Origin of the sequence: Arhodomonas sp. KWT2 (assembly GCF_041949875.1) — a bacterium.
In the GTDB taxonomy this organism is placed as follows: Bacteria; Pseudomonadota; Gammaproteobacteria; order Nitrococcales; family Nitrococcaceae; genus Arhodomonas; species Arhodomonas aquaeolei.
Map to the genome: position 1 here is coordinate 227,702 of NZ_JBHFPQ010000051.1, position 113,090 is coordinate 340,791.

Here is a 113,090-nt window from a genome sequence, read left to right on the forward strand (position 1 = left end):
CGGCCTACCGCCACTATCAGGAGATGCGCCACGGCGAGCGCTTCGCCCGGCTGGAAGAGGCAGGCGCTCACCCCCAGCGGCTGCTGTGGGCCTCCACGGGTACCAAAAACCCGGAATACAGCGATGTTCTCTATGTGGAGGGTCTCGCCGGCAGCGAGACCGTCACCACCCTGCCGCCGGCCACCCTCGAGGCGTTCCGGGACCACGGCCACGCCGCCGAGGGGCTGAGCGCGGCGATGGAAAGCGCGGATGCCGTGCTCGCCGGCCTCGCCGATCACGGCATCGTCCTGAACGCCATCACCGAGCGGCTGGAACACGAGGGCGTGGCGGCGTTCGAGCGCAGCTACGTCCACCTCCTCGAGACACTGGAGGACCGCCGCCGGGCACTCACCACGGCGACCTGACGCCCCGAATCGCGGGGTTTTCCTCGGCGTGCTGCTCTGCAACACTGCAGGGACGTGCCCGGGCCGGCACCCGAATCCATCGCCAGTGAGGAGGCCATCCGGTGGCCGTTTACGCAATCGGCGACATACAGGGCTGCTACGACGCGCTGCAACGGCTGCTCGAACGGATCCGCTTCGATCCGGCGGCGGACCGCCTGTGGTTCACCGGCGATCTGGTCAACCGCGGACCGCAGTCACTGCAGACCCTGCGCCTCGTGCGCGGGCTCGGTTCGTCTGCGGTGACGGTGCTCGGTAACCACGACATCCACCTCCTCGGTATCGCCGCCGGGTTCGCCCGCGCCAAACGCACGGACACGGTCACCGAAATCATCGAGGCCGAGGACGGCGAGGAGCTGCTCGAATGGCTGCGGCGCTGCCCGCTGCTGCACGAGTCGGCGGAATTCCCGGGCCGGGTGCTGGTGCATGCCGGCCTCTCCCCCGCCTGGAGCCTGGAGGAGGCCCGGGCGGCCGCCCGCGAGGTGGAGGCGGTGCTCGGCGGCGACGATCACCGGGCGTTCCTGCGCCATCTCTACGGCAACCGCCCCGACCGCTGGGACCCCGCCCTCGAGGGCTGGGAACGCCTGCGCTACATCACCAACGCCCTGACCCGGATGCGCTTCTGCAGCACCGATGGCCGGCTGCTGCTGGACTACAAGGGCTCGCCGGCACAGGCCCCGCGGGGATACTACCCCTGGTTCCGGGTTCCTCACCGGGCTCTCGACAAGGGCGGGCTGCAGGTGGTCTTCGGCCACTGGTCGACATTGGGACTGATCTCGGACGCCCGCGTGCTGTCGCTGGATACGGGCTGCCTGTGGGGTGGCTCCCTCACCGCGGCCCGGCTCGACGACGGCGACGCGATAACGGCCGTCGCCTGCGAGGCCGCACTGCAGCCCGGCCCCGGCCGCTGAGACCGCGACCGGCCGGGGGTTGCATCCGGGGGGGCATTCCTGCCTATACTCGCGCTGGGTGGTCAGACCAAAACAAGCATCCGCCAAGATGCCCTGACCCGTAACGAACCGGGGAGCGCGGCAGACGACACAAAGCCGCGCGGCCGTGGACCGGAGGGGAGCCATGACGACAACCACTGGCACGCCCATGCGCAGCGCGACCGTGGCAGGTCTCCCGTCCCTGTCTTCCCCGCCGTTCCCATCAATGACCGGATACCCGGTATCCACCGGGCCGGCATATCCGCGGCACAACCGCGTGTATGCACCATAATCGGAGTGAAAAAACGACTCCAAAACCCTGCAAGGCGCCCCGGCGCAAGCAGTTCAGCGCACTTTACAGGAGGCAGAGTATGAAGTTCCCTTCCGGTATCACCCGTATCGCGGCGGCGGCTGTCGTCGGCGGTGCGATGACCCTCGGAGCGGTCGCGAACACGGCGCAGGCCCAGGACAGCGTGCGCTGGCGCATGCCGATTGCCTTCCCGTCGACCCTCCCGGGCCTGGCGTCGCCCGCACCCTGGGTCGCAAAACGGCTTAACGAAATCAGCGACGGCAGCATCCAGATCCGCGTCTCGGAGCCGGGCAAGATCGTGCCGCCCTTCGATATCCTCGACGCGGTCAGCGACGGCAAGGTCTCCGCGGGCTACACCTGGGTCGGCTACGACCAGGGCAAGGTCCCGGCCATTCCGCTGTTCGCGGCCGTCCCCTTCGGCATGAAGCCGTGGGCGTTCATGGGCTGGTACTACTTCGACGAGGGACACAACCTCGTCCAGGAGGTCTACGCGAACGCGGGCTACAACGTGCACGCCGAGCTGTGCGGCATTATCGGGCCGGAGACGGCGGGCTGGTACCGCGAGCCCATCGAGAGCCTGGATGACTACAAGGGCCTGAAGATCCGCTTCGCGGGCCTCGGCGGCCGGGTGCTCGAGAAGCTGGGCGCCTCGGTCACCATGATGCCCGGCGGCGAACTGTTCCAGGCCCTGGAGACCGGCACCATCGACGCGACCGAGTTCTCGCTGCCGATCATCGACCAGATCCTCGGCTTCAACAAGGTCGTGAAGTACAACCTCTTCCCGGGCTGGCACCAGCAGTTCACCGCCCAGTACATGCTGATCAACAAGGATGACTGGAACGCACTCGGCGAAAACCAGCGCTCGCAGATCGACACGGCCTGCATGGCCGCGACGACTTACGCGCTCTCGGAGTCCGAGGCCAAGAACGGCAAGGTGCTGATGGAGTTCCAGGACAAGGGCGTGCACACCGCGCAGATCCCGGAGCCGGTCCTCAAGGAGCTCCGCGCCACCACCCGCGAGGTCATGCAGGAAGAGGCCTCCAAGAACGAGGACTTCAAGCGGGTCTGGGAATCGCAGAAGGAGTTCATGAAGCAGTACAAGGTCTGGGGTGAGCGTGCCTACCTCAAGCCCGAGATGATGCTCGGGGGCGAGGAAGCCAACAACTAAGTTCCCGGCCTTTCAGGGTTTTTCGGGAAAACAGCTTGGTGTGATGGAGAGATTGGTGACCATGTCGAAAGACGATAGCAACGAGTCTGCACAGGGATTCCACATCCCCGAGGGGGAGCTGGACTTCCACCATCACACCGAGCTGCCCGACACCGCCGCTTCCCTCGCTCTCGATCGCACGATCGGGAGCGTGGGGAAGCTTATTTCCTGGCTGTGGCTGGCCGTCGTCGCCGTGATCCTGATCAGCGTTATCTCGCGCTACGTCTTCGGTCAGGGCTCGATCATGCTCGAGGAGCTGACCTGGCACATATACGGTATCGCCTGGCCAATCGGACTCGCCTACACCCTGGTCACCGACGACCATGTGCGCGTGGACGTCCTGCATGAGCGCATGGCACTGAAGACGCAGGCCTGGATCGAGGTCATCGGCCTGATCGTGCTGCTGCTGCCGTTTCTCGGGCTGGTCCTCTATTACAGCCTTCCCTACGCATACGACTCCTTCATCCGCGGCGAGACCTCTCAGGCGCCGTCGGGTCTTCCCTATCGCTTCCTGCTGAAGTCGATAATCCCGTTATCCATGGTGCTGCTGGCTGTCGCCGTGATCGCGAGAATCAGTCGGTGCACGGCGCTACTGTTCGGCTTCCCGAAGCCGCGACGTCAAACCACGTCCGTTCACTAGAGGGCCCCGGCGCCTTCCCCTGCCACCGAAATAACGGGCCGGAGCGAGAGAGTTACCGTGACGCTAGAAGCAATCCTCGTCATCGCGATGTTCGCCACTTTCGGGCTGATCCTGCTGACCGGTTTCCCGGTGGCCTGGGCGCTCGCCGGTACCGCCGTGATCTACGGCATCGCCGGCCACGTGCTGGTAGCAGATTTCGGCGCCAACCTCTGGTTCAACTGGGGCAGCTCGGTCGAGCTCTTTCCGGAGCGAATCTGGCCGCTGGTCTCCAGCCCGACCCTCGTGGCGCTGCCCATGTTCATCTTCATGGGGATCATGCTCGACCGCTCCGGTGTGGCCGAGCGCCTGATGAAGAACATGGTCACGCTCTTCGGTGTGGTACGCGGCGGCTACGCGGTGACGGTGATCATCATCGGCGTGCTGCTGGCCGCCACCACCGGCATCATCGGCGCGTCGGTGGTCCTGCTGGGCATGCTCTCGCTGCCGGTGATGCTCAAGACCGGCTACAACAAGTCCCTGGCGGTGGGCACCGCCTGCGCTACCGGCACCCTCGGCATCCTCATCCCGCCGAGCATCATGCTGGTGATCATGGCCGACCGGCTGGCGCGCCCGGAGACCTCCGTGGGCGATCTCTTCCTGGGCGCGGTGTTCCCCGGCGTGCTGCTCGGCGGGCTGTACATCAGCTACGTCCTCATCCTGGCCTGGGTGCGTCCCAACGCCGCGCCGGTCCCTAAGGACGTCCCCAAGGTCACACCACGCGTGGTCGCCAACGCCCTGTGGGCCGCCGCCCCCACCGCCGGGCTGATCCTGGCAGTGCTCGGCTCCATCTTCATGGGCGTGGCGACCCCCACCGAGGCCTCCGGCGTCGGCGCCGCGGGCGCCATGCTTCTGGCCATCGCTAACCGGCGCATGAGCTTCGAGGTCCTGCGCGACAGTCTCTACCAGACCACGCGGACCTCATCGTTCATCTTCGCGATCTTCCTCGGCGCCACCGCCTTCTCGGTGGTGCTGCGCAACCTCGGCGGCGACCAGGTCATCGAGGAGGCCCTGCTCGGCCTGCCGTTCAACAACTACGGCATCCTGGCGACGATCCTGTTCGTCACCTTCCTGCTCGGCTTCTTCCTGGACTGGGTGGAGATCACGCTGATCATCCTGCCCCTGGTCGCGCCCGTGGTGGAGGGCATGGGGTTCAACCTGGCATGGTTCACGATCATGTTCGCGGTCTGCCTGCAGACCTCGTTCCTCACCCCGCCGGTAGGCTTCGCGCTGTTCTACATCAAGGGGGTCTGTCCGCCCGAGATCAACACGATCGACATCTACAAGGGCGTGCTCCCCTACATCCTGCTCCAGCTCACCGGCCTGGCGGCGGTGTTCTTCTGGCCGGGCCTCGTGACCTGGCTCCCCAGCGTCGCCTTCAACTAGCCGGCGAATCCGCGGCCGGCACGGGCACGCCGAGTGCCCGTGTCAGCCGCTCCCACTCGAAGTGCGGCCCCGGGTCGGTCTTGCGGCCCGGGGCCACGTGACAGTGCCCCACGATCCGCTCCCTGCGGATCCCGGGATAGTGGCCCATCAGCGTCTCCAGCAGCGGCAGCAGGCGGGTGTACTGCGCCTCGGTGTACGGCACCTCGTCCGTGCCCTCCAGCTCGATACCGATGGCGAAGTCGTTGCATTCCACCCGCCCGGCCAGCGCCGAGCGCCCCGCATGCCAGGCCCGGGCGTCCAGGCCGACGAACTGCACCAGCTCGCCGTCACGGCGGATGAGCAGGTGCGAGGAAACCCGCAGGTCGGCGATCTCCGCGAAAAACGGGTGCGCCGCCGGGTCGAGCCGGTTGGTGAACAGCCTCTCGATGGCGTCGCCGCCGAAATCCCCGGGCGGCAGGCTGATCCCGTGCAGCACAATGGCGTCGACCGCCGTCCCCGCGGGGCGCTCGTTGTGGTTCGGTGACGGGCACCAGCGCGCCGAGGCCAGCCAGCCCGTGTCGTCAACCCAGTCCATTTGCCGGACTCTCCCGCATCGTCTGTCTGGCCCGAATGCTACCATTGCGGCTGCGCCGTCCGGGTGCCGGCCTCCACGGTCCGGGCGGCGGGGCACACGAGCAGGAGCGAGGCGTCACCACCATGGCCACCACCGGCAGCAACGAACTGGCCCGCGAGGCCAGCCTGTATCTGCGCCAGCACGCGGACAATCCGGTGCACTGGCGCCCCTGGGGCGAGGCGGCCCTGGCGGAGGCCCGTGAGCGCGACTGCCCGATCCTGCTGTCCATCGGTTACTCCGCGTGTCACTGGTGCCACGTCATGGCCCACGAGTGTTTCGAGTCGCCGGCGATCGCCACGGCGATGAACGAGGGCTTCGTGTGCATCAAGGTCGACCGCGAGGAGCGCCCCGACCTGGACCGCATCTACCAGACGGCCCACCAGCTCCTGAACGGCCGCGGCGGCGGCTGGCCACTCACGGTGTTCCTCACGCCGGAGCAGGTCCCCTTCTTCGCGGGCACCTACTTCCCCCCGGACGCCCGGCACGGCCTGCCGGGCTTCGGCGACATCCTGGCCCGGGTCAGCCAGGCCTGGCAGGAGCAGCGCGACGCCATCGACGGCCAGAACACGCGTATGATCGAGGCGCTGAAGGCACTCCAGCAGCCCCCCGAGGGCGAGCGCTGCGCAGCGGACGAGGCCGCCGGCCGGGCCCGTGACAGCCTCGGCGAGGCCTTCGATCCGACCTTCGGCGGCTTCGGGGAGGCACCCAAGTTTCCGCAGCCCGCCGCCCTCGGTCATCTACTCGGCCACTACGCCCGGCGTGACGACCGCGACGCCCTCCACATGGTCTGCCAGACGCTGCAGCGCATGGGACTCGGCGGGATCTTCGACCAGGTCGGCGGCGGTTTCGCGCGCTACTCGGTCGACCGTTACTGGATGATCCCGCACTTCGAGAAGATGCTCTACGATAACGCCCTGCTGGTCGGCCTGTACGCCGACGCCTGGCGGATCACCGGCGACGGCCTGTTCGCCCGCGTGATCGGGGAGACCGTGGACTGGCTGATGCGCGAGATGCAGTGCGGGGACGGCGGCTTCGCCAGCGCCCTGGACGCGGACACGCCCGAGGGTGAGGGCGCCTACTATCTTTGGACGCCGGAGACGGTGCGCGAGGCGCTGCCCGCCGAGGACGCCACACTGACGATCCACCGTTTCGGGCTCAACGAGCGCGCGAACTTCCATGGCCGCTGGCACCTCCACGTCCATGCCACCTTCTCGGAGCTCGCGCCGGTCATGGGCGCCTCGCGCGAACAGATCGTGTCGCGATGGGCCCAGGCCCGGGAGCGGTTGCAGGCGGTGCGCGCCGAGCGCACCCCGCCGGCGCGGGACGACAAGCGCCTTACCGGCTGGAACGCGTTGACCGCCCGCGGCCTCGCCCACGCCGGCCGGCTCATGGGCCGCCAGGAATGGGTGGACACCGCCGCCGGCATCCTGGGCTTCATTGACGACAACCTCTGGGCCGACGGCCGGCTGCTCGCCCGCTACGCCGACGGCTCGGCCGCCCTGCCGGCCTACCTGGACGACCATGCCTACCTGCTCTGGGCCCTGCTCACCCAGCTCGAGGCACGCTGGGAACCGCGCTGGCTGGAGCGGGCACGGACGGTGGCCGATCTGCTGCTCGCCCGCTTCGAGGCACCGGGCGGCGGCTTTCACTTTACCGCGGACGATCACGAGCCGCTGATCCAGCGACCCTACGGCTTCAGCGATGACGCCCTGCCGTCTGGCACCGCCATTGCCGTGCACGGCCTGCAGCGCCTCGCCGACCTCACCGGCGAGGCCGCCTACCGCGACGCCGCCCGGCGCGGCGTCGATGCCGCAGCCGGGGCCGTTGCCCGGGCACCGGAGGCCCACTGCACCATGATCGATGCCATGCTCGCCTGGGAGCACGGTGAGGAGACCGTGCTCATCCGTGCCGACGGCACGGACGCGGCGGAGTGGCGCCACGCCGGCGACACCGCGTACACCCCGGGCCGCCAGGTCTTCGTGCTGCCCACGGACGACGCCACCGGCCTCGGTCCGGCCGCCGGCGCCCGTGTCTGCACCGGCACCCACTGCCTGCCCGAGGCGGGCACACCGGAGGCGCTGGCCGACCTGCTGCGGGGCTGACCGGGAGGCGGAAGCTCAGGATCGGCAACGGCGAATCACCGCGGACTGGCCACGAGCGCGACGGGGATTTCCGGGGCGAGGGAAGGGAAAGCCGCCGGGCAGCGCGATGCCGCGCTCCCGGCCATGTGGTGACCGCCGCCCGAGGTCACGGGGACGACGGTGGACGCGGTTCAGACCGGCATGGCCTCGCCGAAGGCTGCCTCGTAGTGCCGGCGGAACTCATCCAGATCGAAGTAATGATTCTGGGTGCCGTGCTTGGCGATCTTGATCGACCCCATCAGCGAGGCGATGCGACCGGTGACCTCCCAGTCCAGGCCGCGGCCGAGGCCGAAGAGAAGCCCGGCGCGATAGGCATCGCCGCAACCGGTCGGGTCCAGCACCTGCTCCGGCTCCACCGCCGGAATCTGGATCTGCTTGCCGCCGGTAAAGATCCACGAGCCCTCGCCGCCGCGGGTGACCACCAGCGCCTCGACGCGCTCGGCGATGCCGTCCAGGTCGAGTCCGGTGCGCTCCTGCATCAGCTGGGACTCGTAGTCGTTGACCGCCACCCAGGTGGCCTGGTCGATAAAGCGCAGCAGCGCCTCGCCGTCGAACATCGGCAGGCCCTGGCCCGGATCGAAGATGAACGGGATCCCCGCCGCCTTGAACTGCTCGGCGTGCTGGACCATCGCGTCCGGACCGTTCGGTGCGACGATGCCGACCGGGTTGTCATAGCCCGCCGGCACGCTCACCCGGTGGGCCTCACCCATCGCCCCCGGATGGAACGCGGTGATCTGGTTGTCGTCCATGTCCGTGGTGATGTAGGCCTGCGCCGTATAGTGGTCGTCCAGCGCGATGATGTGATCGCGCGGGATATCCCAGCGCTCCAGCCAGTCAGTATAGACGCCGAAATCCGCACCTACGCTCGCCAGCGGCACACCGCGCTCGCCGAGCAGGCGCAGATTGTAGGCGATGTTGCCGGCGCAGCCGCCGTATTCGCGGCGCATCTCCGGAACCACGAAGGCCACGTTCAGGATGTGGACCTGGTCGGGCAGGATATGATTGGCGAAGCGGTCCTTGAACACCATGATGGTGTCGAAGGCCATGGATCCGCTGATCAGCGCGGTCATTCACTACTCCCTCTGTCGCCGATAAGAAGCCAACACGGGACCACAGATCACCCGGAGTAGCAAGTGCGGCCCCGTCCCGGTCACACCGGGGAAGCTCACTCCTCGGCGGCGAACTCGGTGTAGGCCGCGGCATCCAGCAGCGCGTCCACGGCGCCCTCGTCGGCGGGACGCATGCGGAACAGCCAGCCCTCGCCGTAGGGGTCCTGATTGATGAGCTCCGGCTCGTCGGCGAGGCGCTCGTTGGCCTCGGTGATCTCGCCGGCGAGCGGTGAATAGATATCGGAGGCGGCCTTGACCGACTCCACCACCGCCACCGTCGCCTCGCTGTCGACACCGCCCGGCTCGGGCAGCTCCACGAACACCAGGTCGCCGAGGGACTCCTGGGCGTGATCGGTGATGCCCACGGTCACGGTGCCGTCATCCTCGGTGCGCACCCACTCGTGACTGCGGGTGTACTTCAGTTCGGTGGGGATGTTGCTCATCGTCGCTGCTCTCCCTGAATCCTGAAAATCTCCGCGAGACTATACCCACCCCGGGCGCCCGGATACCAGCGCACCGGGTCCGGTATGCCTCAGGCCGCGACCCCCGGGGTGCGCATCAGTGCCGGCAGCTCGCCGGCCAGGCCGGTGGCCGCCCGCATGAACGCCCGCCGCAGCGGCGGCACGCGGTCAGCGGTGCCGAAGCCGGCGCCGCGCAGACGCACGAGCAGCGGATCATGGCGGGTAAACGCGGCATGGAAGGCGTCCATGGCGAGCTGCATGGCGTGGTTGTCGCCACGCCGGGCCCGCTCGTAGCGGCGCAGCAGGCCGCGGCCACCGGGGTCGCGGCCGGCGGCCAGTGCCGTGACAACGCCCTCGGCAAGGGTCGCGGCGTCGCGGAATCCGAGGTTGGCGCCCTGCCCCGCCAGCGGATGGATGACGTGGGCGGCATCGCCGACCAGGGCGACGCGCTCGTCGATGTAGCGCTCCGCGTGCAGCCGGCGCAGGGGAAAACGCGCCCGCGGCCCGACGGACTCGATCCCGCCCACCAGTGACCCGCCCGCCTCGTCGAGCAGCGTCGTGAAGGCGGCATCCGATAGCCCGGCGGTCACCTCGGCCTCGTCGGCGGGCAGGGACCAGACGATGGAGCAGCGCCCGTCCGCCAGCGGCAGGAAGGCAAGCGGCCCGCCCTCCAGGAAGCGCTGCCGTGCGGCGTGTCCGTGGCGGGCGCCCGTCGTAACGTTGGCAACGACGGCCTCCTGGCCGTACGGCGCAACGCGGGCGTGGATACCCGCCCGGGTACGCACCGCCGAGCCCGCACCGTCGGCGCCGACCAGCAACCGGGTGCGCAGGCGCCGGCCGTCCTCGAGGCGCACGTCCAGGCCCTCCGCCTCCGGCGTCCACTCGGCGATCGCCCCGGGCGCCAGCCGGCTCACGCCCGCCTGCGGGGCCCGGGCGGCGAGCATGGCGCAGACCAGCTCGTTCTCCACGATGTGGCCCAGGTGCGCGAGACCGGCGTCGGCGGCCTCGAAGCGCACCCGCGCCTCGCTCGCGGCGTCCTCGGCGTGGATGGCCTCGAACCGCCCCGCCCGCTCGGCGAGGATCTCCGGCCACACCCCGAGCCCCGTAAGCAGCCGCTCGCTGGCGAGGTTCAGGGCAGAGACGCGCTGGCGCACCTCCCCGCCCTGCCAGGGCCGGGGCGGCTCACGGTCGAGCAGCGCCACCCGGGCGCCGCCGTCGGCGGCGGCCAGGGCCGTGGCGAGCCCGATCATGCCGCCGCCCTGCACCAGCAGGTCATACTCGTCGCGTCTCATCGGCCCTCCCACAGGGGCAGTCCGCGGGCCAGCCGCGGCTGACGGCCAGCCCGGCCCATGGCATGGGTGATCAGTGTGCGGCGCACCGCGGGCAACAGCTCCAGCGCGGCGAGCGCTGCACCGCGGGCGGCGGTGATCCCCGGCAGCCGGTTGGAGAATCCGCGCACCAGGACGTCGGTAAAGGAGGATGTGCGGCGCACATCGCCACGGCGGGCGACCGCATAGCCGGCGAGGATATCGTCCGCACCGCAGTCGCCACCGGCCGCGACCGCTGCGCCGGCCCGCTCCGCCAGCTCGGCTACATCACGCAGCGCGAGGTTGAAGCCCTGCCCGGCCACGGGGTGCAGGGTATGGGCGGCGTTGCCGAGCACCACGGTGCGTGCCCCCGTGACCTCGACGGCATCGATGGCACGCAGGGGGTAGCGCGCCCGGGCGCCGGCGGCGACCAGGCGCCCCAGCCGCCAGCCGAAGGCGCGCTGCAGCGCATCCAGAAAGGTCGCTTCATCCAGGGCGGCCATGGCCTCGGCGCGCTCGTGGGGCAGCGTCCATACCGCCGCGTAGCGCCCCTGCCCGGCCGGTAGCATCGCCAGCGGGCCTTCGGGCGTGAACCGTTCGAAGGCCCAGCCGCCGTCACCACGTTCGACGCCGACGTTGGCGATGACGGCGGTCTGGCCGTAATCGCGGTTGCGCCGGGGGACGCCGAGCTGCTCACACAGCGGCGAGGCGCTGCCGTCCGCCACCGCGAGCAGACGTGCACTCAGGGTGGTGTCACCGTCGGCGCCGCTCACGTCGACGTGTACGGTGTCCTCCCCGGCACTGACACCGGTTACCGTCGCCGGCGTGTAGCAGGTGGCCGACTTCTCCATGGCCGGCCGCAGCACCCGCCCCAGGACCCGGTTGGGTGCGACGTGGCCCAGCGCGTCCAGCCCCTCATCCCCGGCATACATCCGCGTTGCCGCGAAACGGCCGCGCTCGCTGACGTGGATGGCGCGGATCGGAGCGGCCTCGGCGGCGATATCCCGCCACAGGCCCAGGGCCTCGAAGAAGCGGCGACTGGACGGGGCGAGCGCGGTCTGGCGCTCGTCGAAGCTCGGCTGCATGGCGCTGCCGGGTGCCGCCGCCTCGATCACGGCCACCCGCAGTCCACTGCCGTGAAGGGCCGCGGCGAGGCTCGCCCCCACCAGGCCGCCGCCGGCGACGATGAGGTCGTAGTCGCTCATGCCGCCATCACCGCCTCGATATCGTCGATGGACTTGGCCACGTCGGCGGTCAGGATATCGGCACCGTCCGCGGTCACGGCGACGTCGTCCTCGATGCGCACACCGATGCCCTGGAAGCGCTCGTCCACGCCCTCGGCACCCGGCGGGATGTAGAGGCCGGGCTCGACGGTAAGCACCATCCCCGGCTCGAGCTGGCGCCACTGCCCGTCGATGCGGTAATCGCCGACGTCATGGACGTCCAGCCCGAGCCAGTGACCGGTCCGGTGCATGAAGAAGCGTCGGTACTCGCCGGACTCGATGATCCCGTCGCGGTCGCCGTCGAGCAGCCCGAGCGAGAGCATGCCGTCGACGAGCACCCGTGTCGCGGCCTCATGGGGCCGGTTCCAGTGGTTGTCCGGATGGACCGCCTCAATAGCGGCCTGCTGGGCGGACAGCACCACCTCGTAGACCGCCCGCTGCTCGGCGCTGAAGCGCCCGTTGACCGGGTAGGTCCGGGTGATATCCGAGGCGTAGCACTCCAGCTCCGCACCCGCGTCCACCAGCAGCAGGTCGCCGTCACGCAGGCGCGCGTCGTTGCGGATGTAGTGGAGCACGCAGGCATTGGCGCCGCCGCCGACGATCGAGGGGTACGCGGGCCAGCCGTTGGCGCGGCGGAAGGCGGCGAGATACTCCGCCTCCATCTCGTACTCGTACATGCCCGGCCGGCAGGTCCGCATGGCATGCATGTGGGCGGCCGCCGAGACCTCGGCGGCACGGCGCATCTGGCGAATCTCCGCCGGGCTCTTGACCACGCGCTGCTCGTGGAGCAGATGTTCCAGGGCCACGAACTCGCCGGGACTGCGCGCGCCGCCGCGGGACCGGGAGCGGACCTGGTTGATCCAGGCCAGGAGCTGGGCATCGAACTCCGCATCCGAGCCCAGCGTACAGTACACACGGCCACGGCCCTCAATGAGGCCCGGCAGGATCTCGTCGATGTCGTCGATGGGGAAGGCGTCGTCGGCGCCGTAGTCGCTCACGGCCCGGTCCTGGCCGACAATCTCGCCGTCCCAGACCTCGTGGGCCGGGTCACGCTCGCGGCAGAACAGCACGTACTCGCCCTGGGCACGGCCGGGGATGATCGCCGCCACCGCCTCCGGCTCCGGGAAGCCGGTGAGATACCAGAAATCACTGTCCTGGCGGTAGGGGTGAAAGACGTCGCGATTGCGCCGGCGCTCCGGGGCGGCGGGCAGGATGGCGATCCCCCCCTCGCCCATCGCGGCCATCAGCTCCCGCCGGCGCCGCTCGAACTCGCTGGAATCCATTGAACCTCCGTGCCGTCGCCTGAATTCAGTGCAGCCGCCTGGCGTTCTCGTTCTGACGCGCCTGGGCGGTGAGATGCTCCTGGACGAGGAGCGCGCCCATGCGAACGTACTCCGCGAGCTCGGTGTAGGCGGCCTCGCTGTCCTCGTCCGGCTCCGGGTCGTCGTCGATGCGCGCGATCTCGCCGAAATCGCGCAGGACCTCGTCCACCTCCCGGGGGCGCTGCCCGCCCTCGCCGACGCCGCCCATGCTCACGCCGAGCAGAAAACCCTCGCACCAGTGCCCGAGCGCGGCGGAACGCTCACCGATGGGGACATCGTCGGCAGGCAGCAACGGGCGAAAGCGCAGCTCCTCGTCGGCCATGTCCTCGGCGGTATCGGTGAACAGCTCGGTGAGCACCTCCAGGCAGGCGCGGGCGGCCTCGCCGCGGGCATGGGCATGTTCAAGCACCTGCGCGATCCAGCGCGCACGATCCGGCTCGCCGGGGCCGCTGAGCATGCCGCAGAGCAGCCCGTGGGCCTCGGCGGCGGTGGTGTCGCTGTCCACCGCGGTGAGCGCCTCGTCGAGCTGATGGTACAGTTCGGTGTCAGGCATGGGTGCTACTCCAATGAATGCATGGCGCCACCGGGGACGACGCGCTCAGTCTACCACCCGCGTTGACCCTCCGGGTGGTCGCTTCTATAGTCGGGTCAGACTCCCCGGGAGGCTTGCAGGTGACTGATTCCCTTGCTGAACATATCCGCTTGCTGGAGCGGCGCGTCGACGACCTGCTGGCCCTGTGCGAGCGGCTGCGCGAGGAGAACCGTATCCTGCGGGACTCCCAGGAATCACTCAACGCCGACCGCGCCAGCCTCCTCGAGAAGAATGAACAGGCGCGCTCGAAGATTGAGGCGATGATCAGCCGTCTCAAGGCCATGGAGAATCACTGACCATGAGCGAGGAACCCGTCGCCGTCCGTATCCTCGAGCGCGAATACATGGTCTCCTGCTCCCCCGGCGAGCGCGAGAGCCTGCGCGAGGCCGCCGCCTTCCTGGATGCGCGCATGCGCGAGATCCGCGACGGCGGCCGCATCGTCGGCCAGGACCGGATCGCGGTCATGGCCGCGCTCAATATCGCCAGCGACTTCCTGGAGCAGGGCCGCCGCCTCAATGACCAGGACCTCGCCGCCCAGGCGATCCAGCGCCTGAGCAGCCGCATCGGCAGCGTCCTCGAGGACGATGCACCGGCCGCGACGCACGACGACCCGTCGTCGGCGGGCTGACCCCCGGCGCTGGACGCACGGCACCGATCTCCGGCACCATGATTATCGACATCCCCTGCGGTGTACGAGAGCAGGCAATACGTTTTCTTGAGCCGACACTTAGTCGCCTTGGGGACGCACGCGTAGCGGCACTGGTGTGCATGTCCGCCCCGGAGCGGAAAGCCTAAAGGGTCGCTCGTTGTCCCCACCTGAACCGAAGGGTTCAAGGGCGATGCCTGCACGGCACCAACGCGGGGGATGTCTCTCGTTTCATACGGGTCACGGCCATCGCCGCGGCCCATCCCACGGATCATGGCCATGACATCCCGGCAGGACCGGCGGGCGCTGCGGCGCCGGCTGCGCGAGCAACGGCGAGCCCTGGATCGGCGAAGCCAGCACCAGGCGGCACGGGCACTGGTCCGCCACCTCTTCCGCCACCGGCTCTGGCGCCAGGTACACACCCTCGCGGCCTTCTGCGCCGCCGACGGCGAGCCCGACCTGTGGCCGCTGATGCACGCCGCCCACCGCGCCGGACGCCGCGTCCATCTCCCCGTGATCGCCGCCCCCGCCGCCCCGATGGGCTTCCGCGAATGGCGGCCGGGCCGACGGCTCGCTCCCAACCGCCTGGGTATCCCGGAGCCCGTCACCGGCACCACGCGCCACCCGCGGCGGATGGATCTGGTGCTGACGCCGCTGGTGGGCTTCGACGCCGCCGGCAACCGACTCGGCATGGGCGGCGGGTTCTATGACCGGACCTTCGCCTTTCTCCACCGGCGCCGGCGCTGGCACCACCCGCGCCTGGTGGGCGTGGCCCACGACTTTCAGCAGGTCGACACCCTCGCCGCCGAGCCCTGGGACGTGCCACTGTGGGGCATACTCACCCCCTCGGGTCTGCGCCGCTTCCCGCTGGGGCAGTGATGGGCGCCTCGCGCCGCGGCCGTGAAAGGCACAACACAGACAACGCAGGAGACTCGCCCATGGCCTACTGGCTGATGAAGTCCGAGCCGGACGTCTACGGCATCGACGACCTCGCCGCGGAGCCCGACCAGACCGACCACTGGGACGGCGTGCGCAACTACCAGGTCCGCAACATGATGCGCGACCGCATGCAGCCCGGCGACCTGGCGTTCTTCTACCACTCCAACACCAAGGTCCCCGGCATCGCGGGCATCATGGAGATCGTCAGCACCGGCTATCCCGACCATACGGCCTGGGATCCGGAGTCGAACTACTACGACCCCAAGAGCGACCCGGACAACCCGCGCTGGTACATGGTCGACGTGCGCTTCCAGCGCCGCCTGGAGCGGCTGATCCCCTTATCCGAGCTCAAGGCGGAGCCCGCCCTCTCGGAGATGGCGCTGGTGAAGAAGGGCAACCGGCTGTCGGTCATGCCGGTCAGGGAGGCGGAGTGGACCGCGATCCTGGAGATGGAGCACGCGGACGGACGCGGCTGACCGGGGCGACTGCCTCAGGCCGGCCCCAGGGTCTTGAGATAGACGCGGGAGTTGCGCTGGAGGTTGTACAGCGAGCGGCGACTGCCTGGCAGGTCCTCCGGGGCGACACGGCGGAAGCCGCGCTCCTCGAACCAGTGCGCGGTCCGCGTGGTGAGCACGAACACCGCCTCCAGCCCGCGGCTGCGCGCCTCGGCCTCCAGCCGCGCGAGCAGCCGGTCGCCGCGGCCGGTGCCGCGGTAGTCCGGGTGGACCGCCACGCAGGCGAGTTCCGCCATGGGCGCATCCGGCATCGGGTGGAGCGCGGCGCAGGCCACCACCGTGCCCTCGCGCTCCATCACTGTGAACTCGCCGATCTCCGTCTCCAGCCGTTCCCGGGAGCGACGCACCAGCACCCCGGCACGCTCCATCGGCTCGATCAGCGCGAGGATGCCGGGCACGTCGTCCACCCCGGCGCGGCGGGTGCGCTCGAAGGACTGCGCGGTGATCAGCGTGCCCACACCGTCGCGGGTGAACAGCTCCATGAGCAGCGCACCGTCACGGTGACGGTCGAGCAGGTGCACCCGGCGCACGCCGCCATGGCAGACGTCGATGGCACCGCGCAGCAGCCGCGTCATCTCCTCCGGCAGCGCCTCGCCGTGCTCGCCGAGATACCCCCGTGTCTCGTCGGTGGTCATCTGCCGTACCAGCCCTCCTCGGACGTCGGTGACGTCCCGCCCCTCCAGCAGGTAGAGCAGCTTCTCGGCCCGCAGGGCGCGGGCCACCGCCAGGGCGACATCTTCGCTGTAGAGGTTGAAGACCTCGCCGGTGGGCGAGTAACCCAGCGGCGGCACCAGCACCACGGCGCCGTCGTCCAGCCGCTCACCGATGGCATCGGCGTCGATGCGCCGCACCTCGCCGGTGTGCTGGTAGTCCACGCCCTCGTGCACGCCGAAGGGGTGCGCCATGACGAAATTGCCCGACGCCGCGCGCACCCGCAGCCCCGCCATGGGCGAGTTCGCCAGCCCCATCGACAGCCGCGCCTCCAGCTCCAGACGCACCTCCCCGACGGCCTCGCGCACACACTCGAGCGCCGCCTCGTCGGTGACCCGGCGGCCGTGAACGTAGCGCATCTCCAGGTCCCGCTCGCGCAGCCGGCGCTCGATCTGCGGGCGCGCCCCCGGGACCAGTACGATGCGCACGCCGAGGCTGTTGAGCAGGGCGATATCGTGGATCAGCGGCGCCAGCGCATCGCCGTCGAAGGCCTCACCGCCGAAGGCGATCACGAAGGTCGCCCCCCGGTGCGCGTTGATGTAGGGCGCGCCCTGGCGGAACACGCTCACCAGCCGCTGCGGATCCTCGCTCATGCGGCGCCCTCCATGCAGAAGCGATGGATGAAGCGCTGCAGCAGCGTGACCGTGGGCGCCAGCCGGTCGAGGGCGATGAACTCGTCCGGCTGGTGCGCCTGGGCGATATCCCCGGGGCCGAGGATGATCACGTCCATGCCCAGGTCGCGCAGCCACGGCCCCTCGGTACCGAAGGCCACCGCACCCGGCTCCTCGCCGGTGAGCGCCCGGGCGGCGGCCACGATCTCCGCCGTCTCCGGCGTCTCCATGGGCGGCTGACCGGGAAAGAGCGAGGACAGGGTGAGCTCGCCGGGCCGCTCGGCCATGACCCCCCGAAGCCGCGTTTCCACCTCGGCGCGCAGCGCCTCCGGGCTCATCCCCGGCAGCGGGCGCAGATCGTAGTGCAGTACCACCTCGCCGCAGATGCGGTTGGGGTTGTCACCACCATGGATGTGGCCGAGGTTGAGCGTCGGCACCGGCACGGCGAAGCGTTCGTCGCGGTAGCGCCGGCCGAGCTCGTCGCGCCAGGTCATGAGCTCGCCGATTACCCCGTGCATGGCCTCCAGCGCATTGATGCCCAGCGACGGATCGCTGGAATGCCCGGAGCGGCCGGTCACGCGCACCGCCTCCATCATCATGCCCTTGTGCACACGGATCGGATGCAGCCCGGTGGGCTCGCCGATGATCGCCTGGCGCCCGGCGACGGGGCCGCTGCCGGCGAGGGCCTTGGCCCCCTCCATACCGGACTCCTCGTCCGCGGTGGCCAGCAGCACCAGCGGTGCATCCAGCTGCCCCGCCTCCAGGGTGCGCACGGCCTCCAGCGCCAGCGCCAGGAAGGCCTTCATGTCGCTGGTGCCGAGGCCGTGGAGGCGGCCCTGACGCTCGCTGAGGGTGAATGGGTCGCTGGCCCAGCGGTCGGCATCGAAGGGGACGGTGTCGGTGTGGCCCGCGAGCACCAGCCCGCCCTCACCGCGGCCCAGGGTCGCGACCAGGTTGGCCTTGCCCGGATCCCCCGGCAGACGGCGGATATCCACCGCGAAGCCGAGCGCCTCGCACCACTCGGCGAGGCACTCGATCACGGCGAGGTTGCCCTGGTCGAGGGCCGGATCGACGCTGCTCACGGAAGGCAGCGCCACGAGCTCGGCGATCATCCGCCGCACATCGGGAATCCGGGACATGCCAGCCCCTCCAAACTCGGGTCAGTGATTCGAGACTGCGTGGATCCCGCGCCCGGAGCAAGCCCGGGGCGCGGCACAGGCAGGTCCTGGGGCGCCCCGACGCGATTCGGTCCGTCTAGAGGTCGCCCCAGCTCGATCGCCGTCGCCAGCGGATGCGGGTCACCAGAACCCCGATGATCATGCCGGCGAACAGCACCCCCGCCCCCACCAGGAACCAGTCCTGCTGCTTGCGGTCGGAAAGGCGCTCGGTCTCGTTGACCAGATCCTGGATACGGCGCTCCAGATCGATCTTCTTCTTGGTCAGCCGGTCGTTTTCCTCGGAGAGCTTGAGCCCCTCCTTGGCCTGCTCGAGCTTCTGCGCCATCTCCTCTCGGGTGCCGGAGAGGGCATCGACCTGCTCGTTGGCATCGGCGAGCTGCTGCTTGGTCGTCTCCAGCTGGGAGGACAGCTCGCTGTTGCGCTGCTCCAGCTCGTTGACCCGGTCCTCCATCGAGGCAAGCCGGTCCGCGGCGGGACGCTCGCTGCTGAGATACTGCGACGGCACCCAGCCCGAGCGCCCGTCCCGGGTGCGCACCTGGCTCCAGCCGTCACGGCTGTCCATCAGCGTGAGCACCTCGCCGGTGGGCAGCATGCTCTGGATGCGGTAACCGTTACCGGGTCCGCTGCGCAGGTTGATGCGGAACTCGTCGGTGACGTAACGGGTCGCCTGGGCGAGCGCCACGGTGGCAAACGCCATGAGCACGGCGGCGAGAATCACGCGGGCTGGCTGTCGCACGAACACACTCCTGTTGGCCGGGAAGGCCCCGGTAACGGGGCGCGATGGAACGCAATCCGCCTCGCGGCGCCCCCGCGCCACGGGCGGACGGTTACGTCACCCCCACCGATCTTCACCCGTGGATGAAGAATCAGTCCCCGAAAACGCCCGGATTGTAGCCCATGGCGGGGACCGGCAAAACCGAGCACCGCACGGGCCTTGGGTCGACCGCGGCGGCGGGGTACGATCAGGAGCCGGTATCGCCGCGTCACCGACCACCCGGCAGGAGGGGAACATGGACCCGCAGACGAGGACCACGGCCGGCCGCGGCCGTCTCTATGACAGTGCCGCCGACGCCGTTGGCGACACGCCGTGCATCCGCATCAACCGCCTCGCGCCCGGCCACGTGTCGATGTACGTGAAGGCGGAGTTCTTCAACCCCGCCTCCTCGGTGAAGGACCGCCTGGCACTGAACATCATCGAGGCGGCGGAGCGCCGCGGCGATCTCCAACCCGGCCAGACAGTGGTCGAGGCGACCAGCGGCAACACCGGGATCGGCCTGGCCATGGTCTGCGCCGCCCGCGGCTATCCGCTGGTGGTGACCATGGCGGAGAGCTTCTCGGTGGAACGGCGCAAGCTCATGCGCTTCCTCGGTGCGCGGGTGGTCCTCACCCCGCGGGAGCTCAAGGGCTACGGCATGTACGAGAAGGCCAGGGAGCTTGCCGACACCCACGGCTGGTTCCTCGCGCACCAGTTCGAGACCGAGGCCAACGCGGACATCCACGAGGCCACCACCGCCCGGGAGATCCTCGCGGACTTCGACGGCCAGCGCCTGGACTATATCGTCAGCGGCTACGGCACCGGCGGCACCATCACCGGCATCGGCCGCGCCATGCGCGCCAGCCGCCCGGACGTCCGGCTCGTGCTGAGCGAGCCGGACAATGCCCCGCTGGTGGGCAGCGGCGAGCCCCAGCCCCGCAATGAGCGCCACGAGCCCACCGCGGGCCACTCCGCCTTCCAGCCCCACCCCATCCAGGGCTGGACCCCGGACTTCATCCCGTGGGTGCTCCAGGAAGCCCTCGACAAGGGCTATGTCGACGAGCTCGTGCCGGTGAGTGGCGCGGAGAGCATCGAGTGGTCCCGCCGGCTGGCCCGGGAGGAGGGGCTGTTCACCGGTGTCTCCGGCGGGGCGACGTTCGCCGCCGCGCTGGCCGTCGCCGAACGGGCGCCGGCCGGCTCGGTGCTCCTCGCCATGCTCCCCGACACCGGCGAGCGCTACCTCTCGACGCCGCTGTTCGAGGGCATCGAGGCGTCGATGAACGACGAGGAACTCCAGCTGATGCGCTCCACGCCTGGCTACCGCATGCCGGAGCCGGACTGACACGGGGCCCCGTCCGGCAGGACGGCAGACCGCAGCCAACGGACCGGGGGACACCCGCGGTTCGCTCCGGGCGCGCGAGCAGGCACAATGGTGCGCCCCGCGGGCACGGCGCCCGCAGCCCAGCGACGACGGAGCCAATGGACGACTTTCAGGACCTGTTTCTAAAGAAGGGTGAGGACCGCCGCCTGCGCGCGGGCCACCTGTGGGTGTTCAGCAACGAGGTGGATACCGCGCGCTCGCCGCTCGCCACCCTGACGCCGGGTGCGCCGGTGACCATCCGCGCCCAGGGCGGCCGGGTCATCGGCTCCGGCTACGCCAACCCCCACTCGCTGATCTGCGCACGGCTCGTCAGCCGCGGCCAGGTACGGGCGCTGGACGAGTCGATGCTCGTGCACCGGCTCAACGTGGCGCTGTCGCTGCGCGAGCGACTCTTCGACCGGCCCTTCTACCGACTGGTCCACGGCGAGGGCGACGGCCTGCCGGGCCTGGTGGTGGACCGCTTCGGCGACGTCGCCGTGGTACAGGTCAACACCGCCGGCATGGAGGCAGTGCGCGACGCCGTGGTCGCCGCGCTGCAGCGCGTGATCGCCCCGGCCCACATCCTGCTGCGCTGCGATGCCGCCATCCGCGAGCTGGAGGGGCTGGAGCGTTACGTGAGCTGGGCCGGCCCCCCCGGCCCGGAGACCCTCACCGTCGAGGAGAACGGGGTGACCTTCCAGGTGCCCGCGGCCTCCGGGCAGAAGACCGGCTGGTACTACGACCACCGAGCCAACCGCGCCGCGATCGCGCCGTGGGTGAAGGGCGCACGGGTGCTCGACCTGTTCAGCTACGCAGGGGGCTGGGGTATCCAGGCCGCGGCGGCGGGCGCGGCCGAGGTCCTCACGGTGGACGCCTCCCGGGATGCCTGCGAGGCGGCAGCAGGCAACGCCGAGGCGAACGGTCTCGACGACCGCGTCTCCGTCGCCTGCGGCGACGTCCTCGATGTGCTCCAGGCCCTGCGCGCCGACCGCGAGCGCTTCGACGTGGTGATCGCCGACCCGCCGGCCTACATCAAGCGGCGCCGGGACCGCCGCAACGGGCTCAAGGCCTACCGCCGCCTCAACCAGGCCGCGCTGCAGGTCCTCGAGCCGGACGGCCTGCTCGCCTCCGCCTCGTGCTCGGCCCACCTGGACGAGCAGGACTTCCTCGCCACCCTGCTCGGCAGTGCCCGCCACCTCGACCGCAGCCTGCAGGTGATCGGCTTCGGCCAGCAGGGTCCGGACCACCCCGTGCATCCGGCGATCCCGGAGACGCGCTACATCAAGGCGGTGTTCGCGCGCATGCTGCTCGCCGACACCACGCCGTGACGGACCACGCCCGATGCTGACGTATCCCCAGATCGATCCCATCGCGATACAGCTCGGCCCCGTCGCCGTGCACTGGTACGGACTGATGTACGCGGTGAGCTTCCTCGCCGGCTGGTGGCTGGCGCGCCGCCGCGCCCGCGCCCCCTGGCGGCCGCTGGAGCCCGTGCAGATGGACGACCTGATCGTCTACGTCGCCATCGGCGTGGTCGTGGGCGGGCGCCTGGGCTACATGCTCTTCTACGGCCTCGACCGGCTGGCGGCCGACCCGCTGAGCCTGTTCCGCATCTGGGAGGGCGGCATGTCCTTCCACGGCGGGCTCATCGGCGTGCTCGTGACCGTGTGGCTGTTCGCCCGGCGCATCCGCCGCGGGTTCTTCGAGGTGATCGAGTTCGTCGCCCCGATCGTGCCCATCGGGCTCGGCGCCGGACGGCTCGGCAACTTCATCAACGGCGAGCTCTGGGGCGCACCCACCGACCTGCCCTGGGGCATGGTCTACCCGCCGCTCGGCCCGGTCGCCCGTCACCCCTCCCAGCTCTACGAGTTCGCCCTTGAGGGCGTGGTGCTGTTCGTCGTGCTATGGTGGTTTTCCCGGCGCCCGCGCCCCACGGGGGCGGTCGCCGGCCTGTTCCTCGCGTGCTACGGCACGTTCCGTTTCATCGTGGAGTTCGTGCGCCTGCCGGACCCGCAGCTCGGCTACCTCGCCTGGGGCTGGCTGACCATGGGCCAGGTCCTGTCCGCGCCGATGATCATCGGCGGCGCAGCGCTGCTGGCCTGGGCCTACGGCAGTAGCACGAACCGGCCCGCAGCGACATCATGAAACAGTACCTCGATCTCATGCGCCACGTGCGCGACAACGGCGTGCGCAAGGCCGACCGCACCGGCACCGGCACCGTCTCGGTGTTCGGCCACCAGATGCGCTTCGATCTCGCCGAGGGCTTCCCGGTCGTGACCACCAAGCGGCTGCACCTGCGCTCGATCATCCACGAGCTGCTGTGGTTCCTCGCCGGTGACGCCAATATCGCCTACCTCAAGGACAACGGCGTCTCCATCTGGGACGAATGGGCCGACGCCAACGGCGACCTCGGCCCCATCTACGGGGTCCAGTGGCGCTCCTGGCCGACCCCGGACGGCGGCCACATCGACCAGCTCGCCGACGTGCTCGAACAGATCCGGCACAACCCCGACTCCCGGCGCCACATCGTCAGCGCCTGGAATGTCGCCGACCTCGACCGCATGGGCCTGCCGCCGTGCCACGCCCTGTTCCAGTTCTACGTGGCCGAGGGCCGGCTGTCCTGCCAGCTCTACCAGCGCAGCGCCGACATCTTCCTTGGGGTGCCGTTCAACATCGCCTCCTACGCGCTGCTCACGCACATGGTCGCGCAGGTCACCGGCCTCGAGCCCGGCGAGTTCATCCACACCCTCGGTGACGCCCACCTCTACGTGAATCACCTGGAGCAGGCGGACCAGCAGCTCGCCCGCGACCCCCTGCCGCTGCCGAGGCTGGTGCTCAACCCGGCGGTCACCGACCTGTTCGCCTTCCGCTACGACGACATCCGCCTCGAAGGCTACCAGTCCCACCCCCACATCAAGGCCCCCGTGGCCGTGTAGGCAAACGGGCGGGGGCTCAACGGCCCCCGTCGCCGAGCGCCTCCAGGGACACCCCGGCGCCGTTGCCGGCGAGGAATTCGCGGAACGCGGCCGCCTCCATGGGCCGGGCGAAGTAGAATCCCTGCACGGTCTGGCAGCCGCTCTCGCGCAGGAACGCCACCTGCTCGGCGGTCTCCGCGCCCTCGCCCACCACCTCGAGCTCGAAACGGTCGCCGACGGCGATGATCGCCTCCACCAGGCTGGCGTCGGCGGGCTCGGAAGGGGCCTTCTGGACGAACTCGCGATCGACCTTGACCACGGTCACGGGCAGCCGCCGCAGGTAGCTGAGCGCGGAGAAGCCGGTACCGAAGTCGTCCAGGGCGAGGGCGACGCCGAGGTCCCGGAGCTCGCGCAGCGACGCACTGATGGCCTCGAAGTCGCTCATCAGCGAGGTCTCCACCACCTCGATCTCGAGGTCCGCGGGCACCAGGCCGGCCTCGGCGAGCTCGCGCCGGACCATCTCCACGAAACCGTCGGCCTCCAGCTGAACCGGCGCCACGTTGATGGCGATCCGGGGCAGATCGAACCCCTCGGCGCGCCAGTCCCGCAACGCGCGGCAGGCCATGCGTATCACCCATTCGCCGAGCTGGACGATCACACCGTTGGCCTCGAGCACCGGCATGAACCGCGCGGGGGAAACCTCGCCGAGCGACGGCGAACGCCATCGCAGCAGCACCTCCGCACCGCGGATACGCCCGTCGACGAGCGAGACCTGGGGCTGGAAGGCGAGACGGAATTCGTGCTTGCTGACCGCCCGGCGGAGTTCGTTCTCCAGGGTGAACTGGCTGCTCACGGACTCGTTCATCTGCGGGGCGAAGAACTCCTGTCCGCCCCCGCGGCGCTTGGCGCGGTACATCGCCGTGTCCGCGTGCTTGAGCAGCGAGGTTACGGTGGTGCCGTCCTGGGGATAGACCGCGATGCCGATGCTGCCCATGGGATAGATCCCGCGGCCCTCCAGCAGGAACGGCTCGCTGATCACCCGCAGCAGCCGCTCGCCCAGGTGCGCCACCGCGTCACGGTTGGCCCCGGTGACGATCACCGCGAACTCGTCGCCCCCCATGCGGGCCACGGTGTCCGCGCCGCGGGTCTCGCGGCGCAGCCGCCGGGCCACCTGCTTGAGCACGCTGTCGCCGGCGGCGTGGCCCATGGTGTCGTTGATGCCCTTGAACTGGTCGAGGTCGAGATAGAGCAGCGCCAGCGGTGTGCCGCGCTCGTTGGCGTCCGTGAGGGCCACCTCGAGACGTTCGAGCAGGCTCGTGCGATTGGGCAACCCGGTGAGGGCGTCCTGGTAGGCCAGGCGCTGGAGCCGGCGCTCCATCTCCATGCGCCTGGATATGTCCCGCCCGGTGGACACGAAATGGGTGATCCCGCCGTCGCCGTCCCTCAGGGGGGTTATGAGCTTGGCCTCGTGGTACAGCGAGCCGTCCTTTCGGCGGTTGATGAACGACTCCCGGAATACCTCCCCGCGGCTCAGCGTATCCCAGAGTCGCTGGTAAAACTCCGGGTCATGGCGCCCGGACTTCAGCAGCCGCGGGGTGCGTCCGAGGACCTCGCGCTGGGTATAACCGGTCTCCCGCTCGAAGCTCGTGTTCACGAACTCGATCCGGCCCCTGCGGTCGGTGATCATCACGGCGTCGTGGGCCTGCTGCAGCGCCCGGCCGAGCTTGCGCAGCTCCGCCTCCGTGCGCGAGCGCTCCGAGAGATCGCGGTACACCGCAAGGACCAGGGACTCGTTCAGCCACTGGATACGGGTGAAGGAGACCTCCACCGGCACAGGCTCGTGGCCTGCGCACAGCAGGCTGCCGCTGACCAGGCGGCCGCGGGCCTGGCCCGCAGCGGCAAGAGCGGCCGCCACGCGCTGCCGCTCCGGTTCCGGATGAAACGAGGCCAGGTCGCGGTCCGTCAGCGGTGCCTCGTCACCGTACAGCTCGGCGAAGCGCTGGTTCCAGTCAATCACCCGGCCGTCCGCATCGGCGATCAGCATGCCGTCCGCGGCATTGTCCATGAGCGCCCGGAACTTGCCCTCCTGGGCGCGCAGCATCGCCTCGCGCTCGCGCCGTTCGGAGATGTCCTGGATCACGCCCACGATCCGCCGCGCCCGGCCCGCGGCATCGCGCTCGACCCGCCCGGACGCGCTCAGCCAGGCGCCGGGCCGGGCGCTCACGCGGAACTCGACGTACAGCCCCTGGCCGTCGCTCAGTGCGCGCGCGAGTGCCGCCTCCGCATCCGCGGCATCGCGGGGGTCGAGCAGGGCGAGCAGCGACGTCCGGTCATCGGGCATGCCGGCGTCCCCGCGGGCGAACAGGCTCGCTGCCGTCTCCGACCAGCGCACGCGGCCATCGTCCACGTCCCATTCCCATACCGCGAGCCGGGCCGCCTCCTGGGCCCGCTGAAGCCGCCGCCGGGCGGATTCGAGCGCGGCGCGATCCGACTCGAAATAGGCCTCCAGCACGAGGGTGATGTCGAGGAAGACGATCTTGTGCAGCGCGTCCAGCGCCTGCATGAACCACGGGATGTCCCCCGCCGCGGCGCTCCAGAGGCTCGGCAGGTGGGCACGCAGGTACTTCGCGTAGCCACCCATATACCAGGCCGGCGCCAACCCGACCCGGTGATGCACGCGGCCGACGCGCAGCCGCCGCATGACGAACGCGTCGTCGTGCGGCCCTGTGGCGAGCTCCCTGAAATGCTGGCGCTGGCGCTGCTTCAGCCCCTGGAGATGCTCCGGGTCGCGATCGAGGATATCGCGCATCTCCGGGAAACGAGCGAGGTGATCGTAGAATTCGTCCAGGGCGTCGTCGATCGAGCCGCCGAGCTGCACGGCCAGCTCGGCGAGCAGGGCCGCATCACGGCCGGTGAACTCGAGGAACGCCTTGCGGCGCTCGAGCTCACCGTGGTCGAGGCCGAGACTCTGCGCCATGCGCGTCGCCGGCGCATCCTTGTCGGTCGATTCCATTTCCCCCTCGCATCCGGCAATGGGCATTACCGGCCCGCGGCAGCTGCCTGCTGACCCAATCGACGGCTCCGCGGGTTCGGGGCGGAAGGCATCACGCTGACGATACCGCAGTGGCACCGGGCGCAAACTCGTTTTTCCGGATTAAGGACGCGGCCGGTGTTTCACGGTGAGGGGCGAGGGCTTGGCCCCACTGACACCGATACCCCGTCCCCGGTAACCCTAAACACCCATCCGGCGCTTCGCCACCCCCGAAGCCCCTGTGCAAAGCAAAAAAATTGCCGGAAAGCGGCACGCTGACGCCCTGGGCGCGCCGAAACGATCAATTCCTGCACACACCGAGAAACAATTCGCTGGCCTCGATGTACTCCTCCGCCACCTCCTCGAGGCGGCGCCGCTGGTCCCGTGCATGACCGCGCAGCCGGTTGAAGGCCTCGCTTCGGCCGATGCCGGCACGCTCCATGACCAGCCCCACCGCGACGCTGACGCTGCGGCTGCCCTGCACCGCCCGTTCGAGCTGGTCACGGTGCTCTCGGAGCTGATGAAGCTCGCGGCCTCGTGCCATGGCGGCGTTGAGCACGGGCACGAGCTGGTTGCTCTGCAGGGGTTTCACGAGGTAGGTCAGGGCCCCGTAGCGGATGGCCTCGCTGACCGTCTCCGGATCCTCGTAGGCGGACAGGAATATGAAGGGCAGTGCGGTGTGCTCGGCCAGCCAGCCCGCGAGGCTGAGCCCGGACATGCCCGGCATCCGCACGTCAATGACGGCAAGGTCCACCTCGTTATCGCCGAGGCAGTCGATGGCCTGGTGGCCGCTGTCCGCTTCGAGGACCGTCATCCCCGCCCGCCGCAATCCGTCGCCCAGGGTGGCGAGCACCAGCCGGTCATCGTCCACAAGCAGTACCCGGCCCTCGGCCATAGCTTCCCCCAAGCGTCTTTTGCGGATGAGCACGCGGCGGCGCGCGGCAAGGATGCCTTTTACACGGCCGGCGTGCCATTTACAACTGCCGGGCAGGATCCCGTCACGCCGTGACGAACCTCACAAAATCAGCGGTTTGCGCCGGCCACCCCACGCCGGATCAGCCGGGCACCCGCCGGGGCGGGCGTACCACGGGGTGCCTGAGCACCAGCCGGGCCGCGACCCGGCCGTCACCCGCCTGAAGCGAGAGTTCGGCACCGGGGCGTGGCAGGAGACGGTACGCGAGGCCGAGACCGACGCCGCCATTGCCGTCGCGCGGAAGGTCGGCACCGTCCGCCACGTCCGCGGCATTGCGCACGCAGACGCAGGCACCATCGGGCGCACCGGTGACTGTCACCGCCACCGCCGGTCCGGGGTCCCCGTCGCGGCGCCCGTGCTTGAACGCATTGATCACGAGCTCGTTGACGACCAGGGCGACGGGAATGGCCTCCCCGGGATCGAGCCCCACCGGGCTGACGACGTCCAGTGAGAGGTCGACCGCCCGGTGCTCGCCGGTGATCGCGACCACGCCCTCGCAGACGGCACGGACCAACTCGCAGAGCAGGCTCTCGCCACCGGGGGTACGCCCCTGCAGGCCGTGGGCGGTGGCGATGGCGTTGACCTGCCCCATCACGGCACGCAGGCGCGGTGCCAGGGCGGGCTCCGCCTCCACCTGGCCGGCGATGAGGCCAAGCAGTCCCTGGAGGTGGTTCTTGATCCGGTGATGGACCTCGCGGATCAGTGCCTCGCGCTGACGGCGCTCCTCACGCAGGCGCTCACGTTCGCGCTCGCGGCGCTCGCTCAGGTCGCGGAAGACCCCGACATACAGGCAGGGCCCGAAACGCCGGTCGACACGCCGCCCCGCCACCTCCACGGGTATGCGGGTACCATCGGCGTGGATCACCTCGTGCTCACGCAGGGAGAAGCCCGTGGAGCGCATGTCCGCAAACGCGGCGTCCAGGGCCGGTTTCTCATCCGGGGGATGGATATCGCGGACCGCCATTCGCCTGAGCCGGCCTCGGGGATGACCCAGCAGTATCGCGGCCTGTTCATTGACGTCGTGGATCGCCCCAGAGAGGTCGGCGACGACGATGGCGTCCGCCGCCTGCTGGACCAGGGCCCGATGGATCCCCGCGCGTATGCGGCGATGGCGGCCGCCGAGCACCGCCGCCGTCACCGCACCACCGGCCACCGCCCCGAACAGGATGCCGCCCCACAGCGCCGGCGTCGCACCGAGCGCGACGAACAGCGCCTCCCAGCCCCCCTCGACACCGGCCATACCCGTCCCCCCTTGTCCAGTCGGTGACTCGCCTCCTACAGCGACTCGTCATCCATCGGCGCGCGGTGACTGACCACGTAGACCGCCGCCTGATCATAGATGCCCTGGAGCTGGTTGAGCAGCCGGTGCGCCACCTCGTACTGCGCCTGCCAGTTCTCCTCATTGGGGATCATGCGGATCAGCATCTCACGGCGCAGCTGGGCGAAACGTTCCGTGACCTCGTAACCCTGGTCGGTGACGAAATAGGCCACGCCGCGACGTTTGCGCGAGGCCTGCTTGTCCACCAGCCCCGCGGACTTGAGCTTCTTGAGCGCGTACTGGATGTTGCTGATGTCGTCGCGGTTGAGCAGGCGGGCGATCTCCGCGACCGTCTTGGGACGCTCTTTCATGCGCACCACATGCAGCACGGCATTATCCGATCCGGATACCGGCCGGTGTGTCACGGCCGCCAGGCACTCGGACTGCCAGCGCTCGAAGGCGGCGGTCAGCCGCAGCATCGTGTGCTCGATCTCGGTGAGCGCCATCTCCTTTTCGTCACCCGCCAGGTGCCAGTGCCGGTCCAGGGTGAAATCATCCGCGGGCGCCTCTCCTTCCCGACCCTCGTGCTCCGACATCGCTCTCCTCTCTTCTCGGTGCAGGGACCAGTCCAAACGACAACAGGCCTGGCAGCTCAGCACAAGCCCGACGGCCGGCGGGGCATACTTGACGGGGAAAAAATTTACGTCTAAAAGAAAAGTCATATCGTTTTACTAGTAAATTACTAGAAAAAAGCACGAAAACCTGCAGATCCGTGAGGGAAGCACACCCGAGGAGGAGCACCGCCATGACCGTCAGGACCGCGCCCGTTTTCAACGACAACCCCTTCAAGCTGGGGATCTTCTCACCCAACTGCTCCGGCGGCCTGGCCGTGACCAAGGTGCCGGAGCGCTGGAACAACTCCTGGGAGAATAACCTCAGGCTCGCGCAGATGGCCGACGAGGCGGGGCTGGAGTTCCTTCTGCCCATCGCCCGCTGGATCGGCTACGGCGGTGCCACCAACTTCCACGGTAGTGTCCTGGAGACCGTCACCTGGGCCGCGGGACTGCTGGCGCAGACGAAGAACATCAACGTCTTCTCCACGATCCACACCGCGTTCAATCACCCGGTGGTGGTCGCCAAGCAGCTCGCGACGATGGACAACATGAGCAACGGCCGCGCCGGGCTCAACGTGGTCTGCGGCTGGAACAAGCCGGAGTACGACGCCCTCGGCATGACCATGCCGGACGACCACGAGACCCGTTACCGCTTCGGTCAGGAGTGGTTCGATATCGTCCGCAAGCTGTGGACCGAGACCGGACCGTTCGACTGGGATGGCGAGTTCTACCAGCTCAGGGACACCTACAGCCTGCCGCTGCCGAAAACCGACAAGGTGCCGATCTTCAACGCCGCCGGTTCCCAGCAGGGCCGCGACTTCGCCGTGCGCAACGCCGACTACCTGTTCACCCCGGCCATCGACCTGGACAGGTCCAGGGAAGAGATCGCAGCGATCAAGGAGCAGGCCGCCGGCGTCGGGCGCAACGTGGGGCTGTTCACCCTCTCCTACGTCGTCTGCCGGCCGACCAGAAAGGAGGCCGAGGAGTACCACCACTACTACTCCCAGGAGAACGCGGACTGGGAGGCCGTGGACAACATCATCAACCTGATGTTCGCCCACGCCGAATCCTTCCCCAAAGAGGTCATCCGGCTGCTGCGCGACCGCATGGCCGGGGGCCACGGCGGCTACCCGCTGGTCGGCGACCCGGACACCGTCGCCGACGGGATCCAGCGCCTCTACGAGACCGGCTTCGCGGGCACCACCCTGGCGTTCGTGGACTACGTCGAGGAGTTCCCCTACTTCCGCGACGAGGTCCTGCCCCGCCTGGAGGATCGCGGCCTGCGGCTGCCGGTGGCGGGCGCGGCATGACCGGGATGCACGACGCCCACACCGCCATGGCGGCGCTGTCGGCGGTGATCGCCGGCGAGACCTTCAGCCAGTTCGTCGACGGCGCCGAGTTCCGCAGCGGCATGCGCGGCATCGCGGCGCCCGTGGCGCTGGCGACGACCCGGGGGCCGGACGGCCCCGCGGGGCTGACGGTGTCCTCGTTCTGCTCGCTGAGCGTGGACCCGCCGCGGATACTGGTCTGCATCAACCGCGACAGCAGCGCCTATCCCGTCATCGCCGGCCGCCGGGTACTCGCGCTCAATGTCCTCGCCGCACATCACGAGACGCTCGCCATGCGCTTCGCCTCCGGCGACGCCTGCCGGGGAGAGGCGCGTTTCGCGGCGGGTCGCTGGGCGCCGCTGCGCACCGGCGCGCCGGTGCTCGAGGACGCCCTCGTCGGCTTCGACTGCCGGATCGTGCGTGTCCATGAGGAAGGCTCTCATGGCATTATCGTCGGCGACGTGGTCGCGACGACCGGCAGCGGCGCCACCTCGCCGCTGCTCTACCGCGACGGCCACTTCGTCACCAGCACGGCACCGGCGCGCCAGGGGCACTGACCGCTCCGCGCCCGCCGGCACGTCGACCACACCCACCCGAGAGGCGAGGAGAACGCCATGCAGCGAGAGCATGCGGCGCCCGCACACGCGACGGCAACACCGGCGCTCGACGACGCGGCCCTGGACCGGATCTTCCGTGAGGCACGGACCTACAACGGCTGGCTCGACCGGCCGGTCACCGACGAACAGCTCCGCGAGATGCATGCCCTCGCCACCATGGGACCGACCAGCTTCAACGGCTGCCCCATGCGGGTCGTGTTCGTGCGCTCGCCGGAGGCCAAGGAACGGCTCGCACCGGCGCTGATGAAGAGCAACGTCGACAAGACCCTGTCCGCCCCGGTCACCGCCATCGTCGCCCACGACCTGCGCTTCTGGGAGTGGCTGCCCTGGCTGAACCCGCACAAGGACGTCAGCGGCCTGTTCCGCGACAGCCCGGCCTTCGCCGAGACCACGGCGTTCCGCAACGGCAGCCTCCAGGGGGCATACCTGATCATCGCCGCACGGGCCCTCGGGCTCGACTGTGGGCCGATGTCCGGCTTCGATCCGGCAATGGTGGACGAGGCCTTCTTCGCCGGCACAAGTATCCGCACCAACTTCCTGTGCAACATCGGCTACGGCGACCCGGACACGGTGTATTCACGCAACCCGCGCCCGGCCTTCGACGAGGCCTGCCGCATCGAGTGAGGCAAGCGTGCCGCACGCCGCCGTCGACGGTACAATGGCCGGCATGAGCACGCCCCTGGTGACACTGATCGCGGCGATGACGCGTAACCGCGTGATCGGCGCGAATGGCTCGCTGCCCTGGCGGCTGCCCGCGGATATGCGCCATTTCGTGGCGTACACCCGGGGCAAACCGGTGGTCATGGGCCGGCGCAACTACGACGACATCGGCCGGCCACTGCCGAAACGGCACAACATCGTGATGAGCCGCGACCCGTCCTTCGCGGCCCCGGGCTGTACGGTGGTCGATTCCGCCGAGTCCGCCCTGGCGGCGGCCGGCGACGTCCCCGAAGTGATGATCATCGGCGGCGCCGAGATCTACGCGCTGTTCCTGCCCCGCGCCCGGCGCATCGAGCTCACCGTGATCGACGCCGAGCTCGACGGGGACACCCGCTTCCCGGCGCTGGACGCCGGCTGGCGGGTCGTCGATGAGCAGCACCGGGGGGCCGACGCCGACAACCCGTGGCCGCTGACCTTCCAGCGCCTGGAACGGGATTGATTGCAGTGCTCACGGTGCTTGCCTATGCTGGCGCGCGAACCGGTGCCACCCGGCGCCGTCCGGGACAGACCCAACCGAGACGTTTGAGGAACAGATCCATGGTGCGCTCCCTTCTGCTGGCCGCCCTCGTCGTCACCGTCCTGATGGCCGGCGGCTGCGCGAACACGGAATCCACCCGCCAGAAGCACACCGAGCCGGGGGCGCTGCCCAGCGACTACGATCCCCTGGACACGGAGGCGCACAAGTCCGACCTGGAGGACGGCGCCATTCCGTCCGTCGGCGAGCTGATCTTCGGCAAGGACGCGTCGTCCAGCGGCGCGGATACCCGCCGGCTGGAACAGGAGGTCGCCCGCCTGCGCGCCGACCTGCGCCAGGGCGGCGGCACGGCGGCACGGCGCGGCCAGGCCACTACCACCGAGGCGGGCCCCGGCGTGGCGCTGCTCTTCCCCAATGCCACGGACCTGGCGGCCACCCGCGCCTACACGGCGATGACCCGCGTTGCCGGCGAATACCCGCTGACCGCGGTCAGCCAGCAGCGCCTGCAGCAGGCCCTCGACGGGGTCGAGTGCTCGCTGGACACCCTCGCCGAGTGCGGACCGGCGGTGGCCGCCGCTTCCGGCGCCCGCATGGTGGCCATTATCGACGGCACCGAGGCCCGCGGCGGCCAGCTCCCCCTGACCGTGAGCCTGGTGGACCTGGATCTCGGCATCCGCTACCCGGCCTACCGGGTCACCCTGCCGGCCACCGACGACGGCGCCGCCGAGCAGAGCCTCGCCGCCTTGGCGGACAGTGTCTACCTCCATGCGATCGAGCGTTTCCGCCTCGCCCCCCGCATCTTCCACGTGCGCAGCACCGGCGACGGCCGCTGGGTCATGGACCCCGCCGGCACCCAGCTCGCTACCGGCAGCCAGCTGACCGTCCACGAGAGCGGACGCGTGCTGCGCCAGGGCGGCGACCCGGTCGCATGGATTCCCGGCGAGACCGTGGGCACACTCACGGTGAAGGGACGTACCGCAAACGGCCTGCTGCTGCTCGAGCGCAGCTCCGGCAAGGCGCCACCGGCGGCCGAATTCATCCTTCCGCCCGCCGGCTAAGCCAACCCCCCTCCGCAAAGCGCACCGGGCCGGGGCCCGGTGCGCGCTTTTCCGGCATTTCCATACGCAAGCGTATTGACGCGGCCGGACAGCCCGCCTATTTTCCCTGCAAAAGGGGGCATGCTTGGCGCAACCAGCCGAACGGGCCTGCCCCTGTTATCACGACGACAAGTCAGAGAACCAGGAGGAGAGCCCATGTCCGCCCGTCATCGAGGCGCAAGCCGCCTGATCATCGCCACGTCGGCACTCGGCCTCGCCGGCGCGATGGCAACCGCCCACGCCACCGGCTTCCAGATCCGCGAGCAGAGCGCCAAGGCCCTCGCCAACTCGCTCGCCAGCGCCGCCGCCGGCGCAGAGGACGTCAGCTTCATGGCCTACAACCCGGCGGCACTGGGCAACATCGACGGCACCCAGATCGCCGGCAGCCTGGCCTACATCGACGCCGAGTTCGATCTCGAGGACGGTCAGGCCTCTCCCTACGGGGCCCCACTCAACGGCTCCAGTGACGGATTCCCCTACGACGGCAGCAAGGGCAAGAGCGGCGAGACCGCCCTGGTGCCCTCCTTCGCCGTCAAGACCCAGCTCAACGACTCGCTGGACGCCGGCCTCGCCGTCTACGCGCCGTACGGCCTGCCCACCGACTACGATCACGACTGGATCGGGCGCTACCAGGCCCTGGAGACGGACCTGAAGGTCGTCGACATCCAGCCCACCCTGAACTTCCGTGTCACCGACCGGCTCTCGCTCGCCGGCGGCCTGCGGGTGCAGTACGCCGACGCGACCCTGTCCAACGCGCTGGACCTCGGGGGGGTTGGCGCTCAACAGGAAGTACCCGGCGCGTCCCCCGGCAACAATGACGGCTTCGCCGAGGTCACCGGCGACGACTGGGGCGTGGGCTACACCCTCGGCGCGCTGTTCCAGGTCACCGACCGCACCCGCGTGGGCGTGAGCTACCGCTCCAAGGTGGACCTCACCCTGAAGGGGGACGCCGAGTTCAGCGCCACCGACGCGACATCACAGGCGGTACTCGCCGGCGCCCAGGCGGGGGGCCAATTCACCGACACCTCCGGCAAGGCGGATCTCACGACGCCGGCGAGCCTGAACCTGGGCATCTACCACCAGGCCACCGACCGCCTGGCGCTGATGTTCAACGCCGAGTGGACCGAGTGGAGCAAATTCGACGAGCTGGTGGTCAAGTTCGGCGACAACACCCCGAACAGCGTGACCGAGGAGAACTGGGAGAACACCTGGGCCCTGTCCACGGGCGCGAGCTACGCGCTCACCGGCCGCTGGACGCTGCGCGGCGGCATCGGCATGGACGAATCCCCGGTGCCGAACGCCCAGCACCGCACGCCGCGCGTGCCGGACGTGGACCGCCGCTGGCTGTCCGCCGGCGCGACGTTCTCGCCCACCGACCGGCTGTCGATCACCGGTGCGTGGATGCACATCTTCTTCGACGACGGCGACGTCGATCTGGAGAACGAGAGCCGCGGCAACCTGTCGGGCACCTACGAGGGCACGGCGAACCTCTTCGCCCTCTCCGCCGACTACCGCTTCTGATCCCCCGCCACGAAAAAAGGGCCGCCCCGCAGAAGCGGGGCGGCCCTTCTCATGATGGCATCCGGATGCCCGCTCAGCGCTTCATGTAATCGAAGAACTCGCTGTTGGTCTTGGTGTCCTTGAGCTTGTCGAGAAGGAACTCGATGGCGGCGAGCTCATCCATCGGATGGAGGAGCTTGCGCAGGATCCAGACCTTCTGGAGCTCGTCCGGCGTCATCAGCAGCTCCTCGCGGCGGGTGCCCGAGCGATTGATATTGATGGCCGGATAGATCCGCTTCTCCGCGATGCGGCGATCCAGATGGATCTCCATGTTGCCGGTGCCCTTGAACTCCTCGTAGATCACGTCGTCCATGCGTGAACCGGTCTCGACCAGCGAGGTCGCGATGATCGAGAGGCTGCCGCCCTCCTCGACGTTGCGCGCCGCACCGAAGAAGCGCTTGGGCCGGTGCAGGGCGTTGGCGTCGACACCGCCGGTGAGCACCTTGCCGGAGGAGGGCACGACGGTGTTGTAGGCACGGGCGAGACGGGTGATGGAGTCGAGCATGATCACCACGTCCTTCTTGTGCTCGACCAGCCGCTTGGCCTTCTCGATCACCATTTCCGCGACCTGCACGTGGCGGTTCGCCGGCTCGTCGAAGGTGGAGGAGACCACCTCGCCGCGCACGGTGCGCTGCATCTCCGTGACCTCCTCGGGCCGCTCGTCGATGAGCAGCACGATCACGTAGCACTCGGGATAGTTGCTCGTGATCGACTGGGCCATGTTCTGCAGCAGCATGGTCTTGCCCGCCTTCGGCGGAGAGACGATCAGGCCGCGCTGCCCCTTGCCGATGGGCGCGGTGAGGTCGATGACGCGGGCCGTGAGGTCCTCGGTGGAGCCGTTGCCCCGCTCCATGACCATGCGGTCCTTGGCGAACAGCGGGGTAAGGTTCTCAAACAGGACCTTATTCTTCGCCGCGTCCGGGCGCTCGAAGTTGATCTCGTCGACCTTGAGCAGCGCGAAGTAGCGCTCGCCCTCCTTCGGCGGCCGGATCTTGCCGGAGATCGTGTCGCCGGTGCGCAGGCTGAACCGCCGGATCTGGCTCGGGGAGACGTAGATGTCGTCCGGGCCGGCCAGATAGGAGCTGTCCGCCGAGCGCAGGAAGCCGAAGCCGTCCTGGAGGATCTCCAGTACGCCGTTGCCCCAGATGTCCTCGCCCTTCTTGGCCTGGGCCTTGAGGATGGAGAAGATGACGTCCTGCTTGCGGTTGCGGGCCATGCCCTCGATGCCCAGCTCCTGGGCGATCTCCACAAGCTCGGTCGCAGGTTTCTGTTTGAGTTCCGTGAGATTCATCAGCTACTGCTTCATGGATTTGGCCCCGCGCACGGCATCGGCCCGGTCACCATGACCGGCGCACGAATGGCACGGCTGTGAGGTTGTTGCGATCACGGGGCGAGGGGCGGAGCACCCTCGCCGCATCCACCGGTCGTCTTCGATGAAGGCAGTGGCCCGCGAGTACGACGAACGCGCTGCCTCCGCGGCCTCCACGGTTACTGTTGTTCTGTCGTCGTCATGCCGGGGGTACCCTCCCGGAAGGCCGGGCCGGTGGCTCCCCGGACGCGCGCCCGCGCGCCACCACTGACGGCTGCCGCCGGCGCCGCCGCGCTCCCGCGGCGTGCACTGCGCGCAATCACCCGAGCACACTGCCAGGCCCCCATCGCACCGCAGGCATCGGGAAAACCGCGGCGGATGCGCTCACGCCCTGAATCCCTCGGGAGCACCTTGCCGATTACACGAAAAATGCCGCAGGAACATCCGTCGTCTCGGGATTGGGGCTATAAATAAATGGCAGCGCGGATATGGCCAGCTTATGCTGAGCAGTGAGGGAGGCACACGGTGCCGATATCGGTCGTAACCTTAGCCTCCCCCAAAGCGGGTGTCAACGCCGCAGCGGCGGCGTTCCAGCCCGCCACCGGATACCGGGATAACCGCCCGTCCACGAGCGTGGAGCCACCAACGGCGTGATGTCACTGCCCAGCGTCCTCACCGAGCCCGGCTCCCGGGTCGAATCCGCACTCGCTGTCGCCGTCACGGCGGCGGCCGTGATCCTGCTCGGGGCGGAAGCGGTGCTGCTCGGCTGGCAGCTCTGGCCCCGCGACACCACCGCCCCGCCGCCGGAGCCGGCGGCACAGTCGGCGCCCGGCGATGCGGCCGAGGAGGCCCCGGACACCGCCCCCATCGTCGCCGCCCACCTGTTCGGGCGCACCGCGGATAACGACACCCCCACACCGGCCCGCGAGGCACCGCCGACGCAGCTCGACCTCACTCTCCACGGCGTGGTCGCCGGCCCCAGCGAGGACAGCGGCCTGGCGATCATTGCCGCCGGCGGCGGTGACGAGCACCTCTACCGGCCCGGGGACACCCTGCCCGGCGGCGCCCGCCTTGAGGGCATACGCCGGGACCGCGTGATCCTCAGCCGCGACGGCCACCGCGAGACCCTCACGCTGCCCGAGAAGTCCAGCCCGCCCCCGCAACAGGAGCAGTCGGCGGCGCCCCGCGCATCGTCGTCACAGCCGGGCGGCACGCCTTCCGGGCCGCAGACCCTCGCCGGCTACCGAGAGCAGCTGCTCTCGGACCCGGGCGCCGTGCAGCGACTGCTCAGACCCGCCCCGGTGCGGGAGAGTGACGGAACGCTCATCGGCTACCGCCTGCAGGGCGGCGCCGAACCCCTGTACTCGGCCACCGCACTCGAGCCCGGGGACGTCATTACCGCAGTAGGCGACGTACGGCTCGACAACGAGGGCTCAGCGGTACAGGCGCTCCAGCGTCTTGGCAACGCCGGGCAGGTTACACTGACGGTACGCCGCAACGGCAGCGAGCGGCAGATCACTCTGAACTTCGGCAACGGGGGGTAGGCGCAGTGGCAGCGTGGATCCACGCCCTCCGTTCGTCCAACCCTGCCCGTCGCGCGCGCGGCCGGGCCGCCGCCGTGCTCCTGGCACTCGTGACCGTGCTCGCCGCCGGCACTGCCGGCGCACAGGAGCAGATCACGCTCAACCTCAAGGATGCCCAGCTCTCGGCGCTGGTGGACACGGTCGCGGAGGTCACGGGTCGCAACTTCGTGCTCGATCCGCGCGTGAATGCCCGGGTGACGGTCATATCGCGCCGGCCCATGGACGCCGACGCCCTCTACCAGGTCTTCCTCTCCATCCTCCAGGTCCACGGCTTCTCGGCCATCCCCGCCGGCGAGGTCACCAAGATCGTGCCGGACGTCAACGCCCGCCAGCTCGGCGGCGAGGACGGCGAGGACACCGGCGACGCGGTGGTCACCCGGGTGCTGACGGTGGAGAACGTGCCGGTGGCCCAGCTGGTGCCGATACTCCGGCCGCTGGTGCCCCAGCAGGGCCATTTCGCCGCTTACGCACCGACCAACTCGCTGATCATCTCAGACCACGCCAGCAACGTGGCCCGTATCGCCGACGTCGTGCGCAAGGTCGACCGCGCCGGGGCCGCGGCCACGGAGGTGATTCCGCTGGAGCACGCCACCGCCGAGACCGCGGCGGAGACCCTCGGCGAGGTTCTCGGCGGTCAGGGCGAGGAGGCCGGCGCCCAGGCGGTCCGGGTGGCGGCGGACAAGCGCACCAATGCCCTGGTGGTCATGGGCACCGACGCCCAGCGCGCCCGGGTACGCCGGCTCGTCGAGCGCCTGGACGCCGGCGCCGACCAGGGCGGCGACACCCGCGTGGTCTACCTGAGCTACGCCAAGGCCGAGGACGTCGCGGAGGTCCTGCAGTCGGTCAGCGAGAACCTGCCCTCCGCCGCGACGGACGGCGGTGGTGACGGCGAGGGGGGCGCCGCCGGCGCCGGCGGTAGCGGCAAGACCGTCAGCATCCAGGCCGACGCGGCGACCAACTCGCTGGTGATCAGCGCACCCCCCGCCGTGCAGAACGAGCTCGCCGCGGTCATCGACAAGCTCGACATCCGCCGCGCCCAGGTGCTCATCGAGGCCGCCATCGCCGAGGTCTCCGCCGACATGGCCGCGGAGCTCGGCTTCCAGTGGGCCGTGGACGGCGGCAACGGCAACACGGCCGTGGGCGGCACGAGCTTCGGCAACAACAGCGTGAGCGGCGGTGACAGCCTTGCCGGGATCATCGGCTCGCTGTCCCAGCAGGAGATCCCCAACATCGGCTCGGGCCTGAGCCTCGCCGTGGGCGACCTCGCCGGTGGCGTGCGCTTCGCGGCGCTGCTGCGGGCACTGGCGAGCGACGCGGACACCAATATCCTCTCCACGCCCTCGCTGGTCACCCTCGACAACCAGGAGGCGGAGATCACCGTTGCCCAGAACGTGCCCTTCGTCACCGGCTCGTACACCACCGCCTCGTCGGACAGCAGCAACGTCAATCCCTTCCAGACCATCGAACGCCGGGATGTCGGCCTCATCCTCAAGGTCAAGCCGCAGATCAACGAGGGCGATTCCGTGATGCTCGAGATCCAGCAGGAGGTCTCCAACGTCAGCGAGAGCACCCGGGCCGTGGATCTGATCACCGACAAACGCTCGATCAGCACCAGCGTGCTGGTGGACAGCGGGCGCCTGGTGGTGCTCGGCGGGCTGCTCGACGAGCAGGTCCGCGAGACCGAGCAGCGCGTGCCCCTGCTCGGCAGCATCCCCGTGCTCGGCAACCTCTTCCGCTACCGCTCGGCGCAGAGCGAGAAGCGCAATCTCATGGTCTTCCTGCGTCCGCGCATCGTACGCGACGAGGCCACGATGACGCGCTACGCCAGCGACAAGTACGCCAGCATGCGCGAGCGCCAGCGCGCCCAGCGCGACGCGGGGGTGGCACTGCTGCCCGACGACGTCGCTCCGGTGCTGCCACCGCTCGGCCGCCCCGCACTGCCGGCGCCGTTCACCCGGGGACGATAGCGCCATGGCCACCGAACCGCTGAGCGAGCACGACGAGGCCGGCGGCGACGCACGGCGGCCGTCCTTCGGCTTCGCCCGCCGCCACGGCGTGCTGGTGCGCTCGGTGGACGCCGCCGGCGCCGACGTCGTCTGCCGCACCGACGCCCCGCTGACCGTGATCGCGGACCTCCGCCGCAGCCTCGGCGTGCCCCTGCGCATCGAGCGCCTGGACGCCGATCACTTCGAGCGGCTGCTCCAGCAGGCCTACGAGACGCGTTCCGGCGAGACCATGCAGGCGATGGAGGACATCGGCGAGGCCGTGGACCTCTCCCGCCTCGCCGAGTCCATGCCCGAGCCGGAAGACCTCCTCGAGAGCGAGGATGACGCGCCCATCATCCGGCTGATCAACGCGCTGTTCACCGAGGCCATCCGCGAGGGCGCCTCGGACGTGCACATCGAACCCTTCGAGTCGCGGCTGACGGTGCGCTTTCGCGTCGACGGCGTGCTCCGCGAGGTCCTGGAGCCGCCACGCAGCATGGCCCCGCTGCTGGTCTCGCGCATCAAGGTCATGGCCCGGCTGGACATCGCCGAGAAGCGTGTCCCCCAGGACGGACGGATCTCGCTGCGCATCGCCGGGCGCGCGGTGGACGTGCGCGTCTCCACCCTGCCCGGCGGCCACGGCGAACGCGTGGTGCTGCGTCTGCTCGACAAGCAGGCGGGGCGCCTGGACCTGGAGCACCTGGGTATGGACGAGGGGCTGCGCAGCGAGGTCGACGCCCTCGTCCACCGCCCCCACGGGATCCTGCTGGTCACCGGTCCCACCGGTTCCGGCAAGACCACCACGCTCTACGCCGCCATCGCACGGCTCAACGACCGCAGCCGCAACATCCTCACCGTCGAGGACCCGATCGAGTATTACCTCGACGGCGTCGGCCAGACCCAGGTGAACCTGCGCGTCGACATGTCCTTCGCCCGCGGGCTGCGCGCCATCCTCCGCCAGGACCCGGACGTGGTCATGGTCGGCGAGATCCGCGACCTCGAGACCGCGGAGATCGCGGTCCAGGCCTCGCTGACCGGTCACATGGTGCTCTCCACGCTGCACACCAACACCGCCATCGGCGCCGTCACCCGGCTCCGCGACATGGGCGTGGAGCCCTTCCTGCTCTCCTCCAGCCTTGTCGGGGTGCTCGCCCAGCGCCTGGTGCGCCGGCTGTGCACCGCCTGCCGCCGGGCGTACACGGCGAGCGCCGCGGAGTGCGCCCAGCTCGGCGTCGAGCCGGCCACGCCCCCGGTGCTCTACCACGCCTGCGGCTGCGAGCGCTGCAACCACCTCGGCTACCGCGGACGCACCGGGCTGTTCGAGCTGGTGATCGTGGACGAGACCATGCGCGGGCTCATCCACGACGGTGCCGGCGAGCAGGCGATGGCGGCCCATGCGCGCCGCCGCACGCCGGCGCTGCGCGCCGACGGCATGCGCCGGGTACTGGCCGGCGAGACGACCCTGGAGGAGGTGGTGCGCGTCACCACCGAGGAGTGAGCCTGCGGCGGGTCGCTCCGACCCGCCGGGAGAGGGGTTAAGTGGCAGCCTACGAATACACCGCACTGGACACCGCGGGCCGCGAGCACGGCGGCGTGCTGGAGGGCGACAGCCCCCGCCAGGTCCGCCAGCAGCTGCGCGAGCGCGGCTGGCTCCCGGTGGCCGTCGAGGAGGTCCGGGAACGGCGCGAGCGCGGCGCCGGGCTGGCCGGCGGGCGTGCGCGCATCCGCACCGCGGAGCTGGTGCTGTTCACCCGCCAGCTCGCCACCCTCGTGGGCTCGGGCACCCCTCTGGAGGAGGCGCTGCGGACGGTGGCGCGCCAGAGCGAACGCCCGGCGGTCCGGCGGGTGGTGACCGGTATCCGCGCCCGGGTGGTGGAGGGCCACCCCCTGGCCGCCGGGATCGCCGCCTTCCCGCGGGTATTCAGCGAGCTCTATCGCGCCACCGTCGCCGCGGGGGAACAGACCGGACACCTGGACATCGTCCTCGAGCGTCTCGCCGACTACGTCGAGAAGCGTCAGCAGATGCGTCAGCGCGTGCAGCAGGCGCTGATCTATCCGCTCGCGCTGGTGGTGATCTCCATCGGCGTGGTCACCCTGCTGCTCACCTACGTGGTGCCCAAGGTGACCCGGGTGTTCGCCGACACCGGCCAGGCGCTGCCGGCACTCACCCGCGGGCTGATCGCCACCAGCGGCTTCCTGCGCGACTGGGGCTGGGCCCTGCTGCTGGTGCTGGCGGCGGCGGCGGTGATCTTCTCGCTGTCGCTGCGCCGGCCGGCGTTCCGCCGCCGCGTGCATGCGTCACTATTACGGCTGCCACTCGTCGGACGGCTCACGCGGGGGCTGAACACCGCGCGTTTCGCGCGTACCTTCAGCATCCTCATGGGCAGCGGCGTGGCCGTGCTCGAGGCCCTGCGCATCTCCGCCGGCGTGATCGCCAACCTGCCCATGCGCGAGGCCGTGGCGGACGCCGCCTCCCGCATTCGCGAGGGCACCGGCATCGCCCCGGCCCTGGAGGCCAGCGGCCAGTTCCCGCCGATGACGGTTCATCTCGTCGCCAGCGGCGAGGGCAGCGGCAATCTCGAGGGCATGCTCGAGCGCGCCGCCGCCAGCCAGGAACGCGAGATCGACGGCCTCATCGGCACCCTCCTGGCCCTGTTCGAGCCGCTGCTCATCGTGGTGATGGGCGGCATCGTGCTGGTCATCGTCCTGTCCATCATGCTGCCGATATTCGAGCTCAACCAGCTCGTCGGCCGCTGACCGCCCCGGAGGCCCCCGTGTCCTGGAACCGAAGCACATCGTCTCTCCTCACGTCACCGCCGCGCCGCCGCGCGGGCGGCTTCACGCTCATCGAGATCATGGTGGTGGTGGTCATCATCGGCATCCTCGTGGCCTTCGCCGTCCCCAACATCATGGACAACCCGGAGAAGGCGCGACTGACCAAGGCGCGCCACGACCTGCGCACCATCGAGAACGCACTGGAGATGTACAAGCTCGACAACTTCCGTTACCCGACCTCCGCCCAGGGCCTGGAGGCGCTGGTCAAACGGCCGGATACACCGCCGGAGCCGGAGAACTGGCAGGACGGCGGCTACCTCCGCGAACTCCCGATGGACCCGTGGGGTCATCCCTACAAGTACCTCGGCCCCCAGGACGGCGACGGCGGGCGCGTCGAGATCGTCACCCTCGGGGCGGACGGCCGTCCGGGCGGCGACGGGGCGGACGCCGACATCAGCAGCCTCAAACTGCAATCGGACGACGGGTAGGGTCGTGACCCGGCCGATGGTGTCACTGGCATCCGGCCCCAGCCGCCATGGCGACGGCGCGCTGGCGGACGCGGTCCGGTTTCCCGGGGGGCACCCGGCGGCCACCCGCCGCCACGGCTTCACCCTGCTGGAGATGCTGGTGGTGCTGGTCATCATCGGCATCGTGCTTTCGCTCGCGCTCATCCGCCTGGGTGACGGCGGCGACAGGACGGCACAGCGCAGCGCCGAACGGCTACTCGCCCGCCTCGAGCTCGCCGGCGAGGAGAGCGTGCTCAACGGCACCCCCATCGCCCTGGTCACCACCGAAACGGGCTACCGCTTTGCCCGCGCCACCCCGGACGGCTGGAGCGCGCTGACCGGCGACACCGTCCTCGCCGACACCGCCCTGCCCGGTCAGACGAGCCTGACGGTGACGCCGGACGACGACGGCCGCGCGCCGGACTCGGAGCCCCCCGCGACGGGCCCGGCGGTCGTGCTCTACCCCAGCGGCGAGATCAGCCCCTTCACCCTCGTGGTGACCGATGAGGGCACGGACACCGCCTGGCGCATCGTCGGGCGCATCAACGGCGAGCTCCGGCTGGAGGGCCCCAGCGATGGCGACACGGCGGGGTGAACGGCACGGACCGTCCCGCGGAGACGGCTTTACCCTGGTGGAGGTGCTCGTCGCCCTGGCCGTGCTCGCCATCGCCCTGGCCGCGGCGGTGCGCGCCGCCACCCTCTCCGCGGACGCCGCCGGCGGCCTGCGTGAGCGCACCTTCGCACACTGGATCGCGGACAACCGCCTCGCCGAGATGCAGGCCCGGCGCGTCTGGGCCACCGGCCGGCGCACCGAGCGGCGGACGTTCGCCGGCCGCGAGTGGCCGCTGACCGTCACCGTCGAGGCCACCCAGTTCGAGCACGTCCGCCGGGTACGCATCGCGGTGGCCGCCCCCGCCGACCCGCAACGCACGGTAACGACGCTGCAGGGCGTGCTCCGCGATCCGGGGCTGCAGCCGTGAACCGGGGCGGCGGCTTCACCCTGATCGAGCTGCTGGTGGCAGTGGCGATCTTCGCGGTGGTCTCAGTGATCGCCTACGGCGGGCTCGCGACGGTGATGGACACCCGGGAACGCGTCGATACCGAGACCGCCCGCCTGGCCTCGGTGCAGACGGCGTTCACCGTCATGGCCCGGGATTTCCGCAGCGCCACCCCGCTCCGGGGCTACCGCGACCGCCGCGGCGACCCGCAGGTGCCGCTGCACGCCGACGGCGATACCCTCATGCTCGTGCACGGCGGCCGCCCCAACCCGCTGGGACGCCGACGCAGCCACTTCGAACGCATCGCCTACGCGGTGCGCGACGGCGCCCTGGTGCGCGAGCGCTACGCGATGATGGACAGCCCCTACGAGCCGCAGGTCACGCGGACGGTCCTCCTCGACGGGGTCACCGAGGTCGGCTTCCGCTTCCTGCTCGATGACTGGCAGCCGACCTGGCCGCCGCCGGCCAACGCCGACACCGACGTGCCGGTGCTGCCCCGCGCGGTCGCCGTGAGCCTGCGCCACCCCCAATACGGCATTCTACGCCGGGTGTTCCTGCTGCCATGAGCGCATCCCGATACCGGCAGCGTGGCGTCGCCCTGATCACCGCGGTGCTGATCACCGCGCTGGCGGCCACCGCGGCCACCGCGCTGCTGTGGCAGGGCCACCTCGCGATCCGGCGCACGCAGAACGTCGTCGCCGACGGCCAGGCGTGGCAGTACGCCCTCGCCGCCGAGGCCGTGGCCGTCGACATCCTCGCCCGCGACCGCGGCGACAACGACGCCGACGGCGCCGGCGACGCCTGGTATGGCGAGCTCCCGCCGGTAAACGAGGGCGGCGCGACCATCACCGTGACCATCGAGGACCTCCAGGGCCGGCTCAATCTCAATGCCCTCGCCGCCGGCGACGAGCAGCGCCGGCGCCTGGCCGCCGCCGCGCTGGAGCGCCTGGTGGGCGCGGCGGTGCCCACCGCGCCGGCGGCGGGCATCGCGCCGGCGATCGAGGACTGGATCGACGACGACCTCCAGCCCGGCTTCCCCGGCGGCGCCGAGGACGACTTCTACACCCGCCAGCAGCCGCCGTACCGCGCGGCCAACGCCCCGCTGGCCGGTGCCTCCGGGCTGCGCCTGATCCGCGGCGTCGACGACGCCGTCCTCGCCGCCCTGCAGGGCCGGGTCACCGCCCTGCCCGTCGAGGCCGAGGGCATCAACCTCAACACCGCCCCGCCGGAGCTGCTGGCAGCGCTGCACCCGGACGTCGCCGCCGGCGACGTTCGTGCCCTCGTCGCTGGCCGCAGGGACACCACCCTCACCAGCGTCGAGGCGGCCCTGCAGCTCGCCCCCTCACTGGCGCAGCCGGAGCTGCCACGGACCTGGCTGAGGGTCGACAGCGACTATTTCCTGGTGACCGCCCGGGTCTCGCTGGGCCGCGTTAACGCCACGCACTACTCGGTGATACACCGCACGACGGACGGACCGATCGAGGTGATCTACCGCGGCGAGACGCCGCCGTGAACATTGGCGCTCCCCGGGTTTTCGGTGACAATACGGATAAAGGGATTCGCTCTAACGGAAGGTCAGGCGAATGCGCCCGCGATTGATCGTCCAAATCGCCGCCGACGCGGACGCGCCCCTGGCCGCACGCTGCCTGGATGCCCAGGGCCGGCTGACCGGGGCCGGCCCGGAGGATGACCCCGCAGCTCTGGCGCGCTCGCGGCGTGTCTACGCCCTGGCGCCCGGGACCGCGGTGCTCACCACCCGGGTGGCCATGCCCGTGCGCAGCCGCCAGCGCATGGCCCAGGCGGTGCCCTGGGCCATGGAGGATCAGCTCAGCGAGGACGTGGAGGCACTGCACTTCCTGCTCGGCGAGCGCAACGCCGCCGGCGAGGTCCACGTCGCGGTGGTCGCCGCACGCGCCCTTCAGGCCTGGGAGGAGCGGCTCGCCCGGGCCGGCATCCACGCCGAGCAGATCTACCCGGACTACCTCGCGCTGCCCCGCCACGAGCACGCGTGGACGATACTGGTCGCCGGCGACCGGGCGCTGGTACGCACCGGGGTCCAGACCGGCTTCGCCTGCGAGAGCGACGTCCTCGCACTGTTCCTGGAGGCCGCCCTGAGCGAGGCCGGCGACGACGCCCCGCCACGGCTGGTGGCCTACCTCACCCCCGGCGCGACGCTGCCCCTGCCGGAGGTGGCGCCGGAGGCGGAGCGCCACACGGTCACCGACGTCCCCGCCCTGCTCGCCGAGAACCTGGACACCCGCCATGCCATCGGGCTGCGGCCGGTGGACACCGGGGGCACCGGCCGTTGGCGGCGGCGCTGGCGGGTCTGGCGCACTGCGGCGATCCTGCTCGCGGTGGTAATGCTGGCGGACACGGCCCGGGGATGGCTGGCGCAGTGGCACCTGGAGCAGACCATTGCCGCACGGGAGGCCGATATTGCGTCGATCTTCACGGAGGCATTCCCGGACGCCGGCACGCCGGTGTACCCGCGCCGGCAGATGGAGAGCCGGCTCGCCGCCCTGCGCGGCGGCGGCAGCGCGGCGGCGGGCCTGCTGCCCCTGTTGACCCGCGTCGCGCCCGTGATGGGCCCGGTGCGGCTCACCGGCCTGACCTGGGGGGAGGGCGGTGCCGAGCTCGCCGTTCAGACTGCAGAGCTCGCCGGCGTCGACGCCCTGGAGCGGCGCCTCGCCGATGCCGGGCTCACCGTCGAGGTACGCAACGTCACCCGCGAGGCCGACGGCGTCAGCGGCCGGCTGCACGTGGAGACGGGCTCATGAGGCGCTGGTGGCACGACCTCGCCCCCCGCGACCGGCGCATCCTGATCGCCGGCGCCGTCGCGCTCGCCGTGATCGCCTGGTTCTTCGGCCTGTGGCTGCCGCCGCGCCAGGCGGGGCCGGCGCTGCACGACCGCCTGGCCGCCGCCGAGACCGATCTTGCGTGGATGCGCGCGCACGCCGGCGAGGCGGAGGCGTTGCGGCAGCGCCGGCAGGCCGGGGGAGCGGAGCACACGGACCCGAGGGCGGTCTACGTCCTCGTCGAGGAGAGCGCCCGGCAGGCCGGCCTCGGCGAGGCACTGGAGCGGATCGAGCCCGCCGGCAACGCGGAGGCCCGCGTCACCCTCAACGGCGCCGCCTTCGACGGCCTCGTGCCCTGGCTCGCCGGCCTGCGCGACAGCCACGGGATACAGGCGGGCTCCGCCTCGTTCCGGGCCACCGGCACGCCCGGGCGCGTCGACGCCCGGCTGGTGCTCCAGGGGCCGTCTCCGTGAGGCGTTGGGGCCGGCGTATCGGGCTACTCGCCCTGTTCCTCCTCGGTGCCCTGGTCACCACCGCCATCACCCTCCCCGCCCGGGTCGCCTGGTCCGTGGCGGGGGACATCGTGCCGGTACGTCTGCACGAACCGGAAGGCACGGTCTGGTCCGGCCGTGCCACGGGGCTAACCTACCGCGGCACCACCCTGCACGGCGTGGAGTGGCGGATTCACCCGGCAGCCCTGCTCGGCGGCCGGCTGGAGGCGACGCTCCGCGCCCGCGGCGACAACGGTGACCTCGCCGCGCAGCTCGCCGCCGCGCCCGGCGGCCGCGTCGAGGTCCGCGACGCCCTCGCCCGCCTGGACGTGGACACCGTGCTCGACTGGGCCCGCCGCGGCGGCCTGGCCTTCACCGTGGACGGCATCCTCGACGCCACGCTGCGTCGCCTGGTGGTCGACGGGCGCCGGCCGGTCACCGCCGACGGGCGCCTGCGCTGGGAATCGGCGGCGCTGAACCTGGGCGAGCACTATCCGCTCGGCACGCTCACCCTCGATCTTGCGCCCGGCGGGAACGGCGGCATCACCGCGACCCTGTCCGCCGACGGCGGCGTACTCACGGTCGACGGCAAGGCGGACGTTACCGCGGACGGCACCTTCCATGCCCGCCTGGAGCTCGCCCCGCGCCCCGGCCGCGAGGAGGCGGGACGCGCCCTCGCCCGCCGGCTGAACCTCGCCAACCCCGACGGCACGACGGTGCTGGAGGCAAGCGGCGACCGCTCCGGCGTCCGCGCCAGCCAGAACGCGGGCGACTGAACCGCCCCGGTCAGGGCCGGTGAGGCAGGGCGAGGTAGCTGCGCGACTGCATCTCGGTGAGGCGGCTCGCGGTGCGCTCGAACTCGAAACCCAGGCGGTGCCCCCGGTAGAGCGAATCCGGCTCGTCGGCGGCGGAGCAGATCAGCTTGACCCCGCGGTCGTAAAACTCGTCCACAAGATTGATGAAGCGCCGGGCATCATCCTCGCTGTCGCGATCGAACACCGGGATGTCGGAGATCACCACCGTGTGGAACTGGCGGGCGATCTCGATGTAATCATTCTGGCTGCGCGGCCCCCGGCAGACGGCATCGAAGGCGAACCACACGACCCCGTCCGCCACGCGCCGCACCGGGATCTCCCGGCCCTCCACCTCCAGCACGGTCTCGTCGGTCACCTCGCCGCCGTCCGGGCGCACATGGTCGAAGTCCCGGGTGAGCACCGCATCCGCCTCGGCGTCCAGCGGCGTGTGATAGATCTCCGCCTGCTCGAGGAAGCGCAGGCGGTAGTCCGTGTCACCGTCGACGGGGATCACCTCGGTGTGACGCTCGAGCAGCTCGATCGCCGGGACGAAACGCTCCCGCTGCAGCCCGTCCCAATAGAGCTCGTGGGGCGGGATGTTGGAGGTCGCCACCAGGGTTACCCCGCGCCGGAACAGCCCCTGGAGCAGGCCGGCGAGGAGCATGGCGTCGGCGATATCGGAGACGAAGAACTCGTCGAAGCACAGCACCCGGGTGTCCGCGGCCCACTCCTCGGCGATGATGTCCAGCGGATCCTGGCGTTCCTTGAGCGTCTTCAGCCGGGTGTGCACGGCGCGCATGAAGCGGTGGAAGTGCAGCCGCCGCCGCGCCTCGAAGGGCAGGCTCTCGTAGAAGATATCCATCAGCCAGGTCTTGCCCCGGCCGACACTGCCCCAGAGGTACACGCCGGTCTCCGGCTCCACGGTCTCCGGCGCGCCGCGCAGCCGCCGCCACAGCCCGCCGAGCCCCCCGCCGGCCGGCTCCGGCCGCGGGCCGGCGGCGCACAGTCGCTGGTAGAGCCCCTCGAGGGCATCCACCGCCCGGGCCTGGGCGGGATCGTGCACGAAATCGTCGCGTCGCAGCGCCTGCTCGTAGCGCGCGCGGGGACTGCCCATTCTGCCTCCTGGTTGGACGGATCCGGTCAACCGGGCCCCGAATGCCGGGGGACACGCGCGTCGGGAGCACGCCGGGCCGGACCACGCGCGCGGCATTGCCGTTGAACGGATCGGCAAGTATGTCGGGACGGCCTCAGGCGCTGAGGTCCAGGCGGCCGCCGAGACGCATGAGCTCGCCGCCGGTCATGGCGGCGACCTCGGCGTAACGGCCGGTGGGCCCACCGCCCGCCGCATCGCCGGCGGGGGTATCACGCTGCACCAGCGCGCCGTTGCCGCCGCGGGCGAGCTCCGCGCGGGCGTCGTTCGCCCGCGCCGCTGCGGCGGCCGCGATACGGCGGTCGGCCGCCGACGGCGACGCCGGCGCCAGCGCCGCATGACGGACCTGCTGCATCTTCTGCAGGGTCGCGCCGGGCGATTCCTCACGGGAGAGATCCAGCGCCACCTCGCCGCTGACGGCATAGCGCTGGCCGTCAGGGCCGCGCCGGTAGTCATAGCTGATGGCACCGGCGTGGGCGCCGCCAGCCGCCTGATGCGCCCGCTCGTGGGCGCGCACCTCGCGATCCCTGACGGCGAGCTCGCGCGCCCGGCCCATTGCCCGGACATCGGTGCGCTGGCCATTGCCGATGGATACTGCCGGTGGACCGATAGATGCCATGACCGTTCGCCGGCGCCTGCCCCGAAGGGGTCATTATTCACGCCCCCGGCCACGAGGCAAGGGCCGTGCATTGCCTGATTCCGCCAGTTCTCGTAACTTACTAATCTTCTCAGAACAATTGTCATGCGTCAGCCGATCCGTCCGCCGACGCGGCAGGACGCACGAGCCGCCCGGTGTGGCCGGGCGACATGCGCGCTGGACAACGCGGCGGCGGCGCACGGACCGGCCCGGCGGGAACGGCGGCGCCGCAGCCGCTCGACGTGAGCCGCGCGGGCGCGGATGCGCCCGGCCTCCGACCCGCTCCGGCACACGACAATACCTTTGAGAAGAGCCAGTTAATCCGTTTCGGAAACGCTCGTCCCCGAGCACCATCCGCTCACGCCGAGAAAGCCAGCGAGGAACAACCATGGCCGACAACCGCCGAAGCCGAGTGATCACACAGGGGGTGGCACGCACGCCCAACCGGGCGATGATGCGTGCCGTGGGCTTCACCGACGAGGACTTCGACAAGCCCATCGTCGGTGTCGGTAACGCCCACTCCACCATCACCCCCTGCAACCTCGGCATCGGTGCCCAGGCCGAGCGCGCGGAGGCCGCGCTCAAGCGTGCCGGCGCGATGCCGGTGAAGTTCGGCACCATCACCATCTCCGACGGCATCTCCATGGGCACCGAGGGGATGAAGTTCTCGCTGGTCTCCCGCGAGGTCATCGCCGACTCCATCGAGACCGTCTGCAACGGCCAGCGCCTGGACGGGATCCTCGCCACCGGCGGCTGCGACAAGAACATGCCCGGCGCCATGATCGCCCTGGCCCGGCTGAACATCCCCGGCATCTTCGTCTACGGCGGCACCATCAAGCCCGGCTACTACGAGGGCCGCACGCTCAACCTGGTGAGCGCCTTCGAGGCGGTGGGCCAGCATGCGGCGGGCAACATGTCCGACGAGGAGCTCAACGCCATCGAGAAGAACGCCTGCCCGGGCGCCGGCTCCTGTGGCGGAATGTACACGGCCAACACCATGTCGTCGGCGTTCGAGGCCATGGGCATGAGCCTGCCGGGCTCCTCCACCGTCGCCGCCGAGGACGATGAGGCCCGCGAGGTGGCCGAGCGCGCCGGCGAGGTGCTGGTCGACGCGATCCGCCACCAGCGCCTGCCCCGCGACATCATGACCCGCAAGGCATTCGAGAACGCCTTCACCCTGGTGATGGCGGTGGGCGGCTCCACCAACGCGGTGCTCCACCTGCTCGCGATCGCCCAGGCCGCCGAGGTGGACTTCTCCATCGACGACGTCGAGCGCATCCGCCAGCGGGTGCCGGTGCTCTGCGACCTCAAGCCCTCCGGCACGTACCTGGCGACGGAGTTCCACGCCGTCGGCGGCACCCCGCAGGTGCTCAAGATCCTCCTTGCCAACGGCCTGCTCCACGGCGACTGCCTGACCATCACCGGCGAGCCACTGGCGGACCTGCTCGCGGACGTGCCCGGGCAGCCGCCAGCGGAGCAGTCCATCATCCACCCCTTCAGTGACCCGGTCTACGAGCACGGCCACCTCGCCATCCTCCGCGGCAACCTCGCCGAGGAAGGCGCCGTGGCCAAGGTCACCGGCATCAAGAAGCGCCGCATCAGCGGCCCGGCGCGGGTGTTCGACTCCGAGGAGGAGGCCATGGAGGCCATCCTCGCGGACCGGATCCAGGCGGGCGATGTGCTGGTGATCCGCTACGAGGGGCCGAAGGGCGGCCCCGGCATGCGCGAGATGCTCGCCCCGACCTCGGCGATCATCGGCCGCGGGCTCGGCGACTCGGTGGGTCTGATCACCGACGGGCGCTTCTCCGGCGGGACCTACGGCATGGTGGTCGGCCACGTGGCGCCGGAGGCCGCGGTGGGCGGCACCATCGCCCTGGTCGAGGAGGGCGACACCGTGACCATCGACGCCGACCGCAACCTGCTCTCGCTGGACATCGACGAGGCCACCCTGGCCCGCCGCCGCGAGGCGTGGCAGCCGCGGCCACCGAACTACCGCCGCGGCGTGCTCGGCAAGTACGCGAAGCTGGTCAGCTCCGCGTGCTACGGCGCGGTCACCGACCGGGACCTCTTCCCGGAGCTGTGACCCGCCGCCCACCCGCCGGCCCGTGACGGGCCGGCGGGCTCAGCCGGACTGGATGATCCGGCGCAGGTCCGCGAGCACCGCCTCCACCGGGTCGCTGTCGCGGACCAGCAGCCGCGCCTCGCCGGCGCGGTTGAACACGAAAACCGCGCCGCTGTGGGAGACCACGTAGTTGCCGTCCTCGTCCGCCTCGCCGTAACCGTAGGTGACGCGGTAGCGCTTGTTCAGCGCCTTCAGCTGGTCCTGGGTCCCGGTCAGACCGATGAAGTCGCCGCCGAAGGCGCTGGTGTAGGCGCGCAGTCGCTCCGGCGTATCCCGCCGCGGGTCCACGCTCACGAACAGCACCTGCACGTCCCGGCGGGCGTCGTCGTCCAGCTCACCGAGGATCCGGCTCAGCCGCGCAAGGGTGACCGGGCAGACATCCGGGCAGAACGTGTAACCGAAGAACAGCAGCGTCACCTTGCCGCGATAGTCCTCCGCGGTGACCGACTGGCCGTTCTCGTCGGTCAGGCTGAAGGCAAGCTCGGGCATCATCCCGGAGATGTCCTTGGTGCGCCAGTCGCCGCTGGCGCAGGCCACCAGCACCAGGGCCAGCATCGCCGTCACCGCTGCCGTTCGCATCTCTCGCATGGGTCGGACCTCGATCGTTTTCCCGTAATCAGGTGGATGCCGTGGACGCCGGCGCGTTCCGCGCCCGGGCCGCGGCGCCCCGCTCATGGCGGTGCCAGAAGGCGAGCACGATGACCACGCCGAGCACGCTCATCATCGCCGACGGGATCCACGTAAGCGCGCCGCCAATGGTCTGGTCGGTGGAGGCGCTGATGGGCCAGGGGCGCCCGCAGACATCGTAGATCTGGTAGATGTCGCTGTCGGCGAACACGATGTAGGCCCCGAGCACGATCTGGGGGAAGGCCACCGCCGCGAGCATCAGACAGCGCTTGCCGAAGCCGACGCTGTAGTGCCCCGGCCCCGGCGCCCGCGGATCCAGCGCCAGCCACCAGAACAGGATGCCGTCGACGGCCATGCTCCAGTTCATCAGCGCGTAGAGGTCGCGGCTGAGCATGGCATCGAAGTGGATCGAGGGGATCAGCCAGAAGTAGATCAGGCCGACGAACACGAGCGCGGCGACAGGCGGGAACTGCAACGTGCGGTAGACACACTGCACCGGCCGGGTCCGCCACAGCGGCCGGATCACCCGCTCGCGCAGCCCCGCCGGCGTGCCCGCGGCCAGCACCGGCAACGGATTGGCCAGGGCGATGAGCACCGCCGCCACGTGGTGGAGCACCAGGTGCTGGAGGCGATGGATGAAGAAGACGTACTGCGCATAGTAGTCGTAGCGGGTCTGGGTGACCGCATACATCAACGCCAGACCGAGCAGGAAGGCCGCCACCCGCCAGAAGCCGGGCCCGGCCCCGGCGGCCAGGCCGCGCAGGAACAGCACCAGCGCCCCGCCCACCACCAGGGTGACCAGGGGCTGCCACTCGTAGGGTGCCAACGCACCCAGTATTTCCGGGAATAAGGCCATTGCCGGGCGTAGACCACCGAAAGGAGCGGTGATGATAGCACCCGGGCGGGCAGCGGATCAGCCGGGGCCCGCCGTTCCCGGTGAAGGGACCGGCGGGCCCGGTGCGGAAGCGGCTGCCGCCGCTTACTTGTTCGGCTGCGGGGTCAGCCGGAGGTAGGGGCGCAGCTCCTTCCAGCCCTTGGGGAAGCGCTGCTTCGCGTCCTCGTCGGAGATGCTCGGGACGATGACGCACTCCTCGCCGTCGACCCAGTCCACCGGGGTGGCCACGCCGTAGTTGTCGGTAAGCTGCAGGGAGTCGATCACCCGCAGGATCTCGCCGAAGTTACGGCCGGTGGACGCCGGGTAGGTGATGGTGGCGCGGATCTTGTGGTTCGGGTCGATGATGAACACCGAACGCACGGTCGCCGAGGCGTCCGCGTTGGGGTGGATCATGTCGTAGAGCTCGGAGACCTTGCGGTCCTCGTCCGCGATGATCGGGAAATTGACCTGGGTACCCTGGGTCTCGTTGATGTCGTCGATCCACTTCTTGTGGTCGTCGACGGAGTCCACCGACAGCGCGATTGCCTTGACGCCGCGCTTGTTGAACTCGTCCTTGAGCTTGGCGGTGCGGCCGAGCTCGGTGGTGCACACCGGGGTGAAGTCCGCGGGATGGCTGTAGAGCACCACCCAGCTGCCGGCGCCCCACTCGTGGAAGTTGATCGTCCCCTCGGACGTGGACGCGGTGAAATCGGGGGCGGTGTCGCCGATGCGAAGTGCCATGTCGACCTCCTTGGATGTGTCCCTGTGACGTCGTTCGTGAAGAAGCCACTGCCGACTCTAGCAGCGGCCGCAATATAACAAAAAAGAATAATTCGTTTTAGGCTAACCTCTATCGGGAATATTCGTCACCCGCCCATGCAGCCGCTCTACGGCCTCCGCGGTGAACACCACGACATGAATGGTGCTCCGGTAGACCTGTCCCTGCGCACGCCGCTGCTCGATCCAGCCTCCGTGCCCGTCGGCGTCGAGGCGCAGGAAGTCCCGCCCCTCGAGCAGGCCGCCTTCACGGCGCAATGCCTTGAAGGCACGAAAGGCCGTGCCCTTCGGCCGCCCGAGCCACTCGTCGATCTGCCGCAGGGTGTACATCGCCGTACCCGCCACCGTCACGGAGACCGGCGGCGCCTGCGTCCGCGGATGCTGCATGACGTCCCTCCCGCCCCGTATACTGCCGGCAACGATGGGGGCGGAGCGACACCGGTACAAGGGGAATTATGGCCGTTTTTCAGGACTACGCCCTGTTTCTCGCCGAGCTGGCGACGATCGTGCTCGCACTCGTGGCCGTGATCGTGATCGCCACGCGCAGCCGGGGCGGACGCGGCGAACGCGACAGCCTGCGGGTACGCCGGCTCAACGAGCGCTACGAGGAGATGCGCCGGGGCATCGAGCGGGTCCTCGCCCCGTCGCGCAAGGCGCGGCGGCGACTGCGCCGGGAAGGCCGGCGCCAGCGCCGGCGGGGTGGCGGCGACGGCGAAGCCCGGCTGCCGCGGGTGTTCGTGCTCGACTTCGACGGCGACATCCGTGCAAGCGCCGTGGAGAACCTGCGCGAGGAGGTCAGCGCGGTGCTGCGGACCGCCCGCTCGGACGACGAGGTCGTGCTGCGCCTGGAGAGCGGCGGCGGCACGGTCCCGAGCTACGGCCTTGCCGCCTCCCAGCTCGCGCGCCTGCGCGAGAACGGCGTGCGCCTGACCGTGTGCGTGGACCGCATCGCCGCCAGCGGCGGCTACCTGATGGCGGCCGTTGCCGACCATATCGTCGCCGCCCCGTTCGCCATCGTGGGCTCCATCGGGGTGGTCGCCCAGCTCCCCAATCTCCACCGCCTGCTCAAGCGTCACGACGTCGACTACGAGCTGCATACCGCCGGCGAGTACAAGCGCACCCTCAGCGTGTTCGGCGAGAACACCGACGCCGGCCGGGCGAAGTTCCGCGAGGAGCTCGACGCGGTGCACGGACTGTTCAAGCAGCACATCGCCCGCTATCGCCCCGGCCTGAACGTCGCCCGGGTGGCCACCGGCGAGTACTGGCTCGGCAGCCAGGCGCGGGAACTGGGACTCGTGGACGCAGTGGGCACCAGCGACGACCTGCTGCTCGATCGCGCCGAGCGCATGGAGCTCATCGAGCTCACCTGGCAGCGCCGCGAGCCCCTGTCGCGACGACTGTCACTGGTCCTCGAATCGGCCCTGACCCGGCTGCGCGCCTGAGCCCTCACCCCGGCGTCAGGCGGCGCAGGGCGACGAAGCGCCCGTCGTCCCCGTAGGCGAGCTCGAAACGTCCATGGATGCCGTCATGGGTGGCGTGCCGGTGCAGCACGCTCGCCGGGAAACGCACACGGCGGCCGTCCTCGGCACGGGCCACGACATCCCGGGCGTCGCCGCGGTAATAGCTCAGCCACTCCGAACGCGAGATGGCGAGACGCAGGGTCAGCACCGGCATGCTCAGCCCCCCCGGCTCCGCGCGGGCAGCCCTACGGTCTCGGCAACCGCCACCGTCAGCACCAGGGCCGCACCGACCACGGCGAGCGGCGGGGGCACCTCGCCGAGCACCAGTGCGGCGGCGGTGATCCCGTAGACGGGCTGGAGACAGGAGATCATGCCCGCGCTCTTGGCCGGGAGATAACGCATGCTCGCCACGAACAGGCTGTGGGCGCAGGCGGTGAACACCGCACCGAGGAGTACCAGCAGCCCGGCGTCGGTGGTCGATGCGGGCGGCTGGACGAACGCCGCCAGGCACACGCAGATCACCACCAGCTGCCAGGCCATGGTCACGGTGCCCGGGTAGCGGGTGAGGTAGTGGCGGTGCAGCACGTTGCGCAGCGCGAACAGCAGCGCCGAGAACAGCCCCCAGAGGGCACCGGCGAGCTGGCCGGAGTCCAGCGAGAAGTCCGGCACCACCAGCGCCACGCCGGCGAGGGCGAGCACCGCGAGCGCGAGGTCCCGCGGGTGCCAGCCGCCTCCGTGGAACAGCGGCTCGATGAGCACGGCCATCACCGGCCAGGTGAACATCGAGACCACGGCCACCGCCACGGTGGCCACCTGGATGGCGTGGAAATAGGCGGTCCAGTGCACCGCCATGATCACGCCCAGCACCACCACCAGGAGGCGGTCGCGCCCGGAGGCGAGCCACCAGCCGCGCTCGCGGCACACGGCCAGCCAGGCGAGGAGCGCCAGCGCGCCGACGAACGAGCGCCAGGCGATGATGCCCACCGCGTCCAGGTCGACGAGCTTGGCGAAAAGCGGCACCAGGCCCAGCAGCAGGACGGAGACGTTGACCTGCACCAGGCCGCGCACGGGGGATGACAAGGGCTGACTCCGGATCGGGTGGGTGTCGGGAGAGCGGCGTCCCTGCCGCCGGCGGGGCGGCCCCGCCGATACCGGCTCAGGCGTCGCCGGGGTCGTCGTTACGCTCGCGCACGTAACGCCCGGGGGCATCCTCGATGGGCGTGAGCCGCCCGCCGCCCGGGGTGCGTGCGGCGACCTTGCCACCCCCCTTCTGGGCCAGCCAGCGCAGCCACTCCGGCCACCAGGACCCTTCGTGATAGGTCGCACCGTCGAGCCACTTGTCCGGGTCCGTCGGCATATTCCGGTTGGTCCAGTAGCCGTACTTGTTCTTCTCCGGCGGATTCACGATCCCCGCTATGTGGCCCGAACCGCCCAGCACGAACTTCGTCGAGCCTCCGAGCAGACGCGCCCCCTGGTAGGTGGCCTTCCAGGGGGCGATATGGTCGTCCCTGGTGGAGATGAAGAACGCCGGCACGTCCACGCTGGAGACATCGATGGGCACGCCGTCCAGGGTAATGCCGCCGGGCTCGCGCAGGCGGTTCTCCAGGTACATGTTGCGCAGATAGAAGGCATGCATGCGCGCCGGCATGTTGGTGCTGTCCTGGTTCCAGTACAGCAGGTCGAAGGGGAACGGATCCTCGCCCTGGAGGTAGTTGTTCACGAAGAACGACCAGATCAGGTCGTTGGCACGCAGGCTCGACATGGTCGCCGCCATCTGCTGACCGGGCAGGTAGCCGATCTCGTTCATCTGGCGCTCGAGCATGGCGAGCTGTTCCTCGTCGATGAACACCTCGAGCTCGCCGGGCTGCTCGAAATCGATGAGGCTGGTGAGGAAGGTCGCGCTGTTCACGCGCTCGTCACCCTTCGCCTTGAGATAGGCCAGGGTCGAGGCGAGCAGGGTGCCGCCCAGGCAATAGCCGACCATGTTGATCTCCGACTCCCCGGTCGCCTTCCCGGCAGCGTCCATGGCGGCCAGCACACCCTCGTGCATGTAGTCCTCGAAGCCCTTCTCGGCGAGTGAGGCGTCCGGGTTGCGCCAGGAGATGGTGAACACGGTCTGGCCCTGCTCCACGAGCCAGCGGATCAGCGAGTTCTTGGGCCGGAGGTCAAGGATGTAGTACTTGTTGATCCACGGCGGCACGAACAGCACCGGCCGCCGGGCGACCTCCTCCGTGGCCGGGGCGTACTGGATGACCTGGCAGAGGTCCGTCTCCGCGACGACCTTGCCCGGAGTGACCGCCAGGTCGCGCCCGACCTCGAAGGCGTTGGGGTCGGTCATGCGGATGTTGAGCTTGCCGCCGCCCCGCTCCAGGTCCTCGAGGAGGTTGTTCAGCCCCCGCAGCAGATTCTGGCCGCGGGTCTCGACGGTCTTCTGGAGCACCTCCGGGTTGGTGGCAAGGAAGTTCGACGGCGACATCGCGTCGATATACTGCCGGGTGTAGAAGTCGATCTGCCGGGCGGTCTTCTCGTCGAGGCCGTCGACGTTCTTCACCGTGTTGTGGATGTAGTCAGCGGTGAGCAGATAGGACTGCTTGAGGAAGTCGAAGACCGGGCTCTCCTCCCAGGACTCGTGACGGAAACGCTTGTCCTTCGCGTCGGGCTCGCGCACCGGTTCCGCCTCCAGTCCCCAGAGCCGCAGCGTGGTGCTCTGCACGAGCGCCATGTAGTCCTGCCAGAACGCCATCTGCGCCTGGGCCAGCGCCATCGGGTCCGACATCAGGCGGCCGTAGAGGTCCTGGAACAGCCGGCTCATATGCAGGGCGTCGTCCATGCTGAGCTGGCTGCCCTCCTGCCGGGCGATGAAGTCCTTGACCAGCTGCTGGCTCTTCTCGGCGATCTGCGCGAGCGAGCGGGCCAGCTCCTCCGGATCGACCTCGGTCGGGGTCCCTGTCTGATTCTCCGCCATTGTGCAAACACCTCGGTCGTGGCCAGGGTCGGGCGCCAGCGGATGGCCCCGTTACGGCATACTGGATGTAGTGCGGCATCCGCCTTCAATGGATCATACTGCACGGCAACAACGCGACCAACATCACCCCATGACCGTCTCCCCCGCACCCGTTGAGGGCATCGTCACCACCGCCGGCACCGCCGCGGCACCACCCGGCTGCCCGGTGCTGGCGGCACCGCCGGAGACCGGCCTGTACCTGCACTGGGACGGCGAGGCGCTCGCGCTCTGCCGCGCCACTCCGCCGCGGCTGCGGCTCGTGCTTGACCCCGCCGCCACGAGCCTCGGCCGCCGGGGCCGGCAGGCAAGCGCCGGCAACGAGCACATCGCACGCGCCTGCGGCCTGCGCGGCGGCGGCACACCGCGGATCATCGACGCCACCGCCGGGGCCGGCCGCGACGCCGGCCTGCTTGCCGGACTGGGCGCGCAGGTGACCATGGTGGAGCGCTCGCCGATAGTGGCCGCACTGCTCAGCGACGCCCTGCGCCGGGCCGGAACGGCTCCGGCCACCGCGCCGGTAGCCGCCCGGCTGGCGCTGGTGACCGGCGAGGCCGCCGCGTATCTCGACAGCCACACCGCGGACATCGTCTACCTGGACCCCATGTACGACGCCGGCCGGCGCAAGGCGCTCGCCGGCAAGGAGATGCAGCTCCTCCAGGCCCTGCTCGGTCCGGACACCGACGCCGACGCGCTGCTGGACGCCGCCCGCGGCGCCGCCACACAGCGGGTCGTCGTCAAGCGCCACCGACATGCACCGCCGCTGGCCGGACGCCGCCCCCACCACAGCCTCACCGGCCGGAGCACGCGTTTCGACGTCTATCTGCCTACCGGATAACGGGGCCGCTGCGGGGCGCGCGAAGCGCGGGCCCGTCACCGGCGAACCGGTGCGGGCGCTCGTGTCACAATGCGTTCACGGCTACGCTATCCGGACCGGCGGGAAAGGCCGGGGGTGGAGGCGACGCCGGGAGGGGTCGATGAGCGCACGCAAACGCCATCCGCAGGCACCGGCGCCGGAGCGCTTCGAGCAGGCCCTGGCGGCCGGCAGCGCCGAGCGCTTCGAGCACCTCGGCGTGGAGTGGGTCCGGCTCACGGAGGACTGGCGGGGCATGCCCCGGGGCCTGCTGCGCGTGGCGGGGCGCGTGGTGCCGGACTATCCCCACATCGCCCGCATCTTCTCCCTGGCCGCGGGCATGCGCACCAACTTCGACGCCCCCTGCCACGTCGAGGAGAAGATCGACGGCTACAACGCGCGCATCTTCCGCGCCGGCGACGGCATCGCCGCGGTCACCCGCAGCGGACGCCCCTGCCCCTTCACCATGGACCGGCTCCCGGAGCTCATCGACCCGGCCGCGCTGGCCCGCTTCTTCGACGCCTGTCCGGACGGCGTGCTGTGCACGGAGATCGCCGGTGCGGGCAATCCATACATGGATGTCGCCTCCCCCCGGGGCGGCGAGGACGTCCGCGCCTTCGTCTTCGATGTGCTGCGCCTGGACAGCGCGGGTTTCGAGGAGCTGTCGGGGCGCGACCGCCTGCTCGCCGACGCCGACATCCCCCACGCCCCGCGGCTGGGCGTGTTCGGCCCCGGCGAGATCGATGCGCTCAAGGCGGAGGTCCGGCGGCTCGACGGCGAGGGTGCGGAAGGCATCGTGCTCAAGCCCGCCGGTGCCGGCCTGCGCGCGAAATACGTCTGCCCGGGCATCAACGTGGTCGACGCGGCCAGCGAGGCCGCACTGGAGCTGGAGCTGCCCGGCGCGTTCTACACCCAGCGCCTGGTGCGCATGGTCATGGCCGCCCGCGAGCTGGGCCAGGCGGAACGGATAACCGAGCTGGGCGAGTGTTTCGGCCGCGAGCTCGCCGAGGGCTTCAGCCGGGCACTGGACGAGGTCGAGGCCTCGGGAGAGCTGGTCCAGCGGCACACGGTGCGGCTGCGCGAGGCCGCCAGCGCCGACGCCCTGCTCGCCCACCTCAACCACGGCTCACGCACCATCCGCGCCGTGGAGGAATCCCGGGAGCACGACGGCCGGCACTGGGTGGTCACCTTCCGCAAGGTCTTCCGCCGCTCCACCTCGCGGCTCGCCAGCCTGCGCCGGGGCGTACCGGTGTTCGACTAGGCGTCCGGGCGGATCTCCGGGCGGCAGCGCACCGGGAAGTTCACCGAACGGGCGATGAAACAGCGCGCATGGGCCTCCCCGTGCAACGCCAGGGCCCGCTCACGGTCGGCACCCGGGGTCAGCGCGACCCGGGGTGCGAGGACCACCTCCGTGAACTGAAGGCCGTCGCCGACCCGCGCCATGGCGCCGCTCGCGCCGTCCTCATAGGCGGTCACGACGACCCCGGCGTCCGCGCACAGGTGCAGGTACCACAGCATGTGGCAGGCCGACAGCGCCGCCACCAGCATCTCCTCGGGATTGTAGTGGGCAGAGTCGCCGAGAAAGGCCGGATCGGCGGAACCGGTGAGGACCGGCTTGTCCGCGCCGGCGATGACGTACTCGCGCCCGTAGACGCGGTAATCGCTGGTGCCGGTACCGCGGTTGCCCTGCCAGGTGAGATCGACCCGGTAGTTGTGTGTCCTGCTTCCGCTCATTCGGCTCCGTCCTTCCTGATCGTTCGACTGTCGCCCCCGTCTCCCGACCCGCCCGCCAGGTGGACCATCAGCCCGTGCAGCCGCTCGGCGGGCATCAGCCGCAGACCACCCTTCTCCGCCCACTGCATCAGGCCCCGGTCCGCCGAGGTGACGGCAGCGCCGAGCTCCACGGCGAGCAGGATGACGTCCAGGTCCTCGGTGGAATCCAGCAGCCCGGTGCGCAGCGCCTCCCGGTAGTGGCCGCGCAGCCAGCGCACCGTGCGCTCGACGCTGCCGGACTCGACCTCGCGCACCGCCTTCTCCGCGACCCGCAGGCCGCGATCGATGCGCGTGCGGATATCCTCGATGAGCTCGTAGAGGAACAGCCCGGGCACGCGCAGGTCGTGCCGGCGCGGGGCCTGCAGGTGGACCACCAGCTCCAGGTCCGGCGGCAGCCGTTCCGGGTCGGCGAAATGGGTGAGCTCGTCCATCACCGAGGGCGGCATGTAGCAGGTCAGCCGCGGCGCGGCCTCACGGGCGAGCTCGACGAACCGGTTGACCGCCGCGGTGGCATCGTCACCGAAGACGCGGGCCACCTCGGGATTGGTGAAGATACTGGTATCCAGCACGATCGCGTCGGTGTGGTTCATGCGGCCTCCTGGGTCGAGACGCCGGGCATGGGAACGCGATGGCGGGGGTCAGAATACGCGACGCCCGCGTCGGCAAGCCGGCGCGGGCGTCGGTGTGGGCCTTTTCAGGCCGCTCCGCAACGTATGCGGAGCTTAGAAGCGGCGCGGGCCGCGACCGCCGCCGGCCGGCTTGCGGTCCTGCGCCTCGTTGATGCGCAGGGTGCGGCCGCCGAGCTCGGTGCCGTTCAGCGCCTCGATGGCAGCATCCGCCTCGGAGGGGGCCATGCGCACGAAGCCGAAGCCGCGCGGACGACCGGTCTCGCGATCCGTGATGAGGCGAACCTCGTTGACGTCGCCGTAAGCGGCGAACAGGTCACGGACCTCGTCCTCGGAGGCACTGAAGGGCAGGTTGCCCACGTAAATCGATTTCATCGTAACTACACTCATCTTCCCTACCGGCCGCTCCGGGTCCGGTAGCTCAAACATCAAGTCTTGCTAGGCGACGCACTTCCATAATGTAGAACGCCACCGTGGCACGCCCTTCCAGGCGCACCGGGGTCGACAGTAAGCGTTTCCCGGGCGGTTTGCAATTACAAATTGACGACGGCGCCGGTGCGCCGCCGGGCGGTAGCGCAGAGCCGCTCAGCTGCGCGCCATGCGCTGGTCCAGCGCCCGCTGGACGCGGGGGTGGACGAAGCGGGTCACATCGCCGCCGAGAGCGGCGACCTCGCGCACGAGGCTGGAGGAGATATAGGCATACTGCTCCGCCGGGGTGAGGAACATCGTCTCGACGCCGGGGACGAGCTGGCGGTTCATACTCGCGAGCTGGAACTCGTGCTCGAAGTCGGAGACCGCACGCAGGCCGCGCAGGATGATCTGGGCCCCGCACTCGTTGACGAAATCCGCGAGCAGGCTCTCGAACGGACGCACCTCGACGTTGGGCAGGTGGCCGAGGACGTCCGCGCACAGCGCGACGCGCTCCTCGAGGGTGAACACCGGGCGCTTGCTCGCGCTGGGATAGCCCGCAACGCCGACGATCAGGTGGCTGAACAGCCGCGCGGCGCGCTCCACCAGATCGCTGTGCCCGTTGGTGACGGGGTCGAACGTGCCCGGGTACACCGCGGTGATGGTCATCGTCTCACTCCTCGATCTGGCGCTGGTAGAGCCGGTAGTCGACGTCGCCGGCGCTGCCGTGGCGCCACAGGCCCCATGATGCCGGCACCGTCACCGCCTGACCATGGAGAGCGCGCTCCACGTAGACGAAGGCCCGGGGCGAAAGCCATCCCCCGGCCTCCAGCCCGGCACAAACGGGGTCGATGATAGACGAGCTGAACGGTGGATCAAGGAATACGAGATCGAAGGGGGACGCCGGCCCGTCCAGGTAACGCCGCGCGTCCGCCACGGCGACGCTGACGCGCCCGCCGCCGTCGAGCCGCTCGACGTTCTCCCGCAGGACACCGGCGACCCGCCGCGAGCGCTCCACGCAGACCACCTCCCGCGCCCCGCGGGAGGCGGCCTCCAGGCCCAGGGCACCGCTGCCGGCGAACAGGTCCAGACATCGTGCGCCGGCGACCTCGGCACGCAGCCAGTTGAACAGCGTCTCGCGCACGCGCTCGGCGGTGGGACGCAGACCCCGGGCGTCCGGGAACGGCAGCCGCCGCCCGCCCCACTCGCCGGCGACGATGCGCAGCCGGTTACGCGCCGCCACCGTCTTCCCCGTCGGCATCCCCCGCCGTGTCGGCACCGATCACCCCCGCGGGACCGACCAGCACCGTCACGCGGTGGCCCGGCGAGAGCACCTGGGAGACCACCTCGGCCACCCGCTCGCGCCCGAGCGCATCGATACGCTGCGGGAAACGCGCCAGATAGTCCGTCGGCAACCCGTACAGGCCGATCATGCCGAGGTAACCGACAAGGTCCCGGTTGCTGTCCAGGCTGAGGGGGAAGCTGCCGGTGATGTTCGAGCGCGCGAGCGCCAGGCGGTCGGCATCCGGCCCCTTGGACCGGAACTCGTCGATGCTCTCCCGCAGCACCTTCAGGGCATCGTCGAGGCGGTCATTGCGCACCTGGGTGCCGACCTGAAACCACCCCCCCGCCGCGGCGGCGGTCACCGAGCTCGACGAGCTGTAGGACAGCCCCCGCTGCTCGCGCATGCGCTCGGCGAGCACGGACACCAGCCCACCGCCACCGAGGACGTGGTTCGCCAGATACAGTGCCGGCCAGCGCTCGTCGCCCCGGGCCGCCGGTGTCGTCTCGCCGATGAGCACGTGGGTCTGGCTGGTGTCGAAGGGAATACGCACCGTCCGGGACGCCTTCAGCGGCGGTACCGGCGGCAGCGCCGGGGCCGCCTCGCCGTCCGCGAGCCCGTCGGCAAGGTGCGCGGCGATCTCGCGGGCACGCGCCGTGTCGATGTCACCAACGATCGCGACAGTGGCGTTGCCGGCCACGTAGTAGCGCCGGTGGAAGGCCTCGACCTGCCGTCGGGTGACCCCCTTCAGTCCGGCCTCCGTGCCGTCCGGCGGACTCGCGTAGGGATGATCCCCGAGCAGCGCCTTCATGAACGCGCGCCCGGCGACCGTGCCCGGATCCTGGCGTCCATGACGCAGGGCCACCTGCATCTGCCCGCGAACCCGTTCGAAGGCGGTCTCGGGGAAATCCGGGGCGGCCAGGACCCGCGCGAGCAGATCCGTGGCGGCGCCCAGGTTGTCGTCGCGGGCGAGGCTGCGCAGCGACACCCAGGCCGAGTCCCGGGCGCTGCCCGTGGACACCCGCGCGCCCTGCTGCTCGAAGCGCCGCGCGATCCCGCCGGCGCTCAGCCCGTCCGCCCCCTCCAGCAGGAGATTGGCGGTCAGCCGGGCGAGACCGGGATGCTCGCCGTCCCGGGCGGAGCCGGCGTCGAAGAGCACGCGCACATCCACGATGGGCAGCTCATGGGTGGCGGCGAAGACCACCCGGGTGCCGTCGTCGGTGCGCCAGCGCTGGATATCGGGGGCCGCCCACGCCGGGGCACTCGCCACCAGGGTCAGGCACAGGGCCAGCAGGATACGCCGCATCATTCGGCCTCCTCGTCCGTGTCGCTATCGCCGCCGCCCGGGCGCAGCACGCCTACGGCGAGACGGTCGTCGGTCAGGTAGGTTCGGGCCACGCGCTGCACGTCCGCCGCGGTGACGTCGCGGATGCCCGCCTCGAAGCCCTTGAGCCACTCCCAGCCGATACCGGTCACCTCCAGCCTGCCGATACGCATGGCCTGATAGAACATGGAGTCCAGGCCATAGAGATGGTCGGCGAGGATCTGGTTCTGTGCCCGCTCCAGGGTCTCTGCGTCCACCGGCTCGCGCCGCAGCGCCGCGATCTGCTCGCGCACCGCCGCCTCCAGGGCCTCCGGCGAGGTATCGGGGGTCGGGGTCGCCTGGATGCTGAAGCGGGTGTCGAGCCGGGCCACCGGCGAATAGCCGGCGCCGATTCCCGCGGCAACGGACTGATCCCGCACGAGACGCTGGGCCAGCCGGGCGCCGTCGCCACCGTCGAGCACCCCGGCGAGGACCTCCAGGGCATAAACGTCCGCCATGTCCTTCGCCGTCGCCGCCGACGGCACCTCGTAGGCCATGGACAGGTGCGGCACCCGCACGCGATCGTCGCTGGCAGTGAGCCGGCGCTCACCCGGGGCGCTCATGTGCCGGTCCACCGGCGGCTGCGGGTCCTCGCCGCCGGGGACGGGGCCGAAGTACTTGCGGGCCAGCGCGAGGACCGCCTCCGGCTCGACGTCGCCGACGACCACCAGGGTCGCGTTCGCCGGCGAGTACCAGCGCCGGTACCAGTCCCGGAGGTCGTCGATATCCAGGCCGTGAAGGTCCTCGGACCAGCCGATCACCGGCTGGCGGTAGGCGCTCACCGGGTAGGACACCGCATTGAAGCGCTCGCCGAAGGCGGCGACGGGCTGGTCGACGATGCGCAGCCGCCGCTCCTCGAGCACCACGTCGCGCTCCTTGCGGAAGGCCTCGGGGTCGAGGCGCAGCTGGTGCATGCGGTCGGCCTCCAGCCGGAACGCCGTCTCCAGCCGGTCGGCGGCGAGCTGCTCGTAATAGGCGGTGTAGTCCCGGCCGGTAAAGGCGTTCTCCTCGCCGCCGTTACGCGCGACGATCTCCGAGAACTCGCCGGGCTTCAGGTCCTTCGTGCCCTTGAACATCATGTGCTCGAGCACGTGCGAAATCCCGGTGTGGGGACGGGACTCGTAGCTCGAGCCGACCGCGTACCAGATCTGCGAGACCGCCACCGGGGCGCGGTGATCCTCGCGGACGATGACATGCAACCCGTTGTCCAGACGCGTCTCGGAGACCGGCCAGTCCTGCGCGGAGGCCGGCACGGCCAGCGTCAGCAGCCCGGCGATCATGCCGCCGAGTATCCATGCTCTTGCGATCATTGGCTCGCTGCCCAGCGTTGATGAATGGGTGATAGGATACTAGCCCGGTCACCGGGGGTGCTGGCCACGAGAGCGCTCGTGCATCTGGCAACGGCTGCTCACGGGCAGCGTGACCAGTGGCCGGGTCAGTACAATCCCTTTGTGCCCCAAACCCGCCGAGAGGTTCCATGTTCGGATTCGGTCGCCGCCGGAAAGGCAAGCAACCGCCCCGCGATGAGGCCCCACGTCCCGAGGACGGGGAGAGCACCGGGGACGACGCGCCGGAGCAGGCCGCGGAGGAGACGTCCGGCACCGGGGAACCGGCGCCCGAGCCACCGCGCGCCGGGGCCACGCCGGCGGAGGCGGACGACGACACCCCGGAGACGACGCCGTCGCCCGACGGCGACCCCGGTCGGGCCGCCGCAGCCGCGGAGGCGGAGGCAGACGCGGAAACGGCCACCGACGCGGAGACCGGCGGCGGCCGCCGCGGCTGGCTGCAGCGCCTGCGCGCCGGGCTGCGCAAGACCGGCGAGGGGCTGTCCGGGCTGTTCCTCGGCCGCAAGACCATCGACGACGACCTCCTCGAGGACCTGGAGACCCGCCTGCTGATGGCGGACGTCGGCGTCGAGGCCACCCAGCGCATCATCGACGATCTCACCGCGCGGCTGCGCCGCCGCGAGCTCGGCGACGCGAACGCCCTCTATCACGCCCTGCGCGAGGATATGCTCGCGATCCTGGAGCCCGTGAGCGCGCCGCTCACCATCGACCCGGCCCACCGGCCGTTCGTCATCCTCACCGTCGGCGTCAACGGCGTGGGCAAGACCACCACCATCGGCAAGCTCGCCAGCCACTACCGCGGCGCCGGCCACGGCGTGCTGCTCGCCGCCGGCGACACCTTCCGCGCCGCCGCCGTGGAACAGCTCCGCGTCTGGGGCGAGCGCACGGGCATTCCGGTGATCAGCCAGCCCACCGGCTCCGACGCTGCCTCGGTGGTCTACGACGCCCACCAGGCGGCCATCGCCCGGGGCAACGACATCCTTATCGCCGATACCGCCGGGCGGCTGCACACCCAGAGCAACCTCATGGAGGAGCTCAAGAAGATCCGCCGGGTGCTGGGCAAGCAGGACGGCACCGCCCCCCACGAGGTGCTGCTGGTGGTGGACGCCGGCACCGGCCAGAATGCCCTCGCCCAGGCCCGCCAGTTCCACGAGGCGGTGGGCGTGACCGGCGTGGTGATCACCAAGCTCGACGGCACCGCCAAGGGCGGCGTCGTCCTGGCAATGGCCCAGCAGCTCGGCGTGCCGATCCGCTACATCGGCGTCGGCGAGCGGGCCGAGGACCTGCGCCCCTTCGACGCCGGCGACTTCGTCGACGCCCTGCTCGCGGACACCGTGGAGGATGGCGACGACGCATGATCCGGCTCGAGGCGGTGGGCAAGCGCTACCCGGGCGAACGCGACGCCCTGCGCCAGGTGAGTCTGCACCTGCGTCCCGGCGAGCTCGGCTTCCTCACCGGGCCCAGTGGCGCGGGCAAGAGCACCCTGCTGCGCCTGGTCCCGCTGCTCGAACGCCCCTCCCAGGGCCGCGTGGTGGTCGGCGGCGTCGACCTCGGGCGGCTCGCGCGCCGGCGCATCCCCTACCTGCGACGGGGCATCGGCATGATCTTCCAGGATCACCGCCTGCTCGCCGACCGCACCGTCTTCGACAACGTCGCCCTGCCCCTGGTGATCGCCGGCACGCCTCGGCGCGAGCTCGGGCGGCGGGTACGCGCCGCCCTCGACAAGGTGGACCTGCTCCGCTACGAGCGCGCCCAGCCGGAGACACTCTCCAGCGGCGAGCAGCAGCGCGTGGGCATCGCCCGGGCCGTGGTCCGGCGCCCGCCGGTGCTGCTCGCCGACGAGCCCACGGGCAACCTCGACCCGGCACTGTCGGCGGAGATCATGACCCTGTTCCGGCGCTTCAGCGAGCTCGGCGTCACCACCCTGATCGCCACCCACGACGTGGACCTCGTCGAGCGCCTCGGTCACCGCCGGATCAGCCTGAGCGAGGGCCGGGTGGTCGCCGACACCGCCGGCACGGAGGCGCACTGAATGGCCGCCCACCGCAGCCGCCGCCGGATACGCGCGCGCGCTGCCGCATGGCTGGAGCACCACGGCCGGGCCCTGCTCGGCGCCCTCGGCCGACTGCGCATGCAATGGCTGGCCGCGCTCATGACCGCGGGAGTGATCGGCATCGCCCTCGCCCTGCCGGCGCTGTTCGTGGTGTTCATGGACAACACCCAGAACGTGCTCGGCGACTGGGACGGCCGCCCGCGGGTATCGGTCTTCCTGGAGCAGGACGCCTCCATGGACCGGGCCCGGGAGACCGCACAGCGCCTGCGCGAGCGCGACGACGTCCGCGCCGTCGAGGTCCTCACGCCGGCGGCGGCACTGGCGGAGTTCCGCGCCCACACACAGATGGACCGGGCGCTGTCGCTGCTGGAGAGCAACCCGCTGCCGGGGGTACTGCTGGTGGAGCCGCCACCGGGGCTGTCCACGGCGCGGATCGACGCGCTCACCCGGACCCTGGAGGGGCTGGACCTCGCCGCAGAGGTACGCCTGGACCGGGAGTGGGTCCGGCGCCTGCACGCGATCATAACCCTGCTCGCCCGTCTGGGCTGGCTGATCGCCGGCCTGCTCGCACTGGCGGTACTGTTGGTGGTTGGCAACACCATCCGCCTGGAGATCGAGAACCGGCGCGAGGAGATCGTCATCACCAAGCTCCTCGGCGCCACCGACGCCTTCGTGCGACGCCCGTTCCTCTACACCGGCCTCTGGCACGGACTCTTCGGTGGCGCCATCGCCGCGGTCCTGGTGGAGACGGCCTACCTGCTGCTCGCCGGCCCGGCCAACACCCTGGCCCGCAGCTACGCCAGCAGCTTCCGGCTGCAGGGTCTGGACCCGGGGGCCGCGGCCACCCTGCTCGCCTGCGGCGTGCTCCTGGGCCTGCTCGGCGCATGGATCGCCGTCGGTCGACACCTCAGCACCATAGAACCACGCTGAGGTTGAAAACTGGCATAATGCTCATATAGTCCGAAAGGGAACTTTTTCTGGGCCTCGACACTCCAATTGGACGAGGCCCCGGGTGGCGGCCGCAAATTACGCTTTCCGGCTCATAAAGGGGGAGCCATGGAAATGAGCAAGGCGATTGCCCGAAACGATCTCAGCAGTCTCCCGCTGCATGCCGGCAGCGAGGAGCACTATATCCAGGCGGTCAACCGTATCCCGACGCTCAGCGCCGAGGAGGAACAGGACCTGGCCGCGCGCTACCGCGACGATAACGACCTCGACGCCGCGCGTTACCTGGTAATGTCGCACCTGCGCTTCGTCGTCCATGTGGCGCGGGGCTATACCGGCTACGGCCTGCCCCTCGCGGACCTGATCCAGGAGGGCAACATCGGCCTGATGAAGGCGGTCAAGCGCTTCGACCCCGATGTCGGCGTGCGCCTGGTCTCCTTCGCGGTGCACTGGATCCGCGCCGAGATCCACGAGTTCATCCTGCGCAACTGGCGCATCGTCAAGGTCGCCACGACCAAGGCGCAGCGCAAGCTGTTCTTCAACCTTCGCGGCTCCAAGAAGCGCCTGGGCTGGCTCAACCGCGCCGAGGTCGAGGCCGTGGCGGCGGACCTGGGCGTGAAGCCGGAGACGGTGATGGAGATGGAGTCCCGCCTGTCCGGGCAGGACGTGGGCTTCGACCCGCCGGAGTCCTCGGACGACGAGGACAACGCCCCCCGCGCGCCGGCGGCCTACCTCCAGTACGCCGGCGACGACCCGGCCACCGAGGTCGAGGGCGATGACTGGCGCAGCCACCAGCACGAGGCCCTGACCTCGGCGCTGGCGGAGCTCGACGAGCGCAGCCGCGACATCATCGCGCGGCGCTGGCTCAACGACGGCAAGGCGACCCTGCAGTCCCTGGCGGACCAGTACGGCGTCTCCGCCGAGCGCATCCGCCAGCTCGAGAAGAACGCCCTCGGCAAGCTCCGCGGGGCCATGGGCGGGGCGGCGGCGGCCTGAGTCCGTCGCCGCCCGGCGACGGCGGCATCCTCAGGGGGTGCTGCCGTCGAAGCCCTCCCCCCAGGGCCAGCTCCGCTCGTTGAGACAGCGGAGCAGATCCGCGTCGGTCATCGCCTCCAGCTCCCGCTCGGCCTCCAGCCACGTCGCCGACTCCAGCGGCGCCTGACACGCCCCACCGCCGCTCTGCGGCATGAAAAGCACCATGTGCACCCCGTAGGACTCGCGCCCCACGAAGGCGGTCCAGCTGCGTCCGTCGTCCGCGGTAATCGTTCGCATCGCCCGTCGCTCCACGCCGGCCGTGTATGTCCCCGGGCGCCGGGCCCGGTCCGTCAGGGAATGGACGTCTTTCCCTAGAGCAGCCCGCGCTCGGCGAAGCTCACCACCTCACCGTCGCCGACCACGAAGTGGTCCAGCACCCGCACGTCCACCAGCGCCAGCGCGTCGCGCAGGCGCCGCGTGATCTGCTCGTCCGCCCCGCTCGGTTCCGCGACGCCGGAGGGGTGATTGTGGGCCACGATCACGGCGGCCGCGTTGTGCGCCAGCGCCCGGCGCACCACCTCCCGCGGGTGGACCTGGGCGGCGTCGATGGTGCCGCGGAACAGCTCCTCGAAGGCGATCACCCGGTGACGGTTGTCCAGGAACAGCGCGGCGAACACTTCCGCGGACTGGTGGCGCAGCCGCGCGGTGAGGAACAGCCGCGTATCGCCGGGGCTGGTGAGCGCGTCCCCGCGTACCAGCCGCTCGTGGAGATGGCGCCGGGCCATCTCCAGTACCGCCTGAAGCTGGGCGAACTTCGCCGGCCCCATGCCCGGGTGGGCAGCGAACCGGTCCTGGTCCGCCTCCATGAGCCCGCGCAGCCCGTCGAAGGCCGCGAGCATCTCCCGGGCCACGTCCACCGCCGTGCGCCCCTGCCGTCCGGTGCGCAGGAATATCGCCAGCAGCTCAGCGTCGGAGAGCGCGCCGGCGCCGCGCGCGAGCAGCTTCTCCCGCGGGCGCTCCGCCGCCGGCCAGTCCGTGATCGCCATGCCTCCTCCCTGAGGTCATCGTCCCGTTGTCGCCCAGAGTCTACACGCTCATCCCGCAGGCCCGCACGGCACCGGCGGATGCTTCCCATACCCGGGGCACGCCGGTAATCTGTGCCCATTTGCACGGATAACACCATGCCGCAGCTCACCGGCTGCCGCGTCCTGCTCGGGGTCACCGGCGGGATCGCGGCCTACAAGGCCCCCGACCTGGTACGACGCCTGCGCGAGACGGGCGCCGACGTCCGCGTCGTGCTCACCGCCGGGGCGCGGGCGTTCGTGCAGCCACTGACCTTCCAGGCGGTCTCCGGCCGGCCCGTCCATCACGACCTCCTCGACCCGGATGCCGAGGCGGCTATGGGCCACATCGAGCTGGCGCGCTGGGCGGACCAGGTACTGATCGCGCCGGCGAGCGCGGACTTCATGGCCCGGCTGGCCCATGGCCTCGCCGACGACCTCCTCGCCACCCTGTGCCTGGCCACTGACGCCCCCATCAGCCTCGCCCCGGCGATGAACCGGCTGATGTGGGCCAACGCCGCCACCCGGGCCAACCGCGAGGTGCTGGAGGCCCGCGGCGTCCGGCTCATCGGCCCCGGCGAGGGCTCACAGGCCTGCGGTGAGACCGGCGCCGGGCGGATGCTGGAGCCCGAGGCCATCGTCGCCGCCCTCGCGGTCGGCGACGGCCCACTGACCGGCGAACGGGTGCTGATCACCGCCGGCCCCACCCGTGAGGCCATCGACCCTGTCCGCTACATCAGCAACCGCAGCAGCGGCCGTATGGGCTTCGCCCTGGCGGCCGCCGCGGCCGCCCGCGGCGCGGCGGTCACGGTGGTGGCCGGCCCCTGCGCGGAGCCGACGCCTCCCGGTGTGGAACGCATCGACGTCGAGACCGCCCAGCAGATGCACGAGGCGGTCATGGCACGTGCGGGGACCACCGGGATATTCATCGCCGCCGCGGCGGTCGCCGACTACCGTGTCGCCGAGACGGCGACGCAGAAGATCAAGAAACGCGGCGGCGGGGACGGCCTGACCCTCTCGCTGGTACGCAACCCGGACATCCTCGCCGACGTCGCCGCCCGCGATACCGCCCGGCCCTTCGTCGTGGGCTTCGCCGCCGAGACCGAGACGCTGCACGAGCACGCCGAGGCCAAACGCCGCGACAAGGGCGCCGACATGATCGCCGCCAACTGGGTCGGCCGCCAGGGCAGCGGTTTCGACAGCGAGCGCAACGCCCTGGAAGTGCTCTGGGAGGGCGGGCACACCAGCCTGTCCGACGCCCCCAAGGCCGACCTCGCCAACGCCCTAATGGATCTCATCATCGAGCGATATCATGGACACCGTTGACCTCCGCGTGATCGACCAGCGGCTCGGGCAGGACTGGCCCATGCCCGGCTACGCCACCGCCGGCTCCGCCGGCCTCGACCTGCGCGCCTGCCTGGACACCCCACTGACCCTGGCACCCGGCGAGAGCTCACTCATCCCCAGCGGCATCGCCGTGCACATCGGCGATCCCACCCACGCCGCGGTCGTGCTGCCACGCTCGGGACTCGGCCACAAGCACGGCATCGTGCTGGGCAACCTGGTCGGGCTGATCGACTCCGACTACCAGGGCGAGATCCTGATCTCCTGCTGGAACCGCGGCGAGGCCACCTTTACCGTCGAGCCCGGCGAGCGCATCGCGCAGCTCGTGTTCGTCCCCGTCGCCCGGCCGGCCTTCCGTGTGGTCGACGGCTTCGCCGACAGCGAACGAGGCGAGGGGGGATTCGGCCACTCCGGGCGGCTATAGCCAATGCCCCGGCCACGTCCCCGCATCGGCCTGTCCCGCCGCGGCACCGCGACGGCGCTGACCGGCGTCGGCGCCCTCGTGCTCGCGCTCGTCGCCCTGCTGGCCCTGCTGCCGGCGCTGCTGCGCCCGGACGCGCAGGCCCGGGCGAAAGACGAGGCCGGGCGGATCGCCGCGGACGCCGCGACCCGGCTCGGCAACCGCGTCACCACCGCCCTCGAGCGTGTGGAGGACGCCGGCGACGGGACCGCGCTGCGGAATGCGTTCCCCGCCGCGCAGCGCATCCGGCACATCCCCCCCGCCGGCCTGGCCCCGGCACCCCGTGCGGAGCCACCGGTGGGCTATGCCCTGGCGGAGCAGGTGGCGCGCTGCCTGCGTACCGGCAGGTCGAGCGTGGAGGTCCATCTGCCCGGCTCGGCACGGGCACAGCTCAATCTCGTCGCGGCCGCCGGCAACGACGCGGGGGCGTGGCTGGTGACCCTGCCCGTGTCACGGCTCCTGGACTGGGCCTCCCCCGGCAAGGCCGCCGCCGCGATCCGTCACGGCGATACCGTGCTCGTACAAAGCGGCAGGGTCGACGGACCGAATGCCAGCGCTCCGGTGCCGGGACAGGTCTGGTCGGTGGCGGTACAGCAGCCGCCGCCGCGGCTGCCACTGGACATCCCGGGCGCCTGGCTCGCCGTGCTCGGGCTCGCCGGGCTGGTAACCGGCGGCGCCGGCGCCTACCTTCGCCGGTGCGGCGCACCGGCGGCCGGTCGGGCAACGACGGAAACGGATATCGCACCCGCCGGCCCGGCACCCGGGCCGGCGAAGGCACATCACCCCATCCGGGCGCCCATCCGATCGTCTGCCCCCGGCATCGAGGTTGACGAGGAGATCCCGGCAACATTGCCCCCGGATTCGGCGGACACGCCGTCGGAGGCGCCAGAAGCCGGCACCGTCGACGATGCCGGGGCGGGTGATGAGGCGATTCCGCCCGGCATCCTGCGGGCCTACGACATTCGCGGGATCGTCGGCGAGACCCTCACGCCGGAGATCGTCACCCGCCTCGGCCGCGCGATCGCCGCGACCGCCCGCGAGGCCGGCAACGACACCGTGGTGGTGGGACGGGACGCCCGCCACTCGAGCCCGGAGCTCGCCCGGGCGCTGATCGCAGGGCTGAGCGCCGGCGGCTGCGGTGTGGTCGACGTGGACGCGGTGCCGACGCCGGTCCTGTACTTCGCCGTCCACCGCCTCGGCACCGGGGCCGGGGTAATGGTCACCGGCAGCCACAACCCCCCCGGCTACAACGGCCTCAAGGTGATGATCGGCGGCGAGACGCTGGCCGGTGAGGCGATACGCACCCTCGGCCGTCGGGCGGCCGGCGTCCCCGCCGCCGACACCCCGGGTGAGGTCGGGCACCGGCAGATCACCGAGGACTACATCGACCAGGTGGGTGCCGACATCACGCTCTACCGCCCCCTGCGGGTGGTTGTCGACTGCGGCAACGGCGTTACCGCCGCCCTCGCCCCGGAGCTCTACCGGGCACTGGGCTGCGAGGTCACACCGCTGTTCTGCGAGATCGACGGCGACTTCCCAAACCACCACCCGGACCCGGCAGTGCCGGAAAACCTGGCGACGCTGCAGAAGCGGGTGGTGAACGACGGCGCCGACATCGGCCTGGCGTTCGACGGCGACGGCGACCGTCTCGGCGTGGTGGACAGCGAGGGCACCATCATCTGGCCGGACCGGCAGATGATGCTGTTCGCCCGGGATATCCTGGCCCGGCTGCCGGGCTCGGACATCGTCTTCGACGTGAAGTGCAGCCGCCACCTCGCGGAACTGATCAGCGCCAACGCCGGCGTGCCGGTGATGTCACGCAGCGGCCACTCGCCGATCAAGCAGCGCCGCGCCGAGACCAACGCCCCGCTGGCCGGCGAGATGAGCGGCCACATCGTCCTCGCCGACCGCTGGTACCCGTTCGACGACGCCCTCTACGCGGGCGCACGGCTGCTGGAGCTGCTCTCCTTCGAGGCCGGCCAGAGCAGCGCGGCGCTGTTCGCCGGGCTGCCCGGGGCCGGCGGCGGCGCCGAGCTGCGCGTGCCGGTTGCCGAGGGCGAGGCCGAGGCGGTCATGGCACGGCTGCTGGCGAACACCCACACGGTGCCGGAAGCCGTGCGGGTGACCACCATCGACGGCCTGCGCATCGACTTCGCCGACGGCTGGGGCCTGGTCCGCGCCTCCAACACCGAGCCCGCCCTGACCCTGCGCTTCGAGGGCGACGACGAGGCCGCCCTGGAGCGGATCCGCGAACACTTCCGGGGCCTGCTCGCCGCAGCGGCCCCGGAGCTGGCACCGCCGTTCTGAGCCCCCGGACCCGATTCACGCTGACACGGAGCCTGGAGACCGACACGATGACCGACACCCCCACGCCCCCCGCCCAGGTCGCCCACGTCCTCACCGAGGCACTGCCGTATATCCGGCGCTACCACGGGCGCACCGTCGTGGTGAAGTACGGGGGCAACGCCATGACCGACGAGGCGCTCAAGGGCAGCTTCGCGCGGGACGTGGTGCTGATGAAGCTGGTAGGCATCAACCCCGTGATCGTCCACGGCGGCGGCCCCCAGATCGGCCGGCTGCTCGAGCGCATCGGCAAAGAGACGGAGTTCGTCGAGGGGATGCGCGTCACCGACGCGGAGACCATGGACGTGGTCGAGATGGTCCTCGGCGGCCTGGTCAACAAGGAGATCGTCAGCCTGATCAACAGCCACGGCGGGCGCGCCGTCGGCCTCACCGGCAAGGACGGCGGCTTCATCCACGCCCGCAAGCTCCACATCCAGCGCCCCGGGGCGGCCGAGCGCGAGCCCGAGATCATCGACATCGGCCACGTCGGCGAGGTCGCCTCGATCGACCCGGCACTCGTCTCGCTGCTCGACGGCCAGGACTTCATCCCGGTGATCGCCCCCATCGGGGTGGGCGAGGACGGCAAGACCTATAACATCAACGCCGACCTCGTGGCCGGTCGCCTCGCCGAGACCCTGGGCGCCGAGAAGCTCGTGCTGATGACCAACACCCCCGGCATCCTCGACGGCGAGGGCCGGCTGCTCACCGGTCTGGACGCCGCCCGGGTGGAGCGGCTGATCGCCGACGGCACCATCCACGGCGGCATGCTGCCCAAGGTCCAGTGCGCCCTCGAGGCGGTGGCCGGCGGGGTCGGGGCGAGCACCATCGTCGACGGCCGGGTGGAACACGCGATCCTGCTGGAGCTGTTCACCGACGCCGGTGTCGGCACCCTCATCCACGGCCGCGACGGGGCAGACGCACACCGATCTGGGTGATGCGCTCGCCCTCCATCTCGCGGACCGTGAGCATCACCCCGCCAACGCGGACGCTGTCGCCCTCCGAGGCCTGGTGGCGCAGGCGCCGGCGCACGAACGCACCGACGCTCTCCGCCGCGCCGGCACCGGCGGCGTCGCCACCGAGGTACATCGCCGCGAACGCGCTCATGGGCGCATCCGCGGCCACGGTGAACTCGCCGAAGTAGGCCTGCTCGGCGTCGTCCCTTGCGGTGGCGACGGTATCCACCCAGTGCTGGAAACGCTCCTCCAGTGCCGGCGAGTGCCCGGGCAGAAGCAGGTAGAGCTGATCGCCGGCCTGCAGCGGCAGCTCGGGCTCCGCGGCCACCGGTTCGCCACGGCGGATCACCGCCAGCACCCGCACCCCCGCGGGCGGGTCCAGGTCCGCCACGCAGCCCTGCACCGCGGGCGCCCCCGCCGGGAGCACGCAGGTCACGAGCTCGTGGCCCTTCGGGCGGGTGAGATCCACCCGGTCCATGGCCGGGTGCCGCCGCGGGATGATGAGCCCCAGGCGCCGGGCCAGCGGCGAGACCGTCCAGCCCTGCACCAGCAGCGAGACCAGGACGATGAAGAACACGCGGTTGAACAGCGCCTCCGCCTGGTCCACCCCGGCGATCAGCGGAAACAGGCTGAGCACGATGGGTACCGCCCCGCGCAGGCCGGTCCAGCTCATGAACACGATCTGGCGCGGCTCGAAGCGCAGCGGCAGGAGGCAGACCAGCGTCGCCAGCGGCCGCGCGAGCACGATCAGCACCGCCGCCAGCCCGAGCGCCTCCGCCGCCACCGGGAGCAGCCGCGTGGGCTCGACCAGCAGCCCCAGCAGCAGGAACAGGCCGATCTGGCAGAGCCAGGCCATGCCGTCGTGGAAACGGCGGATTCCGCCCCGTGCCGTGCTCGCCCGATTGCCGACGATCAGCCCGGCGAGATAGGCCGCGAGGAAACCGCTGCCGCCGGCCACCGCCGCGGCGCCGTAGACGGTGAGCCCGCCGGCGAGGGCGAGCAGCGGGTAGAGGCTCGGGGCCAGGCGCAACCGATTGATCAGCGCGGTGAGCAGCCAGCCGCCGCCAAGCCCGGCGGCGGCGCCGAAGGCGATCTGGCGCACCAGCATCAGCGCGAGATCGACGGCCGTCCCCCCCGGCCCCGGGGCGAGCCAGAGGGTCAGCGCGAGGGTGAGGAAGATCGCCAGCGGATCGTTGACCCCGGACTCGATCTCCAGGGTGTTGCGCACCCGCGCGTGCACCTCGATGCCCCGGGCCCGGAGCAGGTAGAACACGGCGGCGGCGTCGGTGGAACTCACCATCGCCGCGAGCAGCGCCGCCGGCCCCCAGTCCAGCCCGAACAGCACCACCCCGGCCACCGCCGTGACCGCGGCGGTGACGAGCACGCCCGCCGTGGCCATGGCGAGCCCGGGCCAGAGCCCGGTGCGGAAGCTCGCGAACGGGGTGTGCAGGCCCCCGTCGAAGAGGATGACCGCGAGCGCCGCCGTCCCGACGAGGTGTGCGTCGGCGACGCTCTCGAAGCTCACCCCGCCCAGCCCGTCCGCGCCGGCGACCATCCCCACACCGAGGAAGACCACCAGCAGCGGCACCCCGCTGCGGTCCGCCGGCACCGTCGCGAGGATACTCACGGCGACGAGCATCCCGCTCAGGAGGATGAACGAGTCGGTGAAGGGCACGCCGCGGCCGCCTAGCCGTCGTCGTCGGTCAGCGCCCGGTAGCGCGCCATGTCCACCTCGAACCGGGCGCGCACACGGGCCTTCTCGCGGCGCTGGCGCTGGATGTACTCGCGCTGGGAGCGCATCTGCTCGCGTACGGAATCGATACGCTCGTAAACCCCCTCCAGGCCGTCACTGCCCTTGCGTTCCATTCCCGCGGCCCGATCGGCGAGCGCCTGGCGACGCTCGTCGAGCCGCTGCAGGCGGTCCCGGGCCAGCGAGATATGCGCCTCGAGGGCATGCAGGCGCTCGTCACGCGCGGCCTTCATGGCCTCAAGGCTGTCATAGGTCCGCAGCAGTATGCGGTCGCGCTCGCGCTGCTCCGCCTCGGCGCGCGCCTGCGCCTCGGCCTGCGCATGCCGCCGGGCGCGGGCGTCCAGCTCCTCGCGCGTGGGCGGCGGCTCGACGCGCTTGACGGTGACGCCGCGGTCCGACTTGATCTCGCGCTCGCGACGGGCGCCGGCCTCATCCGGGGGAATGGAGTCGCTGTAGTGGACATTGCCCTGATCGTCGACCCACTTGTAGGTCTCCGCCCGGGCCGTGGCGACCAGCACCGCCGCGACCAGCAACCCCGCTGCCGCCCTGATCCACATACTCGCACCCCCCTGTCGCGCCGCCTGCCCCTCTGCCATTGTCGGGCAGATGGACGGGGCTGTCAGCCGGCACTCACACCATAGCGCCGGCGGTAGGCGCGCAGGGCGTGGAGGGCCGGTGGCGGCGACGGCTGTGTCTCCAGGTACGCGACCAGGGTGTCCAGGTCGGCGATCGCATGGACCGGCGCACCGTGGTGGGCGGCGACCTCCTGGGCCGCGGAGCGTTCGCCCTCACCGCGCTCCTGGCGGTCCAGGGCGATCACCACGCCCGCCAGGGTGGCTCCGGCCTCCTCGATCAGCGCCACGCTCTCGGCCACCGACGTCCCGGCGGTGATCACGTCATCGATGACGAGTACGCGTCCGCGCAGCGGCGCCCCGACAATGTTGCCGCCCTCGCCGTGATCCTTGGCCTCCTTGCGGTTGAACGCATAGGGCAGGTCCCGGCCATGATGCTCGGCCAGCGCCACGGCGGTGGCCGCCGCCAGCGGGATGCCCTTGTAGGCCGGCCCGAACAACACGTCGAAATCGACGCCCGCCTCCACGATGGCACGGGCGTAGTAGCGTCCGAGCCGGGCCAGGGCGCCGCCGGTGTTGAACAGCCCGGCGTTGAAGAAATAGGGGCTCTCGCGCCCCGACTTGAGCGTGAAGCGGCCGAAGCGCAGCACCTCCCGCTCGTGGGCGAACTCTAGAAACTCGCGCTGGTACTCCTGCATGGATCGCCTACCCGGTGGTGACTCGTTCGAGGGATGGTTGCCGGCGCCCAAGGATATAGCGCCTGCCGGGGATTCCCAAGCGCGTTGCGCCGCACGCGGCACGCTGCCTCCGTGGCGCCGGAGTGGCCCTCGCCCGCACACGACGGCCGCCACCCGCGGACACGGCCATTGACGTACACTCCGGGAACGCCCCCGGCGACTGTGGGTCCAATGAATCATGCCACTGACCGCCTTCCACCCCGCCGTTAACGACTGGTTCCGGGCCGCGCTGGGCGAGCCCACGGCCGCCCAGCGCGGGGCCTGGCCGGCGATCCGTAACGGACACGACACCCTCATCGCCGCCCCCACCGGCTCCGGCAAGACCCTGGCCGCGTTCCTCGCGGCCCTGGACGAGCTGGTGCGCGAGGGCCTGGCCGCCGGGCTGGGCGACGAGACCACGGTACTCTACGTCTCGCCGCTGCGGGCACTGTCCAACGACATTCAGCGCAACCTCCAGGTGCCTCTCGCCGGTATCGGCGAGGCCCTTGCCGCCCGCGGCGACCCCGCCGTGGAGGTGCGTGCGTGGGTGCGCACCGGCGACACCCCGACCGCCGAGCGCGAGCGCATGCGCCGGCACCCGCCGCACATCGTCGTGACCACGCCGGAGTCGCTCTACATCCTGCTCACCTCCGAGTCCGGACGGCGGATGCTCGCGACGGTACGCACGGTGATCGTCGACGAGATCCACGCCCTCGCCGGCAACAAGCGCGGCGCCCACCTGGCGCTCTCGCTGGAACGGCTCGCGCGGCTCACCCCGGGACCGCCCCAGCGCATCGGCCTGTCCGCCACGCAGAAGCCCATCGAGGACATCGCCGCGTTCCTGAGCGGAGAGCGCGGCCGCTGCGAGATCGTGGACACCGGTCACGTGCGCGAGCGCGACCTCGCCGTGGAGGTGCCCGATTCGCCGCTGGCCGCGGTCATGTCCAACGAGGTCTGGGAGGAGATCTACGACCGCCTCGCCGGACACGTGGACGCGCACCGGACCACGCTGATCTTCGTCAACACGCGCCGGCTCGCCGAGCGCGCCGCCCGTCACCTCGCCGAGCGCCTGGGAGACGGCGCCGTGACCGCCCACCACGGCAGCCTGGCCCGCGAGCACCGTCTGGACGCGGAGCAGCGCCTCAAGCGCGGCGAGCTGCGCGCGCTGGTGGCGACGGCATCGCTGGAGCTCGGCATCGACATCGGCGAGGTCGACCTGGTCTGCCAGCTCGGCTCGCCCCGGGGCATCGGCGCCGTGCTCCAGCGCGTGGGCCGTTCCGGCCACGGCCTCGGCCGCCTGCCCAGGGGCCGCCTCTTCCCCCTCTCCCGCGACGACCTGGTGGAGTGCACCGCCCTGCTCGACTGCGTACATCGCGGCGAGCTCGACCGCATCCACATCCCCGACGCACCACTGGACGTCCTCGCCCAGCAGATCGTCGCCGAGACCGCGGCCGCCGGCGAATGGGGCGAGCAGGCCCTGTACGAAGCATTCGCCGCCGCCTGGCCATACCGGGGACTCACCCGCGAGACGTTCACCGGGATCGTGCGCATGCTCGCCGAGGGGATCACCACCCGTCGCGGGCGTCGCGGCGCCTACCTCCACCGCGATGCCGTCAACGCCCGGCTGCGCCCGCGCCGCAGTGCACGCCTGGTGGCCCTGACCAACGGTGGCGCGATCCCGGACCAGTTCGACTACGACGTCCTCCTCCAGCCGGAGGGGCTGCGGGTGGGTTCTGTGAACGAGGACTTCGCCTTCGAGAGCGTGCCCGGTGACGTCTTCCAGCTCGGCAACACCGCCTATCGCATCCTCAAGGTGGAATCCGGGCGCGTGCTCGTGGAGGACGCCGGGGGCATGCCGCCCAACCTGCCGTTCTGGTTCGGCGAGGCACCGGCGCGCAGCGAGGAGCTCTCGGCGGCGGTCTCACGCCTGCGCGCCGACGTCGACCAGCGGCTCGCGGCATCGGACAACGACCCCGGACCGGTGCGCGAGTGGCTGATGGACGCCCACGGCCTGCCGGCGGGCGCCGCGGCACAGCTCGCCGACTACCTGGCCATCGCCCGTGTCGCCCTCGGCGTCGTGCCGACCCGGGCGCAGCTCGCCATGGAGCGTTTCTTCGACGAGGCCGGCGACATGCACCTCGTGATCCACTCGCCGTACGGCTCGCGCATCAACCGCGCCTGGGGGCTCGCGCTACGCAAGCGCTTCTGCCGGCGTTTCAACTTCGAGCTCCAGGCCGCCGCCCTCGAGGACAGCATCGTGCTCTCCCTGGGCCCCACCCACAGTTTCCCCCTCGACGAGGTCGCCCGTTACCTGGCGAGCGACAACGCTCGGGAGGTCCTCACCCAGGCGCTGCTCGACGCGCCGCTGTTCGCCACGCGCTGGCGCTGGGTGGCGACCGTCTCGCTGGCCGTCAGGCGCAGCCACGGCGGCCGCCGACGGCCGGCGCAGCTGCAGCGCCAGGACGCCGAGGACCTGCTCTCGGTGGTCTTCCCGGACCAGCTCGCCTGCGCCGAGAACCTCGCCGGCGCCCGCGAAATCCCCGAACATCCGCTGGTCACCCAGACGCTCCACGACTGCCTGGCCGGGAGCCTGGACGTCGACGGCCTGGAGGCATTGCTCAAACGGCTGGAACGCGGCGAGGTCACGGTCACCACCCGCGACCTCGCCGCCCCCTCGCCCCTCGCGGAGGAGGTGATCAACGCCCGCCCTTACGCCTTCCTGGACGACGGCGCCCAGGAGGAGCGCCGCACGCTCAGCATCGCCGGCAATACCACCCCCGGCTCCCCGGAGACCTGGGCGCGGCCGGACGCCGCCGCCGTCGCACGGGTGTGCGCCGAGGTCTGGCCCCGGCCCCGGGACGCCGACGAGCTCCACGACGCCCTGGTCACCTATGGCTTCCTCACCGCCGATGAAGGCACCGCCGGCGAGTGGCGCACCCTCTTCGAACAGCTCGCCACCGAACAGCGCGCCGGCGCCGTCTCCGTCCCCGGCGGCGGGACGCTGTGGGTGGCGGCGGAGCGCCTCGTGGAGATGCAGGCCCTGTATCCGGACACCCCCGCCAACCCGGCCATCGATGCCGTGGGCACGCCCCCGGCGGACGCCGACGCCGCGCTCACCGAGCTGCTGCGCTCGCGCCTGGAGGGGCTGGGACCGGTCACCGCCGCCGGGCTCGCGGCACCGCTGGGCGTCGACGACACGCGCGTGGCGGCGTCGCTCGCCCGGCTGGAAACCGAGGGCTTCGCGATCCAGGGCCGCTTTACCGCCGATGCCGGGGCGGTGCAGTGGTGCGAGCGCGGGCTGCTCGCGCGCATCCAGCGATACAGCCTGCAGCGCCGCCGCAGCCGTGCCGAGCCCGTTGCGCCCCGGCGCTACCTGCGCTTTCTCGTCGACTGGCACGGCCTCGGCGAGCGCGGCGAGGGGGTGGAGACACTCGCCGGCGCGCTGGAACAGCTCGAGGGCTTTCCCGTACCGGCCCGCGCGTGGGAGGGCGACCTGCTGCCCGCCCGAGTGGCGGACTACACCGGCAGCCAGCTCGACCAGCTGCTCACCACCGGCCGTTTCGCCTGGCTGCGACTCAACCCGCCGCGCGCCGGCGACGACGGCCGCCGCCACGCCGCCCCCGTCCGGAACACACCCATCTCACTGATAGAGCGTGAGAATCTGGTCCACTGGCGGACCGTGATCCCGGCGCCGCAGGCGGGAGAGACGATCCTTTCCGGCGGGGCCGAGCGGGTGCTCGCCGCCCTGCGCGAACACGGTGCCTCATTCTTCGCCGACCTGGTCGCCGCAACGGGCATGCTCCGCACCCAGGTCGAGGAGGCCCTTGCCGAGCTCGTCGCCGTGGGTCTGGTCACGGCGGATACCTTCGATGGGCTACGCGCGCTCATCGCCCCGAGTCACAAGCGCCCGTCGTTCGCACCCCGCGGCCGGCGCCGCCGGCGTACCGCGCCGGGCGTGGACGCCGCCGGGCGCTGGGCGGCGCTGCCGGGATCCGCACCAGGCACCGACGAACGCCGGCGCATGACCGACCTCGCCACCCTGGAGCACATCGCCCGGGTGCTGCTGCGTCGCTACGGTGTGGTCTTCCGCCGGGTACTGGCCCGCGAGCAGGCACTGCCGCCGTGGCGGGAGCTGCTCTACGTCTTCCGGCTGCTGGAGGCCCGTGGCGAGGTCCACGGTGGCCGTTTCGTCGACCAGTTCGCCGGCGAGCAGTTCGCCCATCCCGACGCGGTGGGGGCGCTCGCGCGCTACCGCCATGCCGAACCGGACGACACCCTCGTGGTGATCTCCGCGGCGGATCCGGTGAACCTGATGGGCATCGTCACCCCAGGTGGACGGATCCCGGCCTCCCCCGCCAACCGCATCCTCCTGCGCGACGGCGCCCCCGTCGCCGCACAGATCGGGGGCGAGGTCCACTACCTGGAGACGCTCCCCCCCGAGGCCCAGTGGGACGCGCGCACGCGGCTGGTACGGCGGGCGGGATAAGCGACAGGGCGCGAGGAAGCAGGGACGGCCTGACGGGGCGCCGTGCCCCATACGGCCGGGCCGGCCCCGGTATGCCCCGCGCTTTCCGCTCCGGGGTTGCCGCCCCTACCCGGTGTTGCGCATACCCGCGGCGATGCCGTTGATGCAGACCATCAGTGGCGGCAGCAGCGCCTCCTCGCGGCCGTGGCGCACGCGGTCGAGGAGCTCCACCTGGATCAGGTTGAGCGGGTCGACGTAAGGGTTGCGCACCGCCACCGAGCGCTGCACCACGGGGAAGTCCTCCAGCGGCGCCTCGTGGCCGGTGACCGCGAGCACCCCGTCGAGGGTCCGGTCGTACTGCCCGCGCAGCCGCTCGCCCAGCCCGCGCAGCGGCTCCGGCACCAGCCGCGCGTCGTACCAGGCGGCCACCTGCGGGTCGCCCTTGGCGAGCACCATCTCGACCATGTCCAGGAACGCGCGGAAGAACGGCCACTGGCGGTACATCTCGCGCAGGGTCTCGCCATCCTCCGCGAGTCCCTCCGCCAGGGCCTCGCCCACGCCGAGCCAGGCCGGCAGCAGCAACCGCGTCTGCGTCCACGAGAAGATCCAGGGGATCGCCCGCAGGCTCTCCACGCCGCGGGTCGGCTTGCGCCGCGCCGGGCGACTGCCGATGGTCAGCATCCCGATCTCGTGCTCCGGGGTGGCGTGGCGGAAGTAGTCGATGAACTCCGGGGTCTCGCGCACCAGGCCGCGGTAGGTATCCCGTGCGGTGGCGGCGAGACGGTCCATGAGCGTCCGCCAGTCGTCCTGCGGGGAGGCCGGCGGGCACAGCGAGGCCTCCAGCACCGCGGTGGTGTAGAGCTCGAGGTTGCGCTGGGCGATGCCCGGCAGCCCGAACTTCGCCTGGATCACCTCGCCCTGCTCGGTCACCCGCAGCCGCCCCTCCACGCTGCCCGGGGGCTGGGATAGGATGGCGGCGTGGGTGGGGCCGCCACCACGGCCGATGGACCCGCCACGGCCGTGGAACAGCGTCAGTCGGACGCCCTGGCGCCGGGCCAGCGCCACCAGCCGCTCCTGGGTCTGGTAGAGCGCCCAGGCGGCGGTGAGGTGCCCGGCGTCCTTGCCCGAATCGGAGTAGCCGATCATCACCTCCTGGTGACCCTGGATGCGCTCGCGGTACCAGGGGATCTCCAGCAGACGCTCCATGGTGGCCTCGGCGGCCTCCAGGTCGTCCAGGGTCTCGAACAGCGGCACCACGCGCAGGAAGTGCCGCACCCCCGCCTCCTTCTGCAGCAGCTCGACGGCGAGGATGTCCGACGGGCGCGCGGCCATGGAGATCACGTAGGCACCGAGGGAATCCGGCCCCATCTCCGCCATCACGGCGAAGGTGTCGAGCACCTCGCGGACCTCCTCGTCCGGCTGGAACTCCCGCGGCACCAGCGGCCGGCGGCTGGAGAGCTCGCGGATAAGGAAGGCCTGGCGGTCGTCCTCGTCCCACTCGTGGTAGCTGCCCAGGCCCAGCTCCCGGGTGATGGCATCCAGGGCATCGTTGTGGCGCCCGGCCTCCTGGCGCACGTCCACGCGCATCAGGGTCAGGCCGAACACGGACAGCCGCCGGATCAGGTCCAGTAGCCGGCCCTCGGCGACCACGCCGGCACCGCACGCCTGCAGGGAGTGATAGCAGGTCAGAAGCGGCTCGCGCAGCTCCTCCGCATAGCGGTAGACGGGCGCGTCCGCCGGCCGCTCGCCGGCGAGGCGGGCGTCGATCCAGGCGCGGGTGTCGCGCAGACGCTGGCGAACGTCCTTGAGGACCTGGCGGTACGGCTCCCAGGCTGCGCCGGAGGCGCGCTGGAGCTCGTCGTCGGCACACTGCAGCGACAGCTCGGTGATCAGCCGGCCGACCTCCTGCTCGTAGAGCTGGACGGCCATCCAGCGGTTGAGCAGGCAGACCTCACGGGTAACCGTGGCGGTGACCCGGGGGTTACCGTCGCGGTCGCCCCCCATCCAGGAGCCGAAGCGGATGGGTGCGGCATCCAGCGGCAGGTGCTCGCCGGTACGCCGGTAGACCTGGCGGTCGAGCCGGCGGAGGTAGCGCGGGATGACGTCCCAGAGGGTCTGCTCGATCACCGCCAGCCCCCAGCGTGCCTCGTCCTGGGGGCGCGGGCGCTGGCGGCGAATCTCGTCGGTGTACCAGGCCGCGGTGATCTCGCGGCGCAGCGACTGGTGGACCTCCTCGATCTCCTCGGGGATGGGGTCGAGACGGTCCTGCTGGTCCAGCAGCTCGGCGATGCGGTTGTACTTCTGCAGGAGGGTGCGACGGCTGACCTCGGTGGGATGGGCGGTCAGCACCAGCTCGATGGACAGGTCACACACGGCCTGGTGGAGCCGCTCGCCGTCGACCTCGCCGCTCAGGCGCTCGAAGCTCTCCTCCAGCGAGCCGCGCAGCGGTGCGGAATCCGGGTCGCGCAGCCACGTCCGGCTACGGCGCACCCGGTGGTGCTGCTCGGCGATGTTGGCGAGGTTGAGGAACTGCGAGAACGCGCGCACCACCGGCATGATGTGCTCGTCCGGCAGCTCGGCGAGCATGCGCTCCAGCGCCTGCGCGGCCTCCGCGTCGCCGGCGCGTGCCTCCTTGGACAGACGCCGGACCTCCTCGACGACGTGGAAAACGGACTCGCCGGCCTGCTCGTAGAGCGTGCTGCCGAGCAGCCCGCCGAGCTGGCGGATGTCCTCGCGGAGCGGCGCATCGGTGCGCTTGTCGTTCATTCTCTTCTCCCCCTGGGCGGACGTATTATCCAGCCTACCCCGAACATGACTCCCCCCTCATCCCGGCGTCCCCGTCCACGCCGGCCCGGCACCGGGCGCGCGGACCGGCGTCGCCGCCGGCAGGCTCACGGGGCCACACACAGAAACGCCCGGGCGCACGCGGCACCCGGGCGTTCGGTACCGCCAGGGGCGGTGGGGGCCTACTCCGGCAGGCCGAACTGCTCGACGGCGGCGAAGATGTCCGTGTCGGAGATGATGCCCACCGGGCGCTCGTTCTCCACCACGACCACGCGACGGATGTTCTCCTTGCTCATCTTCTCCGCACACTCCTGCAGGCCCATATCCCCCGGCACGGTGACCAGCGGCTTGGAGGCCACCTCGCTGACCCGGGCGTCCGACGGACGGCGGCCGGCGGAGATGATGCGCGAGAGGACGTCGCGCTGGGTCATGATGCCCCAGGCACCGTCGTCCCCCGGCTCGCAGATCACCGAGCTGATGTGGCGCTCACGCATCAGGTGCATGGCGTCCTCCACGGAGGTGGCCGCGGCCACGGAGACCGGCTCCGGGTTCATCATCTCGCGCACGCTCTGCGGCGTACGCCCGGAGGCGATCATCTCCTCCAGCGGCGAGGCCACGCGGCGCAGCTCGCGGACCTTGCGGTCGTGCTCGATGGCCTCCTCGCGCTCCTGCTGGTACTTGGCGAGGTCGATGCGGCCCTGCATCTGCTCGATGATCGCGTCGGCGAACTGGCTGGTCTTGACCTCGGTCGCGCCCTCGATCTGGCGGGCGAAGTCGTAGGTCACGATGCCGGTGGTGACCACCTTCTGATAGGCCGCGCGGATTAGGTCCGCCGCCTCGGTCCAGCCGAGGTAGTCGAGCATCATCACGCCGGAGAACAGCAGCGAGCCCGGGTTGACCTTGTCCTGGTTGGCGTACTTCGGCGCGGTGCCGTGGGTGGCCTCGAACACGGCCACGTGGTCGGACATGTTCGCCCCCGGCGCGATACCAACGCCGCCGACCTCCGCGGCGATGGCGTCGGAGAGGTAGTCGCCGTTGAGGTTCATGGTGGCGAGCACGTCGAACTCGTTGGGCCGCAGCAGCATCAGCTGAAAGATGATGTCGGCGATGCGGTCCTTGATGACGATCTTGCCCTCGGGGCGTTTGCCGCCGTAGGTGGAGTAGAGCTCCTCCTCGGTGATGGTGACGTCGCCGAACTCCTCCTTGGCGACCTCGTAGCCCCACTGGCGGAAGGCGCCCTCCGTGAACTTCATGATGTTGCCCTTGTGGACAAGGGTCACGCTCTCACGGTTGTTGTCGACGGCGTACTGGATGGCCTTGCGCACCAGGCGCTTGGAACCGAAGGGGCTGATCGGCTTGACGCCGAGGCCGGCGTCGTCGAAGAAGGTCTCGCCCATTTCCTCCTTGAGGAACTTCGCGACCTTCCTGTTCTCCTCGCTGCCGGACTGGTACTCGATGCCGGCGTAGACGTCCTCGGTGTTCTCGCGGAAGACGACCACGTCCACGTCCTCGGGCTTGCGCAGCGGCGAGGGCACGCCATCATAATGCCGCACCGGGCGCACGCAGGCGTAGAGGTCGAGCTTCTGGCGCAGGGCCACGTTGAGCGAGCGGAAACCGCCCCCGACCGGCGTGGTCAGCGGGCCCTTGATGGAGACGATGAGGTCCTGGAGCGCGGCCTGGGTCTCCTCGGGGAAGTAGTCGCCGTCGTAAAGGCCGGCAGCCTTTTCACCCATGTAGAGCTCGGCCCAGTGGATCCGGCGCTGACCGTTGTAGGCCTGCTCGACCGCGGCGTCCCAGATACGCATGCTCGCGCGGGTGATGTCCGGGCCGATGCCGTCCCCCTCGACGTAACCGAGAACCGGGTTGTCCGGCACGGAGATCTTGCCGTCGACGACCTTTATCTTTTCACCCGATTCCGGATACTGGATGTGCTGGGTCATGAATAACCTCCCTAGAGACATTGGGGCGGCGCCGGCTTCTGGCCTTTGCCCGGGGGCATGCGCCCGCCCATCGTGGTCCGGTTGCATCGAAGGCGGCCCGACAGCCGATACCGCCGGGGTTGTCCCCCCCGATCGGGGTCGGCCGGGCGCGCCCGGATTCCGCGCTCTCGAAGCGCGCCATTTTCGCCGACCAGCCCCCTCCGTTCAAGAAATTGCTGATTTTGATGCGTAGAATCACGATGATGGGCGTTGGAGTGCATTCACGGTTGGTGCGGTGCAGCGCCGCCGGTGAACGCGCCCCGCCGGCCTCACCCCACACAGAACAGCTCAGGGAGTCCCCGTCATGCAGGACGTAGTCGTTGTCAGCGGTGTCCGCACCCCCGTCGGCAGTTACGGCGGTGCACTCAAGGACGTCCCCCTCGGCGAGCTCGCCGCCTCGGTGGTGCGCGAGTCGGTCGCCCGTGCCGGCGTCTCGCCGGAGGCGGTGGGGCATACGGTCTTCGGCAATGTCATCCACACCGAGCCGCGGGACATGTACCTCGCCCGGGTCGCCTCCGTGAACGGCGGCCTGCCCGTGACCACGCCGGCGCTCACCCTCAACCGCCTGTGCGGCAGCGGCCTGCAGGCCATCCTCACCGCCGCGGACTACATCCGCACCGGCGATGCCGACTGCACCGTCGCCGGCGGCGGCGACGCCATGAGCCGCGCCCCCTACTGGCTGCCGAGCGGCCGCTGGGGTCAGCGCATGGGCGACGGGCAGATGCTCGACGCCATGGTCGGCGCGCTGACCGACCCGTTCGACAAGTGCCACATGGGCATCACCGCCGAGAACGTCGCCGAGAAGTGGGGGATATCCCGCGAGGACCAGGATGCCCTCGCCACGGAGAGCCACCGCCGCGCGGCGGCCGCCATCGACGCCGGCCACTTCCGCGAGCAGATCCTTCCGGTGGAGATCCGCGGGCGCAAGGGCACGGTCACCGTGGACACCGACGAGGGCCCGCGCCGGGACATCGACACCGAGCGCATGGCCGCGATGAAGCCCGTGTTCAAGCGCGACGGCGGCACCGTCACCGCCGGCAACGCCTCGACACTCAACGACGGCGCCGCCGCGGTGGTGCTCGCCTCCCGCGAGGCCGCCGAGCGCCAGGGCCTGAAACCGCGGGCGCGGCTGGTCGCCGGCACCGTGGCCGCCGTGGACCCCAGGTACATGGGCATCGGCCCGGTCCCCGCCGTGCGCCAGCTCCTCGAGCGCACCGGCGTGGCCACCGGCGACGTGGACACCTGGGAGATCAACGAGGCCTTCGCCGCGCAGGCCCTCGCGGTGGTGCGCGACCTCGGGCTGGACCCGGCACGGGTGAACCCCAACGGCAGCGGCATCTCCCTTGGCCACCCCATCGGCGCCACAGGGGCCATCCTCACGGTCAAGGCGATCCACGAGCTGGAGCGCATCTGTGGGCGCTATGCCGTGGTGACCATGTGCATCGGCGGCGGCCAGGGCATAGCCGCGCTGTTCGAGCACCTGGACTGACCGTCCCGGAGACTCCGTCGCGCCCCGGGGCACGGACCGGCACCCGGCCCTTGCCCCGGGGATATGCCGACGCGGGCACCACCTGTAGTAGGCTCCGCCCATGAGCATGGACAACGCCCCCAAGCCCCTGCGCGACGCCTTCGACGCCCTGCCCGAGGCCCTCCGGGACGGGGTCGCGGAGCCGCTGGAGACCCTGCTCGCCGAACGCGGCGCGCCGGACGACGCCCGGGTCCAGGCCTCGCTGCCCCTGGTCTGGGCGACCAGCCCCTTCGTGGCCCGGGTCTGCATCCAGCGCCCCGAGACGCTTGCCGCGCTGACAGCCCCGGCCCCGCTCGCGGAGGCGCGCACCCTCGATACCTACCGCGAACGCCTCGACGGCGCCATCGCGGACGCCGACGGCGCGGAGGCGCTGCAGCGCGCCCTGCGCCGCTTCCGCGACGTGGAGATGGCGCGTATCGCCTGGCGGGACCTCGCCGGCATCGCACCCCTGGAGGAGACCCTCGGCGAGCTCTCCGGCCTCGCCGAGGCCTGCATCGACCGTACCCTCGCCCACCTCTACGAGCGTCGCTGCGCGCTCTGGGGCGTGCCGCGCAACGCCGACGGCGAGGCCCTGCGGATGAGCGTGATCGGCATGGGCAAGCTCGGCGGCGGCGAGCTCAACTTCTCCTCGGATATCGACCTGATCTTCGCCTTCCCCGAAGCGGGCGAGACCGACGGCCGGCGCCCGCGGGCGAACGAGGAGTTCTTCAACCGCCTCGGCCAGGAGCTGATCGCCGCGCTGGACCGGCAGACACCGGACGGCCAGGCCTTCCGGGTGGACATGCGCCTGCGCCCCTTCGGCAGCTCCGGCCCGCTGGCAAGCAGCTTCAACGCCCTCGAGCTCTACTACCAGAACCAGGGCCGGGAGTGGGAACGCTACGCCATGATCAAGGCGCGGATCGTCGGCGGTGACTACGAGCGCGGGGCGACCCTGCTCGCGGCCCTGAGGCCGTTCGTCTATCGCCGCTACCTCGACTACGGCGCCTTCGAGAACCTGCGCGAGATGAAGGCCCTGGTCGACCGCGAGGTCCGGCGCCGGGGCATGGCGGACAACATCAAGCTCGGCCGCGGCGGCATCCGCGAGATCGAGTTCATCGTCCAGGCCTTCCAGCTCATCCGCGGCGGCCAGGAGCCGGCCCTGCAGGGGCGCTCGCTGCTGGAGATGCTCTCGCGACTCGCCGAGCACGACCAGATCCCCGCGCACACCCGCGACGAGCTCGCCGAGGGCTATGCCTTCCTGCGCCGCAGCGAGAACCGGCTGCAGGCGATGTACGACAGCCAGACCCACCAGCTTCCGGACGATCCCCTGGACGGCGCCCGGCTCGCCCTCGCCATGGGCTACCCGGATTACGACACCTTCACCGCCGCGCTGGAGGGCTGGCGCGCCCGGGTGCAGGCCCACTTCGACCAGGTCTTCGTCGCCCCCCAGGAGGCCGGCGAGGCCGATGCCGGGGCCACCGACTTCGGCGACGTCTGGAACGCCACCCTCGACGACGACGAGACCGACGAGTTCCTCCACGACGCCGGCTTCGCCCACCCCTCGCGCGGCCGCGAGCGCATCGCCGCCCTGCGCGAGGGCCACACCGCACGCTCGCTCTCGGCCCGCGGCCGGGGCCGGCTCGACCGGCTCATGCCCATGCTGCTGCAGGCCGTCTCCGGCCAGCCCGGCCCGGACGCCACCCTGGAGCGGGTGCTCTCGCTGCTGGAGACGGTGGCCCGGCGCACCGTCTACCTGGCGCTGCTCAGCGAGAACCCGATGGCGCTGTCCCAGCTCGTGCAGCTATGCAGCGCCAGCCCCTGGATCGCGCGGCTGCTCGCACGCCACCCGGTGCTCCTCGACGAGCTCCTCGACCCGCGCACGCTGTACACGCCGCTGCGCCGCGAGGCCCTGGCCGGGGAGCTCGCCGCACGCATGGCCCGGGTCGACGACGACGACCTCGAGCGCCAGATGGAGGAGCTGCGCCACTTCCGCCAGGCCAACGTCCTGCGCGTGGCCGCCGCGGACCTCGCCGAGGCGATCCCGATCATGGTGGTCAGCGACTACCTCACCGACATCGCCGAGGTGGTGGTCGAGGAGGTCCTGCGCGTCGCCTGGTACCACGTCAGCCGCCGTTTCGGTGAGCCCACCGGCTTGGTGGACGGCGAGCACGTGCGCCAGGGCTTCGCGGTGCTCGCCTACGGCAAGCTCGGCGGCATCGAGCTCGGCTACGGCTCGGACCTGGACCTGGTGTTCGTCAACGACGCCCGCGGCGAGGCGCTGCACACCGACGGCGAGAAGAGCGTGGAGAACGCGGTATTCTTCGCCCGCCTCGCCCAGCGCATCATTCACATCCTGGCCACCACCACCCCCGGCGGCATCCTCTACGAGGTGGACACGCGGCTGCGCCCCAGTGGCAAGTCGGGGCTGCTCGCCACCAGCCTCGACGCCTTCGCCACCTACCAGCGCGACAACGCCTGGACCTGGGAGCACCAGGCCCTGGTGCGCGCCCGGGTGGTCGCCGGAGACACTGACCTCGGCAAGCGCATCGAGGCGCTGCGCCGCGAGATCCTCACCCGCCCGCGCGACCCCGAGGCACTGCGCGGCGAGGTCGCCGCCATGCGCGAGCGCATGCGCCGTGCCAAGGCCTCCGGCGACGAGGACGTCTTCGACCTCAAGAACGACCGTGGCGGTATCGCGGATATCGAATTTATGGTCCAATATGGGGTCCTTGCCGGAGCCCATGACAACCCCGGCCTGCTGCGATTCACGGACAATATCCGCCTGCTCGGCGAGCTCTCCCGCGACGACGGTCTCGTCGGCGAGGACGACGCGGAGACCCTGGCCGAGGCCTACCGGGTATTCCGCGCGGAGATCCATCGGCTGACGCTCCAGGAGCTGCCCGCCCGGGTTCCCGCCGAGCGCTTCCGGACGCAGCGCGAAGCGGTCACGGCGCTGTGGTCGCGGATCATGGGCGCGGCGCATACCCCGGAACCGGGCGAGACCACATAGAGCGTGTAAGGAGTGCCGCGCATGAGCATGGCGGACCGGGACGGCGTGATCTGGATCGACGGCGAGTTCGTGCCCTGGCGCGACGCCAGGGTCCACGTCCTCACCCACACGCTCCACTACGGCTTCGGCGTCTTCGAGGGTGTCCGCGCCTACAACACGGTTCACGGCCCGGCGATCTTCCGGCTGTTCGAGCACACCCGGCGTTTCATGGACTCCGCCAAGATCCTCGGCCTGCCGATGCCCTTCGACGCGGACACCATCAACCGGGCCTGCATCGAGACGGTACGCGAGAACGGCCTGGAGAGCGCCTACCTCCGGCCAATGGCGTTCCTGGGCTCCGAGGGCATGGGCCTGCGCGCCGACGGGCTGTCCACGCACGTGATGATCGCCGCCTGGCACTGGGGCGCCTATCTCGGCGCCGAGGCCATCGAGCGCGGCATCCGCATCAAGACCTCGTCGTTCTCGCGCCACCACGTCAACGTGGCCATGTGCCGCGCCAAGGCGAACGGCAACTACATCAACTCGATGATGGCGCTACAGGAGGCCGTGGCCGCCGGCTACGACGAGGCGCTGCTGCTCGACGTGGACGGCTTCGTCGCCGAGGGCTCCGGGGAGAACTTCTTCATGGTGCGCGACGGGGTGATCCACACCCCGGAGCTCACCTCCGCGCTCGCCGGCGTCACCCGCGACGCGGTCATGCAGCTCGCCGACGAGGCGGGCTACGAGGTGCGCGAACGGCGGATCACCCGCGACGAGGTCTACGTCTGCGACGAGGCATTCTTCACCGGGACCGCCGCCGAGGTCACCCCCATCCGCGAGCTCGACGGCCGGGTGCTCGGCGAGGGCCGCCGCGGGCCGGTGACCGCGGACCTGCAGAAACGATTCTTCGACCAGGTGGAGGGCCGCCGGGACGCCCACCCCGAATGGCTGACCCCGGTAGCCTGAACATCGCTCGGGAGGATACGACGTGCCTGATCCCCAGACTCACGACCGCCAGGACCTGATCCAGCCGAACGCCGCGCACCGCTACGAGGTGACGGTGGACGACCTGCCGGTGTCCTGCCCCATGCCCGGGATGTACCTGTGGAACTCCCACCCCAAGGTCTTCATCCCCCTGCACAAGACCGGCGAGGGGAAGTGCCCCTACTGCGGCGCCGAGTACGTGGTGAAGGACTTCCACCCGGACGACCCGCGCATCCTCGAGCAGCACCGGCGGGAGTGAGCCCGCCGGTCACCGCCCCCGCCTCTCCATCGTGCTGCGCGCCCGCCTCGTAGATGGTCTGCTCCGGCTGACCGCCCGCCTGCCCCTGCGCCTGCTCCACGGCGCCGGCCGGGCCGTGGGCACGCTCGCGGACGGCTTCCCCAACGACGTCCGGCGCATCGTGCGCGTGAACGTGGAGCTGTGCTTCCCCGCGCTGCCGCCGGCGGCGAAGCGCACGCTCGCCCGCCGCGCGCTGCAGTCCTCGGCGTGCAACCTGCTCGAGCTCGGGGCGATCTGGCACCGGCCGGTGACGGAGACCCTGGCGCTGATCCGGGAGGTGGACGGCGAGGCGGTGTTCACGGAGGCCCTGTCCGAGGGCCGCGGCGTACTCATCATCGCGCCCCACCTCGGCGCCTGGGAGCTGCTTCAGGCGTGGGTCGCACAGCGCACCCCGCTCCACGCCCTGTACCGGCCGCCGCGCCAGGCGTGGCTGGAGTCGCTGCTGGTGGCGGCGCGCTCGCGCACCGGGGCGCACTTCCACCCCGCCCGCGCCGGCGGCGTGCGCGCCCTGCTGCGGGCGCTGCGCGACGGCGAGGGCGTGGGCATCCTGCCGGACCAGCAGCCCCCCGGCGAGGGCGTGCACGTCCCGTTCTTCGGCCAGCCGGCCAAGACCATGACCCTGTTCGGCCGCATCGCCGAACGCAGCGGCGCCCCGGTGGTGATCGGCTGGGCCGAGCGCCTGCCCGCCGGCCGGGGCTTCCGCGTGCACTGGCGCCGCGCCGACCCGGCGGTCGCCGACCCGGACCCGGCCACCGCCGCGACCGCGCTCAACCACACCATCGAGGCGGCGATCCGCGAGCAGCCGGAGCAGTACCTGTGGAGCTACCGCCGCTTCTCCCGCCAGCCCGAGGGCGTGCGCAATCCGTACAAGCGCTTCGCCGACCGCGGTCGCTGGCTGGTGGAGCGCTGACCCGGCGGGACGCGCCCCGCTTCAGTCCCCGTCGCCGAAGCGGTAGCCGAAGCGCTCGATGTCCTCGGCGTAGTGACGGGCCACCAGCGCCCGGGTCTCGGGCGTGTAGTAATCCTGATAGGTCCCGCGGTCACCCGCGCGGCGGCGGTGCGGCAGCGCCGGCGCCTCGATGCCGATGCGCTCGCACACGTGGGCGAAGTCCTCGGAGAGACGCTCGTAGCGGGCGACGAAATCCACGATCTGCCGGCCGTGGAAATCGCACACGTACTCCCACTGGCGCTCCTGGGAGATGTCCAGCAGGTAATCGTAGGCCCGTTCCGGGTCGAGCTTGGCACGGATGAACGTCTCGAAGGTATCCAGGTGCGCGGTGCGCTGCGGGTGCTCGCGCCTGAGGTGGTGGAACGAGCTCACCTGCAGATCCCAGGGATTGCGCACCACGGCGAACTTGAACAGCCCCTCGTAGAGCTCGCGGGGCAGCATCTCGTAGGCGGCGATCGCCTTGGCATGGCGCGGGAACTTGATGCCCAGCGCGTGCTTCGGCCGGGTCATCTGGCTGATCAGGCTCGCCGCAGCGAGCACCGGCGTGTACGGCCAGCCCCAGCGGTACGGACGCAGGGCCGTGCGGATGCTCGTGCCGCCGGTCTTGGCGATGTGCACGAACAGGAATCGGTGACGGTAGGAAATCAGCATCAGGGGGTTCCGGCTCGTTCGTCCAGGCCCAGCGCCCGCAGGTAGCCCGCCGCGCTGGCCTCCAGTGTATACCCCGCCGCCGCGCCCCGGAGCGTCTCCGGCGGCAGGGGGGCGTCCAGGACCGCCGCCATGGCCGCCGCCATGGCGATGTCGTCGCCCACCGCCACCAGCGGCCCGAAGCGCCCGTCCGCGAGCAGCTCCCGGGGTCCGCTGGGGCAGTCCGTGGCCACCACCGGCGTGCCCAGCGCCACCGCCTCGGTGAGCACGTTGGGCGAGCCCTCCCAGGCCGAGGACAGCACGAACAGCGAGGCCCGTGCCATCCAGGCGTAGGGGTTGGCCACGTGCCCCGGCAGGGCCAGGTCGTCGGCGACGCCGAGCTCGGCCGCCTGCGCCTCCAGCGCCCCGCGCTGGCCACCGTCGCCGAGGATCACCAGCCGCGCCGGGCGCCCGGCACGCAGCCGCGCGAACGCGCGCAGCAGCGTCGGGAAGTCCTTCTGCCGGGTCAGCCGCCCGGCACCGAGGATCACCGGCGGGCCGGGCTCGCGCAGCCACGGGTGGTCCGGCTCGGCGCGTGCCTGCTCGGCGAGATCCGGCGAGACCACCGGGTTGCGCACCACGCACACGCGCCCGGGGGCGAGTCCGGCGATGCGCCGGGTGTCCTCGGCCACGCCCTCGGAGACCGCGACCACCCGGTCCACGCGATGGTAGAGCGCCCGCATGGGCGCATAGCGCAGCCACCGCCCCAGCCGGCCCCGTCCGGCGAGGGCGGCGGAGAGGTTGGTGCCGAGGCGCCCGGCGAGGTGCACCGGCACCCTGGCCAGCCCGCGGGCGACGATGGCGGTGCGGATGGCACGGTCCTTGGCGGCGAGCAGCGCCACCGGGCGCTCCCGGCGCAGGTAGCGCGCGAGCGCCAGCACCGCCATCTGGCTGTGGCGGTGGCCGGTGTCCACCAGCCGCACCCCCGCCGGCAGCGGACCGGGCAGCCGGTCGGCGCGCACCGCCACCAGGTCCACCGCGTAGCCCCGGTCCAACAGCCCGGCGAGCAGGCGCACGACCATGCGCTCCACCCCGCCCTTGCCGGAGAAGGCCAGGAACACGGCGATCCGCGGCGCGCCGCTCATGCCCGGCCCTCCAGCAGCCGGAAGGGATCCGCGTCGCTGCCCGGGTCGGCGCCGTCCCCCTCCAGCACGATACGGTGCCAGAGCGCGAACTGGACGATGGCGAAGGCCGGCGCGCTGAGCCGGCCCCGGGCGGCATCCCGGCGCAGCAGCCAGGCCACGCCCTCCGGGCGGAACCACTCGCGCACCGCCGGATGGGCCGGCAGCACGCGCTCCAGCCAGGCAAGGTGGTCACCGAACCAGCCGCGCACGGGCACGTGGAAGCCGCGCTTGGGCGCGTACAGCAGCTCCCGCGGCACCAGGCGCTCGGCCCAGCGCTTGAGAAAGTGCTTGCCCTGGCCGTCCGCGACCTTGAGCCGGTCGGGCAGCGACAGCCCGAAGGCGACGATGCGGTGGTCGACGAACGGCAGCCGGCCCTCGACGCCGCTGGCCATGAGCATGCGGTCCGCCTTGACCAGGAGGTTGTCCGGCAGCGCGGTGGTGAGGTCCACGTACTGCATCCGCTGCAGATCCGACCAGCCCCGCGGCGTCGATGCCCAGGCCTCGACAAACGGCTCCCGGGTGTGGCACATGGCCCCGGCGAGGGCGTCGCCGGCCAGCCGCCGGCGCGTGCGCCCGCGCAGCAGGCCGCCGGTGCGGAAGCCGCCGCTGCCCGGCGCGGCCACGGCCTTGAGCCGCCGCTCCAGCGGGTTGACCCGGTAACGCCCGTAGCCGGCGAAGGCCTCGTCGCCGCCCTCGCCGGAGAACACGACCTTGAGGTCGCGCTGCGCCTGCTCGGCGAGATAGAGGGTCGGGAGGCTGGCGAAATCGCGCATCAGCTCATCCGCCGCCCAGATCGTGCGCGGCAGGCGCGCCAGCAGTGCGGCGCCGTCCGGCGCGAAGGGGTGATGCCGGCTCGCGTTGCGCCGGGCCACCTGCGCCGCCAGGGGCAGCTCGTCGACCATGTCCGGGGCCTCGAAGCCGACGGAATAGGTGTGCAGCGGCTCGTCGCGCAGGCGCGAGAGCGCCCCGAGCAGGGTGGCGGAATCCACCCCGCCGGAGAGGAACAGGCCGAAGGGCACGTCCGAGCGCTGGTGCTGGCGCATCACCCGGTCGAAGAGCTCGTCGAAGGCGGTGCTGGCCGACTCGAAGTCCGTCTCCCACGGCTCCACGGCGCTGGCGTCCCAGTAGCGGCGCCGGCCGCGGACCCGGCCGTCGACCACCTCCATCACCTCCCCCGGCAGGACCCGCTCGACCCCCTCCAGGATGGTCTCGCGCCCGGCGGCGTACTGGTGCTGGAGGTAGCGCGCGAGCCCCACCGCGCGCACCGACGGGCGTGCCGGCAGCAGCGGCAGCAACGCCTTGATCTCGGAGGCGAAGCGCACGCCGTCGGCACCGGCGGCGACGAACAGCGGCTTCTGCCCGAGGTGGTCCCGGGCGAGCAGCAGCCGCCGGCGGGGGACGTCGTAGAGGGCGAAGGCGAACATCCCGCTCACGTGCTCGAGGAAGTCGTCGCCGTAGACGCGGTAGGCGTGCAGCAGGACCTCGCAGTCCGAGTGCGTGCGGAACGCGCAGCCGGCGCGCTCGAGCTCGGCGCGCAGCTCCACGTGGTTGTAGATCTCGCCGTTGGCGATCAGCACCAGAGCGCCGTCGGCGGTGACCAGGGGCTGGTGACCGCCGGCGAGATCGATGATGGACAGCCGCGTGTGCCCGAGCGCGACGTTGCCCTCGCGCCAGACGCCGCGGTCGTCGGGGCCGCGGTGGCCGAGCCTCGCCACGGCAGCGGCGATGCGCTCCTCCGGCACCGGGGCGTCGAGACTGACACCGGCGATCCCGCACATCAGCCGTCCTCCCCGGGAGCAAGGAGGTCCATCGCGGCCAGATAACCGCGGGCACTGCGCCGGATTCCGTAGGCGGCGACCGCCTCGCGCAGCGCCGCCGGGTCCGGCGGCGTATCCAGCACCCCCGCCAGCGCGTCCGCCAGGGCCGCGTCGTCGCCCATGGGCACGAGGGGCGCCACGCGGCCCCCGTCGAGGACCTCCCGCGGGCCGCTGGGGCAGTCGGTGCTCACCACCGGCGTACCGCTCGCCAGGGCCTCGATGAGTACCACCGGTGCCCCCTCCCAGCGCGAGGTGAGGGCGAAGGCCGCGGCGTGGGCCATGTAGCGCACCGGCTCGTCAACGAAACCGGGCAGGTCCACGTCCGCCTCGACACCGAGCTCCCGGGCGAGCGCGAGCAGACGATCGTGTTGGCGGCCGCGGCCGAGGATCACCAGGCGCGCGTCACGCCCGCGGCGCAGCCGGGCAAAGGCGCGCAGCAGGGTCGCATGGTCCTTGCGCCCGGAGAGCTCCCCCGCCCCCAGGATCACCGGGGGGCCGCCGGGGGCGAACCAGGGGTGATCGGGCGGTGCGGGGACGTCGAAACGGGCCGGATCCACCACCGGGCTCGGCACCACCCGCACCCGCCCCTCCGGCCAGCCGGCCAGCGCCTCCAGGTCCGCGGCGGCCTGCCGGGAGGGCATCAGGACGTAGTCCGCCCGCGGGTAGAGGTGACGCAGGCTCCAGCGCTCGACCCAGCGCGTCCAGGAACCCCGGCTGGCGAGGTCCACGGACACGGTGGTGCCGATACGCAGCGCGAGCCGGGTGGGCACCCGGGCGATGGCACGGGCGAGCAGCGCCATGCGGTTGACCCGGTACTTGTCGGTCATCAGCACCGCGGGCCGCTCGCGGCGGAGGTAGCGCACCAGCCCGGGCAGGGCGGTGTCCACGTGGCGCGCGGGAAGCACGACACGGCCCACCCGCTCGTAGTCGCCGCCCTCCGGCAGGTACGGACCGTGGCCACGGATGGTGATCAGGTCGCAGTCGACCCCGAGCCCCACGAGACCGGGCAGAAGGTTGCGGGCGACGCGGTCGACGCCGCTGTGACCCGAGGTGGCCAGGAAGATCGCGAGGTCGGTCATCGGCGGTATAGGGGCAGGGCGTCAATGTACGCCTGCGCGCTGTTGTCGGCCTGGTAGGGTTCGGCAGCCCGCCGGGTCATCTCCGCCGGCGCCGGCTCGCGCAGCGCCGCGTCGATGGCCGCGGCCAGCGCCGGGGCGTCGTCCACCGGGACGAGGTGCCCGAGGCGTCCGCCCTCGAGGATTTCCCGGGGGCCGCTGATGCAGTCCGCGGCGACCAGCGGCACCCCCAGCGCGGCCGCCTCCACCAGCACGTTCGGCGAGCCCTCCCAGCGCGAGCAGGAGACGAACACCGCCGCCCGCGCCATGAAGGCATAGGGGTTCGGCTGCCAGCCCGGCAGGTCCACGTCCCCGGCCACGTCCAGGCGACGCGCGAGCGCCAGCAGGCGCTCGCGCTGACGGCCGTCGCCGAGTATCACCAGCCGGGCGGCGCGCTCACCACGCACCCTGGCGAAGGCGCGCACCAGCGAGGCGAAGTTCTTCTGCCGGCGCAGCCCGCCGATGGCGAGGATCACCGGCGGCCCGTCGCCCTGGAACCACGGATGGACCACGGCCTCACGGGCCTCGTCGTGGACCGCGGCAGTGATGGTGGGGTTGGGGAGCACGCGGATACGCGAGCGCGGCACGCCGAGTCCGTCCACGAGATCGTCGGCGATCCCGCCGGACACGGCGATGACCCCGTCGGCCCGGCGGTACAGCCGCGCCATCTGCCGCCGCCGGCGCCAGCGGCGCAACGGATTCGCGCGGCCCTGGCGCAGCCGGTGCACCAGCGGATTGCCCACCCGGAAGAACACCCGGGTGCCGCTCCCGGCGGCATCCCGCGCGTCCGCGGCGATGCGGTCGTCACGGAGCTTGGCACTGATGAGCACGGCCGGGCGCTCGTGCTCCAGGAAACGGCGCACCGCGTCCACGGACGAGCCGGCCTCCAGCTCGCTCAGCGCAACAGTGTCATCGCAGCGGTCGAGGAAACGCTGATCCCGGTCCGCCACCAGCAGGTGCACCGCAACGCCCCGTGCCGCAAGCGCGTTGGCGGTGTGCACCAGCATGCGCTCGACACCGCCGTCGCCCTGGTCGGTGATCAGGATCGCGAGTCGTCCGGCGCACGCGCCCTCCCCCGGCTGCCGCGCCGGTGCGTCCGCGCGCACTTCTTCAACCCCGGGATCCATCGGCTTGGACAGTCCTGAGGCACCGGGGATAAACTTCGATCCGCGCGACGCGTTGTCGAGCATACCTGATCCCTTGGACCTCACCATGTTCAGGGTGATCGACCGTCGACCGGGGAAACGATCGCGGCGGTTCGGCGGCCGGCAATGCAACCACCGGAATGCGTACTCATGATGCGCCGCCATTATTGCGTCACCGGCCCGTTCGAGCAATTCGAGGAATGGCCGGGGCGATGGCCCGGAACGCACCATACGGACCCTGTGTCCGCAAGGCCAGAGGAAGACGGCCCGTGCACGCGGACCGCCAAGCACATAATCAGGGCCACCGATGCCAACGACACCGTGGATAACCGGCGCCGCACCCACCGTGGCGCGTGCCTGCACGCCTGTCTCGACCGGTCTCGGTTTGAGCGGGCTCGCGCTTTTCGCCTTCAGCGGCGGCTTCAGCGTAGCCGCCATGAATACCGGGCTGGCCCTGATGCTGCTCGGCTTTCTCCTACAGGCCCGCCAGGCCTTACCGACCCTGCTTCGAGACCCGCTGGCACTCCTCGTGACCGCATTCTGCGCCTACGTCGTGCTGCGCGGACTGCTCGCCGTCTACTCCAGCACCCCGGCGGACCCGGACCGCGGTCACCTCGGCCAGAGCTGGCACCTGCTCCGCGCCGACGGACTGCTCGCCGTGGCCGGGGGATGGTGGCTGTTCCGCCATCCCGCCTGGATTCGACGCTGCCTCAACCTCGCCGTGCTCTCCGGCTTGGTAGGGCTCGCCGTCGCGCTCACCCGCGCACCACGCCTGCCCTGGGAGGGGCTGGTCCGGCTTAAGACCTCCGCCAGCCCCAACGCCTTCGGGCTGTATGCCGCCCTCGTGCTCCTCGTGCTCTGCATGCGCCCGCCGGTGCGTTGCGGCACGCGCGCCCGGCGCATCATGTTGATGGCGGGCTGGGGCGCAGCACTGATCGTCGCTTTGCTGGCGCTGCTGTGGTCCGGCTCCCGCTCGGCCTGGCTCGGGGCGATGATCGGCATCCCTGTGACCCTGGCCGTCCAGTGGGGACCAACCCTCTGCCGGTGGCTCGCCACCCCCGCCGGGCGCCGTCCGGCCGCGGCGGCAGCGCTGCTCGCGGTATTGGCGCTGGGCGGTATCGTGGCCACCTCGGACACCGTGGCCTGGCGGCTGGACCCGGGCGAGGCGGTCCGCTCCGTGCGCGACATCGCCGCCGGCGACTGGCAGGCCGTCCCCAACCGCTCACTGCGCTACCGACTGATGCTCTGGCGTAGCGGTGCCACGATAATCCGCAACGCCCCCTGGCTCGGCTGGGGGCCGGCGGGCGCGCAACCGGCGATCAAGCGCTACGCGGCCTCCGAGGTCAAGCGCTTCCCCCACTTGCACAACATGGTGCTCAACCTCTGGGCACAGCTCGGCCTCGTGGGCGTGGGCCTTTTCGGGGTCTGCGGCATCGTGGCGCTTTTCCGCGGCCTCCGGCCACCGGCCGGTAGCGACGTCCCGGACAATCTGGTGCGCCTGGCCGGCGGCGGCCTGCTGACGTTCTTCCTCATCGGTCAGCTACAGATCCGCTACCTGGATCCAACCGGGATCGTGCCGAACTCGTTGTTCCTCGCCATACTCATCGCCACGGGGCTGCGCGCCCGTGCCACCGGCCACCGTGACACACCCGGGCACACGCCATGACGGACATCGTTCACATCGGCTACCACAAGACGGCGACGAACTGGTTCCAGCGCCTGTTCTACCCCGGGGCGCAGGGGCTGCGCTATGTCCATCGCAAGCACGTCCGGGCGGCCTTCATCCATCACGACGCCTTTCATTTCGACCCGGCAACCGCGCGCGCCACCCTCGGCAAACGCGATGACGAGGACATCATCCTCTGCGAGGAAGAGCTCAGCGGCAACCTCCACAACGGCGGGCTTTTCGGCTGCCTGTCCAAGGAGGTCGCACAGCGGATCCATCGGACCCTGCCGGGGGCGCGCATCGTCATCTTCATCCGCAACCAGCCGGCCATGATCGCCTCGGTGTACAAACAGTACGTCAAGGAGGGCGGTACCCACGGTGTGAACCGCTATCTCCACCACGCCCACTATCTCCACGAGTCCGGCTTCCAACCGGCGAAGGCGCCGCTGTTCCGATTCGAGCACTTCGAGTACCTGCCGCTGATCCGCCACTACCAGGCGTTGTTCGGCCGTGAGCGGGTCCACGTCTTCCCCTACGAGGCCTTCGCCCGCGATGGGGAGGCGTTCGTTACACGCTTCGCGGACGCCCTCGGCCTCGACGTCCCGCCCCAACCGCTGCATGCGGACAGGGTAAACATCGGCTACCGCCGGGGCACCCTCGCCCTGGCGCGGCTGATCAATCACTTCACCTACCGGGACGTGGTAGACAAGCGGGTCTGGCTGAACGTGCCGTTCACCTATCGCAAGGGGAGAATCCTGCTCAAGCACCTCAACCGGTTGCCTGTCCTCGGCCGTCAGCAGCGCCCCGGGGATCTTCTCGGCCGGGACAACATGGAGTTCATCCAGGCCTACTACGCGCACGTGAACGCCCAGCTGGAGGCCGAGCTCGGGATCAGGCTCGCCGAATTCGGCTACCCACTACCCACGCCGAGCACGCGCTCGTAGACACGCCGGTTCAGCACCGTCATCGCCGTCACCGAGAAGCGCGCGTCAACGTGCTGCCGACCCGCCGCACCCATGGTCTCGCGCAGGGCGAGATCGCCCAGCAACCGGCCCACCCGCTCTGCGAGGGCGGTGCTGTCCCCCGGTGGCACGAGGTAGCCGGTAATCCCGTCTGCAACGGCCTCGGGAATGCCGCCTGCCTCCGCCCCCACCACCGGCACGCCGCAGGCCGCCGCCTGGAGCAGGGTCACGCCGAGGCCCTCCATATAGGCCGGGTGCGCGAGGACGTCGAGGCACGGAAAGATGTGCGCCATGTCGGTGCGGAAGCCGGCGAACACGAACCGGTCTCCCAGGCCCTGCTCGTGGACCAGCGAGCGGATCGCCGCCTCCTCCGGACCGCGGCCGAATAGCAGGAAGCGGGTGCGCGGGTGCGCCGCCAGCACGGCGGGGGCCGCCGCGACGAGCACGCGGTGCCCCTTGCGCGGGATGAACTGCGCAGCCATGCCCACGGCCACCTCGTCGTCGGCGAGGCCGAACTCCCGCCGGAACCACGCGCGGTCGCCGCCGGGGCGATACGTCTGCGTATCCACCGCGCTGCGCACGCAGGTAACCCGCTCCGGGGCCAGGCCCTCGGCGAGCAGGACCTCGCGTATGCCCTCGGAGATGGTGATCACGTGGGCGTAGAGGCGGTATTTCAGCGCCACCCACCAGCGCCGTTCCGGGTTGTCCACCCGGCGGCTGAGCACCGCCGGCACGCCGGCGAGGCGGGCGGCGATGCCGCCGATGACGTCGGCACCGCGGCGACTGTGGAGGTGGACGAGGTCCGCATCCTCCTCGCGCAGCACGCGGTAGAGCCGGGCACCGAAGGCGACGTCCAGATCGCCGCGCACGGGCATCGCGACCACGCGGTCGGCGACGCCCTGCGCCGCCTCGGCGATCTCGCTGCCGGCGGGGCAGACCAGCACGTGCCGGCCCGGCGAGGCCGCGAGCCCGCGCAGCAGCATCAGCACCTGCAGCGCGCCCCCGTAGAGGTGCATGCCGGTCTCGACGTGGACCACCGTCATGTCGCGGCCATCAGCTCGCGGGCGACATCGAACACGTCGCCGGGACGGTGCAGGCGCATGCAGCTGAACTCGCCGCCGCACAGCGGACGCCGGCGGCAGGGCGAGCACCACAGCGGCTCGTAGAGCACCCGGGTGCGCGGACTCTCCGTCTCCAGATAGGGACGGGTGGAGCCGAACAGCGCCACGGTGGGCACGGTCAGGGCGGTACCCATGTGGGTGAGGCCGGTATCCACGCCCACCAGGGCCTCGGCACCGGCGATGGCCGCGGCGCTGGCGCGCAGCGACAGCCCGCCGGCGACGCTGACCGCCGGGCTGTCGGCGACCAGCGCCTCCGCCGCCGCGCGGTCCTCCGGGCCGCCGAGCACCACCGGGGTCGCACCGGTCTCGGCGGCGAAACGCCCGGCGAGGTCCCGCCAGCGCTCGTTGAACCAGTGCTTCTGGGGACGGGTGGTGAACGGCGCGAACGCCACGTAGCGCCCGTTCACCCCGGCCCCCGCGATGGCGGAGCGGGCCGCGACGTGGTCGTCGTCGCCGAGTGCCAGGTCCATGGGGAAGCGGGTGGTGTCCGCGCCGAGGTGGGCGGCCAGGGCGCGGTACTCGCTGGCGATGCGGCGATCGTCCCGCGGCGGCGCGAGCACCTCGGTCATCAGGCGCTCGCTGCCCTCCCGCGAGCCCAGGCCGATACGCTCGCCGGCGCCGGTGAAGCGGGCCCAGACGCCGCTCTTCAGCAGCCCCTGGGTGTCGAGCACCAGGTCGAAGCCCTCGCCCCGCAGCCGCGCGGCGAACGCGCGCACGGACCGCGCCAGGGCCAGGTAGCGGCGCTCGGCGCGCAGCCGCCGCCACTCCCCGCGGGGCCAGACGATCACCTCGTCGAGGCGGGGGTTGGCCTGCAGCAGGCTCGCGCCGGCGGGCTCGGCGAGCCAGGCGATGTGGGCGTCCGGCCAGCGCGAACGCAGCGCGGGGATGAGCCCGGAGGCCATGACGATGTCGCCCAGCGCGGACAGCCGGATGACGAGTATGCGCCGCATCAGCCCCGCCCCCCGGCGCCGCGGTGCAGGGTGTCATAGAGACGGACGTAGGCCTCGACGACCGCGGCCTCGCCGTGGGCCCGGGTCAGCTCGGCGTGGCCCGCCGCCACCATCGCCGCGCGCGCGTCGGCGTCCAGTGCCAGCGCCCGCTCCAGGGCCGCCGCCAGCGCCGGCGGGTCCTCGCGGGGGACCAGCAGCGCGTTGTCACCGTCCCGGGCGATCTCGGTGGCCCCCGGCGTGCGCGTGCTCACCACCGGCAGGCCGTGGTTCCAGCCCTCCAGGATGACGTTGCCGAGGGTCTCGTGGCGCGATGGGCAGACCAGCACGTCGGCCAGCCCGAACCAGGGCTCCGGGTCGTCCAGCCAGCCCGGCCAGTGCACCCGTCCCGCGACCCCCAGCTCCTCGGCGAGGGCGTGCAGCTCGCCGGCCAGCGGCCCGTCGCCGACGATGACCAGCCGCAGCGGCCGGCCGTCGCGGTCCTCCCCGGGCATCCGCGCGAAGGCGCGCAGGAGATCGTCCATGCCCTTGATGCCGATGAACCGCCCCAGGGCGAACAGCACCCGGGCCGACGGCGGCAGGCCGGCCTCCTCGCGCAGGCCCGCCAGCGCCGCGTCGGTGACCGTCCGTGGCGGCGGCACGAAGTTGCCGATGTGGAAGACCCGTTCCCGCGGCAGGCCCTCACCGACCAGGTAGTCGCACACGCCCCGGGTGTTCCCCACCCAGGCGTCGCAGTGGCGATAGTAGCCGTCGAGCTTGTAGTACCCGCCGAGGCGGGCGATGTGCGCCCCACCGCTGCGCCGGGGCACACGGGTCAGCCGTGTCGCCCGGCCCATGTAGCTCTGCACCGCCACCGGGCGCTCGCGCCGCACCAGCGCACGCAGGCGCAGCACGGTGGCGATGTCCCACTTGTTGGCGAACGGCAGGTGATACTGGCGCACCGGGAGCCCGGCCGGCGTGGCGGCGAGTGCCTCCGCCACCGGGCTGCCGGGGCGGTTGACGGCCACGGTCTCGTGGCCGGCGGCGGCGAGCGCCTGGATCAGGCGCACGTAGAAACGGTCCGCGCCTCCGAACTGGCGGCTTCCGAGGACGTGGAGACTCTTCATGCCGCGCGCGCCGTGCCTCCGCGGTCCTTGCGCGCGTGCTTGGCGTGCAGCTTCCAGAGGTAGCCGAGCAGGTTGTCGCCGTAGGAGATCGCCTTGCGCGGGATCTCCAGGGGGTTGTCGGCGGTGTTGGCCGCGCCGCGGATGCAGGTCAGGCCGCTGGCGTAGCCGGCCTCCGCCACCAGGTCCCGGCTGCGGGCGTCGTAGTCGCCGTAGGGATAGCAGAAGTGGCGCACCTCCGCCCCGAGGATGTCCTCCAGGCGCGCCTTGCTGTCGACGATCTCGCGGCGCTGCTCGGCCTCCTCCAGCCGGGAGAGCCGCGGGTGGCTGAGGGTGTGCGAACCGAAGGTCACGCCCTCGGCGTGGAGCGCGCGCACCGTGTCGGCGTCCATCAGCGCGGCCCGGGTCTGGCCGTCGCCCAGCCACTCGGCGCGTCCGCCGATCCGGTCGGCCACCAGGAAGACCGTCGCCGGGAAGCCGTGGCGCCGCAGGATGGGCCAGGCGTGCTCGCGGAAGTTCTCGTAGCCGTCGTCGAAGGTCAGCACCACCGCGCGCGGCGGCAGCGGCGTGTCACCGAACAGGCCGTCGAGCAGGCGGTCCAGGCCGATGACGTGATAGCCGAAACGCCGCAGCCAGGCCATCTGCGCGCCAAAGCGTCGCACGTGGCAGTAGCCGGCACGATGGGACGCGGGCGAGGCGAACGGCCCCACCTGGTGGTACATCAGCACGGAGACCGGCGGCGCGGCGGAAGGGATCGATGATCGGCTCATGACTCGTCAGCGGCGAAGCGACCACGGCAACGCAGTGTAGCAAATCGCCCCCGCTACCGCCCCAGCCGCGTCACGATATCGGTGGTGGAATAGCCCTCGAGGAGCGGCAGGATCCGGACATCCCCGCCGCGGGCGAGCACCGACTCGTGGCCGGCGATGTCCTCGACGCGGTAGTCCCCGCCCTTGACCAGGACGTCCGGCGCAACCGCCTCGATGAGCCGGGCCGGGGTGTCCTCGGCGAAGGGCACCACCCAGTCCACCGCGGCCAGGCCGGCGAGCACCGCCATGCGGTGCGCCAGGGGATTGACCGGGCGGCCGTCGCCCTTGAGACGCCGGACCGAGTCGTCGTCGTTAACCGCGACGATGAGCCGGTCGCCCAGTGCCGCCGCGGCCTCCAGGTAGGCGACGTGGCCGGGGTGGAGGATGTCGAAGCAGCCGTTGGTCATCACCAGCCGCTGCCCCTGGGCCCGCGCCTCGCGGACGCCGGCGAGCAGGTCCGGCTCGTCGAGCACGCCGTCGGCGGTGTGCACCGGCGCCCAGTGGCGGACCGCGGCGTGGAGCTCGGCGGGCGTGACGGTGGCGGTGCCGAGCTTGCCCACGACCACGCCGGCGGCCAGGTTCGCGAGTGCCGCGGCATGGGCCAGGGACTCGCCGGCAGCCACCGCCGCGGCGAGCACGGCGATCACCGTATCCCCCGCGCCGGTCACGTCGAACACCTCGTGGGCCTGGGCGGGGATGTGCACCGGCTCACCGTCCCGGGACAGCAGGGTCATACCCTCCTCCCCCCGGGTGAGCAGCAGCGCCTCGATGTCGAGCTCGCGCAGCAGGCCACGGCCTCGCGCCACCAGGGTCGCCTCGTCGCCGCAATGGCCGACGATGCGCTCGAACTCCGGGCGGTTGGGGGTGATCACGGTGGCCCCGGCGTAGGCCTCGAGATCCGGGCGTTTCGGGTCGACCAGCACCGGACAGCCGGCGGCGCGGGCGGCTCGGATCAGCGGCTGCGGATCACGCAGCGCGCCCTTGGCGTAGTCGGAGAGGACCACCGCGCGGACACCGTCCAGCGCCCCGGCAATCTCATCGGCGGCCAGCGGGGCCGACGCGGCGGCGCCGTCCTCGAAATCCAGCCGGATCATCTGCTGGTGCTGGCTGATCACGCGCAGCTTGGTCGTGGTGCGCGCGCCGGCGCGCCGCACCCAGTGGCGCTCGACGCCGGCGCCGGCGAGGCAGCCATCCAGGGCCGCGGCCGCCTCATCCTCGCCCACCGGCGCGGTGAGCCGCGCCCGGCAGCCCAGCGCCGCGAGCCCGAGGGCCACGTTCGCGGCGCCGCCCGGACGGTCGTCGCTGGCCCCGATGCGCACCACCGGCACCGGGGCCTCCGGCGATATCCGGCCGGTATCGCCGTGCCAGTAACGGTCCAGCATCACGTCCCCGGCCACCAGCAGGGTGACGTCGCCGAAATCGGGTATCCGCATCACTTGCCCTTCCTGCGCCGCTTGCCCCGCCCCCGATAGGGGCTCGGCCCGCCGTCGGGCCGGGTCTTGAACCGCCGGTGCACCCAGTAGTACTGCGCCGGGCGCTGCCGGACCTCCGCCTCCAGCCGGGCGTTGAGCCGCTCGGCGTCGGCGGTGTCGTCACCGCTCGGGAACCCCTCCAGCGGAGGGCCGAGCTTCACCACGTAGCCGCTGCCGTCCTCGCGCGCCACACCGTAGCAGGGGATCACCACCGCGCCGGAGAGCCGTGCCAGACGCGAGGTCATCGTGATCGTCGCGGCGGGCACGCCGAAGAACGGCGCGAACACCGCGTGCCGACGGCCGTAGTCCTGGTCCGGCGGGTACCAGACCACCCGCCGCTCACGCAGCGCCCGCACCATGGCGCGCATGTCGCCGCGGTCGAAGGCATGCTCGAAGTGCCGTCGCCGGCTCTCGCGCATGAAGTGCTCGATGACCGCGTTCCGGTTCTCGCGGTAGATCGCCTGGAAACCGAACCACCGGCTCATGATTCGCCCGGAGATGTCCAGCGGCGTGAAGTGCGCACTGACCAGGATCACGCCGTGGCCTTCGGCCTGCGCGCGTGCCACGTGTTCGGCCCCCTCCACGGTGCCGAGCCGGGCGATACGCGACTCTGCGCCCCACCACGCCAGCGCGACCTCCACCAGTCCGCGTCCTGTATAGCACAGGTTCCGGCGGGCGAGATCGCGCCGCTGCGCGGCGGTGAGATCCGGGAAGCAGAGCCGCAGGTTGGTCTCGACGATGCGGCGACGGTAGGGCACGAGGTACCACGAGAGCAGGCCGAGCCCGTCGCCCGCGCGCATGGCGAGCCGGTACGGCAGCGCCGCCAGCAGCCGCAGCAGCCCCATACCCAGCCAGGTCAACCAGTAGCGCGGCGCGAACAGCGAGCGGTCCATCGGCGATTCAACAGCGATCGGCAGGAGCGCGGAGTATACTAACCTCGCGGCTCGCATCACCACCTCCCGCGGCCGCACGTGCCCCGGCCCGGGCAGCACGCGCCGGATGACGCCCGGCGTGCTTGACCGGACTATCGCAGCGTCGAATCACGACGACCCGTTGATCCGGCGTATCCCCGCAAACCGGCACGCCCGCATGGAACGCCGATCCCCGGGGCGCACCGCGGCACGCCGCCGCCTTCGCCGGTCCGGCGGCGCTCATCGCGCCCCCCGACCTCCACGGCCGGGGCAACGGTGATCGCCACGGGCTGGCCGCAACGCTTCGGCGCAAGCCCCCGCACGCCGGGCCGGTAGAATGCCACCGCACCCCGATCGCTGAATTGATAGAGTGTGCGCCATGCCGCGTACCCTTTATACCCTCGCCCTGCGACTCGCCACCCCGGCGATCCTCTCCCGGCTGTTGTGGCGCTCCCGCCGCGCGCCCGCCTACCGGCGGCGCTGGGGGGAACGCTTCGGCTTCGGCCCGGCCATCGACGGCGCGCCGGTGTGGGTCCACGCCGTCTCCGTCGGCGAGACCGTGGCCGCCCGCGGGCTGATCGAGGCGCTGATGGCGGCCCATCCGGAGCGGCCGGTACTGGTCACCTCCACGACGCCCACGGGCTCGGAGCGGGTGCGGGCGCTCTTCGGGGACCGGGTCCGCCACTGCTACCTCCCCTATGACACGCCCGGCGCGGTACGGCGTTTCCTGGCACGGACGCGGCCGGCGCTGGGTGTGCTCATGGAAACCGAGATCTGGCCCAACCTCATCGCGGAGGCCGACGCCCGCGGCATCCCGCTGGTGCTCGCCAACGCCCGGCTGTCAGCGCGCTCCGCCGCCGGCTATGCCCGCACCGGGCGGCTGGGCACGGAGGCCGTTCGCGGCCTGGCCGCGATCGCCGCGCAGCACGACGCGGACGCCGAGCGGTTCCGGGCGCTGGGGGCCTCCCCCGTGCGACTCCACGTCACCGGCAGCCTGAAGTTCGACCAGCCCGTGGACGAGACCCAGCGACAGGCGGGGGAGGCACTGCGCGGGTTGCTCGGCCCGGCGCGTGCGGTGTGGATCGCCGCGAGCACCCACGAAGGCGAGGAATCCGCCGCGCTCGCGGCGCACCGGCGCGTGCTGGAGGCCGTTCCTGGCGCGGTGCTCGTGCTGGTTCCCCGACACCCGGAGCGATTCGACGGTGTCGCCGCGCTGACCCGCTCGGAGGGGTTCCGGTTCGCCCGGCGCAGCACCCCGGGGACCACCGACGCGGCGAATGTGGACGTGCTGGTGGGAGACACCATGGGCGAGCTGCCAACGCTGCTCGCCGCGGCGGATATCGCCTTCATGGGCGGGAGCCTGGTGGCGGTGGGCGGTCACAATCCGCTGGAACCCGCCGCCCTGGGGCACCCGGTGATCACCGGGCCCCACGTGCACAACTTCGCGCGGATATTCGAGCTGCTGACCGAGGCGGGCGGCGCGCGCACGGTCACGGATGCGGAGGGGCTGGCCACGGCGGTGATCGAGTGGCTCACCGACTCCGGGGCCCGGATCCGGGCGGGCCAGGCCGCGGAGGGCGTGGTCGCCGCCCACCGCGGAGCCCTGGGCCGCACCGTGGCGCTGATCGAGGCGCTTACTCCGCGGAGTTCTCCCCGGGAGTGATCGCGTCCTCGCTCACGTACGGCGCCGCGTTCGCTGAGAGCAGGCGGTTGATCGAGGCAAGGTCGTCCTCTGAGAGCACGCCGGCGGCCTGCTGGAGGCGCAGGGTGTTGAGCAGGTAGGCGTGACGCGCCTGCTGATAGTTCCGCTCTGCCTCGAAGACATTCTGCTGGGCGTCGAGGACGTCCACGATGGTACGCGTACCGACCTCGAAGCCGGCCTGGGTCGCCTCCAGGGCCGTCTTGGTGGAGACGCGGGACTGCGCGAGGGCCTGCACCCGCTCGAGGGCCGTCTGCACACCGCGGTAAGCGTCGGCGGCGTTGCGGGTCACCGAGCGGCGGACCTCCTCCAGGCTGGCACGTGCCTCCGTGTACTGCGACTGCGCCTCACGCACCCGCGAGCTGGTGGCCCCGCCGGTGTACAGCGGCACGGTGACCTCGATACCGGCGGCGAGCTCCTGATTATCCGAACCGTCGTAGGTGGCACCGCTGGTCACCCCGCCATCGGTGTGGCTGCCGCCGTAGCTCGCCACCGCGTCGACCTGCGGATAGTGCCCCCCGCGGGCCACGTCGACGTTCTCCATGGCGGCCTTCGAGGCCTGGCGTGCCGCGGTGAGCTCCCAGTTCTGCTCCTCCGCACGCTGGCGCCATGCATCCTCGTCCGCGGGCTGCGGCGCCGAGAGATCGACACCGCTGCGCACCCGGGCGAGCTCCCCCGGGGGCTTTCCGATCACCTCACGCAGCTGGGCACGGGCGCTCTCCAGGTCGTCCTCCGCCTGGATGACCGAGGCACGGGCGGTATCGTAGCGGGCCTTGGCCTCCTCCACGTCGGTACGCGCGATCAGACCGACGTCGAAGCGCTCCCGGGCCTG

At 71.1% G+C, this 113,090-nt stretch carries 103 protein-coding genes, 1 other RNA gene and 1 pseudogene (2 of these 105 running past the window's edge); 54 read left to right on the forward strand and 51 right to left on the reverse strand.

The window, feature by feature from the left end:
- The 5 genes from tal to ACEZHJ_RS16465 all read left to right on the forward strand — a co-directional run.
- Positions 1–404: the 3' portion of a transaldolase gene (tal, locus tag ACEZHJ_RS16445; protein WP_018716511.1), read on the forward strand. 718 nt of this gene lie to the left of the window's left edge; only the last 404 of its 1,122 coding nucleotides appear in the window; its start codon lies beyond the left edge, outside the window; its stop codon occupies positions 402–404.
- Between the two features lie 101 nt (positions 405–505).
- Positions 506–1,351, forward strand: a complete 846-nt coding sequence (locus ACEZHJ_RS16450) for a symmetrical bis(5'-nucleosyl)-tetraphosphatase (protein ID WP_018716512.1) — start codon at positions 506–508, stop codon at positions 1,349–1,351.
- A gap of 389 nt (positions 1,352–1,740) precedes the next feature.
- Entirely contained in the window at positions 1,741–2,847 is a 1,107-nt protein-coding gene (locus ACEZHJ_RS16455; RefSeq protein ID WP_018716513.1) for a TRAP transporter substrate-binding protein, read from the forward strand.
- 61 nt (positions 2,848–2,908) lie between these two features.
- Positions 2,909–3,526, forward strand: a complete 618-nt coding sequence (locus tag ACEZHJ_RS16460) for a TRAP transporter small permease subunit (RefSeq protein ID WP_051088173.1) — start codon at positions 2,909–2,911, stop codon at positions 3,524–3,526.
- Positions 3,527–3,583: 57 nt separating this feature from the next.
- A complete protein-coding gene (locus tag ACEZHJ_RS16465; protein WP_018716515.1) occupies positions 3,584–4,948 on the forward strand; it encodes a TRAP transporter large permease subunit in 1,365 nt (454 codons plus the stop codon).
- On the opposite strand, the gene ampD is transcribed toward ACEZHJ_RS16465, so the two are convergent.
- Positions 4,941–5,522 carry a 1,6-anhydro-N-acetylmuramyl-L-alanine amidase AmpD gene (gene ampD, locus ACEZHJ_RS16470; protein ID WP_375036718.1) on the reverse strand — a complete coding sequence of 194 codons (582 nt, stop codon included), beginning with the start codon at positions 5,520–5,522 and terminating at the stop codon, positions 4,941–4,943. The two genes, ACEZHJ_RS16465 and ampD, sit on opposite strands and share 8 nt — an antisense overlap.
- Positions 5,523–5,644: 122 nt before the next feature.
- Here ampD and ACEZHJ_RS16475 point away from each other — a divergent pair, with 122 nt between their 5' ends.
- Positions 5,645–7,663 carry a thioredoxin domain-containing protein gene (locus ACEZHJ_RS16475; protein WP_375036719.1) on the forward strand — a complete coding sequence of 673 codons (2,019 nt, stop codon included), beginning with the start codon at positions 5,645–5,647 and terminating at the stop codon, positions 7,661–7,663.
- Between the two features lie 170 nt (positions 7,664–7,833).
- Here ACEZHJ_RS16475 and ACEZHJ_RS16480 read toward each other — a convergent pair whose 3' ends face one another.
- The 6 genes from ACEZHJ_RS16480 to ACEZHJ_RS16505 all read right to left on the reverse strand — a co-directional run bounded on the left by ACEZHJ_RS16480 (position 7,834) and on the right by ACEZHJ_RS16505 (position 13,677).
- Positions 7,834–8,772: a carbohydrate kinase family protein gene (locus ACEZHJ_RS16480; protein WP_018716518.1), complete on the reverse strand. Its 939-nt coding sequence runs from the start codon at positions 8,770–8,772 to the stop codon at positions 7,834–7,836.
- A 95-nt stretch (positions 8,773–8,867) separates the two neighbouring features.
- Positions 8,868–9,254 (reverse strand): glycine cleavage system protein GcvH, encoded by a 387-nt coding sequence (gcvH, locus tag ACEZHJ_RS16485; RefSeq protein WP_018716519.1) that lies wholly within the window; start codon positions 9,252–9,254, stop codon positions 8,868–8,870.
- An 89-nt stretch (positions 9,255–9,343) separates the two neighbouring features.
- Positions 9,344–10,564 carry a UbiH/UbiF/VisC/COQ6 family ubiquinone biosynthesis hydroxylase gene (locus tag ACEZHJ_RS16490; protein WP_018716520.1) on the reverse strand — a complete coding sequence of 407 codons (1,221 nt, stop codon included), beginning with the start codon at positions 10,562–10,564 and terminating at the stop codon, positions 9,344–9,346.
- Positions 10,561–11,784, reverse strand: a complete 1,224-nt coding sequence (gene ubiH / locus ACEZHJ_RS16495; RefSeq protein ID WP_018716521.1) for a 2-octaprenyl-6-methoxyphenyl hydroxylase — start codon at positions 11,782–11,784, stop codon at positions 10,561–10,563. The genes ACEZHJ_RS16490 and ubiH overlap by 4 nt, the downstream gene beginning before the upstream one ends.
- On the reverse strand, positions 11,781–13,085 hold the full coding sequence (gene pepP, locus ACEZHJ_RS16500; protein ID WP_163139673.1) for a Xaa-Pro aminopeptidase: 1,305 nt from the start codon (positions 13,083–13,085) through the stop codon (positions 11,781–11,783). The genes ubiH and pepP overlap by 4 nt, the downstream gene beginning before the upstream one ends.
- A 25-nt stretch (positions 13,086–13,110) precedes the next feature.
- Positions 13,111–13,677 carry a UPF0149 family protein gene (locus ACEZHJ_RS16505; protein ID WP_163139671.1) on the reverse strand — a complete coding sequence of 189 codons (567 nt, stop codon included), beginning with the start codon at positions 13,675–13,677 and terminating at the stop codon, positions 13,111–13,113.
- Between the two features lie 119 nt (positions 13,678–13,796).
- On the opposite strand from ACEZHJ_RS16505, the gene ACEZHJ_RS16510 reads away from it, so the two are divergent.
- The 5 genes from ACEZHJ_RS16510 (at position 13,797) to ACEZHJ_RS16530 (ending at position 15,777) form a co-directional block, all read left to right on the forward strand.
- Entirely contained in the window at positions 13,797–14,012 is a 216-nt protein-coding gene (locus tag ACEZHJ_RS16510; RefSeq protein ID WP_240466214.1) for a TIGR02449 family protein, read from the forward strand.
- 2 nt (positions 14,013–14,014) lie between these two features.
- Positions 14,015–14,344, forward strand: coding sequence for a cell division protein ZapA (locus ACEZHJ_RS16515; RefSeq protein WP_018716525.1), 330 nt, complete (start codon positions 14,015–14,017; stop codon positions 14,342–14,344).
- Between the two features lie 49 nt (positions 14,345–14,393).
- Positions 14,394–14,585, forward strand: a non-coding RNA gene (gene ssrS, locus ACEZHJ_RS16520) — 6S RNA.
- 56 nt (positions 14,586–14,641) lie between these two features.
- A complete protein-coding gene (locus tag ACEZHJ_RS16525; RefSeq protein WP_018716526.1) occupies positions 14,642–15,241 on the forward strand; it encodes a 5-formyltetrahydrofolate cyclo-ligase in 600 nt (199 codons plus the stop codon).
- A gap of 59 nt (positions 15,242–15,300) precedes the next feature.
- On the forward strand, positions 15,301–15,777 hold the full coding sequence (locus ACEZHJ_RS16530) for an EVE domain-containing protein (protein ID WP_018716527.1): 477 nt from the start codon (positions 15,301–15,303) through the stop codon (positions 15,775–15,777).
- Between the two features lie 14 nt (positions 15,778–15,791).
- On the opposite strand, the gene argA is transcribed toward ACEZHJ_RS16530, so the two are convergent.
- The 3 genes from argA to ACEZHJ_RS16545 all read right to left on the reverse strand — a co-directional run bounded on the left by argA (position 15,792) and on the right by ACEZHJ_RS16545 (position 19,052).
- On the reverse strand, positions 15,792–17,120 hold the full coding sequence (gene argA, locus ACEZHJ_RS16535) for an amino-acid N-acetyltransferase (protein WP_163139669.1): 1,329 nt from the start codon (positions 17,118–17,120) through the stop codon (positions 15,792–15,794).
- Entirely contained in the window at positions 17,117–18,277 is a 1,161-nt protein-coding gene (gene argE, locus ACEZHJ_RS16540; RefSeq protein ID WP_163139667.1) for an acetylornithine deacetylase, read from the reverse strand. Before argE ends, argA begins: the two co-directional genes overlap by 4 nt.
- Before the next feature lie 115 nt (positions 18,278–18,392).
- A complete protein-coding gene (locus ACEZHJ_RS16545; protein ID WP_156831086.1) occupies positions 18,393–19,052 on the reverse strand; it encodes a TIGR04211 family SH3 domain-containing protein in 660 nt (219 codons plus the stop codon).
- Positions 19,053–19,326: 274 nt separating this feature from the next.
- Here ACEZHJ_RS16545 and ACEZHJ_RS16550 point away from each other — a divergent pair, with 274 nt between their 5' ends.
- The 4 genes from ACEZHJ_RS16550 to ACEZHJ_RS16565 all read left to right on the forward strand — a co-directional run bounded on the left by ACEZHJ_RS16550 (position 19,327) and on the right by ACEZHJ_RS16565 (position 23,366).
- Complete coding sequence (locus tag ACEZHJ_RS16550) at positions 19,327–20,412, forward strand: PLP-dependent cysteine synthase family protein (RefSeq protein WP_018716531.1); 1,086 nt, start codon at positions 19,327–19,329, stop codon at positions 20,410–20,412.
- A 137-nt stretch (positions 20,413–20,549) separates the two neighbouring features.
- Positions 20,550–21,758: a class I SAM-dependent rRNA methyltransferase gene (locus ACEZHJ_RS16555; protein ID WP_163139665.1), complete on the forward strand. Its 1,209-nt coding sequence runs from the start codon at positions 20,550–20,552 to the stop codon at positions 21,756–21,758.
- Positions 21,759–21,771: 13 nt separating this feature from the next.
- Entirely contained in the window at positions 21,772–22,575 is an 804-nt protein-coding gene (gene lgt / locus ACEZHJ_RS16560) for a prolipoprotein diacylglyceryl transferase (protein WP_018716533.1), read from the forward strand.
- Positions 22,572–23,366 carry a thymidylate synthase gene (locus ACEZHJ_RS16565; RefSeq protein WP_163139663.1) on the forward strand — a complete coding sequence of 265 codons (795 nt, stop codon included), beginning with the start codon at positions 22,572–22,574 and terminating at the stop codon, positions 23,364–23,366. Before lgt ends, ACEZHJ_RS16565 begins: the two co-directional genes overlap by 4 nt.
- 16 nt (positions 23,367–23,382) lie before the next feature.
- On the opposite strand, the gene ACEZHJ_RS16570 is transcribed toward ACEZHJ_RS16565, so the two are convergent.
- The 4 genes from ACEZHJ_RS16570 to ACEZHJ_RS16585 form a co-directional block, all read right to left on the reverse strand.
- Positions 23,383–26,358: an EAL domain-containing protein gene (locus tag ACEZHJ_RS16570; RefSeq protein WP_163139661.1), complete on the reverse strand. Its 2,976-nt coding sequence runs from the start codon at positions 26,356–26,358 to the stop codon at positions 23,383–23,385.
- Positions 26,359–26,677: 319 nt separating this feature from the next.
- Positions 26,678–27,271, reverse strand: coding sequence for an ANTAR domain-containing response regulator (locus ACEZHJ_RS16575; RefSeq protein ID WP_018716536.1), 594 nt, complete (start codon positions 27,269–27,271; stop codon positions 26,678–26,680).
- A 160-nt stretch (positions 27,272–27,431) separates the two neighbouring features.
- Positions 27,432–28,589 (reverse strand): sensor histidine kinase, encoded by a 1,158-nt coding sequence (locus tag ACEZHJ_RS16580; RefSeq protein ID WP_259199979.1) that lies wholly within the window; start codon positions 28,587–28,589, stop codon positions 27,432–27,434.
- A 35-nt stretch (positions 28,590–28,624) separates the two neighbouring features.
- Positions 28,625–29,203: a winged helix DNA-binding protein gene (locus tag ACEZHJ_RS16585; RefSeq protein WP_018716538.1), complete on the reverse strand. Its 579-nt coding sequence runs from the start codon at positions 29,201–29,203 to the stop codon at positions 28,625–28,627.
- Positions 29,204–29,412: 209 nt separating this feature from the next.
- Here ACEZHJ_RS16585 and ACEZHJ_RS16590 point away from each other — a divergent pair, with 209 nt between their 5' ends.
- The 6 genes from ACEZHJ_RS16590 (at position 29,413) to ACEZHJ_RS16615 (ending at position 34,979) form a co-directional block, all read left to right on the forward strand.
- Complete coding sequence (locus ACEZHJ_RS16590) at positions 29,413–30,531, forward strand: LLM class flavin-dependent oxidoreductase (protein WP_163141569.1); 1,119 nt, start codon at positions 29,413–29,415, stop codon at positions 30,529–30,531.
- On the forward strand, positions 30,528–31,106 hold the full coding sequence (locus ACEZHJ_RS16595; RefSeq protein ID WP_018716540.1) for a flavin reductase family protein: 579 nt from the start codon (positions 30,528–30,530) through the stop codon (positions 31,104–31,106). Before ACEZHJ_RS16590 ends, ACEZHJ_RS16595 begins: the two co-directional genes overlap by 4 nt.
- A gap of 57 nt (positions 31,107–31,163) precedes the next feature.
- The gene (locus tag ACEZHJ_RS16600; RefSeq protein ID WP_163141566.1) at positions 31,164–31,790 is read left to right on the forward strand and encodes a malonic semialdehyde reductase; all 627 of its coding nucleotides are present in this window, start codon (positions 31,164–31,166) and stop codon (positions 31,788–31,790) included.
- 43 nt (positions 31,791–31,833) lie between these two features.
- On the forward strand, positions 31,834–32,325 hold the full coding sequence (locus tag ACEZHJ_RS16605) for a dihydrofolate reductase (RefSeq protein WP_163141564.1): 492 nt from the start codon (positions 31,834–31,836) through the stop codon (positions 32,323–32,325).
- Between the two features lie 98 nt (positions 32,326–32,423).
- Complete coding sequence (locus ACEZHJ_RS16610) at positions 32,424–33,419, forward strand: hypothetical protein (RefSeq protein WP_375036720.1); 996 nt, start codon at positions 32,424–32,426, stop codon at positions 33,417–33,419.
- Positions 33,420–33,614: 195 nt separating this feature from the next.
- Positions 33,615–34,979 (forward strand): OmpP1/FadL family transporter, encoded by a 1,365-nt coding sequence (locus ACEZHJ_RS16615; protein ID WP_375036721.1) that lies wholly within the window; start codon positions 33,615–33,617, stop codon positions 34,977–34,979.
- Between the two features lie 73 nt (positions 34,980–35,052).
- Here the strand turns inward: ACEZHJ_RS16615 and rho are convergent, their stop codons facing one another.
- Positions 35,053–36,309 carry a transcription termination factor Rho gene (rho, locus tag ACEZHJ_RS16620; protein WP_018716545.1) on the reverse strand — a complete coding sequence of 419 codons (1,257 nt, stop codon included), beginning with the start codon at positions 36,307–36,309 and terminating at the stop codon, positions 35,053–35,055.
- A gap of 671 nt (positions 36,310–36,980) precedes the next feature.
- Between rho and ACEZHJ_RS16625 the strand changes: the two genes are divergently transcribed.
- From ACEZHJ_RS16625 to ACEZHJ_RS16680, 12 genes are all read left to right on the forward strand, one after another.
- Positions 36,981–37,871: a type II secretion system protein N gene (locus ACEZHJ_RS16625; RefSeq protein ID WP_259199982.1), complete on the forward strand. Its 891-nt coding sequence runs from the start codon at positions 36,981–36,983 to the stop codon at positions 37,869–37,871.
- Positions 37,872–37,945: 74 nt separating this feature from the next.
- Positions 37,946–39,877: a type II secretion system secretin GspD gene (gspD, locus tag ACEZHJ_RS16630; RefSeq protein ID WP_163141234.1), complete on the forward strand. Its 1,932-nt coding sequence runs from the start codon at positions 37,946–37,948 to the stop codon at positions 39,875–39,877.
- Between the two features lie 4 nt (positions 39,878–39,881).
- Complete coding sequence (gspE, locus tag ACEZHJ_RS16635) at positions 39,882–41,393, forward strand: type II secretion system ATPase GspE (RefSeq protein ID WP_163141231.1); 1,512 nt, start codon at positions 39,882–39,884, stop codon at positions 41,391–41,393.
- Positions 41,394–41,434: 41 nt separating this feature from the next.
- Positions 41,435–42,652, forward strand: a complete 1,218-nt coding sequence (gene gspF, locus ACEZHJ_RS16640; RefSeq protein ID WP_163141228.1) for a type II secretion system inner membrane protein GspF — start codon at positions 41,435–41,437, stop codon at positions 42,650–42,652.
- Positions 42,653–42,669: 17 nt separating this feature from the next.
- The gene (gspG, locus tag ACEZHJ_RS16645; RefSeq protein ID WP_256379726.1) at positions 42,670–43,158 is read left to right on the forward strand and encodes a type II secretion system major pseudopilin GspG; all 489 of its coding nucleotides are present in this window, start codon (positions 42,670–42,672) and stop codon (positions 43,156–43,158) included.
- Positions 43,159–43,162: 4 nt separating this feature from the next.
- Positions 43,163–43,771, forward strand: coding sequence for a type II secretion system minor pseudopilin GspH (gene gspH / locus ACEZHJ_RS16650; protein ID WP_259199986.1), 609 nt, complete (start codon positions 43,163–43,165; stop codon positions 43,769–43,771).
- A complete protein-coding gene (gene gspI, locus ACEZHJ_RS16655; RefSeq protein ID WP_018716552.1) occupies positions 43,752–44,156 on the forward strand; it encodes a type II secretion system minor pseudopilin GspI in 405 nt (134 codons plus the stop codon). The genes gspH and gspI overlap by 20 nt, the downstream gene beginning before the upstream one ends.
- The gene (gene gspJ, locus ACEZHJ_RS16660) at positions 44,153–44,740 is read left to right on the forward strand and encodes a type II secretion system minor pseudopilin GspJ (RefSeq protein ID WP_163141870.1); all 588 of its coding nucleotides are present in this window, start codon (positions 44,153–44,155) and stop codon (positions 44,738–44,740) included. Before gspI ends, gspJ begins: the two co-directional genes overlap by 4 nt.
- The gene (gene gspK, locus ACEZHJ_RS16665; protein WP_163141867.1) at positions 44,737–45,687 is read left to right on the forward strand and encodes a type II secretion system minor pseudopilin GspK; all 951 of its coding nucleotides are present in this window, start codon (positions 44,737–44,739) and stop codon (positions 45,685–45,687) included. The genes gspJ and gspK overlap by 4 nt, the downstream gene beginning before the upstream one ends.
- A 70-nt stretch (positions 45,688–45,757) precedes the next feature.
- Positions 45,758–46,951, forward strand: coding sequence for a type II secretion system protein GspL (gene gspL / locus ACEZHJ_RS16670; RefSeq protein WP_163141864.1), 1,194 nt, complete (start codon positions 45,758–45,760; stop codon positions 46,949–46,951).
- Complete coding sequence (gene gspM / locus ACEZHJ_RS16675; RefSeq protein ID WP_018716556.1) at positions 46,948–47,442, forward strand: type II secretion system protein GspM; 495 nt, start codon at positions 46,948–46,950, stop codon at positions 47,440–47,442. The genes gspL and gspM overlap by 4 nt, the downstream gene beginning before the upstream one ends.
- Positions 47,439–48,236, forward strand: coding sequence for a type II secretion system protein N (locus ACEZHJ_RS16680; RefSeq protein ID WP_163141862.1), 798 nt, complete (start codon positions 47,439–47,441; stop codon positions 48,234–48,236). Before gspM ends, ACEZHJ_RS16680 begins: the two co-directional genes overlap by 4 nt.
- Before the next feature lie 10 nt (positions 48,237–48,246).
- Here ACEZHJ_RS16680 and zapE read toward each other — a convergent pair whose 3' ends face one another.
- On the reverse strand, positions 48,247–49,368 hold the full coding sequence (gene zapE, locus ACEZHJ_RS16685; RefSeq protein ID WP_375036722.1) for a cell division protein ZapE: 1,122 nt from the start codon (positions 49,366–49,368) through the stop codon (positions 48,247–48,249).
- A gap of 133 nt (positions 49,369–49,501) precedes the next feature.
- Positions 49,502–50,023 carry a putative metalloprotease CJM1_0395 family protein gene (locus tag ACEZHJ_RS16690; RefSeq protein ID WP_163140532.1) on the reverse strand — a complete coding sequence of 174 codons (522 nt, stop codon included), beginning with the start codon at positions 50,021–50,023 and terminating at the stop codon, positions 49,502–49,504.
- A gap of 406 nt (positions 50,024–50,429) precedes the next feature.
- On the opposite strand from ACEZHJ_RS16690, the gene ilvD reads away from it, so the two are divergent.
- The gene (gene ilvD / locus ACEZHJ_RS16695) at positions 50,430–52,124 is read left to right on the forward strand and encodes a dihydroxy-acid dehydratase (protein ID WP_163140534.1); all 1,695 of its coding nucleotides are present in this window, start codon (positions 50,430–50,432) and stop codon (positions 52,122–52,124) included.
- Between the two features lie 39 nt (positions 52,125–52,163).
- Here the strand turns inward: ilvD and ACEZHJ_RS16700 are convergent, their stop codons facing one another.
- The 4 genes from ACEZHJ_RS16700 to ACEZHJ_RS16715 form a co-directional block, all read right to left on the reverse strand.
- Positions 52,164–52,751, reverse strand: a complete 588-nt coding sequence (locus tag ACEZHJ_RS16700) for an SCO family protein (RefSeq protein WP_240466263.1) — start codon at positions 52,749–52,751, stop codon at positions 52,164–52,166.
- 28 nt (positions 52,752–52,779) lie between these two features.
- Positions 52,780–53,616, reverse strand: coding sequence for a cytochrome c oxidase assembly protein (locus ACEZHJ_RS16705; RefSeq protein ID WP_259199992.1), 837 nt, complete (start codon positions 53,614–53,616; stop codon positions 52,780–52,782).
- 153 nt (positions 53,617–53,769) lie between these two features.
- Positions 53,770–54,405, reverse strand: a complete 636-nt coding sequence (locus ACEZHJ_RS16710) for a peroxiredoxin (protein ID WP_163140536.1) — start codon at positions 54,403–54,405, stop codon at positions 53,770–53,772.
- A gap of 102 nt (positions 54,406–54,507) precedes the next feature.
- A complete protein-coding gene (locus ACEZHJ_RS16715; protein ID WP_240466266.1) occupies positions 54,508–54,828 on the reverse strand; it encodes a hypothetical protein in 321 nt (106 codons plus the stop codon).
- Between the two features lie 68 nt (positions 54,829–54,896).
- On the opposite strand from ACEZHJ_RS16715, the gene sohB reads away from it, so the two are divergent.
- Positions 54,897–55,883, forward strand: coding sequence for a protease SohB (gene sohB / locus ACEZHJ_RS16720; RefSeq protein WP_163140538.1), 987 nt, complete (start codon positions 54,897–54,899; stop codon positions 55,881–55,883).
- A gap of 4 nt (positions 55,884–55,887) precedes the next feature.
- On the opposite strand, the gene ACEZHJ_RS16725 is transcribed toward sohB, so the two are convergent.
- The 3 genes from ACEZHJ_RS16725 to phaC all read right to left on the reverse strand — a co-directional run bounded on the left by ACEZHJ_RS16725 (position 55,888) and on the right by phaC (position 58,866).
- Entirely contained in the window at positions 55,888–56,115 is a 228-nt protein-coding gene (locus ACEZHJ_RS16725; RefSeq protein ID WP_163140540.1) for a DUF2835 domain-containing protein, read from the reverse strand.
- A 2-nt stretch (positions 56,116–56,117) separates the two neighbouring features.
- Positions 56,118–56,981, reverse strand: coding sequence for a DMT family transporter (locus tag ACEZHJ_RS16730; RefSeq protein WP_163140542.1), 864 nt, complete (start codon positions 56,979–56,981; stop codon positions 56,118–56,120).
- 76 nt (positions 56,982–57,057) lie between these two features.
- A complete protein-coding gene (phaC, locus tag ACEZHJ_RS16735; RefSeq protein ID WP_163140544.1) occupies positions 57,058–58,866 on the reverse strand; it encodes a class I poly(R)-hydroxyalkanoic acid synthase in 1,809 nt (602 codons plus the stop codon).
- A gap of 130 nt (positions 58,867–58,996) precedes the next feature.
- Between phaC and ACEZHJ_RS16740 the strand changes: the two genes are divergently transcribed.
- Together ACEZHJ_RS16740 and ACEZHJ_RS16745 are read left to right on the forward strand one after the other, a co-directional pair.
- Positions 58,997–59,740, forward strand: coding sequence for a class I SAM-dependent methyltransferase (locus ACEZHJ_RS16740; RefSeq protein WP_163140546.1), 744 nt, complete (start codon positions 58,997–58,999; stop codon positions 59,738–59,740).
- A 139-nt stretch (positions 59,741–59,879) separates the two neighbouring features.
- Positions 59,880–61,016 (forward strand): RNA ligase, encoded by a 1,137-nt coding sequence (locus ACEZHJ_RS16745; RefSeq protein ID WP_163140549.1) that lies wholly within the window; start codon positions 59,880–59,882, stop codon positions 61,014–61,016.
- Here ACEZHJ_RS16745 and ACEZHJ_RS16750 read toward each other — a convergent pair.
- The 7 genes from ACEZHJ_RS16750 to ACEZHJ_RS16780 all read right to left on the reverse strand — a co-directional run bounded on the left by ACEZHJ_RS16750 (position 61,013) and on the right by ACEZHJ_RS16780 (position 66,517).
- Complete coding sequence (locus ACEZHJ_RS16750) at positions 61,013–61,489, reverse strand: OsmC family protein (protein ID WP_163144194.1); 477 nt, start codon at positions 61,487–61,489, stop codon at positions 61,013–61,015. The two genes, ACEZHJ_RS16745 and ACEZHJ_RS16750, sit on opposite strands and share 4 nt — an antisense overlap.
- Entirely contained in the window at positions 61,486–62,118 is a 633-nt protein-coding gene (locus ACEZHJ_RS16755) for an RNA ligase partner protein (RefSeq protein WP_259199996.1), read from the reverse strand. Before ACEZHJ_RS16755 ends, ACEZHJ_RS16750 begins: the two co-directional genes overlap by 4 nt.
- Positions 62,119–62,250: 132 nt before the next feature.
- The gene (locus ACEZHJ_RS16760; protein ID WP_163144124.1) at positions 62,251–62,529 is read right to left on the reverse strand and encodes an RNA-binding protein; all 279 of its coding nucleotides are present in this window, start codon (positions 62,527–62,529) and stop codon (positions 62,251–62,253) included.
- Between the two features lie 210 nt (positions 62,530–62,739).
- Entirely contained in the window at positions 62,740–63,231 is a 492-nt protein-coding gene (coaD, locus tag ACEZHJ_RS16765) for a pantetheine-phosphate adenylyltransferase (RefSeq protein WP_259199997.1), read from the reverse strand.
- A gap of 4 nt (positions 63,232–63,235) precedes the next feature.
- Positions 63,236–63,805, reverse strand: a complete 570-nt coding sequence (rsmD, locus tag ACEZHJ_RS16770; RefSeq protein WP_259199998.1) for a 16S rRNA (guanine(966)-N(2))-methyltransferase RsmD — start codon at positions 63,803–63,805, stop codon at positions 63,236–63,238.
- Complete coding sequence (locus ACEZHJ_RS16775; RefSeq protein ID WP_163142666.1) at positions 63,792–65,153, reverse strand: pitrilysin family protein; 1,362 nt, start codon at positions 65,151–65,153, stop codon at positions 63,792–63,794. The genes rsmD and ACEZHJ_RS16775 overlap by 14 nt, the downstream gene beginning before the upstream one ends.
- Complete coding sequence (locus ACEZHJ_RS16780) at positions 65,150–66,517, reverse strand: M16 family metallopeptidase (protein WP_375036723.1); 1,368 nt, start codon at positions 66,515–66,517, stop codon at positions 65,150–65,152. Before ACEZHJ_RS16780 ends, ACEZHJ_RS16775 begins: the two co-directional genes overlap by 4 nt.
- Before the next feature lie 167 nt (positions 66,518–66,684).
- Here ACEZHJ_RS16780 and ftsY point away from each other — a divergent pair, with 167 nt between their 5' ends.
- The 4 genes from ftsY to rpoH all read left to right on the forward strand — a co-directional run bounded on the left by ftsY (position 66,685) and on the right by rpoH (position 70,547).
- On the forward strand, positions 66,685–67,911 hold the full coding sequence (gene ftsY / locus ACEZHJ_RS16785; RefSeq protein WP_259200002.1) for a signal recognition particle-docking protein FtsY: 1,227 nt from the start codon (positions 66,685–66,687) through the stop codon (positions 67,909–67,911).
- On the forward strand, positions 67,908–68,585 hold the full coding sequence (gene ftsE / locus ACEZHJ_RS16790; protein WP_163142727.1) for a cell division ATP-binding protein FtsE: 678 nt from the start codon (positions 67,908–67,910) through the stop codon (positions 68,583–68,585). Before ftsY ends, ftsE begins: the two co-directional genes overlap by 4 nt.
- Positions 68,586–69,536, forward strand: a complete 951-nt coding sequence (gene ftsX / locus ACEZHJ_RS16795; protein WP_163142730.1) for a permease-like cell division protein FtsX — start codon at positions 68,586–68,588, stop codon at positions 69,534–69,536.
- Positions 69,537–69,668: 132 nt separating this feature from the next.
- A complete protein-coding gene (gene rpoH / locus ACEZHJ_RS16800) occupies positions 69,669–70,547 on the forward strand; it encodes an RNA polymerase sigma factor RpoH (protein ID WP_259200004.1) in 879 nt (292 codons plus the stop codon).
- Positions 70,548–70,577: 30 nt separating this feature from the next.
- On the opposite strand, the gene ACEZHJ_RS16805 is transcribed toward rpoH, so the two are convergent.
- Positions 70,578–70,823, reverse strand: coding sequence for a hypothetical protein (locus ACEZHJ_RS16805; RefSeq protein ID WP_163143632.1), 246 nt, complete (start codon positions 70,821–70,823; stop codon positions 70,578–70,580).
- 74 nt (positions 70,824–70,897) lie between these two features.
- Positions 70,898–71,572 (reverse strand): DNA repair protein RadC, encoded by a 675-nt coding sequence (radC, locus tag ACEZHJ_RS16810; protein ID WP_259200007.1) that lies wholly within the window; start codon positions 71,570–71,572, stop codon positions 70,898–70,900.
- Positions 71,573–71,707: 135 nt separating this feature from the next.
- On the opposite strand from radC, the gene coaBC reads away from it, so the two are divergent.
- From coaBC to argB, 4 genes are read left to right on the forward strand one after another with little or no spacing between them, the layout of a single operon-like run.
- A complete protein-coding gene (gene coaBC / locus ACEZHJ_RS16815; protein WP_375036724.1) occupies positions 71,708–72,913 on the forward strand; it encodes a bifunctional phosphopantothenoylcysteine decarboxylase/phosphopantothenate--cysteine ligase CoaBC in 1,206 nt (401 codons plus the stop codon).
- Positions 72,900–73,355 carry a dUTP diphosphatase gene (gene dut, locus ACEZHJ_RS16820; RefSeq protein ID WP_163143931.1) on the forward strand — a complete coding sequence of 152 codons (456 nt, stop codon included), beginning with the start codon at positions 72,900–72,902 and terminating at the stop codon, positions 73,353–73,355. The genes coaBC and dut overlap by 14 nt, the downstream gene beginning before the upstream one ends.
- A 3-nt stretch (positions 73,356–73,358) precedes the next feature.
- Complete coding sequence (locus ACEZHJ_RS16825) at positions 73,359–75,698, forward strand: phosphomannomutase/phosphoglucomutase (RefSeq protein WP_375036725.1); 2,340 nt, start codon at positions 73,359–73,361, stop codon at positions 75,696–75,698.
- 47 nt (positions 75,699–75,745) lie between these two features.
- Positions 75,746–76,669 (forward strand): acetylglutamate kinase, encoded by a 924-nt coding sequence (gene argB / locus ACEZHJ_RS16830; RefSeq protein WP_163139651.1) that lies wholly within the window; start codon positions 75,746–75,748, stop codon positions 76,667–76,669.
- On the opposite strand, the gene ACEZHJ_RS16835 is transcribed toward argB, so the two are convergent.
- The 3 genes from ACEZHJ_RS16835 to pyrE all read right to left on the reverse strand — a co-directional run bounded on the left by ACEZHJ_RS16835 (position 76,626) and on the right by pyrE (position 79,707).
- Complete coding sequence (locus ACEZHJ_RS16835; protein ID WP_375036726.1) at positions 76,626–78,362, reverse strand: potassium/proton antiporter; 1,737 nt, start codon at positions 78,360–78,362, stop codon at positions 76,626–76,628. The two genes, argB and ACEZHJ_RS16835, sit on opposite strands and share 44 nt — an antisense overlap.
- Positions 78,363–78,373: 11 nt before the next feature.
- Positions 78,374–78,994 (reverse strand): DUF4124 domain-containing protein, encoded by a 621-nt coding sequence (locus tag ACEZHJ_RS16840; RefSeq protein ID WP_163139649.1) that lies wholly within the window; start codon positions 78,992–78,994, stop codon positions 78,374–78,376.
- Positions 78,995–79,056: 62 nt separating this feature from the next.
- A complete protein-coding gene (gene pyrE, locus ACEZHJ_RS16845; RefSeq protein ID WP_163139647.1) occupies positions 79,057–79,707 on the reverse strand; it encodes an orotate phosphoribosyltransferase in 651 nt (216 codons plus the stop codon).
- Between the two features lie 217 nt (positions 79,708–79,924).
- Between pyrE and ACEZHJ_RS16850 the strand changes: the two genes are divergently transcribed.
- Entirely contained in the window at positions 79,925–84,211 is a 4,287-nt protein-coding gene (locus ACEZHJ_RS16850) for a DEAD/DEAH box helicase (protein ID WP_205599779.1), read from the forward strand.
- A gap of 105 nt (positions 84,212–84,316) precedes the next feature.
- Here ACEZHJ_RS16850 and ppc read toward each other — a convergent pair whose 3' ends face one another.
- The 3 genes and pseudogenes from ppc to icd all read right to left on the reverse strand — a co-directional run.
- Positions 84,317–86,956 carry a phosphoenolpyruvate carboxylase gene (gene ppc, locus ACEZHJ_RS16855; protein WP_018716591.1) on the reverse strand — a complete coding sequence of 880 codons (2,640 nt, stop codon included), beginning with the start codon at positions 86,954–86,956 and terminating at the stop codon, positions 84,317–84,319.
- A gap of 200 nt (positions 86,957–87,156) precedes the next feature.
- Positions 87,157–87,678: a CBS domain-containing protein gene (locus ACEZHJ_RS16860; RefSeq protein WP_310504214.1), complete on the reverse strand. Its 522-nt coding sequence runs from the start codon at positions 87,676–87,678 to the stop codon at positions 87,157–87,159.
- Positions 87,676–88,914: pseudogene (gene icd, locus ACEZHJ_RS16865) on the reverse strand (isocitrate dehydrogenase (NADP(+))); the annotation flags it as partial. The pseudogene icd and the gene ACEZHJ_RS16860, both read right to left, overlap by 3 nt.
- A gap of 343 nt (positions 88,915–89,257) precedes the next feature.
- Here icd and ACEZHJ_RS16870 point away from each other — a divergent pair.
- From ACEZHJ_RS16870 to ACEZHJ_RS16890, 5 genes are all read left to right on the forward strand, one after another.
- Entirely contained in the window at positions 89,258–90,442 is a 1,185-nt protein-coding gene (locus ACEZHJ_RS16870) for an acetyl-CoA C-acyltransferase family protein (protein WP_163139643.1), read from the forward strand.
- A 100-nt stretch (positions 90,443–90,542) separates the two neighbouring features.
- On the forward strand, positions 90,543–93,470 hold the full coding sequence (gene glnE / locus ACEZHJ_RS16875; RefSeq protein ID WP_371807606.1) for a bifunctional [glutamate--ammonia ligase]-adenylyl-L-tyrosine phosphorylase/[glutamate--ammonia-ligase] adenylyltransferase: 2,928 nt from the start codon (positions 90,543–90,545) through the stop codon (positions 93,468–93,470).
- A gap of 21 nt (positions 93,471–93,491) precedes the next feature.
- The gene (locus tag ACEZHJ_RS16880) at positions 93,492–94,415 is read left to right on the forward strand and encodes a branched-chain amino acid transaminase (protein ID WP_163139641.1); all 924 of its coding nucleotides are present in this window, start codon (positions 93,492–93,494) and stop codon (positions 94,413–94,415) included.
- A gap of 22 nt (positions 94,416–94,437) precedes the next feature.
- The gene (locus ACEZHJ_RS16885) at positions 94,438–94,692 is read left to right on the forward strand and encodes a zinc-finger domain-containing protein (RefSeq protein ID WP_163139639.1); all 255 of its coding nucleotides are present in this window, start codon (positions 94,438–94,440) and stop codon (positions 94,690–94,692) included.
- Positions 94,693–94,723: 31 nt separating this feature from the next.
- Entirely contained in the window at positions 94,724–95,641 is a 918-nt protein-coding gene (locus ACEZHJ_RS16890) for a lysophospholipid acyltransferase family protein (RefSeq protein ID WP_163139638.1), read from the forward strand.
- 21 nt (positions 95,642–95,662) lie between these two features.
- Here the strand turns inward: ACEZHJ_RS16890 and ACEZHJ_RS16895 are convergent, their stop codons facing one another.
- The 5 genes from ACEZHJ_RS16895 to ACEZHJ_RS16915 are packed head-to-tail and all read right to left on the reverse strand — an operon-like array spanning position 95,663 to position 101,550.
- On the reverse strand, positions 95,663–96,331 hold the full coding sequence (locus ACEZHJ_RS16895) for a sulfotransferase family 2 domain-containing protein (RefSeq protein WP_018716598.1): 669 nt from the start codon (positions 96,329–96,331) through the stop codon (positions 95,663–95,665).
- On the reverse strand, positions 96,331–97,452 hold the full coding sequence (locus ACEZHJ_RS16900; RefSeq protein ID WP_259200034.1) for a glycosyltransferase: 1,122 nt from the start codon (positions 97,450–97,452) through the stop codon (positions 96,331–96,333). Before ACEZHJ_RS16900 ends, ACEZHJ_RS16895 begins: the two co-directional genes overlap by 1 nt.
- On the reverse strand, positions 97,449–99,269 hold the full coding sequence (asnB, locus tag ACEZHJ_RS16905) for an asparagine synthase (glutamine-hydrolyzing) (RefSeq protein WP_375036727.1): 1,821 nt from the start codon (positions 99,267–99,269) through the stop codon (positions 97,449–97,451). Before asnB ends, ACEZHJ_RS16900 begins: the two co-directional genes overlap by 4 nt.
- Positions 99,269–100,387, reverse strand: a complete 1,119-nt coding sequence (locus tag ACEZHJ_RS16910) for a glycosyltransferase (RefSeq protein WP_163141645.1) — start codon at positions 100,385–100,387, stop codon at positions 99,269–99,271. The genes asnB and ACEZHJ_RS16910 overlap by 1 nt, the downstream gene beginning before the upstream one ends.
- A complete protein-coding gene (locus ACEZHJ_RS16915) occupies positions 100,384–101,550 on the reverse strand; it encodes a glycosyltransferase (protein ID WP_163141648.1) in 1,167 nt (388 codons plus the stop codon). Before ACEZHJ_RS16915 ends, ACEZHJ_RS16910 begins: the two co-directional genes overlap by 4 nt.
- A 403-nt stretch (positions 101,551–101,953) precedes the next feature.
- On the opposite strand from ACEZHJ_RS16915, the gene ACEZHJ_RS16920 reads away from it, so the two are divergent.
- Together ACEZHJ_RS16920 and ACEZHJ_RS16925 are read left to right on the forward strand one after the other, a co-directional pair.
- Entirely contained in the window at positions 101,954–103,234 is a 1,281-nt protein-coding gene (locus ACEZHJ_RS16920; protein ID WP_205599870.1) for an O-antigen ligase, read from the forward strand.
- Positions 103,231–104,178 (forward strand): hypothetical protein, encoded by a 948-nt coding sequence (locus ACEZHJ_RS16925; protein ID WP_163141654.1) that lies wholly within the window; start codon positions 103,231–103,233, stop codon positions 104,176–104,178. Before ACEZHJ_RS16920 ends, ACEZHJ_RS16925 begins: the two co-directional genes overlap by 4 nt.
- Here ACEZHJ_RS16925 and ACEZHJ_RS16930 read toward each other — a convergent pair.
- From ACEZHJ_RS16930 to lpxL, 6 genes are read right to left on the reverse strand one after another with little or no spacing between them, the layout of a single operon-like run.
- On the reverse strand, positions 104,145–105,239 hold the full coding sequence (locus tag ACEZHJ_RS16930; protein WP_163141657.1) for a glycosyltransferase: 1,095 nt from the start codon (positions 105,237–105,239) through the stop codon (positions 104,145–104,147). The two genes, ACEZHJ_RS16925 and ACEZHJ_RS16930, sit on opposite strands and share 34 nt — an antisense overlap.
- The gene (locus tag ACEZHJ_RS16935; RefSeq protein WP_375036728.1) at positions 105,236–106,267 is read right to left on the reverse strand and encodes a glycosyltransferase family 9 protein; all 1,032 of its coding nucleotides are present in this window, start codon (positions 106,265–106,267) and stop codon (positions 105,236–105,238) included. Before ACEZHJ_RS16935 ends, ACEZHJ_RS16930 begins: the two co-directional genes overlap by 4 nt.
- Positions 106,267–107,370: a glycosyltransferase gene (locus tag ACEZHJ_RS16940; RefSeq protein WP_163142091.1), complete on the reverse strand. Its 1,104-nt coding sequence runs from the start codon at positions 107,368–107,370 to the stop codon at positions 106,267–106,269. Before ACEZHJ_RS16940 ends, ACEZHJ_RS16935 begins: the two co-directional genes overlap by 1 nt.
- Entirely contained in the window at positions 107,367–108,137 is a 771-nt protein-coding gene (locus ACEZHJ_RS16945; RefSeq protein ID WP_163142094.1) for a polysaccharide deacetylase family protein, read from the reverse strand. The genes ACEZHJ_RS16940 and ACEZHJ_RS16945 overlap by 4 nt, the downstream gene beginning before the upstream one ends.
- 53 nt (positions 108,138–108,190) lie before the next feature.
- Positions 108,191–109,609: a bifunctional D-glycero-beta-D-manno-heptose-7-phosphate kinase/D-glycero-beta-D-manno-heptose 1-phosphate adenylyltransferase HldE gene (gene hldE / locus ACEZHJ_RS16950; protein WP_163142097.1), complete on the reverse strand. Its 1,419-nt coding sequence runs from the start codon at positions 109,607–109,609 to the stop codon at positions 108,191–108,193.
- Positions 109,609–110,598, reverse strand: coding sequence for an LpxL/LpxP family Kdo(2)-lipid IV(A) lauroyl/palmitoleoyl acyltransferase (gene lpxL / locus ACEZHJ_RS16955; protein WP_375036729.1), 990 nt, complete (start codon positions 110,596–110,598; stop codon positions 109,609–109,611). The genes hldE and lpxL overlap by 1 nt, the downstream gene beginning before the upstream one ends.
- A gap of 340 nt (positions 110,599–110,938) precedes the next feature.
- Here lpxL and waaA point away from each other — a divergent pair, with 340 nt between their 5' ends.
- The gene (gene waaA / locus ACEZHJ_RS16960; RefSeq protein WP_163139472.1) at positions 110,939–112,222 is read left to right on the forward strand and encodes a lipid IV(A) 3-deoxy-D-manno-octulosonic acid transferase; all 1,284 of its coding nucleotides are present in this window, start codon (positions 110,939–110,941) and stop codon (positions 112,220–112,222) included.
- On the opposite strand, the gene ACEZHJ_RS16965 is transcribed toward waaA, so the two are convergent.
- A protein-coding gene (locus tag ACEZHJ_RS16965; RefSeq protein ID WP_018716613.1) for a TolC family outer membrane protein crosses the window boundary here: on the reverse strand, positions 112,194–113,090 show its 3' portion. It continues 489 nt past the right edge of the window; the window shows 897 of its 1,386 coding nt (coding positions 490–1,386); its start codon lies off the right edge, out of view — the gene reads right to left on this strand; it ends in the stop codon at positions 112,194–112,196. The genes waaA and ACEZHJ_RS16965 overlap by 29 nt on opposite strands.

Bases quoted from the DNA above. Each gene is read 5' to 3' on its own strand.
- ACEZHJ_RS16455 (WP_018716513.1), top strand. From the start codon at position 1,741: ATGAAGTTCCCTTCCGGTATCACCCGTATCGCGGCGGCGGCTGTCGTC.
- ACEZHJ_RS16460 (WP_051088173.1), top strand. From the start codon at position 2,909: ATGTCGAAAGACGATAGCAACGAGTCTGCACAGGGATTCCACATCCCC.
- ampD (WP_375036718.1), bottom strand. From the start codon at position 5,522: ATGGACTGGGTTGACGACACGGGCTGGCTGGCCTCGGCGCGCTGGTGC.
- ACEZHJ_RS16475 (WP_375036719.1), top strand. From the start codon at position 5,645: ATGGCCACCACCGGCAGCAACGAACTGGCCCGCGAGGCCAGCCTGTAT.
- ACEZHJ_RS16480 (WP_018716518.1), bottom strand. From the start codon at position 8,772: ATGACCGCGCTGATCAGCGGATCCATGGCCTTCGACACCATCATGGTG.
- gcvH (WP_018716519.1), bottom strand. From the start codon at position 9,254: ATGAGCAACATCCCCACCGAACTGAAGTACACCCGCAGTCACGAGTGG.
- ACEZHJ_RS16490 (WP_018716520.1), bottom strand. From the start codon at position 10,564: ATGAGACGCGACGAGTATGACCTGCTGGTGCAGGGCGGCGGCATGATC.
- ubiH (WP_018716521.1), bottom strand. From the start codon at position 11,784: ATGAGCGACTACGACCTCATCGTCGCCGGCGGCGGCCTGGTGGGGGCG.
- pepP (WP_163139673.1), bottom strand. From the start codon at position 13,085: ATGGATTCCAGCGAGTTCGAGCGGCGCCGGCGGGAGCTGATGGCCGCG.
- ACEZHJ_RS16505 (WP_163139671.1), bottom strand. From the start codon at position 13,677: ATGCCTGACACCGAACTGTACCATCAGCTCGACGAGGCGCTCACCGCG.
- ACEZHJ_RS16515 (WP_018716525.1), top strand. From the start codon at position 14,015: ATGAGCGAGGAACCCGTCGCCGTCCGTATCCTCGAGCGCGAATACATG.
- ACEZHJ_RS16525 (WP_018716526.1), top strand. From the start codon at position 14,642: ATGACATCCCGGCAGGACCGGCGGGCGCTGCGGCGCCGGCTGCGCGAG.
- ACEZHJ_RS16530 (WP_018716527.1), top strand. From the start codon at position 15,301: ATGGCCTACTGGCTGATGAAGTCCGAGCCGGACGTCTACGGCATCGAC.
- argA (WP_163139669.1), bottom strand. From the start codon at position 17,120: ATGAGCGAGGATCCGCAGCGGCTGGTGAGCGTGTTCCGCCAGGGCGCG.
- argE (WP_163139667.1), bottom strand. From the start codon at position 18,277: ATGTCCCGGATTCCCGATGTGCGGCGGATGATCGCCGAGCTCGTGGCG.
- ACEZHJ_RS16550 (WP_018716531.1), top strand. From the start codon at position 19,327: ATGGACCCGCAGACGAGGACCACGGCCGGCCGCGGCCGTCTCTATGAC.
- ACEZHJ_RS16555 (WP_163139665.1), top strand. From the start codon at position 20,550: ATGGACGACTTTCAGGACCTGTTTCTAAAGAAGGGTGAGGACCGCCGC.
- lgt (WP_018716533.1), top strand. From the start codon at position 21,772: ATGCTGACGTATCCCCAGATCGATCCCATCGCGATACAGCTCGGCCCC.
- ACEZHJ_RS16565 (WP_163139663.1), top strand. From the start codon at position 22,572: ATGAAACAGTACCTCGATCTCATGCGCCACGTGCGCGACAACGGCGTG.
- ACEZHJ_RS16570 (WP_163139661.1), bottom strand. From the start codon at position 26,358: ATGGAATCGACCGACAAGGATGCGCCGGCGACGCGCATGGCGCAGAGT.
- ACEZHJ_RS16575 (WP_018716536.1), bottom strand. From the start codon at position 27,271: ATGGCCGAGGGCCGGGTACTGCTTGTGGACGATGACCGGCTGGTGCTC.
- ACEZHJ_RS16580 (WP_259199979.1), bottom strand. From the start codon at position 28,589: ATGGCCGGTGTCGAGGGGGGCTGGGAGGCGCTGTTCGTCGCGCTCGGT.
- ACEZHJ_RS16585 (WP_018716538.1), bottom strand. From the start codon at position 29,203: ATGTCGGAGCACGAGGGTCGGGAAGGAGAGGCGCCCGCGGATGATTTC.
- ACEZHJ_RS16590 (WP_163141569.1), top strand. From the start codon at position 29,413: ATGACCGTCAGGACCGCGCCCGTTTTCAACGACAACCCCTTCAAGCTG.
- ACEZHJ_RS16595 (WP_018716540.1), top strand. From the start codon at position 30,528: ATGACCGGGATGCACGACGCCCACACCGCCATGGCGGCGCTGTCGGCG.
- ACEZHJ_RS16600 (WP_163141566.1), top strand. From the start codon at position 31,164: ATGCAGCGAGAGCATGCGGCGCCCGCACACGCGACGGCAACACCGGCG.
- ACEZHJ_RS16605 (WP_163141564.1), top strand. From the start codon at position 31,834: ATGAGCACGCCCCTGGTGACACTGATCGCGGCGATGACGCGTAACCGC.
- ACEZHJ_RS16610 (WP_375036720.1), top strand. From the start codon at position 32,424: ATGGTGCGCTCCCTTCTGCTGGCCGCCCTCGTCGTCACCGTCCTGATG.
- ACEZHJ_RS16615 (WP_375036721.1), top strand. From the start codon at position 33,615: ATGTCCGCCCGTCATCGAGGCGCAAGCCGCCTGATCATCGCCACGTCG.
- rho (WP_018716545.1), bottom strand. From the start codon at position 36,309: ATGAATCTCACGGAACTCAAACAGAAACCTGCGACCGAGCTTGTGGAG.
- ACEZHJ_RS16625 (WP_259199982.1), top strand. From the start codon at position 36,981: ATGTCACTGCCCAGCGTCCTCACCGAGCCCGGCTCCCGGGTCGAATCC.
- gspE (WP_163141231.1), top strand. From the start codon at position 39,882: ATGGCCACCGAACCGCTGAGCGAGCACGACGAGGCCGGCGGCGACGCA.
- gspI (WP_018716552.1), top strand. From the start codon at position 43,752: ATGGCGACACGGCGGGGTGAACGGCACGGACCGTCCCGCGGAGACGGC.
- gspK (WP_163141867.1), top strand. From the start codon at position 44,737: ATGAGCGCATCCCGATACCGGCAGCGTGGCGTCGCCCTGATCACCGCG.
- gspL (WP_163141864.1), top strand. From the start codon at position 45,758: ATGCGCCCGCGATTGATCGTCCAAATCGCCGCCGACGCGGACGCGCCC.
- gspM (WP_018716556.1), top strand. From the start codon at position 46,948: ATGAGGCGCTGGTGGCACGACCTCGCCCCCCGCGACCGGCGCATCCTG.
- zapE (WP_375036722.1), bottom strand. From the start codon at position 49,368: ATGGGCAGTCCCCGCGCGCGCTACGAGCAGGCGCTGCGACGCGACGAT.
- ACEZHJ_RS16690 (WP_163140532.1), bottom strand. From the start codon at position 50,023: ATGGCATCTATCGGTCCACCGGCAGTATCCATCGGCAATGGCCAGCGC.
- ilvD (WP_163140534.1), top strand. From the start codon at position 50,430: ATGGCCGACAACCGCCGAAGCCGAGTGATCACACAGGGGGTGGCACGC.
- ACEZHJ_RS16700 (WP_240466263.1), bottom strand. From the start codon at position 52,751: ATGCGAGAGATGCGAACGGCAGCGGTGACGGCGATGCTGGCCCTGGTG.
- ACEZHJ_RS16710 (WP_163140536.1), bottom strand. From the start codon at position 54,405: ATGGCACTTCGCATCGGCGACACCGCCCCCGATTTCACCGCGTCCACG.
- ACEZHJ_RS16715 (WP_240466266.1), bottom strand. From the start codon at position 54,828: ATGCAGCATCCGCGGACGCAGGCGCCGCCGGTCTCCGTGACGGTGGCG.
- sohB (WP_163140538.1), top strand. From the start codon at position 54,897: ATGGCCGTTTTTCAGGACTACGCCCTGTTTCTCGCCGAGCTGGCGACG.
- ACEZHJ_RS16725 (WP_163140540.1), bottom strand. From the start codon at position 56,115: ATGCCGGTGCTGACCCTGCGTCTCGCCATCTCGCGTTCGGAGTGGCTG.
- phaC (WP_163140544.1), bottom strand. From the start codon at position 58,866: ATGGCGGAGAATCAGACAGGGACCCCGACCGAGGTCGATCCGGAGGAG.
- ACEZHJ_RS16740 (WP_163140546.1), top strand. From the start codon at position 58,997: ATGACCGTCTCCCCCGCACCCGTTGAGGGCATCGTCACCACCGCCGGC.
- ACEZHJ_RS16745 (WP_163140549.1), top strand. From the start codon at position 59,880: ATGAGCGCACGCAAACGCCATCCGCAGGCACCGGCGCCGGAGCGCTTC.
- ACEZHJ_RS16750 (WP_163144194.1), bottom strand. From the start codon at position 61,489: ATGAGCGGAAGCAGGACACACAACTACCGGGTCGATCTCACCTGGCAG.
- ACEZHJ_RS16755 (WP_259199996.1), bottom strand. From the start codon at position 62,118: ATGAACCACACCGACGCGATCGTGCTGGATACCAGTATCTTCACCAAT.
- ACEZHJ_RS16760 (WP_163144124.1), bottom strand. From the start codon at position 62,529: ATGAAATCGATTTACGTGGGCAACCTGCCCTTCAGTGCCTCCGAGGAC.
- coaD (WP_259199997.1), bottom strand. From the start codon at position 63,231: ATGACCATCACCGCGGTGTACCCGGGCACGTTCGACCCCGTCACCAAC.
- ACEZHJ_RS16775 (WP_163142666.1), bottom strand. From the start codon at position 65,153: ATGATGCGGCGTATCCTGCTGGCCCTGTGCCTGACCCTGGTGGCGAGT.
- ACEZHJ_RS16780 (WP_375036723.1), bottom strand. From the start codon at position 66,517: ATGATCGCAAGAGCATGGATACTCGGCGGCATGATCGCCGGGCTGCTG.
- ftsY (WP_259200002.1), top strand. From the start codon at position 66,685: ATGTTCGGATTCGGTCGCCGCCGGAAAGGCAAGCAACCGCCCCGCGAT.
- ftsE (WP_163142727.1), top strand. From the start codon at position 67,908: ATGATCCGGCTCGAGGCGGTGGGCAAGCGCTACCCGGGCGAACGCGAC.
- ftsX (WP_163142730.1), top strand. From the start codon at position 68,586: ATGGCCGCCCACCGCAGCCGCCGCCGGATACGCGCGCGCGCTGCCGCA.
- rpoH (WP_259200004.1), top strand. From the start codon at position 69,669: ATGAGCAAGGCGATTGCCCGAAACGATCTCAGCAGTCTCCCGCTGCAT.
- ACEZHJ_RS16805 (WP_163143632.1), bottom strand. From the start codon at position 70,823: ATGCGAACGATTACCGCGGACGACGGACGCAGCTGGACCGCCTTCGTG.
- radC (WP_259200007.1), bottom strand. From the start codon at position 71,572: ATGGCGATCACGGACTGGCCGGCGGCGGAGCGCCCGCGGGAGAAGCTG.
- coaBC (WP_375036724.1), top strand. From the start codon at position 71,708: ATGCCGCAGCTCACCGGCTGCCGCGTCCTGCTCGGGGTCACCGGCGGG.
- dut (WP_163143931.1), top strand. From the start codon at position 72,900: ATGGACACCGTTGACCTCCGCGTGATCGACCAGCGGCTCGGGCAGGAC.
- ACEZHJ_RS16825 (WP_375036725.1), top strand. From the start codon at position 73,359: ATGCCCCGGCCACGTCCCCGCATCGGCCTGTCCCGCCGCGGCACCGCG.
- argB (WP_163139651.1), top strand. From the start codon at position 75,746: ATGACCGACACCCCCACGCCCCCCGCCCAGGTCGCCCACGTCCTCACC.
- ACEZHJ_RS16840 (WP_163139649.1), bottom strand. From the start codon at position 78,994: ATGTGGATCAGGGCGGCAGCGGGGTTGCTGGTCGCGGCGGTGCTGGTC.
- pyrE (WP_163139647.1), bottom strand. From the start codon at position 79,707: ATGCAGGAGTACCAGCGCGAGTTTCTAGAGTTCGCCCACGAGCGGGAG.
- ACEZHJ_RS16850 (WP_205599779.1), top strand. From the start codon at position 79,925: ATGCCACTGACCGCCTTCCACCCCGCCGTTAACGACTGGTTCCGGGCC.
- ppc (WP_018716591.1), bottom strand. From the start codon at position 86,956: ATGAACGACAAGCGCACCGATGCGCCGCTCCGCGAGGACATCCGCCAG.
- ACEZHJ_RS16860 (WP_310504214.1), bottom strand. From the start codon at position 87,678: ATGCAGGGCCGCATCGACCTCGCCAAGTACCAGCAGGAGCGCGAGGAG.
- ACEZHJ_RS16870 (WP_163139643.1), top strand. From the start codon at position 89,258: ATGCAGGACGTAGTCGTTGTCAGCGGTGTCCGCACCCCCGTCGGCAGT.
- glnE (WP_371807606.1), top strand. From the start codon at position 90,543: ATGAGCATGGACAACGCCCCCAAGCCCCTGCGCGACGCCTTCGACGCC.
- ACEZHJ_RS16880 (WP_163139641.1), top strand. From the start codon at position 93,492: ATGAGCATGGCGGACCGGGACGGCGTGATCTGGATCGACGGCGAGTTC.
- ACEZHJ_RS16895 (WP_018716598.1), bottom strand. From the start codon at position 96,331: ATGCTGATTTCCTACCGTCACCGATTCCTGTTCGTGCACATCGCCAAG.
- ACEZHJ_RS16900 (WP_259200034.1), bottom strand. From the start codon at position 97,452: ATGAGCGGCGCGCCGCGGATCGCCGTGTTCCTGGCCTTCTCCGGCAAG.
- asnB (WP_375036727.1), bottom strand. From the start codon at position 99,269: ATGTGCGGGATCGCCGGTGTCAGTCTCGACGCCCCGGTGCCGGAGGAG.
- ACEZHJ_RS16910 (WP_163141645.1), bottom strand. From the start codon at position 100,387: ATGACCGACCTCGCGATCTTCCTGGCCACCTCGGGTCACAGCGGCGTC.
- ACEZHJ_RS16915 (WP_163141648.1), bottom strand. From the start codon at position 101,550: ATGGATCCCGGGGTTGAAGAAGTGCGCGCGGACGCACCGGCGCGGCAG.
- ACEZHJ_RS16925 (WP_163141654.1), top strand. From the start codon at position 103,231: ATGACGGACATCGTTCACATCGGCTACCACAAGACGGCGACGAACTGG.
- ACEZHJ_RS16930 (WP_163141657.1), bottom strand. From the start codon at position 105,239: ATGACGGTGGTCCACGTCGAGACCGGCATGCACCTCTACGGGGGCGCG.
- ACEZHJ_RS16935 (WP_375036728.1), bottom strand. From the start codon at position 106,267: ATGCGGCGCATACTCGTCATCCGGCTGTCCGCGCTGGGCGACATCGTC.
- ACEZHJ_RS16940 (WP_163142091.1), bottom strand. From the start codon at position 107,370: ATGAAGAGTCTCCACGTCCTCGGAAGCCGCCAGTTCGGAGGCGCGGAC.
- ACEZHJ_RS16945 (WP_163142094.1), bottom strand. From the start codon at position 108,137: ATGAGCCGATCATCGATCCCTTCCGCCGCGCCGCCGGTCTCCGTGCTG.
- hldE (WP_163142097.1), bottom strand. From the start codon at position 109,609: ATGCGGATACCCGATTTCGGCGACGTCACCCTGCTGGTGGCCGGGGAC.
- lpxL (WP_375036729.1), bottom strand. From the start codon at position 110,598: ATGCGAGCCGCGAGGTTAGTATACTCCGCGCTCCTGCCGATCGCTGTT.
- waaA (WP_163139472.1), top strand. From the start codon at position 110,939: ATGCCGCGTACCCTTTATACCCTCGCCCTGCGACTCGCCACCCCGGCG.